General features: G+C 57.0%; 111 protein-coding genes and 3 tRNA genes (1 of these 114 running past the window's edge). 67 read left to right on the top strand and 47 right to left on the bottom strand.

Annotated features, from left to right (window positions below; translation table 11 throughout):
- Nucleotides 1-8 precede the first annotated feature (8 nt).
- A complete protein-coding gene (locus AC0V6Q_RS14195; RefSeq protein ID WP_486169029.1) occupies nucleotides 9-680 on the top strand; it encodes a hypothetical protein in 672 nt (223 codons plus the stop codon).
- Nucleotides 681-845: 165 nt separating this feature from the next.
- Here AC0V6Q_RS14195 and AC0V6Q_RS14190 read toward each other — a convergent pair.
- Nucleotides 846-921 (bottom strand) — tRNA-Thr (locus AC0V6Q_RS14190).
- A gap of 22 nt (nucleotides 922-943) precedes the next feature.
- Nucleotides 944-1,017, bottom strand: a tRNA-Cys gene (locus tag AC0V6Q_RS14185).
- 155 nt (nucleotides 1,018-1,172) lie between these two features.
- On the opposite strand from AC0V6Q_RS14185, the gene AC0V6Q_RS14180 reads away from it, so the two are divergent.
- Nucleotides 1,173-1,952, top strand: a complete 780-nt coding sequence (locus AC0V6Q_RS14180) for a thioesterase family protein (RefSeq protein WP_486169028.1) — start codon at nucleotides 1,173-1,175, stop codon at nucleotides 1,950-1,952.
- 5 nt (nucleotides 1,953-1,957) lie between these two features.
- Here the strand turns inward: AC0V6Q_RS14180 and AC0V6Q_RS14175 are convergent, their stop codons facing one another.
- The 7 genes from AC0V6Q_RS14175 to AC0V6Q_RS14145 form a co-directional block, all read right to left on the bottom strand.
- Nucleotides 1,958-2,785, bottom strand: coding sequence for a crotonase/enoyl-CoA hydratase family protein (locus AC0V6Q_RS14175; RefSeq protein WP_486169027.1), 828 nt, complete (start codon nucleotides 2,783-2,785; stop codon nucleotides 1,958-1,960).
- Nucleotides 2,786-2,991: 206 nt separating this feature from the next.
- A complete protein-coding gene (locus AC0V6Q_RS14170) occupies nucleotides 2,992-3,381 on the bottom strand; it encodes a winged helix-turn-helix domain-containing protein (protein ID WP_486169026.1) in 390 nt (129 codons plus the stop codon).
- Complete coding sequence (locus AC0V6Q_RS14165; RefSeq protein WP_486169025.1) at nucleotides 3,347-3,790, bottom strand: JAB domain-containing protein; 444 nt, start codon at nucleotides 3,788-3,790, stop codon at nucleotides 3,347-3,349. Before AC0V6Q_RS14165 ends, AC0V6Q_RS14170 begins: the two co-directional genes overlap by 35 nt.
- Nucleotides 3,787-4,356, bottom strand: a complete 570-nt coding sequence (locus AC0V6Q_RS14160; RefSeq protein ID WP_486169024.1) for a hypothetical protein — start codon at nucleotides 4,354-4,356, stop codon at nucleotides 3,787-3,789. The genes AC0V6Q_RS14165 and AC0V6Q_RS14160 overlap by 4 nt, the downstream gene beginning before the upstream one ends.
- Before the next feature lie 11 nt (nucleotides 4,357-4,367).
- Nucleotides 4,368-4,718, bottom strand: a complete 351-nt coding sequence (locus AC0V6Q_RS14155; protein WP_486169023.1) for a hypothetical protein — start codon at nucleotides 4,716-4,718, stop codon at nucleotides 4,368-4,370.
- A 28-nt stretch (nucleotides 4,719-4,746) separates the two neighbouring features.
- On the bottom strand, nucleotides 4,747-5,337 hold the full coding sequence (locus AC0V6Q_RS14150) for a hypothetical protein (RefSeq protein WP_486169022.1): 591 nt from the start codon (nucleotides 5,335-5,337) through the stop codon (nucleotides 4,747-4,749).
- 96 nt (nucleotides 5,338-5,433) lie between these two features.
- Nucleotides 5,434-6,633 carry an LL-diaminopimelate aminotransferase gene (locus AC0V6Q_RS14145; RefSeq protein WP_486169021.1) on the bottom strand — a complete coding sequence of 400 codons (1,200 nt, stop codon included), beginning with the start codon at nucleotides 6,631-6,633 and terminating at the stop codon, nucleotides 5,434-5,436.
- A 206-nt stretch (nucleotides 6,634-6,839) separates the two neighbouring features.
- Between AC0V6Q_RS14145 and AC0V6Q_RS14140 the strand changes: the two genes are divergently transcribed.
- The 8 genes from AC0V6Q_RS14140 (at nucleotide 6,840) to AC0V6Q_RS14105 (ending at nucleotide 14,372) form a co-directional block, all read left to right on the top strand.
- Entirely contained in the window at nucleotides 6,840-8,813 is a 1,974-nt protein-coding gene (locus tag AC0V6Q_RS14140; RefSeq protein WP_486169020.1) for a PHA/PHB synthase family protein, read from the top strand.
- Between the two features lie 150 nt (nucleotides 8,814-8,963).
- Complete coding sequence (locus tag AC0V6Q_RS14135; protein ID WP_486169019.1) at nucleotides 8,964-9,776, top strand: phasin family protein; 813 nt, start codon at nucleotides 8,964-8,966, stop codon at nucleotides 9,774-9,776.
- 261 nt (nucleotides 9,777-10,037) lie between these two features.
- Complete coding sequence (gene clpS, locus AC0V6Q_RS14130; protein WP_486169018.1) at nucleotides 10,038-10,448, top strand: ATP-dependent Clp protease adapter ClpS; 411 nt, start codon at nucleotides 10,038-10,040, stop codon at nucleotides 10,446-10,448.
- A 19-nt stretch (nucleotides 10,449-10,467) separates the two neighbouring features.
- Complete coding sequence (locus AC0V6Q_RS14125) at nucleotides 10,468-10,968, top strand: DUF427 domain-containing protein (protein WP_486169017.1); 501 nt, start codon at nucleotides 10,468-10,470, stop codon at nucleotides 10,966-10,968.
- Between the two features lie 120 nt (nucleotides 10,969-11,088).
- Complete coding sequence (locus tag AC0V6Q_RS14120; protein ID WP_486169016.1) at nucleotides 11,089-12,360, top strand: LptF/LptG family permease; 1,272 nt, start codon at nucleotides 11,089-11,091, stop codon at nucleotides 12,358-12,360.
- Nucleotides 12,361-12,378: 18 nt separating this feature from the next.
- Nucleotides 12,379-13,476: an LPS export ABC transporter permease LptG gene (lptG, locus tag AC0V6Q_RS14115; RefSeq protein WP_486169015.1), complete on the top strand. Its 1,098-nt coding sequence runs from the start codon at nucleotides 12,379-12,381 to the stop codon at nucleotides 13,474-13,476.
- Nucleotides 13,477-13,483: 7 nt separating this feature from the next.
- Entirely contained in the window at nucleotides 13,484-14,008 is a 525-nt protein-coding gene (locus AC0V6Q_RS14110; protein ID WP_486169014.1) for a GNAT family N-acetyltransferase, read from the top strand.
- Nucleotides 14,009-14,051: 43 nt separating this feature from the next.
- A complete protein-coding gene (locus tag AC0V6Q_RS14105) occupies nucleotides 14,052-14,372 on the top strand; it encodes a hypothetical protein (RefSeq protein ID WP_486169013.1) in 321 nt (106 codons plus the stop codon).
- A 9-nt stretch (nucleotides 14,373-14,381) separates the two neighbouring features.
- Here the strand turns inward: AC0V6Q_RS14105 and AC0V6Q_RS14100 are convergent, their stop codons facing one another.
- The gene (locus tag AC0V6Q_RS14100; RefSeq protein WP_486169012.1) at nucleotides 14,382-15,476 is read right to left on the bottom strand and encodes a fatty acid desaturase family protein; all 1,095 of its coding nucleotides are present in this window, start codon (nucleotides 15,474-15,476) and stop codon (nucleotides 14,382-14,384) included.
- 177 nt (nucleotides 15,477-15,653) lie between these two features.
- Between AC0V6Q_RS14100 and AC0V6Q_RS14095 the strand changes: the two genes are divergently transcribed.
- The 5 genes from AC0V6Q_RS14095 (at nucleotide 15,654) to AC0V6Q_RS14075 (ending at nucleotide 20,212) form a co-directional block, all read left to right on the top strand.
- A complete protein-coding gene (locus tag AC0V6Q_RS14095; RefSeq protein WP_486169011.1) occupies nucleotides 15,654-16,826 on the top strand; it encodes an N-acetyltransferase in 1,173 nt (390 codons plus the stop codon).
- A gap of 275 nt (nucleotides 16,827-17,101) precedes the next feature.
- Nucleotides 17,102-17,875, top strand: coding sequence for a response regulator (locus tag AC0V6Q_RS14090; protein ID WP_486169010.1), 774 nt, complete (start codon nucleotides 17,102-17,104; stop codon nucleotides 17,873-17,875).
- Nucleotides 17,876-18,080: 205 nt separating this feature from the next.
- Nucleotides 18,081-18,299 carry a NepR family anti-sigma factor gene (locus tag AC0V6Q_RS14085; RefSeq protein ID WP_486169009.1) on the top strand — a complete coding sequence of 73 codons (219 nt, stop codon included), beginning with the start codon at nucleotides 18,081-18,083 and terminating at the stop codon, nucleotides 18,297-18,299.
- A complete protein-coding gene (locus tag AC0V6Q_RS14080) occupies nucleotides 18,299-18,931 on the top strand; it encodes a sigma-70 family RNA polymerase sigma factor (RefSeq protein WP_486169008.1) in 633 nt (210 codons plus the stop codon). Before AC0V6Q_RS14085 ends, AC0V6Q_RS14080 begins: the two co-directional genes overlap by 1 nt.
- Before the next feature lie 87 nt (nucleotides 18,932-19,018).
- Nucleotides 19,019-20,212, top strand: a complete 1,194-nt coding sequence (locus AC0V6Q_RS14075; RefSeq protein ID WP_486169007.1) for an AI-2E family transporter — start codon at nucleotides 19,019-19,021, stop codon at nucleotides 20,210-20,212.
- A 13-nt stretch (nucleotides 20,213-20,225) separates the two neighbouring features.
- Here the strand turns inward: AC0V6Q_RS14075 and AC0V6Q_RS14070 are convergent, their stop codons facing one another.
- Nucleotides 20,226-21,491: a dicarboxylate/amino acid:cation symporter gene (locus AC0V6Q_RS14070; protein ID WP_486169006.1), complete on the bottom strand. Its 1,266-nt coding sequence runs from the start codon at nucleotides 21,489-21,491 to the stop codon at nucleotides 20,226-20,228.
- A gap of 164 nt (nucleotides 21,492-21,655) precedes the next feature.
- On the opposite strand from AC0V6Q_RS14070, the gene glmM reads away from it, so the two are divergent.
- Together glmM and thiD are read left to right on the top strand one after the other, a co-directional pair.
- Nucleotides 21,656-22,993: a phosphoglucosamine mutase gene (glmM, locus tag AC0V6Q_RS14065; RefSeq protein WP_486169005.1), complete on the top strand. Its 1,338-nt coding sequence runs from the start codon at nucleotides 21,656-21,658 to the stop codon at nucleotides 22,991-22,993.
- 10 nt (nucleotides 22,994-23,003) lie between these two features.
- Nucleotides 23,004-23,813, top strand: coding sequence for a bifunctional hydroxymethylpyrimidine kinase/phosphomethylpyrimidine kinase (gene thiD / locus AC0V6Q_RS14060; protein WP_486169004.1), 810 nt, complete (start codon nucleotides 23,004-23,006; stop codon nucleotides 23,811-23,813).
- 5 nt (nucleotides 23,814-23,818) lie between these two features.
- Here thiD and AC0V6Q_RS14055 read toward each other — a convergent pair whose 3' ends face one another.
- The 8 genes from AC0V6Q_RS14055 to AC0V6Q_RS14020 form a co-directional block, all read right to left on the bottom strand.
- Entirely contained in the window at nucleotides 23,819-24,724 is a 906-nt protein-coding gene (locus AC0V6Q_RS14055; protein WP_486169003.1) for an LOG family protein, read from the bottom strand.
- A 70-nt stretch (nucleotides 24,725-24,794) separates the two neighbouring features.
- On the bottom strand, nucleotides 24,795-25,586 hold the full coding sequence (locus tag AC0V6Q_RS14050; protein ID WP_486169002.1) for a sensor histidine kinase: 792 nt from the start codon (nucleotides 25,584-25,586) through the stop codon (nucleotides 24,795-24,797).
- 141 nt (nucleotides 25,587-25,727) lie between these two features.
- Entirely contained in the window at nucleotides 25,728-26,564 is an 837-nt protein-coding gene (locus tag AC0V6Q_RS14045; RefSeq protein ID WP_486169001.1) for a Dph6-related ATP pyrophosphatase, read from the bottom strand.
- 515 nt (nucleotides 26,565-27,079) lie between these two features.
- A complete protein-coding gene (locus AC0V6Q_RS14040) occupies nucleotides 27,080-27,493 on the bottom strand; it encodes a DUF4345 family protein (RefSeq protein ID WP_486169000.1) in 414 nt (137 codons plus the stop codon).
- Nucleotides 27,490-27,999 carry a methyltransferase family protein gene (locus AC0V6Q_RS14035; protein ID WP_486168999.1) on the bottom strand — a complete coding sequence of 170 codons (510 nt, stop codon included), beginning with the start codon at nucleotides 27,997-27,999 and terminating at the stop codon, nucleotides 27,490-27,492. Before AC0V6Q_RS14035 ends, AC0V6Q_RS14040 begins: the two co-directional genes overlap by 4 nt.
- 65 nt (nucleotides 28,000-28,064) lie before the next feature.
- Nucleotides 28,065-30,038: a TonB-dependent receptor plug domain-containing protein gene (locus tag AC0V6Q_RS14030; protein WP_486168998.1), complete on the bottom strand. Its 1,974-nt coding sequence runs from the start codon at nucleotides 30,036-30,038 to the stop codon at nucleotides 28,065-28,067.
- Nucleotides 30,039-30,121: 83 nt separating this feature from the next.
- Nucleotides 30,122-30,484 carry a DUF3703 domain-containing protein gene (locus tag AC0V6Q_RS14025; RefSeq protein ID WP_486168997.1) on the bottom strand — a complete coding sequence of 121 codons (363 nt, stop codon included), beginning with the start codon at nucleotides 30,482-30,484 and terminating at the stop codon, nucleotides 30,122-30,124.
- A gap of 1 nt (nucleotide 30,485) precedes the next feature.
- On the bottom strand, nucleotides 30,486-31,127 hold the full coding sequence (locus AC0V6Q_RS14020) for a cation efflux transmembrane domain-containing protein (protein ID WP_486168996.1): 642 nt from the start codon (nucleotides 31,125-31,127) through the stop codon (nucleotides 30,486-30,488).
- Between the two features lie 81 nt (nucleotides 31,128-31,208).
- Between AC0V6Q_RS14020 and AC0V6Q_RS14015 the strand changes: the two genes are divergently transcribed.
- Both AC0V6Q_RS14015 and AC0V6Q_RS14010 read left to right on the top strand, forming a co-directional pair.
- The gene (locus AC0V6Q_RS14015; protein WP_486168995.1) at nucleotides 31,209-31,649 is read left to right on the top strand and encodes a MerR family transcriptional regulator; all 441 of its coding nucleotides are present in this window, start codon (nucleotides 31,209-31,211) and stop codon (nucleotides 31,647-31,649) included.
- Between the two features lie 205 nt (nucleotides 31,650-31,854).
- Nucleotides 31,855-32,247: a RidA family protein gene (locus tag AC0V6Q_RS14010; protein ID WP_486168994.1), complete on the top strand. Its 393-nt coding sequence runs from the start codon at nucleotides 31,855-31,857 to the stop codon at nucleotides 32,245-32,247.
- A 69-nt stretch (nucleotides 32,248-32,316) separates the two neighbouring features.
- Here AC0V6Q_RS14010 and AC0V6Q_RS14005 read toward each other — a convergent pair whose 3' ends face one another.
- Complete coding sequence (locus AC0V6Q_RS14005) at nucleotides 32,317-36,189, bottom strand: tetratricopeptide repeat protein (RefSeq protein ID WP_486168993.1); 3,873 nt, start codon at nucleotides 36,187-36,189, stop codon at nucleotides 32,317-32,319.
- A 276-nt stretch (nucleotides 36,190-36,465) separates the two neighbouring features.
- On the opposite strand from AC0V6Q_RS14005, the gene AC0V6Q_RS14000 reads away from it, so the two are divergent.
- The 6 genes from AC0V6Q_RS14000 (at nucleotide 36,466) to AC0V6Q_RS13975 (ending at nucleotide 41,661) form a co-directional block, all read left to right on the top strand.
- Nucleotides 36,466-36,897, top strand: coding sequence for an antitoxin Xre-like helix-turn-helix domain-containing protein (locus AC0V6Q_RS14000; RefSeq protein WP_486168992.1), 432 nt, complete (start codon nucleotides 36,466-36,468; stop codon nucleotides 36,895-36,897).
- A complete protein-coding gene (locus tag AC0V6Q_RS13995; protein ID WP_486168991.1) occupies nucleotides 36,897-37,373 on the top strand; it encodes an RES family NAD+ phosphorylase in 477 nt (158 codons plus the stop codon). Before AC0V6Q_RS14000 ends, AC0V6Q_RS13995 begins: the two co-directional genes overlap by 1 nt.
- A gap of 240 nt (nucleotides 37,374-37,613) precedes the next feature.
- Nucleotides 37,614-38,762: a DUF4238 domain-containing protein gene (locus tag AC0V6Q_RS13990; RefSeq protein ID WP_486168990.1), complete on the top strand. Its 1,149-nt coding sequence runs from the start codon at nucleotides 37,614-37,616 to the stop codon at nucleotides 38,760-38,762.
- Nucleotides 38,763-38,823: 61 nt separating this feature from the next.
- Entirely contained in the window at nucleotides 38,824-40,266 is a 1,443-nt protein-coding gene (locus AC0V6Q_RS13985; RefSeq protein ID WP_486168989.1) for a hypothetical protein, read from the top strand.
- 673 nt (nucleotides 40,267-40,939) lie between these two features.
- On the top strand, nucleotides 40,940-41,200 hold the full coding sequence (locus AC0V6Q_RS13980) for a hypothetical protein (protein WP_486168988.1): 261 nt from the start codon (nucleotides 40,940-40,942) through the stop codon (nucleotides 41,198-41,200).
- A 23-nt stretch (nucleotides 41,201-41,223) separates the two neighbouring features.
- Nucleotides 41,224-41,661, top strand: a complete 438-nt coding sequence (locus AC0V6Q_RS13975; protein ID WP_486168987.1) for a hypothetical protein — start codon at nucleotides 41,224-41,226, stop codon at nucleotides 41,659-41,661.
- 98 nt (nucleotides 41,662-41,759) lie between these two features.
- On the opposite strand, the gene AC0V6Q_RS13970 is transcribed toward AC0V6Q_RS13975, so the two are convergent.
- The 5 genes from AC0V6Q_RS13970 to AC0V6Q_RS13950 form a co-directional block, all read right to left on the bottom strand.
- Entirely contained in the window at nucleotides 41,760-43,667 is a 1,908-nt protein-coding gene (locus AC0V6Q_RS13970) for a hypothetical protein (RefSeq protein WP_486168986.1), read from the bottom strand.
- The gene (locus AC0V6Q_RS13965; protein ID WP_486168985.1) at nucleotides 43,664-44,614 is read right to left on the bottom strand and encodes a TniB family NTP-binding protein; all 951 of its coding nucleotides are present in this window, start codon (nucleotides 44,612-44,614) and stop codon (nucleotides 43,664-43,666) included. Before AC0V6Q_RS13965 ends, AC0V6Q_RS13970 begins: the two co-directional genes overlap by 4 nt.
- 8 nt (nucleotides 44,615-44,622) lie before the next feature.
- Nucleotides 44,623-46,782 carry a hypothetical protein gene (locus AC0V6Q_RS13960; RefSeq protein ID WP_486168984.1) on the bottom strand — a complete coding sequence of 720 codons (2,160 nt, stop codon included), beginning with the start codon at nucleotides 46,780-46,782 and terminating at the stop codon, nucleotides 44,623-44,625.
- Entirely contained in the window at nucleotides 46,779-47,546 is a 768-nt protein-coding gene (locus AC0V6Q_RS13955; protein WP_486168983.1) for a hypothetical protein, read from the bottom strand. The genes AC0V6Q_RS13960 and AC0V6Q_RS13955 overlap by 4 nt, the downstream gene beginning before the upstream one ends.
- Before the next feature lie 166 nt (nucleotides 47,547-47,712).
- Nucleotides 47,713-47,913 (bottom strand): helix-turn-helix domain-containing protein, encoded by a 201-nt coding sequence (locus AC0V6Q_RS13950; RefSeq protein WP_486169317.1) that lies wholly within the window; start codon nucleotides 47,911-47,913, stop codon nucleotides 47,713-47,715.
- An 85-nt stretch (nucleotides 47,914-47,998) separates the two neighbouring features.
- Between AC0V6Q_RS13950 and AC0V6Q_RS13945 the strand changes: the two genes are divergently transcribed.
- Complete coding sequence (locus AC0V6Q_RS13945) at nucleotides 47,999-48,451, top strand: helix-turn-helix domain-containing protein (protein WP_486168982.1); 453 nt, start codon at nucleotides 47,999-48,001, stop codon at nucleotides 48,449-48,451.
- Nucleotides 48,448-48,714, top strand: coding sequence for a hypothetical protein (locus AC0V6Q_RS13940; protein WP_486168981.1), 267 nt, complete (start codon nucleotides 48,448-48,450; stop codon nucleotides 48,712-48,714). The genes AC0V6Q_RS13945 and AC0V6Q_RS13940 overlap by 4 nt, the downstream gene beginning before the upstream one ends.
- A 343-nt stretch (nucleotides 48,715-49,057) precedes the next feature.
- On the opposite strand, the gene AC0V6Q_RS13935 is transcribed toward AC0V6Q_RS13940, so the two are convergent.
- From AC0V6Q_RS13935 to AC0V6Q_RS13920, 4 genes are all read right to left on the bottom strand, one after another.
- Complete coding sequence (locus tag AC0V6Q_RS13935; protein ID WP_486168980.1) at nucleotides 49,058-49,522, bottom strand: antitoxin Xre/MbcA/ParS toxin-binding domain-containing protein; 465 nt, start codon at nucleotides 49,520-49,522, stop codon at nucleotides 49,058-49,060.
- A gap of 234 nt (nucleotides 49,523-49,756) precedes the next feature.
- Nucleotides 49,757-50,641: a recombinase family protein gene (locus AC0V6Q_RS13930; RefSeq protein WP_486168979.1), complete on the bottom strand. Its 885-nt coding sequence runs from the start codon at nucleotides 50,639-50,641 to the stop codon at nucleotides 49,757-49,759.
- Between the two features lie 210 nt (nucleotides 50,642-50,851).
- Nucleotides 50,852-50,925: transfer RNA gene (locus AC0V6Q_RS13925), tRNA-Gln, on the bottom strand.
- A 95-nt stretch (nucleotides 50,926-51,020) separates the two neighbouring features.
- Nucleotides 51,021-52,997, bottom strand: coding sequence for a DEAD/DEAH box helicase (locus AC0V6Q_RS13920; RefSeq protein ID WP_486168978.1), 1,977 nt, complete (start codon nucleotides 52,995-52,997; stop codon nucleotides 51,021-51,023).
- 272 nt (nucleotides 52,998-53,269) lie between these two features.
- Between AC0V6Q_RS13920 and AC0V6Q_RS13915 the strand changes: the two genes are divergently transcribed.
- On the top strand, nucleotides 53,270-54,667 hold the full coding sequence (locus AC0V6Q_RS13915) for a Ppx/GppA phosphatase family protein (protein WP_486168977.1): 1,398 nt from the start codon (nucleotides 53,270-53,272) through the stop codon (nucleotides 54,665-54,667).
- Between the two features lie 4 nt (nucleotides 54,668-54,671).
- On the top strand, nucleotides 54,672-55,337 hold the full coding sequence (locus tag AC0V6Q_RS13910) for an RlmE family RNA methyltransferase (protein WP_486168976.1): 666 nt from the start codon (nucleotides 54,672-54,674) through the stop codon (nucleotides 55,335-55,337).
- Between the two features lie 21 nt (nucleotides 55,338-55,358).
- On the opposite strand, the gene AC0V6Q_RS13905 is transcribed toward AC0V6Q_RS13910, so the two are convergent.
- Nucleotides 55,359-56,021, bottom strand: coding sequence for a c-type cytochrome (locus AC0V6Q_RS13905; protein ID WP_486168975.1), 663 nt, complete (start codon nucleotides 56,019-56,021; stop codon nucleotides 55,359-55,361).
- A gap of 185 nt (nucleotides 56,022-56,206) precedes the next feature.
- On the opposite strand from AC0V6Q_RS13905, the gene AC0V6Q_RS13900 reads away from it, so the two are divergent.
- The 10 genes from AC0V6Q_RS13900 to AC0V6Q_RS13855 all read left to right on the top strand — a co-directional run bounded on the left by AC0V6Q_RS13900 (nucleotide 56,207) and on the right by AC0V6Q_RS13855 (nucleotide 66,461).
- On the top strand, nucleotides 56,207-57,127 hold the full coding sequence (locus tag AC0V6Q_RS13900) for a prephenate dehydratase (protein ID WP_486168974.1): 921 nt from the start codon (nucleotides 56,207-56,209) through the stop codon (nucleotides 57,125-57,127).
- 107 nt (nucleotides 57,128-57,234) lie between these two features.
- Entirely contained in the window at nucleotides 57,235-57,966 is a 732-nt protein-coding gene (locus AC0V6Q_RS13895) for a hypothetical protein (RefSeq protein ID WP_486168973.1), read from the top strand.
- Nucleotides 57,963-59,258: a DUF4350 domain-containing protein gene (locus tag AC0V6Q_RS13890; RefSeq protein WP_486168972.1), complete on the top strand. Its 1,296-nt coding sequence runs from the start codon at nucleotides 57,963-57,965 to the stop codon at nucleotides 59,256-59,258. The genes AC0V6Q_RS13895 and AC0V6Q_RS13890 overlap by 4 nt, the downstream gene beginning before the upstream one ends.
- A gap of 59 nt (nucleotides 59,259-59,317) precedes the next feature.
- Nucleotides 59,318-60,274, top strand: coding sequence for an AAA family ATPase (locus AC0V6Q_RS13885; RefSeq protein WP_486169316.1), 957 nt, complete (start codon nucleotides 59,318-59,320; stop codon nucleotides 60,272-60,274).
- A gap of 8 nt (nucleotides 60,275-60,282) precedes the next feature.
- Nucleotides 60,283-61,623, top strand: a complete 1,341-nt coding sequence (locus tag AC0V6Q_RS13880; protein ID WP_486168971.1) for a DUF58 domain-containing protein — start codon at nucleotides 60,283-60,285, stop codon at nucleotides 61,621-61,623.
- Nucleotides 61,620-62,684 (top strand): stage II sporulation protein M, encoded by a 1,065-nt coding sequence (locus AC0V6Q_RS13875; protein ID WP_486168970.1) that lies wholly within the window; start codon nucleotides 61,620-61,622, stop codon nucleotides 62,682-62,684. The genes AC0V6Q_RS13880 and AC0V6Q_RS13875 overlap by 4 nt, the downstream gene beginning before the upstream one ends.
- Before the next feature lie 2 nt (nucleotides 62,685-62,686).
- Nucleotides 62,687-63,673: an RDD family protein gene (locus AC0V6Q_RS13870; protein WP_486168969.1), complete on the top strand. Its 987-nt coding sequence runs from the start codon at nucleotides 62,687-62,689 to the stop codon at nucleotides 63,671-63,673.
- Nucleotides 63,674-63,684: 11 nt separating this feature from the next.
- Entirely contained in the window at nucleotides 63,685-64,632 is a 948-nt protein-coding gene (gene bla, locus AC0V6Q_RS13865) for a class A beta-lactamase (protein ID WP_486168968.1), read from the top strand.
- 60 nt (nucleotides 64,633-64,692) lie between these two features.
- Nucleotides 64,693-65,376 carry a TetR/AcrR family transcriptional regulator gene (locus AC0V6Q_RS13860; protein WP_486168967.1) on the top strand — a complete coding sequence of 228 codons (684 nt, stop codon included), beginning with the start codon at nucleotides 64,693-64,695 and terminating at the stop codon, nucleotides 65,374-65,376.
- A 197-nt stretch (nucleotides 65,377-65,573) separates the two neighbouring features.
- On the top strand, nucleotides 65,574-66,461 hold the full coding sequence (locus AC0V6Q_RS13855) for a fatty acid desaturase (protein ID WP_486168966.1): 888 nt from the start codon (nucleotides 65,574-65,576) through the stop codon (nucleotides 66,459-66,461).
- A gap of 103 nt (nucleotides 66,462-66,564) precedes the next feature.
- On the opposite strand, the gene AC0V6Q_RS13850 is transcribed toward AC0V6Q_RS13855, so the two are convergent.
- Nucleotides 66,565-67,704 carry an isoaspartyl peptidase/L-asparaginase family protein gene (locus AC0V6Q_RS13850; protein ID WP_486168965.1) on the bottom strand — a complete coding sequence of 380 codons (1,140 nt, stop codon included), beginning with the start codon at nucleotides 67,702-67,704 and terminating at the stop codon, nucleotides 66,565-66,567.
- Nucleotides 67,705-67,771: 67 nt separating this feature from the next.
- On the opposite strand from AC0V6Q_RS13850, the gene AC0V6Q_RS13845 reads away from it, so the two are divergent.
- Nucleotides 67,772-68,722, top strand: a complete 951-nt coding sequence (locus AC0V6Q_RS13845) for an SDR family NAD(P)-dependent oxidoreductase (RefSeq protein WP_486168964.1) — start codon at nucleotides 67,772-67,774, stop codon at nucleotides 68,720-68,722.
- Between the two features lie 373 nt (nucleotides 68,723-69,095).
- Here AC0V6Q_RS13845 and AC0V6Q_RS13840 read toward each other — a convergent pair whose 3' ends face one another.
- The 3 genes from AC0V6Q_RS13840 to bufB are packed head-to-tail and all read right to left on the bottom strand — an operon-like array spanning nucleotide 69,096 to nucleotide 71,724.
- Nucleotides 69,096-70,034: an alpha/beta hydrolase gene (locus AC0V6Q_RS13840; RefSeq protein ID WP_486168963.1), complete on the bottom strand. Its 939-nt coding sequence runs from the start codon at nucleotides 70,032-70,034 to the stop codon at nucleotides 69,096-69,098.
- 47 nt (nucleotides 70,035-70,081) lie between these two features.
- Entirely contained in the window at nucleotides 70,082-70,870 is a 789-nt protein-coding gene (locus tag AC0V6Q_RS13835; RefSeq protein ID WP_486168962.1) for an HvfC/BufC family peptide modification chaperone, read from the bottom strand.
- Entirely contained in the window at nucleotides 70,867-71,724 is an 858-nt protein-coding gene (gene bufB / locus AC0V6Q_RS13830; RefSeq protein WP_486168961.1) for an MNIO family bufferin maturase, read from the bottom strand. Before bufB ends, AC0V6Q_RS13835 begins: the two co-directional genes overlap by 4 nt.
- Before the next feature lie 219 nt (nucleotides 71,725-71,943).
- Between bufB and AC0V6Q_RS13825 the strand changes: the two genes are divergently transcribed.
- From AC0V6Q_RS13825 to AC0V6Q_RS13810, 4 genes are all read left to right on the top strand, one after another.
- Nucleotides 71,944-72,225, top strand: a complete 282-nt coding sequence (locus AC0V6Q_RS13825; protein ID WP_486168960.1) for a BufA1 family periplasmic bufferin-type metallophore — start codon at nucleotides 71,944-71,946, stop codon at nucleotides 72,223-72,225.
- 205 nt (nucleotides 72,226-72,430) lie between these two features.
- Nucleotides 72,431-72,904, top strand: coding sequence for a DoxX family protein (locus AC0V6Q_RS13820; protein ID WP_486168959.1), 474 nt, complete (start codon nucleotides 72,431-72,433; stop codon nucleotides 72,902-72,904).
- A gap of 2 nt (nucleotides 72,905-72,906) precedes the next feature.
- A complete protein-coding gene (locus AC0V6Q_RS13815) occupies nucleotides 72,907-73,437 on the top strand; it encodes a sigma-70 family RNA polymerase sigma factor (protein ID WP_486168958.1) in 531 nt (176 codons plus the stop codon).
- Nucleotide 73,438: 1 nt separating this feature from the next.
- Complete coding sequence (locus AC0V6Q_RS13810; RefSeq protein WP_486168957.1) at nucleotides 73,439-74,101, top strand: NrsF family protein; 663 nt, start codon at nucleotides 73,439-73,441, stop codon at nucleotides 74,099-74,101.
- A gap of 7 nt (nucleotides 74,102-74,108) precedes the next feature.
- Here the strand turns inward: AC0V6Q_RS13810 and AC0V6Q_RS13805 are convergent, their stop codons facing one another.
- The gene (locus AC0V6Q_RS13805; RefSeq protein ID WP_486168956.1) at nucleotides 74,109-74,834 is read right to left on the bottom strand and encodes a hypothetical protein; all 726 of its coding nucleotides are present in this window, start codon (nucleotides 74,832-74,834) and stop codon (nucleotides 74,109-74,111) included.
- Nucleotides 74,835-75,022: 188 nt separating this feature from the next.
- Here AC0V6Q_RS13805 and ispG point away from each other — a divergent pair, with 188 nt between their 5' ends.
- From ispG to AC0V6Q_RS13785, 4 genes are read left to right on the top strand one after another with little or no spacing between them, the layout of a single operon-like run.
- Nucleotides 75,023-76,162 carry a flavodoxin-dependent (E)-4-hydroxy-3-methylbut-2-enyl-diphosphate synthase gene (ispG, locus tag AC0V6Q_RS13800; RefSeq protein ID WP_486168955.1) on the top strand — a complete coding sequence of 380 codons (1,140 nt, stop codon included), beginning with the start codon at nucleotides 75,023-75,025 and terminating at the stop codon, nucleotides 76,160-76,162.
- Entirely contained in the window at nucleotides 76,159-76,674 is a 516-nt protein-coding gene (locus tag AC0V6Q_RS13795) for a thioredoxin family protein (protein WP_486168954.1), read from the top strand. The genes ispG and AC0V6Q_RS13795 overlap by 4 nt, the downstream gene beginning before the upstream one ends.
- Before the next feature lie 10 nt (nucleotides 76,675-76,684).
- Nucleotides 76,685-77,596: a histone deacetylase family protein gene (locus tag AC0V6Q_RS13790; RefSeq protein ID WP_486168953.1), complete on the top strand. Its 912-nt coding sequence runs from the start codon at nucleotides 76,685-76,687 to the stop codon at nucleotides 77,594-77,596.
- Nucleotides 77,597-77,621: 25 nt separating this feature from the next.
- A complete protein-coding gene (locus AC0V6Q_RS13785) occupies nucleotides 77,622-78,149 on the top strand; it encodes a retropepsin-like aspartic protease family protein (protein WP_486168952.1) in 528 nt (175 codons plus the stop codon).
- A gap of 25 nt (nucleotides 78,150-78,174) precedes the next feature.
- Here AC0V6Q_RS13785 and AC0V6Q_RS13780 read toward each other — a convergent pair whose 3' ends face one another.
- Nucleotides 78,175-78,771 carry a hypothetical protein gene (locus AC0V6Q_RS13780; protein WP_486168951.1) on the bottom strand — a complete coding sequence of 199 codons (597 nt, stop codon included), beginning with the start codon at nucleotides 78,769-78,771 and terminating at the stop codon, nucleotides 78,175-78,177.
- A gap of 67 nt (nucleotides 78,772-78,838) precedes the next feature.
- Here AC0V6Q_RS13780 and AC0V6Q_RS13775 point away from each other — a divergent pair, with 67 nt between their 5' ends.
- Together AC0V6Q_RS13775 and AC0V6Q_RS13770 are read left to right on the top strand one after the other, a co-directional pair.
- Entirely contained in the window at nucleotides 78,839-80,290 is a 1,452-nt protein-coding gene (locus AC0V6Q_RS13775) for an NAD(P)-binding protein (protein WP_486168950.1), read from the top strand.
- A gap of 54 nt (nucleotides 80,291-80,344) precedes the next feature.
- A complete protein-coding gene (locus AC0V6Q_RS13770) occupies nucleotides 80,345-81,103 on the top strand; it encodes a murein L,D-transpeptidase catalytic domain-containing protein (protein WP_486168949.1) in 759 nt (252 codons plus the stop codon).
- A 20-nt stretch (nucleotides 81,104-81,123) separates the two neighbouring features.
- On the opposite strand, the gene AC0V6Q_RS13765 is transcribed toward AC0V6Q_RS13770, so the two are convergent.
- Nucleotides 81,124-82,665, bottom strand: a complete 1,542-nt coding sequence (locus AC0V6Q_RS13765) for a L,D-transpeptidase family protein (RefSeq protein WP_486168948.1) — start codon at nucleotides 82,663-82,665, stop codon at nucleotides 81,124-81,126.
- 89 nt (nucleotides 82,666-82,754) lie between these two features.
- Between AC0V6Q_RS13765 and AC0V6Q_RS13760 the strand changes: the two genes are divergently transcribed.
- The 4 genes from AC0V6Q_RS13760 to AC0V6Q_RS13745 all read left to right on the top strand — a co-directional run bounded on the left by AC0V6Q_RS13760 (nucleotide 82,755) and on the right by AC0V6Q_RS13745 (nucleotide 88,968).
- Complete coding sequence (locus tag AC0V6Q_RS13760) at nucleotides 82,755-83,663, top strand: DMT family transporter (protein ID WP_486168947.1); 909 nt, start codon at nucleotides 82,755-82,757, stop codon at nucleotides 83,661-83,663.
- Between the two features lie 57 nt (nucleotides 83,664-83,720).
- On the top strand, nucleotides 83,721-86,393 hold the full coding sequence (acnA, locus tag AC0V6Q_RS13755; RefSeq protein WP_486168946.1) for an aconitate hydratase AcnA: 2,673 nt from the start codon (nucleotides 83,721-83,723) through the stop codon (nucleotides 86,391-86,393).
- Nucleotides 86,394-86,779: 386 nt separating this feature from the next.
- Entirely contained in the window at nucleotides 86,780-87,082 is a 303-nt protein-coding gene (locus AC0V6Q_RS13750; RefSeq protein ID WP_486168945.1) for a hypothetical protein, read from the top strand.
- 143 nt (nucleotides 87,083-87,225) lie between these two features.
- Nucleotides 87,226-88,968, top strand: coding sequence for a hypothetical protein (locus tag AC0V6Q_RS13745; RefSeq protein WP_486168944.1), 1,743 nt, complete (start codon nucleotides 87,226-87,228; stop codon nucleotides 88,966-88,968).
- 610 nt (nucleotides 88,969-89,578) lie between these two features.
- Here AC0V6Q_RS13745 and ruvB read toward each other — a convergent pair.
- The 4 genes from ruvB to ruvA form a co-directional block, all read right to left on the bottom strand.
- Nucleotides 89,579-90,625 carry a Holliday junction branch migration DNA helicase RuvB gene (ruvB, locus tag AC0V6Q_RS13740; protein ID WP_486168943.1) on the bottom strand — a complete coding sequence of 349 codons (1,047 nt, stop codon included), beginning with the start codon at nucleotides 90,623-90,625 and terminating at the stop codon, nucleotides 89,579-89,581.
- Nucleotides 90,622-91,137 (bottom strand): DsrE family protein, encoded by a 516-nt coding sequence (locus tag AC0V6Q_RS13735; protein ID WP_486168942.1) that lies wholly within the window; start codon nucleotides 91,135-91,137, stop codon nucleotides 90,622-90,624. Before AC0V6Q_RS13735 ends, ruvB begins: the two co-directional genes overlap by 4 nt.
- 17 nt (nucleotides 91,138-91,154) lie before the next feature.
- Nucleotides 91,155-91,631: a hypothetical protein gene (locus tag AC0V6Q_RS13730; RefSeq protein ID WP_486168941.1), complete on the bottom strand. Its 477-nt coding sequence runs from the start codon at nucleotides 91,629-91,631 to the stop codon at nucleotides 91,155-91,157.
- 62 nt (nucleotides 91,632-91,693) lie between these two features.
- Nucleotides 91,694-92,302 (bottom strand): Holliday junction branch migration protein RuvA, encoded by a 609-nt coding sequence (ruvA, locus tag AC0V6Q_RS13725; protein WP_486168940.1) that lies wholly within the window; start codon nucleotides 92,300-92,302, stop codon nucleotides 91,694-91,696.
- 240 nt (nucleotides 92,303-92,542) lie between these two features.
- Here ruvA and aroC point away from each other — a divergent pair, with 240 nt between their 5' ends.
- From aroC to AC0V6Q_RS13690, 7 genes are all read left to right on the top strand, one after another.
- The gene (gene aroC / locus AC0V6Q_RS13720; protein ID WP_486168939.1) at nucleotides 92,543-93,634 is read left to right on the top strand and encodes a chorismate synthase; all 1,092 of its coding nucleotides are present in this window, start codon (nucleotides 92,543-92,545) and stop codon (nucleotides 93,632-93,634) included.
- Nucleotides 93,634-94,647: a fatty acid desaturase gene (locus AC0V6Q_RS13715; RefSeq protein ID WP_486168938.1), complete on the top strand. Its 1,014-nt coding sequence runs from the start codon at nucleotides 93,634-93,636 to the stop codon at nucleotides 94,645-94,647. Before aroC ends, AC0V6Q_RS13715 begins: the two co-directional genes overlap by 1 nt.
- Before the next feature lie 180 nt (nucleotides 94,648-94,827).
- Nucleotides 94,828-95,394: an alkyl hydroperoxide reductase subunit C gene (ahpC, locus tag AC0V6Q_RS13710; protein ID WP_486168937.1), complete on the top strand. Its 567-nt coding sequence runs from the start codon at nucleotides 94,828-94,830 to the stop codon at nucleotides 95,392-95,394.
- Nucleotides 95,395-95,567: 173 nt separating this feature from the next.
- A complete protein-coding gene (gene ahpF, locus AC0V6Q_RS13705; RefSeq protein WP_486168936.1) occupies nucleotides 95,568-97,169 on the top strand; it encodes an alkyl hydroperoxide reductase subunit F in 1,602 nt (533 codons plus the stop codon).
- Nucleotides 97,170-97,224: 55 nt separating this feature from the next.
- Complete coding sequence (locus AC0V6Q_RS13700; protein ID WP_486168935.1) at nucleotides 97,225-98,115, top strand: NAD-dependent epimerase/dehydratase family protein; 891 nt, start codon at nucleotides 97,225-97,227, stop codon at nucleotides 98,113-98,115.
- 436 nt (nucleotides 98,116-98,551) lie between these two features.
- Nucleotides 98,552-100,726, top strand: a complete 2,175-nt coding sequence (gene katG, locus AC0V6Q_RS13695; protein ID WP_486168934.1) for a catalase/peroxidase HPI — start codon at nucleotides 98,552-98,554, stop codon at nucleotides 100,724-100,726.
- Between the two features lie 82 nt (nucleotides 100,727-100,808).
- Nucleotides 100,809-101,462, top strand: coding sequence for a hypothetical protein (locus AC0V6Q_RS13690; protein WP_486168933.1), 654 nt, complete (start codon nucleotides 100,809-100,811; stop codon nucleotides 101,460-101,462).
- Here the strand turns inward: AC0V6Q_RS13690 and AC0V6Q_RS13685 are convergent.
- Nucleotides 101,459-102,343 (bottom strand): LytTR family DNA-binding domain-containing protein, encoded by an 885-nt coding sequence (locus AC0V6Q_RS13685; protein ID WP_486168932.1) that lies wholly within the window; start codon nucleotides 102,341-102,343, stop codon nucleotides 101,459-101,461. The genes AC0V6Q_RS13690 and AC0V6Q_RS13685 overlap by 4 nt on opposite strands.
- Nucleotides 102,344-102,515: 172 nt before the next feature.
- Between AC0V6Q_RS13685 and AC0V6Q_RS13680 the strand changes: the two genes are divergently transcribed.
- Nucleotides 102,516-103,079, top strand: a complete 564-nt coding sequence (locus tag AC0V6Q_RS13680; protein WP_486168931.1) for a DUF2306 domain-containing protein — start codon at nucleotides 102,516-102,518, stop codon at nucleotides 103,077-103,079.
- Nucleotides 103,080-103,082: 3 nt separating this feature from the next.
- On the opposite strand, the gene AC0V6Q_RS13675 is transcribed toward AC0V6Q_RS13680, so the two are convergent.
- The 3 genes from AC0V6Q_RS13675 to AC0V6Q_RS13665 are packed head-to-tail and all read right to left on the bottom strand — an operon-like array spanning nucleotide 103,083 to nucleotide 105,695.
- Complete coding sequence (locus AC0V6Q_RS13675) at nucleotides 103,083-103,688, bottom strand: Smr/MutS family protein (protein WP_486168930.1); 606 nt, start codon at nucleotides 103,686-103,688, stop codon at nucleotides 103,083-103,085.
- Nucleotides 103,685-104,998, bottom strand: a complete 1,314-nt coding sequence (gene mltA, locus AC0V6Q_RS13670) for a murein transglycosylase A (protein WP_486168929.1) — start codon at nucleotides 104,996-104,998, stop codon at nucleotides 103,685-103,687. Before mltA ends, AC0V6Q_RS13675 begins: the two co-directional genes overlap by 4 nt.
- A 25-nt stretch (nucleotides 104,999-105,023) precedes the next feature.
- Nucleotides 105,024-105,695 (bottom strand): Tim44/TimA family putative adaptor protein, encoded by a 672-nt coding sequence (locus AC0V6Q_RS13665; RefSeq protein WP_486168928.1) that lies wholly within the window; start codon nucleotides 105,693-105,695, stop codon nucleotides 105,024-105,026.
- A gap of 388 nt (nucleotides 105,696-106,083) precedes the next feature.
- On the opposite strand from AC0V6Q_RS13665, the gene secB reads away from it, so the two are divergent.
- From secB to AC0V6Q_RS13640, 5 genes are all read left to right on the top strand, one after another.
- Entirely contained in the window at nucleotides 106,084-106,602 is a 519-nt protein-coding gene (gene secB / locus AC0V6Q_RS13660) for a protein-export chaperone SecB (RefSeq protein WP_486168927.1), read from the top strand.
- Nucleotides 106,603-106,649: 47 nt separating this feature from the next.
- Nucleotides 106,650-108,299, top strand: coding sequence for a murein biosynthesis integral membrane protein MurJ (murJ, locus tag AC0V6Q_RS13655; protein WP_486168926.1), 1,650 nt, complete (start codon nucleotides 106,650-106,652; stop codon nucleotides 108,297-108,299).
- Nucleotides 108,300-108,304: 5 nt separating this feature from the next.
- On the top strand, nucleotides 108,305-109,324 hold the full coding sequence (gene trpS / locus AC0V6Q_RS13650; RefSeq protein ID WP_486168925.1) for a tryptophan--tRNA ligase: 1,020 nt from the start codon (nucleotides 108,305-108,307) through the stop codon (nucleotides 109,322-109,324).
- A gap of 267 nt (nucleotides 109,325-109,591) precedes the next feature.
- Complete coding sequence (locus AC0V6Q_RS13645) at nucleotides 109,592-110,302, top strand: DUF4136 domain-containing protein (RefSeq protein WP_486168924.1); 711 nt, start codon at nucleotides 109,592-109,594, stop codon at nucleotides 110,300-110,302.
- Nucleotides 110,303-110,404: 102 nt separating this feature from the next.
- Nucleotides 110,405-111,349 carry a TonB family protein gene (locus tag AC0V6Q_RS13640; RefSeq protein ID WP_486168923.1) on the top strand — a complete coding sequence of 315 codons (945 nt, stop codon included), beginning with the start codon at nucleotides 110,405-110,407 and terminating at the stop codon, nucleotides 111,347-111,349.
- Between the two features lie 4 nt (nucleotides 111,350-111,353).
- On the opposite strand, the gene dut is transcribed toward AC0V6Q_RS13640, so the two are convergent.
- Entirely contained in the window at nucleotides 111,354-111,812 is a 459-nt protein-coding gene (gene dut, locus AC0V6Q_RS13635; protein ID WP_486168922.1) for a dUTP diphosphatase, read from the bottom strand.
- Nucleotides 111,809-112,450: the 3' end of a bifunctional phosphopantothenoylcysteine decarboxylase/phosphopantothenate synthase gene (locus AC0V6Q_RS13630; protein WP_486168921.1), read on the bottom strand. The gene runs 1,149 nt beyond the window's last position; the window shows 642 of its 1,791 coding nt (coding positions 1,150-1,791); its start codon lies beyond the right edge, outside the window; its stop codon occupies nucleotides 111,809-111,811. Before AC0V6Q_RS13630 ends, dut begins: the two co-directional genes overlap by 4 nt.

Below are 112,450 nucleotides of genomic sequence, written 5' to 3'. Positions count from 1 at the left end.
AATTTCTGATGGTGTCTTCAAAAAATTCAAAAAAGATGGTGGGTCTCTTGATTGCAGCGCCGCTGGCGCTGACTCTGCCAGGCTGCGGCGATGCAGGGGTCATGATGGATGCCGCTATGGGCGGTGGCACGATGAATATTTCAGAAGGCCCCGATATCTGTTTCAAGACCGCTTTTGAGAAAATCGGCCCTGACGCCAAGATCTTCGATGCAACGGCAATGTTCAGCCCGGGTGAAGCCATAGATGCATCCGCCATGGGCGAGGCAGGCAGCGTCGTGACGTGTCAGGTATCTTATCAAAATCCGGACGACCCACGCAAATTGCTGTCTATCCAATATGCGGGTGCCGGCGTGGGCGTTTGGCAGGAAGAAATCCCCACCGAACTTGAAGTTGATAGCGCAGCGGAAGACTTTGTGCTCGACGATGTTCTCATCGCACAGGGCGATATTGATGCACCAGCAGCGGTTGGACAGCTTGATAAAGCAGTCGAAGCGCTTGATGGGAAATTCTCCAGCCATGCCGTGACAATGCTGCGGGTACAGCGCAGCCGTTCAAACGGTCAACCTACGATCATGGTCCAGATGCAAGGGCGTTTGGCGTCCAACGATCTCCAGCAAGACGGATATATCGAAACCTCAATTGGTGGTGATGAGGTTTACCTCAACCAGCTCACCGACTGACATTGCACTGGTGAGAACGCATGTCTCGCGTTCTCACCAGTGCTGCTCAAGATCAGACTCCAGCTCTCAATTTGCTCGCAACGGCACCGCGCCGACCCTTTATCAGCAGGGTCGGACGCGAAAGGCGGCCATTCAATCACTGAATTGATGAATTGCTGAAAGTGGTGGTGCCGCTTAGAGGACTCGAACCTCTGACCCCATCATTACGAATGATGTGCTCTACCACCTGAGCTAAAGCGGCATGTTCTCTCGTGAAGAGAGGGTGGAGGCCCGAGCCGGAATCGAACCGGCGTACACGGATTTGCAATCCGCTGCGTCACCACTCCGCCATCGGGCCGAGCGCCCAAATCTTGGGCAGATGCGGCGCACTAGCGATTCGCATCGCTAAAGGCAATGCAACTTTCGCGTGAATGGACCTCAACCCGCGCATTTGGACGAAATGACGTAACGTCAATCTGGACCGGGCCAATCTTGCGAGGCAATGGTCAACATATGACTATCGCAAGCCTCCTTGAACCCATCACCGGCAAAGCCGGGCCCGTTCGCCTCGCGCAGGCCGAAGACTGGATGCAGGGGCGCACACTTTATGGCGGTGCATCGGCTCTTGTCGCGTTCACCGCCGCTCGCCGCGCTTTTCCCGATTTGCCTCCCTTGCGTTCAGCCCAGATCGGCTTTGTTGCCCCTGTTGGCGAGGAAGTTGAGCTCTCGGCTGAAATTGTGCGGCAGGGACGCAATGTCACACAGGTTCGCAGCGAAATCCGCAATGAGAAAGGGGTCGCACTGACCGCGTTCTGGCTTTTCGCAGCAGAGCGTGATGCCAATGGACAGCGCCCTGCCGATCCGCCGGAAAACTGGGCGGGTCTACCTGACGACAATCCCCCCGCGATGGAAGGCAAAGGGCCCTCCTTCATCCAGAACAATTTCGAGCTTCGCTATGGCCAGACCAAGGGCGAGGACCCGGGCGCGACCATTCGTCGCTGGGCGCGGCTTACCGAGGAGCATGACCTCGATCCTGTCAGCAAGCTTGTCCTGATGGGCGACGTGATGCCGCCAGGCGCGATGCGGATTATGCAGCGCCCCGGCCCGATCAGCTCCATCAACTGGTCGTTCAACGTGCTCGATCCGAATTCGCAGTCCAAAGACGGGTGGTATCTGTCCGAGAACGCCAGCCAGCATCTGGACCACGGCTATTCATCGGAAAGGCTTCGGATGTACGATATTGAAGGCCGCCAGGTTCTCGACGGCCTCCAATCAGTCGCGGTGTTCGGGTAAGCTGACTAGGCGACTTCTACGTCTTCAAACTGGCCTGGACGTTTCTGCATAGAGGACATAACCGCCTCGATCTGGTTCTTAGTGCGGCTGATCTTATCCTGCTCAAGGCTTTCGGCCATAAGGATATCATCGGTGCGTTCGTCATGCATTACGTCATGCAAGCGCTTGGCGGCGCGAATCGCATCGGGGTTCTTGCCAGCGATCACTTCGGCGATTTCCATCGCGCGGGCGAGCGGATCATCCTCGACATGAGTGGCAAAGCCAAGACCTTGCGCCTCTGCCCCTGAAAACTCGCGATTCGTGTAGACGAGCTCGCGCAGCACATCATCGCGCACCAGACCGCGCCACAAGGCATATCCGGCCATGTCAGGCACCAGGCCCCACTTCATCTCCATCACCGCCATGCGGGTTTCCGGGTGAATGATGCGAATATCGGCGCCGCTTGCGATTTGAAGCCCTCCGCCAAAACACACGCCGTGAACCGCAGCAATGACCGGCACACCAAGCCGGCGCCATTGGAAAGCGACTTCCTGGAACTTGTTGGTGTTGCCGTGAGTGCGCGTTTCAAGCTTGCGATCACCGCCGTCTTGGGAATTGGTGAAATTGCTCAGATCGATACCGGCACAAAAGGCGCGGCCCTCGCCTGAAAGAACAACGACACGCACACCTTTGGTTGTGGTCAAGGTTTGCGCCGCTTCGATCATGGCATCGAACATGGCGGGATCGAGCGCGTTCATTTTTTCTGCGCGAACAAAGCGAACATGCGCAATGCCATTATCCGCAAGCTCGATCGTGACGCGGTCATTGGATGAAATGGTTTGGGCTTGTGACATCCTCGTCTCTCCATAGGCGTTTTGGTTTGACGATGATGTGAAGGAAGCCCGCAATGGTGTCCAGCGATCAGTTGCACTGCGCAACCTGAAGCGGCCGAAAAAAACGGTTTGAGACGGTTGGAGAGCAGACAGTCAAGCAAAGGAACCAGGGTTCCGACCTCTTCTCAAAGGTCCGAACCCTAGGCGCCTAGGCCTTTACGCAGGCCTCAACTGTTGTCTGCAAAGCTCAGATCGATCTCTTTTTGCGGCGCGTTGACGTAATATCCGCCATCGGGATGTGTCGCGAGGATCCCGGCAAGCCCAAGCGGCTCCAACTTGCTGCGGATTCGCGCAACATGGACAGCGACGCTGTTGGTTTCGGGTTCGTAATCGATGCGCCAGACATCGAACAACAACTGGCGTTTGGTGACGCGCCTGCCGGCCTCTTCTGCAAGACGCCAAAGGAGCTCGAATTCTCTTGGATGAAAGGCGAGCCAATGGGCATCCACGCGCCCATCGCGGTGAAAAAGGTCCAGCGTAACTTCACCAGCCTGCCTGAAACGCGGAATAAGCGTCCCGCTGTCAGGGAAGAACCGGCTTGCGACTTTTGAACTCATGAAGTGCCCCCGCGCGCATCGAATAGACCGCGTCTTTTGTAAAAATGAGATGGTCGACAAGCTCGATATCGAGCGCTGTTGCCACGGTCTCCAATCGCCGTGTCGACATGATATCACTGCGGCTTGGCCGGCATTGCCCCGATGGATGATTGTGAGCGATGAGAATGCCGTCGGCGTTCAGACAAAGCGCCTTCGAGAACAGATCGCGCATCCTCAAGGATAGCTGACCGCTTCCCCCCAAACCCAAAGGTGCATCGCCAAGAAATGACCGCTTTTCGTCCACGAACAGCGCATGGAAACGCTCAGCTTCAAACGGCTTTGCGATGACCATTGCTCGCAGAAAGTCGATCATCGCATGATCGCGGTGCGAGCGGAAATCCGAAGCTTGCCCTGACGGCTGTTGGATCATTTGACATCATCCCGCCAGGATGGTTGTTTCGCCTGTGGCCACTTGCTCCCGCCAGCGAGCGGACCAAACCCTTCGGCAATAGCCATATTCGGACGAGCAACACGCCAGTCACGATAGGGCCCATGCTTTCGCTTACGCAGAATGTGCCGGACAACCCCGGCTCCCAACAGGAAAAGCTGAAGCCATCCAGGGATGATGAACATGATTGCATACGCTATCGGCGCGATCAGGTCGGCGATCCCGCGCGCGAGGTGGGCCATAATGGCCAACACCTGCATCGCGGCAATCCACAAGGTGTAATTGCGGTTTGCGTAGAGGGCGATCCCGACAAATATCGCCGCGGCCAACACGTCGACCGAAGCCAGGAACCAATCCACACCCGAAAGCCGCACGCTCTCGCCAAGGAACCAGTTTTTAGCAAAGTTTGCGCCTTCGAACACCACAAGCCATGTCGCGGCAACAAGTCTTTCTGGCCCGCCGCCCCAGATGAACGCTGCGATACACACAGCGATCATCAAGAGGTCTTGGGCCAGAATGCGGTATTCGAAGAGAGCAATATCAATCATCGGCTTGACGCCTACTCGGCAGCCTCAAGCTGGAAGCCTGCGTCCGTCGACACCATTGCATCAGGCTCGATCACGGTTGGGATATCGTTATTGTCGCCAGCCATCTTCTCTCGCGCAACTTTGCTAAGCTCGTCGTGCACGCGCAGCAGGCTTGTCGACATGCTCATCGCCTGCGCTTCTGCCTGATTAAGGCGCATCAAGGCGCGCTGCCCTGTATCCACGCCAACAGCAGGATTTTGTCTCGCTGCAATCATCGCCTGCTTCAAACGTGCAAAGGCCATCATCGACTCATCCGCCAACGCTTCGGCTTCACGGACAAGTTTTTTCAGATTTTGAGCATCATTGAGAATACGATCAGTCACTTTAGGTCTCCGTGCCCCTCCCAGCCCGTTAGGAGAAGCCTTGTTCATCAACCGGGACAGTCGCACGTCCGTCTAACGCATCGCCAATTGCCACAGCAGCTGTGACTGTCAGGACAATTGCGGCAAGAAAGCCGAATGCGATCCCGACAATAGCAACGAGGCGTAGCCAGACAGCATGTTCGCCGTCGAGCGCCCGGGGGACGACCTGAGGTTCGCCGGGGCGCAACCAGGGCGCCTCGTCGACCATCGAGGAGACATCGCGAATAACGAGTTCTCCAGGATCGCCTTGCCCCGATGAGTCACCGATTAGCCCGCTGATGGGGACCTGATTTTTGCTATATACAGATTCGCTTAAGTCCGTTTCGAAAACGCTAGAGTTCTGATTCCATTCCTCTTTATCTGGTTCTTGTTCTGCAGATTTTTCCCTACGATAGGCTTCGACAAGGTCGCTGAGGTTCTCCGCTCTATAGATATCCTTAAGAGCGCGGATGTGCTGATTGATCCGTGTCTCTGATACGCCGAGCTCACGAGCGATAACCTTAATAGGGGCACGCCGATCAATCCGTTCGATCACGGCCTGCTGCCTCTTGGTAAGAGGCCGCAGTGCATCGCCAGACATTGCAAACTCCTAAGTTACTGCGTCCAAACTAACTTACATCAAAATCAGACTGATTGTCTAACAAGTCTGACACTGAGTCAAAATCTCCGGCTAGGCTTATGATGAAGAAGAATTGACGCCCATTGTTGAAAAATACTTCTTAATATTACGCGCTGCCTGCCGCAGTCTTTGTTCGTTTTCGACCATGGCAATTCTAACAAAACCCTCGCCTTTTTCGCCGTAACCAACACCAGGTGCGACAGCGACTTGAGCTTCAGTTAGGAGTTGCTTTGAAAACTCCAAGCTACCCATATCCTTTAGTGCCGGCGGAAGCGGCGCCCATGCGAACATGGAGGCCGGAGGCGGCGGAATTTCCCAGCCTGCTCTACCAAATGCTTCGACCATGACGTCGCGGCGCTTCTGATAAAGCTGGCGGTTCGATTCCACGATATCCTGCGGCCCGTTTAGCGCGGCGCACGCAGCTGCTTGAATGGGGGTGAAAGCCCCGTAATCAAGATATGACTTCACTCTGGTCAATGCGGCGATCAATTGCTTGTTCCCGACCGCAAAGCCCATCCGCCACCCGGCCATGGAGTAAGTTTTGCTCATACTGGTGAACTCGACGGCCACGTCTTTCGCGCCGGGCACCTGCATGATCGAAGGGGTCGGGTTTCCGTCAAAATAAAGCTCGGAATAGGCAAGGTCGGAAAGCACCCAGACTTTATTCTCGCGCGCCCAAGCGACCAGCCTTTCGTAAAAGGCGAGGTCAACCACTTCGGATGTTGGATTGGATGGATAACTCACGACTAACACACTCGGGCGCGGGACCGTGAAGTTCATCGCACTTTCGAGCGAGCGCCAATATTCTTCGTCCGGGGTCGTGGGCACCGCGCGGATCGTTGCACCTGCGATTATAAATCCGAATGTGTGGATCGGATAGGAGGGGTTAGGCGCAAGCACCACATCGCCCGGCGCAGTGATCGCTGTCGCAAGGCTGCCAAGCCCCTCTTTCGAGCCCATAGTGACGACAACTTCTGTCTCGGGATCAAGGTCGACCCCGAAACGGCGCTCGTAATAATTGGCCTGGGCGCGCCTGAGGCCGGGAATGCCCTTGGATTGCGAATAGCCGTGTGCGTCGGGCTTCGAGGCAACCTCGCACAGTTTGTCGATCACGTGTTGCGGGGGCGGTTGGTCGGGATTGCCCATGCCAAGATCAATGATGTCCTGTCCCGCCAGGCGCGCGGCATGGCGCATCGAGTTAACTTCAGCAATCACATACGGCGGCAGCCGTTTCATACGGTAAAACTGTTCGTCCATCACTTCCTACCCGAGCCCTTTTCACCGACCTCATTCGCCTTTGACCTAAGCCTTGAGTGGCAACAGTCATTTTGTCGAATTTATCAGTCGCAAGTCCGAACCTATATACGCCACATTATTTGTGCCGCCACATCTTACCGCTATCAGGGTGGTAAAACTGTCTATCGGCAAATAGAGTGGCAGGCGCTTCACAGGGGATTGAGTTGATGGCCGACGGTACGAAAGATGGATCAGACGCTGGCTCTTCTTTGGACGGGATGGGTCAGATGGGCTCATTCCTCGAGCAGCAAAGCGAGGCGATGCGCACGCTTTTCTCGCAAATGACTTCCGGAGCGGGAGAAAACGGCCTTCCATTGACCATGCCCTCCGAGGGTAGCGGTGAGATGAAAAGTATGGGTGATCTGGGCGAATGGACCAAGGCCGCTGCCGAAATGCAGCAGATGTGGTTCAATTTTGTTGCCGGGCAAGCGACCAAAGCCGCTGCAAAAGCTGGCGATGGCAAGAACCTGCTCGACCCAGCGCAATGGCTTTTGATCTCGCAAAGCATGGTCAAATCCCTGCCCAAAGATCTTGTCCAGTCCCAAGCCAAGCTGGCCGGGAATGTGCTGCAATTGTGGAAAGGGGTTGCCTCGCAAATGGTGAGCGGGGCGGGTGAGATTGCCAATGTCGTCACCCAGTCAGGCAAGGCGGGCGACGCCAAGGATTTGCCTCGCAAAGACCGGCGTTTTGCCGATCCTGCGTGGAGCGAAAGCCCGGCCTATCTTCTGCTTCATCAAACCTATCTCATGCTGTCCGACTATTTCAAACAGGCGGCATCGAACATTGACGGCCTTGAAGGCGCAAACAAAGCGCAGCTTAAATTTGCGGTGAACGCTTTGTCCGAGGCGATGAGCCCGGGGAATTTCCTTGCGACCAACCCTGTCGTACTCAAACGTACGATGGAAACGCGCGGCCAGAACCTTGTCGAAGGCCTGCGCCATCTGATCGCCGATCTTGAACGCGGTCAACTCACCCACACCGATCCCAATGCCTTTACCCTTGGCGAAAACCTGGCGGCGACACCGGGTAAAGTGGTCGCGCAAACGCCGCTGTATCAGCTGATCCAGTATTCGCCCTCGACCAAGAACGTCTACGAAGTCCCGCTGGTGATTTTCCCGCCGTGGATCAACCGGTTCTACATTCTCGATCTCACAGCGAAAAAGAGCTTCATCAAATGGGCCGTTGATCAAGGCATCACGGTGTTCGTTGTCAGCTGGAAGTCGGCCGACGAAAGCCTGAAAGATGTCGTGTGGGACGATTACATCCGCGGGCAGATCGAGGCGATTGATACGATCCGGGACCGGCTGGATGTACCCAGCGTTCACACGATCGGTTACTGCGTGGCGGGCACGACCCTCGCCGCAACCCTTGCCATTCTTGCGGAGCGCGGCGAGGCGGACAAGGTGAAGAGCGCGACCTTCTTCACAGCGCAGGTCGATTTTGAACGCAGCGGCGAGCTCAAACACTTTATCGGCGATGGCCAGCTTGAGATCATCGACCAGCTTTCACCTGATGGCTATCTTGACGGGCGCTATCTCGCGGCGACCTTCAACGCACTGCGCGGCAAGGACCTCATCTGGAATTATGTGATCAACAATTACCTGCTGGGTGAAGACTATCCTGCCTTTGACCTGCTGCATTGGAACGGGGACGTCACCAACCTTCCCGCCAAATGGCACAATGATTACCTGCGCGACCTGTACCGCGACAACAAGCTAGTGGTGCCCGGTGCGCTGCACGCCGATGGGACGCCGATTGATCTTACAAAGGTCGAAACACCGACATTTGTGCAAGCAGGCCGCGAAGATCATATTGCGCCTGCTGAAAGCGTGTGGCGGATCACCGACCACTTTAACGGACCGCTGGAATTCCTGCTCGCAGGCTCTGGTCATATCGCTGGCGTTGTGAACCATCCGGATGCGGGCAAATATCAATATTGGCTAGGCGATAAGGATGCGAGCTCTCTTTCCGAGTTTATCGAGAGCGCTGAAGAACATCCGGGAAGCTGGTGGCCGCATTGGCTCCAATGGCTGGATACACAGGACAGCAAAAAGGTCGCTGCCACTGGCAAGCGCAAGCCGGGTGGCAAAGGCGACAAAGTGCTGGAAGATGCCCCGGGAAGCTATGTGAAATCACGCTAGGCGGGCGAAAAAATTTCAACGCGCACCCGTAAAATCGCCTTAAACATCTGAATTAAAGCCGGATTTTGCATTTTTGTGCAGCGCACAAAAAGTCCTTGACTTCGCACCTGCAATCGCTATTTTGTGCACTGCAACATACAGGAGTGCGACATGGCAGAAGCCGGTAACACATCAAAGATCGACGCAGCAGCTGAGAAAGTAAAGAACGAAGCTGCAGCAAAAAAAGAAGCGGCTGCGAAAAAGACGGTAAGCGCCAAGAAGGTCGCTGAAGCTGTTGAAGCAGGCGAGCCAAAGCCAGCCGTGAAAGTGGCGGCTGTAAAGAAAGCGGTTGCCGCGCCAGCGAAGAAACCTGCTGCGGCCCGTAAGGCTCCCGCCAAGAAAGCGGCTGCAAAGAAGACCACTGCCAAAAAGGCCCCGGCCAAAAAGCCAGTGGCGAAAAAGACACCTACCAAGGCTGCAGCGAAAACCGCAGCAACCACCAACCCAGTTTCGAAACTGAAGGACACTATCATGGCAACTGCTCAAAAGACCGATCTCACAGCAGACCTCACGTCGAAAGCCAAAGAATTCGCAGCCGACGCACAAACCCGCGTTAAAGGCGCTTACGGCAAAGCAACCGAGTTTGCTTCGGAAGCAGGCGAGTTCAGCAAAGCAAACGTTGAAGCAGTCGTCGAAAGCGGCAAGATCTTCGTTGCTGGTGCACAAGAGCTCGTGAAATCAGACGTCGAAACCGGCAAGGCCGTAATCGAAACCGTCACTGAAGACGCAAAGAAAGTGGCTTCGATCAAGTCACCAACCGAGCTTTTCGAACTTCAAGGTGAAATCGCACGTCGCAACTTCGACGCCGCTGTTTCATTCGGCTCGAAGCGCACCGAAGCTATCGTAAAGCTTTACAACGACGCATTCGCACCGATTTCGAACCGCGTCAGCGTTGCGACTGAAAAAGCCAAGAAAGCTGCCTAAGCCGCACGCTTGAACGAATTTTTCTGGGCCGGGCCTCTCCTCTCTCTCCCTTTACCCGGCTTATGAAAACGCGCGAAAGCGCATGGACCAGAAAGACCACCTCCCCCCCGGTCTTTCTGGTCCTTTTTTATGTGCCGCCCAGTTTTAATCGGAATAGCCTGTTCACAATAGGACGGTGCTGGAGGAAAGTGCTGAAGGAAAGTGCCGGTTTGAAGCGGTCTTGTCTTGCACACGGGCCAACGTTTCCCATAATGGGTGTCGATGGCCAAGTATGACCCCCGCCCTTGTGAACTGAACGCGTTTGAAGAACACCTGCGCATCAGTGCGGCTGGCTCCGATACGGATAAGCCGGACGGTGGTGATGCTGACGATGGCGATGCGCAGGTCGGCCTTGCGACCAAAACCCGCACCAAGCCCAAGAAACCCAGCCAGTACAAAGTGCTGCTGCTTAACGACGACTACACCCCGATGGAATTCGTGGTGATGGTGTTAAAACGTTTCTTTGGCATGGATTTGGAGCAAGCAACGCGCGTCATGCTGCACGTCCATCAAAAGGGCGTCGGGGTTTGCGGGATTTTCCCATATGAAGTGGCGGAAACCAAGGTCAATCAGGTGATGGATTTCGCCCGCCAGAACCAGCATCCGCTGCAATGCACGCTTGAGAAGGCGTGAGCCGCGCGGGCGGACTATCGTGCTCGGCCATCCCGAACCTGATCCCGTAGGACCCGGCCAGGAAAGCGTTTGGGATTATCCGCGCCCTGCGATCTGCGAACCGACCAGCAGGCGTGTCCAGATCATTCACCGAGGCGTCACCCTTGCAGACAGCACAAACGCATGGCGCACGCTGGAGACCAGCCACCCGCCCACCTATTACATCCCGCAAGACGACATCGCGATGGCGCACCTTCGCACCAATTCGCGCCGGACGTTGTGCGAATGGAAAGGGCAGGCACGGTACTTCGACATCATCGTTGGTGACAAAGCGATCACCGCAGGGGCATGGTGTTACAGCAATCCCACCCCAAGCTTTGCCGGCATCCGTGACCACATCGCATTTTACCCTGACCCTCTCGACCAGTGCCTGATCGACGGTGAGCAAATCACGCCTCAGCCCGGGCAATTCTATGGCGGATGGATCAGCCAATATGAGGCAGGGCCCTTCAAAGGCATTCCGGGCAGTCAGTTCTGGTAAATGCGCATCTGATTAACTCAGTCGCGCCTTACCCACATTGAGGACATGACGGCCCCGCGTTTTGTCGCTAGGGCCAATGGCAAGCTCCAACACGCAAACGGATGAGCGACGAGTGCGAACGTGCTGAATTTCATTCCCAGTATTGACCGGTACATCTTCCGGCTTGTGGTTGTGCCCATGCTGGGCGTGTTTGCGCTCGCGGCAAGCCTGCTGATGCTAGACAAGATGCTGCGCCTGTTTGACTTTGTCGCAGTGGAAGGCGGCCCGATCGGCGTGGTCTTCAAAATGCTGGGCGCGCTGATCCCTGAATATGCGAGCCTAGCCATTCCCCTGGGGCTGTTGCTGGGCATTTTGTTTGCTTTTCGCAAACTCGCCACCTCGTCGGAACTCGACACGATGCGCGCCGTAGGACTGTCGTATTGGCGGCTCTTGCGGGTGCCGTATGCGATCACCGTGGTGCTGGTCGCGGTCAATGTGGCGCTGGTTTTCTACGTCCAGCCGCTTAGCCGCTATTATTACGAACAGATGGAATATGAGCTGCGCTCTGGCGCATTGGGCGCCTCGATCAAGGTGGGCGAATTCACCACTTTGGCCGACCGCATGGCTTTGCGCATAGAAGAGAGCGAAGACCAGGGGCAGCGCCTTGTCGGCATCTTTGCCCGCGTTTCCAACAGCCAGAATCAGGTTCTCTCGATCAGCGCGCGCGAAGGCGCTTTCATGGCCACCAGCGATGATCCCGACACGATCATCCTGCGCCTGACAGAAGGCACAATCGTTCAGGACACCGGCAGCAAGACACCGCGCGTTCTGTCCTTCTCGCGCCATGATCTGCCGATTGACCTGCCCGCCATCGAACAATTCCGCGCGCGCGGTGAGGGGAGCCGCGAATATATCTTGCCCGAGCTTTTGCGAATTGGGTGGGCCGACCAGAACGCGAGCAAGGCGGAACGCGATGCCACACAGGCAAGCTTCAACTATCGCATGGTCGAGATCGTGATGATGCTGCTTTTGCCGCTCTTGGCAGTGGCCCTTGCGATTCCGCCCAAAAGATCAACCAGCGCATTGGGCGTGTTCGCCTCGATCATCATGGTTGTCGCCTATCACAAGATAAACCAATACGGCGAGGATATCGCGACGCTCGGCCGGATTGACCCGATCATCGCCTTGTGGGGGCCCTTTGTGATTTTCGCCGCGCTGATCATCTGGATGTATCATCGCACCGCGCATGTGCCCGGCGGCCAGGCTTTGGGCGCGCTTGAGCGTGTGATTGGCAAAATCGGCAAACAGGTCGGAAAGCTGTTTGGCAGACGCAAACCCAAATCGCTCGTCGCCGATCATCAGGCAGAAACCGAAACAGATGCCGGGGAAACGCCCTTGGCCCCTGCGGAATAAGGGCAGGCACGACACCAGATGCAATTGGACTTTTTCCCGTCGCGCAGCCTGACGCTTTACCTCGCCAAGATGTTTGTCGTGCGCATTTTGGCTGTGCTGGTGATGCTGGTGCTGGTGCTGATGGCGCTCGACCTGCTGGGCAATTCGGGCAAGATCCTGGAACCTGAAGGCAATGGTCAGGCGGAAATCCTCAAATATGTGAGCCTCAGGATACCCCAGCTTGTATCGCGCTTTCTGCCCTATTCCGTGCTCTTGGCAACGCTCATCACCTTGGTGACATTGAACCAGAACAGCGAAGTTGTGGCGATGAAAGCGGCGGGACTTTCTGCACATCAAGTGCTCTCGCCCCTGCTGCTCACAGCAGCGGTGGTTGCGATCATCAGCTTTGGCTTCAACGAGCGGATCGTCACCAGAGCAAACGCCACAATAAAAGCGTGGGAGGCGGTGGAGTATGGCCCGATCCCCGAGGATTCCGGCGTGCGCGCCAATGTCTATTTGACCGATGGCGAGAATATTCTGACCGCCGCATCTCTTACCGGCACGGGCGAGCAAATCGAGCTCACCAATGTCACCTGGTACACTCGCGCACCGGGCGGTATTATCCGCGAACAGGTAAGGGCCCCGAAGGCGACCTATGCCGCTCCGGGATGGCAGCTCGAAGACGCAAAACGCTTTGATGTCGGGAGCGCCGAAACCGAAGAGGTGCAAACACTGGTCGTGGGCGAAACGCTAACGCCCGGCCAGATTGATCTGCAATCGGTCGATCCGGACGGGCAAAGCTTTTGGGAGCTTTCCGAAACCATCGACGCATTCGAAGCCGTTGGCCGTCGCACAACCGAGATGCGCGCCAAATGGTGGCACAGGATATCAGGCCCGCTTTCCGCGCTGCTTATGCCGCTTTTGGGCTCCATCGCCGCATTCGGTCTGGCGCGTTCGGGGCAATTGTTCGTGCGAGCCGTTATCGGCATGGCTTTGGGCTTTGCCTATTTCGTGGTCGATAATGCGGCCCTCGCGATGGGCAGTTTTGGTGGGTACCCGCCTTTCCTTGCCGCTTGGGCACCTTTCTTCCTCTTCCTCCTGGTGGGTGAGACGGTCCTCATTCGCACCGAAGAGTGATCGGGGAATGAGCGGGTCAGAATGGTCGCTTCGCCTCGCACGCAAAGACGATGCCGAGTTCATGCCGGACATCGAGCGCGCTGCCGGTGCCTTATTCCAGAGCGTTGATGGGCTGGCGGATCTGGCAGGCACGCACACGCTGCCCATAGAGCGCTTGCACCGGTTGATCCGCAAAGGTCACAGCCTCGTCGCGCATGCGGGCGAGCGCATGATCGGATTTCTCGTGAACGAACCCTTCCGTCGCGAGCTTCATATCTGGGAGCTTGATGTGCACCCGGATTTTCAGGGCAAAGGCGTTGGCGCAGGCCTCCTGCGTGCGTGCATGATCGACGCGCGCAATTCGAGCTTTACCGCCCTCACCCTTACCACGTTCCGGGATGTCCCGTGGAATGGGCCGTTCTATGAACGGCGCGGGTTTGAGGAAGTCACTGCCCTTGATGCGCACCCCCGACTGGCAGGCGAACTGGCGCTGGAGGCGGACCACGGTCTTCCCATTGAGAGACGGTGTGCAATGATCCATTTCCTTGAATAGGATCTCGGGCGTATACTGCCCGCCACGTTAGGAGAACCTGCCCATGCAACGCCTGTATTATGCCAGCATCGCTGCACTTGCCTTGGCGATCACCGGATGCAGCGGTGATAGTGACGAGACGCCCGATATTACTGAAGCGATCCCGCTGGAGGTAGATGAGCCGGCCTCTGCGGATGGTGCCGGTGAGACGGGTGAGGCCACCCAGAATGGGAGCGGCGACACGCCCGCTCTGCCCGGCTCGGTTGATGCAAATGGCGCTGCGGGTGAACAGCGCGGGCGATCTATCCCTGATACGATGGAAGCGGGAAGCAATCCGCCTGATTTCGAGGTGCCCAAAGGCTCCAAAGTTCAGCGCGCGAACTGACCAGAGTATTCAGCGCGGCATCATTGTGCTGCGCGCAATCCTGCCAACCAGATTGAAAAGCCCGGGATGGTTCGCCCCTTCATAGGTCGATCCATCGCCCAGCTCGCGCGCCAGCCTGCGGTGCGCCTCGGGCAGATCGTGATAGGGCATGGAGGGCATGAGGTGGTGCAGCGCGTGATAGCGCAGGCCCACGGGCGCCCAAATCTCGGCCGCGATGCCGGGCGGCGGGACATTCACGCTATCGAGGAATTGCGCCGTAACTGTCATCGGCTCCCCCTCATTCTCCCACAAATGGGCAACCAGAGTGCGCAGCTGATTGAGCAGCGTTGTGAACGAAAGAATCGCCATCGCGATAAGCAATGGCCGCCAACCGATTGCAAGCGGGCTTAAGAGCAAGGCAATCGCCCAAATGCTCGCGCCCAATTGTTGCCAGCGGACCTGCTTGGCAAAGTCGCCGGTTGGAGGCTTGCGCCGAAAATCGGGATTGATCGAAAGCGATGATGCCCGCTCCCACACCATCCGGCGCAATGGCGGGATGACAAGGCCCAATGGCACCAAAATGGCAGAGCGGATGATGACCGCAACCGGTGCCAGAAGCGCGACAATCACAAACAGAGGCAGGCTCCACGGCTTCATCAAGGCAAGCGGCAGATATTCCGGGTCCTCGATCGTGCCGTATTGCGTGCGCTTGTGGTGGATGACGTGCACGCCTTCATACATGAAGCTGGGCGCCATCATGGGGATGCCCACAAGCAGGTTCCAACCCAGACGAAAGCCGGGAAGCGCGTTTTTGTGAATGTGGGTCAGCTCGTGAATAAACATGAGCGAGCGGTAAAGCGCCAGCGAGGCGACAACCCCAGCCGCAATCGCAGCAGCCAAATTGGTGGTGAGGATCGCAAGCGCAATCCCGCCATAACCAACAGCGGTCGAAACCAGCATGTCGGTCCAGTAAATGCTGCTCCGCGCCTCGCCCAGATCTTTCGTCAGATCGCGGGCCGCGCGCAGCATGTCCTTATCGTCCTGCGCCAGAAAGTCCTCACGCTTTGCGCGGACCTTCGCAGTATCGGCTGATTTGGTAGGCGAGATCGGTTGGTGCATGGTCATCAAATTACTTTTCCAAGTGCGGTCCCTTACCGCATAGAGGCCTACTCACGCAAACGCGGTGATATGATCAGAGTGATCGATTGGCTTGGCGATTTCCATCGGGCATGAGTAGAGCGCATTGAGGCATATCAATAAGGCCCCAATAACGGGCTAAAAAGATACTTGGAGCGGGACGAAATGGTTTCAACTAACGCCGAAAGCGCGGTGAGCATCGAGCCGGTCGAGGGCAAGAAAGGGCGCGCCCGCTTTGTCGATTTGGGCCGTGCCTTTGCAGCCAAGGTTGAAAATTCGATCCCGCAACTGCGCTCAGAGCAGTTGGAACTGGTCAATCCTGAGAAAAACCCGTTCTTTGGTCATGCACGCGCCCAGCTTTTTATCGCAGTGCGCGATGGGCGCGGTGTCGGCCGAATTTCTGCGCATATCGATGAACTCGCTCTCGAAATGCCGCCCGAGCAGGGCTTTGGCCCGGGTACGGGGTTTTTCGGCTATTTCGATGCCGAGGACGAGGAAGTCGCAAAGGCGCTTCTCGATACGGCGCAAGACTGGCTGCGTGGCGAGGGGATGCACCGCTGTGTCGGCCCGATTTCGATGTCGGTATGGGAGGAGCCCGGCCTCCTTGTGAAGGGTCAGGACCATGCGCCTGTCATCATGATGGGGCACCATCCGGCCCATTACCAAGGCTGGATTGAAGGGGCGGGCTACGAACGGATCAAGACGCTCTTCACCTATGATCTGGATATCAGGGAGGGGTTTCCTCCCATCGTGCAACGGATCGTCAAATCGGGCGAGCGCAATGAACGCATTACGGTTCGACCAGTGCGCAAAAAGGATTGGGACAATGAGGCGGCAAAAATCCTCGCCATTCTCAACGATGCGTGGTCGGATAATTGGGGCTTTGTCCCTCTGACACCGGCCGAAGTCGCTTATACAGGAGTGAAGCTAAAGCCGGTTATTCACGAGGAGCTTAACATGATCGCGGAGCTTGACGGGAAGCCGGTCGCCTTCATGCTGACATTTCCCGATGTGAATTACGCGCTTGCGAAATCGGGCGGAAAACTCTTTCCGACGGGCTGGTGGCATTTGCTCAAGTGGGCAAGGAACCCGGTTAATTGCGACATGCGCGTGCCGTTGATGGGGGTCTTGAAAGAGCACCAAAGCTCGCGCCTTGCCAGCCAGCTTGCGTTTATGATGATCAGCCAGATCCGTGACAATGCAGCCGCAATGTATCATTCGAAGCGCGGCGAGATCGGCTGGATTCTTGAAGACAACCAAGGGATGGTCGCAATCGCCAATACGATCGAGAGCAGAATCAACCGCGAATATGCGATTTACGAAAAACCGCTCAACTGATTTGGGGCGGTCATCAAATGCTCATCCATCCCAAGAAAAAAGGCCTTCACTCGACGGAGTGAAGGCCTTTCGGGATCTTGTTACCAACCACATGGACGGGAGGGGATCGGGTTGGTAACAATCAATAAATGATCATCAACGCCGCCGGTTCCCGTGACGGAAAAAATTTTTGTTTCCGCTTTGCGCCGACCCATATTTGTGTCCATAGACGTCGGGTCCGGGGCGAGAGAATATTCACACACCCGGCCACATAGTCTGATTTGCTGGAGATGATGGTGTCACTCAGTCAACAACTCGCGGGCGACCTTCCTTTTCTGCGCCGTTATGCTCGCGCATTGAGCGGGTCTCAGGAAACGGGTGATGCGATGGTTCGATCAGCGCTCGAGATGGCGCTGGGCAATGAGGACATGAAGCAATCGCTCAAGGGCGGTAGAGTTGCTCTTTACACCCTGTTTCATTCCACATTGGATGGCGACAAGCCTGCCAAAGACGGAAAGACGGCTGCAAACCCCAAAGAAGCAAGCGCGATGCGCAAGCTTGCCGCGATCACCGACCAAAAGCGTCAGGCGCTATTGCTGACAACAGTTGAGGAATTCACTGCGCTGCAGACCGCAGAGATCCTCCAGATCACCATGGACCAAGTCGGAGCGCTTGTTGACGAGGCTGTGGCGGAAATCGATGCCGAGCAGAAAACGCGGGTTCTCATCATTGAAGATGAGCCCATGATCATGATGCAGCTTGAGGATTTGGTGTTGTCGCTGGACCACGAGATTTGCGGCACCGCGCGCACCCATGCAGAAGCGGTTGCCGCCGTTCAGAAGGAAAGGCCCGGCCTCGTCCTGGCAGACATTCAGCTTGCTGACGGGTCGTCAGGCTTGGAAGCTGTCAAAGACATCCTTGCGATCAGCACCGTACCGGTGGTTTTCATCACCGCCTATCCAGAACGGCTTCTGACCGGCGATCGGCTTGAGCCTGCCTATCTGGTTACCAAACCCTTCCGGGAACAGACTGTAAAAGCGGCGATCAGCCAGGCTTTGTTCTTCGGATAAGCCCAGAAAAAACTTGCAGGTTTATTTGTCACTCAAGGCTGTCTATACAGCCTGACAAGCACAATTGTGCCGACCCAAAGGAAACGAGGGAACATTTGCGCACCTTGCAGGTTTCATCATCATCGCTGCCATCCAGAAACAAAGATGGCTGCGATATTTCGCCCGCAGCATCTCCTGTTGGCGATGGGATTAAGCAGGTTTGTTGATGAGCTCCGATAAGACACCGGACAAGGATGGTTCTGCCCAGCGCAAAAATATGCGCAGGGCAGATGCTGCCGAGTCTCCGGCTTGGGCTGACGGATTGAAACAGCTCTATGATCAGGTGGTGGATGAACCACTACCCGATAGCTTCAAAGACCTGCTCGACGCTTTCGATGAAAGCACCGGGCCCGGCGATGATGCCGGAACCGGAAAGTCGAGTTAGTGGCAGAAGAGAAAGCCAGACCCAAACCCACCGCAAAAGAGCGCGCCGCATTCAAGCGCGAGCTTACCGAGGTTATCCCGCACTTGCGTGCATTTGCCCGCGGCCTTTGCGGTAGAGCCGATATGGCCGATGACCTTGTGCAAGAGGCCTTGCTGAAAGCCTGGGCAGCGCAAGACCGGTTCGAGCCGGGCACATCAATGCGCGCCTGGACCTTTGTTATTTTGCGCAATGCTTACCTTACCGACATGCGGCGCAACCGTTTTCGCGGCAATTATGACGAAGGTGTCGCAGAACGCATCCTGACACAGCCTGCCGAGCAGGAAGAGCCGATCCACCTATCGGACATGCACCGCGCGCTTTTGACGCTTCCGCCAGAGCGACGTGAAGCGCTTTTGCTCGTGGGTGCTGGCGGGTTTTCTTACGAAGAGGCGGCACAAATATGCGGCTGCGCGCTTGGCACTATCAAAAGCCGGGTCGGGCGTGCACGCGCAACGCTCAATGAAATGCTCTCCAACGATAATATCCCCGGACGTTCAACGAAAGACGCGACCGCGCACAGTGCCATTCTTGACGAGCTTGATTCAGTGGTCGCCGGGACAAATGGCCCCGGTAGCGAAAAAGCCACGGACTAACCCCAAATTTTGCAGCTATGGCTCGGGACGCTTGGCGATAGGGCAAGTGTTCAATAATAGACTGTGGTCGGGGGACAAAGTGGGCTTATGAACCATCAATCATCAGACCAATCGCTAAGGGCAAGCCAGCCTGCTTCTGCCAATGGCGAAAATGCGCCCTCACCGCCCGCTAGCGAACAGCAAATCCGGCTCATGTCGGCGCTGGTCGTTCTGCTTGGCTGTGGCCTTTTCCTCGCTCTTCCCTTTGTGCTTTCAATTGGTTCGGTTGTTTTCCTGCCCCTGGTAACAGCCGTCTTGCTGACGATCCTGTTGTCGCCTCTTGCGGATCGACTGGCGAAATTGGGCCTGCCCAATGTTCTGGCATCGCTTAGTTCGCTGCTCGTTTTCATGGGAGTGGTCCTGCTTGCGCTTGGCCTTATCCTTCAACCTGCGCTCGAACTGTTCGAACAAATCCCCGAGATCGCAGGGCAAGTGGGGCAGCGCTTTGAAGATTTGCGCGGCGAGTTTGAATGGATTGCCATCCTCAACGCTGAGGTCGCTCAGATCATGGGCGACACGGGCACGTCCGAGGTGGTTCTGGCAACGCCAAGCCTGCTCGAAGAAATCGCCTTTGCAACGCCTTCGGTTGTGGTTTCGGTCCTGATCATGATCCTGATGGCATTTTTCATGATCGAGGCCCGCGTGCGGATGCGCAGGCACCTCCTGTTTGACCGGGCAAGCTTTGGCTCAAGCGTGAAGGCCGCCCGCGCCATCCGCGAGGTTCAGGACCGGGTTGCTGCCTATATTATGACCGTTGGAATGATAAACGCGGGCGTCGGCGTGGTGGTGGCACTTGGCGCATGGGCTTTGGGAGTGGAAGCACCGATCATGTGGGGCGGGCTTGCCATGATCCTCAATTTCATTCCCTACATCGGCCCCATGTTCATGACCGCTTTGCTGGCGCTTTTCGGACTGGGCACCGCGGAAACGGTATGGCTGGGGATGATCCCGGCGCTTGCCTATCTTGGCCTCAACGCGGTTGAGGGCAATGTGCTGACGCCATCAATCCTTGGCGCGCGTTTCACCATGAGCCCGGTGATGATCCTGATCACGCTGTCCTATTTCACATGGATCTGGGGCGTGCCTGGCGCGCTTTTGTCGGTGCCAATCCTGCTGACGCTGACCGCATTGTTTGACCACATTGGCAGGCCCAACCTTGTCGGATTCCTCTTTGGCGAACCGCTTTTCAAAGGCGATGCTTTTGAACAAGGGTTGCAGGAAGAACAGGCCGGTTCGCTTTAAGCGCTTGGCGCGCCTACTGCGCCTTTCGGTCCACCGCGCTCGTCACCGCCACATTCATCGTCACATTGGCTAGCGTGCGCATGATGTCGGGGAGCATTTCCACGGCCACAAGCAGGGCGAGCGGCTCAATCGGCACGCCCATTGCAATGGCGATGGGTCCGATAGAAACCACGAAGCTGATCGAACCGGGAAGGCTGACGGAGCCCACCGAGATGATCAGAGCGACCAGAATTCCCGCAATTGCAAGCGGCAGTGTAATCTCTACCCCCGCAAGGGCGGCCACATACATCGCCACTGCCATATTCATGGCCGGACTGGTCGCACGGAAAATGGCGACCGCCAAGGGCAAGACAAATTCGCTCGTGGTGGAGCGCAGCCCCAATCGGCTGGAGCTGTCGAGCATGGCCGGAAGGCTGGCCAGAGAGCTTTGCGTGGAAACCGCCACCGCCTGTGCAGGAAGCACATTGCGGGCAAAGCGAAGCGGCGAAATCCCGCCCAGCGCCCATGCCACAATGTAAGCGAGCAACAGAATAAATCCGCCCATCGCCGACACGATCGCGATATAGTGCGCAAGCGCTGCAAAGGCCCCTCCCCCGCTGCGCATTCCGACACCGAAGGCAAGCGCGAACACGCCAACAGGCGCGATCCACAAGACCCAGCCGATGATAATCAGCATCGCATTGGCGAGCGCATGGAAGAACCCCATGAGCGAGGCATTCTGCGCTTTGGGAAGCTGAGAGATGGCGATGGCAAACAGCGCAAAGAATATCGTCAAAGGCAGCATGGCGGTCTCACCCGCCGCGGCGATGATATTGGGCGCGATGAGCGAACCCAGAAAATCGAGGATGTCGGGCACAGCCAATTCATCATCGGGCACTTCGGCGAGAAACCCGCTCGCGCTTTCGGGGATGGGGAATACGTCCATGAGCAGTGGCATCACGAACGCTGTGAAAAGACCGCCTGCGATAAGGACGCCGAACACGAGGCCCAAAAAGCGCCTTGCAGCCGCCCCCGCCTTTGCGGCCTGAACCATTTGAGCAAGGCCCAGAACCAGCAAAGCTGCAACCAGCGGGATAATCGTCATCTGCAACGCCCGCAGCCAGAGCGAGCCCACAAGACCAAGCGATTGGAGCGCGCGCTGCGGCAATTGCGCCTCGGACAACAGCACTCCCGCACCAAGCCCGATGATCAAAGCGGCAAAGGTCGCGATCACCGGCAGGCGGATCGTTACCAGATCATATCCGCTGCCCGGCGCAGTCACATTGGATTTATCGCTCAAGAAAATGGTCCCCTGCTCATAAAGGCATCTGCCTGATTGCCCTTCCCTTGCGGCGATAACCGCGTCAGAACCAAGTGACAATTCATGGCGCAGCTAATAACGCGGATGAAACTTTGGGTGGCTAAGGCTTTGGCCAGGAAATTTAGGGACATGAGCGACACACCATGACACGCAAGTTCTTTGGAACCGACGGCATCAGGGGCCGCACCAATGCAGGCGTTATGACTGCCGAAACCGCCATGCGCGTGGGCCAAGCGGCAGGCAATTACTTCGTGCGCGGCAAACACCGCCACCGTGTCGTCATCGGCAAGGACACGCGCCTGTCCGGCTATATGATGGAAAGCGCACTTGTTGCAGGCTTCACCAGTGTTGGCATGGATGTCATCATGACGGGCCCACTGCCAACGCCTGCCATCGCCCTGCTCACCCGCGAAATGCGGGCCGATCTCGGCGTCATGATCTCGGCCAGCCACAATTTGTTCGCAGACAACGGGATAAAGCTGTTTGGACCCGATGGTTTCAAGCTCTCTGACGAGGCCGAAGCAGAGATCGAGGCGCTGCTGGATGTCGAGCCCAAACTCGCCAGCGCCGAAAACATCGGCCGTGCCCGCCGGATTGATGACGCGCGCGGACGCTATATTCACGCAGTCAAAAACTCGGTTGGCAATGATGTGCGCTTCGAAAGCCTTAAAGTGGTGGTCGATTGCGCCCATGGTGCTGCTTATCAAGTCGCCCCTTCCGCCATTTGGGAGCTGGGCGCAGAGGTCATCACTTTGGGCGTCAATCCCAACGGCACCAACATCAATGACGGCGTCGGCTCAACCTCGATCGAGGCGCTTCAGGCCAAAGTTGTCGAGGAAGGCGCGCATATCGGAATTGCGCTGGATGGCGATGCCGACCGCCTGATCGTGGTCGATGAGAAAGGTCGCAAGGTCGATGGCGACCAGATCATGGCCTTGATTGCCAGCCGCATGCACGAAAAAGGCTCACTCAAAGGCGGCGGCGTTGTCGCAACGGTCATGTCGAACCTGGGGCTTGAGCGGTTTTTACAGGGCCAGGGCCTCACCTTGGAGCGCACCAAGGTTGGCGACCGCTACGTTCTGGAACGCATGAAAGAAGGCGGCTTTAACGTGGGCGGCGAACAATCGGGCCATATGATTATGCTCGACCACACGACCACAGGAGATGGCACAGTCGCAGCGATGCGGGTTCTGAGCTCACTTGTGCGTTCGGGCAAACCGGCAAGCGAAATCCTCCACCTGTTTGATCCTGTTCCGCAGCTCCTTAAAAACGTGCGCTATGACGGAGGTGCGCCGCTTGAAAATGCAACGGTGCAGCAAGTGATCGCCGAGGCCGGGGCGGAGCTTGAAGGCAAAGGTCGGCTGGTCATTCGTCCATCAGGCACAGAGCCCGTAATCCGCGTCATGGCAGAAGGCGACGATGCCTCCCAGGTAGAGGCGGTCGTCGACCGGGTTTGCGACGCGGTTCGCACAGCGACCTAGGGGCATTCAAATGCCCTCTCCCCTCCCAAAACCGCCACGCATTCTCACAATCGCTGGCTCGGATTCCAGCGGCGGTGCGGGCATTCAGGCCGACATCAAAACTATCACAATGCTGGGCGGCTATGCGATGAGCGCGATCACCAGTGTGACGGCCCAGAATACTATCGGCGTGCAAGCAATCGCCCCGCTTGAAGGCAGCGTTGTCGCCGCTCAAATCGCGTCATGCGTTGACGATATCGGGGTGGATGCGGTGAAAATCGGCATGCTTCATGACGCCGATGTGATCGCACAAGTCGCGATGGCGATAGAGCATATTGACGCGCCGATTGTGATCGACCCGGTAATGATCGCAACCAGCGGAGCCGCGTTGATCGACCCGGACGCCATCACCGCATTGCGCGAAAAAATCTTTCCGCTCGCAAGCCTTATCACACCCAATCTGCCAGAGCTGTCCCACCTGCTGGGCCGCAATCTCACCGATACGGCGCAGATGATCGAAGGGGCAAAGGAGCTATCCCGTCAGACCGGGACCGCTGTCCTTGCAAAAGGTGGTCATACAGACGATGCGCGCATCATTGACCTGCTTCACGAGGCCGGTGGACGCGCCGTACAGTTTGAGCACGAGAGGGTCGACACTCCCCACACCCATGGAACAGGATGCACCCTGTCCTCTGCCATCGCCACACAATTGGGACATGGGCAGAGCATGGAGGATGCGGTGCGCCATGCGCGCCAGTTTGTCCTGAGCGCAATCAAAGAAGCCCCCGGCTATGGCGCAGGAAACGGCCCCCTCGGGCATCAGGCGGTGCGCAGCCTTTAGAAGGCCTACCCCAGGTGATAAAACTCGGCGATATGTTCCCAGGCGTCGTCAGCCGTCTCGCACCATTTGAACAGGTCGAGATCCTTCTTCGCAATCGTGCCTTCCTCGGCGATGGCTTCGAAATCGATCACGCGGGTCCAGAAATCCTTGCCGAACAAGAGGATCGGAAGCGCTTTCATCTTGCCCGTCTGTATCAGCGTCAAAAGCTCGAAAAACTCGTCAAACGTGCCAAATCCGCCCGGGAACACCGCAACCGCTTTCGCACGCAGCAGGAAGTGCATCTTGCGCAGCGCAAAATAGTGGAAGTTCAATGAGAGATAAGGCGTCACATAAGGATTGGGCGCTTGCTCGTGAGGTAGCACAATGTTGAGGCCAATCGACTCGCTTCCCGCATCGCTTGCCCCGCGATTGGCAGCCTCCATGATTGAGGGACCACCACCAGAGCAGACCACAAACTGACGCTTGCCTTCTTCGATGATGGCCTTTTCCGACACCAGCCGCGCCAGCTTGCGCGCCTCTTCGTAATATTTGGCCTTCTTGGCGAGATTGGCAGCAACCTTTTGGTCCCACTCATCGCCATCCTTGGCCGCATCAATTTTGGCCTGCGCCTCTTCGGCCGAAGGAATTCGGGCAGAGCCATACATGACCATGGTCGAGCCCACACGGGCCTCGTCCAGCAGCATTTCAGGCTTCAAAAGCTCCAGCTGAAATCGAACCGGGCGAAGCTCATCGCGAAGCAGAAAATCGGTGTCGCGAAATGCCAGTTTGTAGGCGGGGTGTTCGGTCTGCGGCGTTCTATCGGGCGCTTCGTCTGCAAAGCGGCTCTCTTCTTGAGCGGGATAGAACTTACGGCTCACCAGACTGTGGTCGTCGCCATATTCGTCGTCATTGTTATCGTGTGATTTATTCATTCCGGTGACCTAGGCGCACGGCTCGTGCGCGGCAAGCCAAACAATGGCGTATCGCGTCAAGCCTGCGGTTTCATTCAGAAGACGGGCAAATGCTGCCCATGGGGAACTCGGCGCTCAGGCTCATCCCGGACGCGTCCCAATGCGTTTCAACCTGCGCATCGAGTTGCCGCTTAACAATGCGATTGATGACTTTTCCGCCAAACCCGTCTTGCGCCGGCTTGATTGCCGGGGGCCCGTCGCTTTCCTGCCAATTCAAACGAAGAGTGTTCGCAGGGTCGCTTGCAATTTCCCAACTGATGGCGATCTTTCCCCCATCGCATGACAGCGCCCCATACTTCGCAGCATTGGCGACCAGTTCGTGCAAGAACATCGCAAGAGATTGGGCAGCAGCAGGCGCAACCGAGAGGCTTGGCCCGGCGATTTCGACAGCTTCCTTTGGCGCAAGGCTGAAGAGCTCTTCTTCAACCAATGTGCGCAGATCCAGCCCCGACCATTGCGACCCGGCGAGCAGATTATGTGTGCGCGCCATCGATTCCAGCCTGGCGCGAAAATCGTTCTTGTAGGTGCTGATATCGGTGTTGGAACGCGCCGTAATCTCGGCAATCGACAAAATGATCGCGAGCATATTCTTCACCCGGTGATCAAGCTCGCGCATGAGAAAATCGTGGCGCGTCTTTTCATCTTCGGGCGCGGGTGTCTCGATTGGCTTGTAGGTTGCGATAATGCCGCCGACATCGGACTTGTATGGCTCGACACTGCGAGTGAACGAGCGGCCATCTTCATCGCGCACTTCGCGCTCGATCGGCATACCGCTGGCAAGCGCCTTCGCTGCGTCTTCGTCGAGATGTTCGTCCTCGATCATGCGATCCTTCCGGTCTCCGGCATCATTGGGTTGCGCAAGAAAGGCTGCGCCGCCTCCAACTGTCTTACAAGATTGACTTTCGACAGCACAACGAAGGCCTGCGCTGTTTGTTTCCAGCCTATCTGGCTTGGGCGCATCGCATCACGAATGGGGAGCAGTTTCCCGAGGGGTATCAAAGACAACTTTCGTGTGAAATTCGCCGTTCTCACCAAATGCATCAACGCCCGCTGGCAGCCTTGCAACCAATCGCGCGTCATAGTGGTCGCCAATTTCTATACCGGGCAAATCCGCCGTAATCGCGCTCATCAAACAGCGAGCGCCGGACGCTTCTAGGTCTTCGAGCAGCGCCTCGTAATCTGCCTTCCACAAAGGGAATTCGAGAGCCATCGAAGCTGTACGAGGGTGCGCCAGAAACGCCTCCTCGCGCCATTTGCGAATATGCTCCAGGTGCAAATCACCAAAGGCCATATACGCGCATTCCGGCACCAGATCGAGCGCTGGAACCAGCCCTTCGACATAGTCCACTTCAGAATGGAGCGGCACTCCGATCAATGGCACACCCAGCGCTTCTGCCTGCAGGACCACTTCGTCAATCGCAAACTCCTGATGCGCGATCATCCGCGTGCGCGCGTCAAATGTCGTCAGCAAAACAGGGTTCAATCGGCCTTCTTTGACCAGGGCCCGGTATGCAAGGAAGCTGTCTTTTCCCCCGCTCCAGAACAAGATGACGTTTCCATCGGCGCTGTGCGGCCGTGCATCAGTGAGCCAAGCGGGCTGCTGGATGCGCCGGGACCGGCGTTTGGTCGGCACGTTTTGGTGTTCAAAAGGGCAATGGCGGCACCCCGCCCCGCAGCATTTGCCGCGCTGGAGAAGGCCGACTTTGGTAAACACCATGAAGCCTGTTTGCGGGTCGATATACGTCGCCTCCCCGCGTTCGCAGGCAGCGCGGTGCACGGACCAGACATCGTCATCAGTCAATTCGGCAAGTGCTCCCTCAAAAGGGCAAAGAACCGCGTTGGCGGTTGCGCTGGTGTATTCTTGCACAGAAAGCCTGCAACCAAGAAATCCGAGGATTCTGCGCTTTCACGAAACTACACACAGTTGGTGCACACACCAAAAGTGGCACTTCACTGTGTCATACACAGTAAGAGTGGAACCGAGGCGTTAATCTGATCGCAGTGGTCTATTTGTGGAACCTTTCGGAAGACATGCTACGCAGGCGAAGCAATCGAGCGGTAACAGCACAGACGCGCTATGGCGGCCTCTTAAAGGAACCTGAAATTTGAGCCGCTGGTCAAGACGACGCCTTGACCGGCCGTTCCAACAAAAAAACGCGCCATTTACCTGCTTTGACAAGACACGCCTGCTTGCAGTCCTCCCCGCCGCGATTGATCCCCGCACAAGATTGGACAGCTGCCATTGGGCCGATAGCGAAACGTCTGTTCCAGTGCAGCCTGATTTGAAAAAGCTGACTGACTGCTTCCGACCCAATTTCAGTCACTCAGCTCAACTTTCCGTCTCATCAAGACCGCCAACACACCGAAGCAGCCCAGTATTAGCTCTATTGAAGCTTCCCTGAGTGATTGGCTCGTTAGATACAGATGGCCCTCAACCCCAGCGCTCAATAATCTTACAAACCCAACGCAGATGAAGATGGTCGCAGCAAGAATGCATCTTTGTCTAACTGAGAAACCCAATTTAAGACCACCTAGTAAGACGATACCAATTCCAATCTCACCGCCTCCGATCATCGCCCGAATTGCAGTTCGTGCTGAGGCGTTATTGGCGCTTAGCGAATAGTATTCGAGGACTTCAGGCCGGATGAGGGTAAGCACACCTAATCCAACAAAAATCGCTCCTGATAAAAGCGGGTAAAAGCCTGCGATGCGGTTCTGCCAATTCATCATACAAACCGCCTAGTTCTTGCTTTATAGTCACGATAAGCAGCCCCATATTGGGCTTCGAGCCAAGGTTCCTCGAAGAATGGTGCGAAGAGATAGAGCAGTGCCCAGGCTAGCAGCAGGACGGTCACTAGAATTTGGTTTGCGATCAGCGCCCAGCCAGCAAGTCCGATCCAAGTGGCAACATAGACAGGGTTACGGCTGAACCTAAACCAGCCATCGGTGACAAGGCCGCGCTTCTCTCCAAAAGCGTTTCGCCAACCCATTTGCACAGTGATCCAGACAGCCATTCCGAGTCCGCAAAGAAAAAACAAGCCGCCAAGACCATAGTGCAGCGCAATGTAAGTTCGGGGCACTGGCTCAAATGCCATCACAGTCAAAGCAATCAGCGGATAGAGAAAGAGTCGGAAGAGCCAAATGAATGTCCCGTGCTGCCAGCTCGACTTGCTCGGGGGTGGGAAGAATTGAAACTCGCTCCGAAAAGCGGCGACGACTGCGAGCGCAAAGATCAAAATTATGGAGCCTAGCGAGACACCAAAGAGCGCCGATTCAAGCAATGGTTCGCTCAGCCTACTCATCAGTTGCCAAACTTAAGGCGGATGCCCCCGTTCAGCGTGAAACCTTCGAGTGGTGCCCAAGCATCGACCGTCCACTCTCCACTCGCTGCTCGCTGTGGCAATAGAAGCGGATCGTAGCGGGTCTGGCGAATGTTGAGCAGGTTCTCGGCGTTCAAGAAAAAGCTGACATTGCCACGGGTCACCTCACCTAGCAGGCCGAGAAAGAAGAATGGGCGAGAGCGCTCGCGGAATGGGTTGTTCTCGAGCTCCTGCTCCCCTGTGTAATAGGCTTCAAACCCTAACCGAGCTTTGCCATGATCCTCCCATATGGCGACCAGTCCGGCTGTGTGGCGGGGCGTTAAAGGAACTTGGCTGCGACCGATCCCGCTTGGATCAGGCTCGCTCGCATCCACAAAAACATAGCTCCCGGTGACTGTGAAACCTTCGTCCTTGTATCGCAACAGCAGTTCGGTTCCCCGCACTCGCGTCGTGCCGTCAATATTGACGATTTGCACCCTATCAGGCGCGAATTCATCGAGCCGTGTCGCGTTTTCGATGTTCGCGCCAAAAAGCGTTGCGTTCGCTTCCCAAGGCCCATCGGAATAGCTGAAATCGAGCGACGCTGTTTCCGCCGTTTCCGCTTCAAGATCGCCGAGCGGCTCTAGGCGAGAAAGACCAGCAGCCTGTATTTCGTCTACAAATGGTGTGGGTGCAAAGAACCCTCTGCTGACGGAACCACGAATTGTCCAATTTCCAGGCCTGTATAGGGCTGAAAGCCGAGGACTGAGCTGAGTGCCGAACTCGCTATGGAAATCAACGCGAGCGCTTGCAGCAAGCGTTAGATCGAACGTGGCCTCGTATTCGACCTGTCCGAAGATTCCGGGCACATCATATGTGTGGTCGAATGCAGGAAACGTCTCAGAGCGGTATCGATCAGATTGAAATGCCGCCCCTCCAACCAGCGAAATTGCGCCGTCGATGAAGGTGACGGAGGTTTCTCCAAACAGGCTTACATGACGGTCATCTTCTACCACATCACCGAACTGGTGATTGTGGTCTTGTTGCATCGCCGAGCCGCGCACGCCCAGCGTTGCGCTATCGGACAAAGGCTTGCCGATGACTAAGCCACCATCGAAGCGATCTGTTTCCAGGGCTTGCACGAAGCTTGTCCCATCAGGAACCGTGCGCCCCGGCAAATTGCCGCCAACGCGGTCCTCGGTCATTGCCCCAAGGGTTAAGTAAACTGAGCTTCCATCATCGCCGTCGAATTGCAGCCTCGGCCGGGCAACGAAACGATTATACGCAGGCATGTCCGCCCACCCGTCACCATCGATGTCTTGGGCCGATTGCCTGTGCGCGCCGGTAGTTATCGACAATCCGAGGTTGGAACTGACAGGCCCTGCCACATAGCTCGTAAAGTCCTGTCCATTGCGCGAGGTAATGTTGAAAAGCGCCTCAGCCTCGAACGCATCGCCCGGTCGTTTGGATATAAGGTTGATGACCCCGCCAAGAGCCGATGCGCCGTAAAGGGCAGATACCGAGCCCTTGATAACCTCCACTTGGCCAAGGTCAGTGGGTGGAATTTGAAGCAGTCCGAGCGAAGAGGCCTGTCCTCCGAATAGCGGTAGATTGTCAGCGAGAAGCTGAGTGTAGCGTCCTTCGAGACCCTGTATCTGAATGTTTGCATCCCCAAGTGCAGGGGATGTGATCTGCACTCGCACGCCGCCAGTTTCATTCACTAGAGTGGCGATGTTGCCGGGGCGCATGATCGCCTTTTCTTCGATCTCCTCTCGCGGAAGAACTTCAACCCTGACAGGCTGATCCTGGACCCGGCGTGGGCGACGAATGCCTTGGACGATTATGCCGCCTTCTTCTTCGGCATGGTCGTGGTCGTCCCCTTCGTGCTCAGCATCGGCTTGGTCACTTTGAGCTTCATCGGTAGCAGGCGCTGGGTCTGATTGATCCTGTGCGAGGCCGGGTGATGAAATCGACACAAGCGCTAATGCGCCCAATGATAACGGGGCTTGAAAAAGGGGTTTCACAGCAAGTCCATTTGGAAGGGTTGGCGAGTTGACTGCTACTTGGTCGAGTTATCGAGAATGGCTTGGAGATCGGCAGGAATATCCATGTAAACAAACGCGCTCACATCGGAACGGCCCGTATTGCCGATGGGAAGCCGACCTGTGAGATTGCCGAGCGGCGCGAGAGCAAGGCGCATCAACTGGCCAAGAACCTCGCGACCATCTGAAGTTTTCGCTGCGAGCGATAGCATTCGCCAATGCGAATAAAGATGCGGCGCGAGCATTCCTTGAGCGACAATGTGCGCCCGCTCCAAGTGATGCCATGCCTCTTCGGTCTTGCCCGCATCCGCAGCGCTGCGCGCGTCGCGATACTCGGTTTGTAGGAATGTATCGATGCGAGCTCGATTGCTGAGAGTCATGTTATTGGCTTCCTTCTGCGCAGGTGGTTTGGTCGTGCTCGGACCGCAGTTCCGAAAACGCTTGCCGAGCGATTGAAGCAGATGACCGAAGGAAGAGCCCTGCCAGGAGAACCGCCACGAGAAGGTCCGGCAGAGCGCTGGCAGTTGCGGCAACCAGGAGCCCAGCGACGATCACCGCGACATTGCCGATCGCATCATTGCGTGAACACAACCACACCGAGCGCACGTTGCTGTCGCCATCACGCCATTTGAGCAGGATGATGAGGCTAACGACATTCGCGGCGAGCGCCAACAGAGCCACAAGGCTCATGGTCTGGGCTTCGGGTGGCACGCTTTCCGCGAAGCGGAATGCTGTTATACCCAGAACAGCAACAGCGATCAGCGCCAGCGATCCACTCTTAACCAACGAAGCCATTGCTCGGGTGCGGACGGATGCGCCGATCACAGCCAGGCTGAGTGCATAGGTCGCTGCATCGCCCGCGAAATCCAATGCATCCGCCTTTAAAGCTTGCGAGCCTGAAGTCACTCCCGCCCACATCTCAACAACGAGCATGGTCGCATTGATCGCGATGACCGCAATCAACGCTCGCTTGTAGGCGGGCGACAGCCCATCAAACACTTTCTCTTCGCAGCAGCCTGACATTGCTCTTCTTCCCGAGTCGTAATGACAGACAGGTTTATGCAAGCTACAGTGACTGTAGAAGCAAGTGGAAAGTTTAAGTGTATGAAATCTCTTTCGATTGGTGAGCTATCGAAGCGCTCTGGAGTGAAAATAACAACCATCCGCTACTACGAGCAGGTTGGTCTGATGGCCAAGCCGGAGCGCAGCGCTGGCGGCAGGCGGTTGTACAGGGAAGAAGATGTGAAACGAATTGGCTTCATCAAGCATTCCCGTTTTCTTGGCTTTTCCTTGGATGCGGTTCGCGAGATGCTCCACTTGCAAGCCTCCCCCGAGATGGATTGTTCAACAGCGAATGAGATCGCTGAGACACAGCTTGTTCTTGTTAAGCAGAGGATTTCGCAACTCCAAGCTCTTGAGAAAGAACTGGAACGTATAGCTAGGGTTTGCAGCGGTGGATCGGTGGCGGATTGTAAGGTGATCGAAGCCCTTGGTGATCATAGCCAATGTGACAACGACCGGCATGAAAAGGTCGAGGGATTCTGATCGTTATAATCGATAAAGCATGGGCTTGGGGAACGTCCACTGACACCCCCAATTCGGGTCATTGAGCGACGGCTCAAACGGGGCCGATTGCGGACCGTCTGGTTTTGGTCGCGAATTCGAGATAGCGGACATAGATCGTTCGTTGATCCGCGCTCGGATGCGGTAGTCTCTTGTCAGACAGCACTGACTTTAGGATGATTGTGCGATGCCGCTAACTCAGATCAATCCAAAGTCGATTGCGCCGCCATTTTCCAACTACTCGCACGCAATTGCCGTCGATCCTGGGATGCGAATGCTCTTCGTTTCCGGGCAGCTTGGACTCAACAGTGAGGGAGCATTTCTCTCAGGTTTTCGAGCACAGTTCGAGCAGGCCATGCTCAACTTAGAAGCCGTCCTATTGGAGGCAGAAATGACGATCGATAACTTGGTGAAGCTTACCGTCCTCTCAGTGGTTGCGGACGATGAAGCAGTCAAAGCCTATCGAGAAATCCGAGATGAGTGGATCACAGGGCATGCTCCTGCGGCGCTCTTTTCTGTCGTGACCGCATTCACTCACCCAGACATACTGGTCGAGGTGGAGGCAATCGCCGCCCAGTGAACATCCGCCAGCGATGCTCGCGTTCGACTTCCCATACCGGGAAGTCCGCTTCAATTCGTCATCGTTCGGTTAGACCGCTTTACTGAGAAAATGCCCAAAGCACCAAGCATCAAAATAGTCCTTGGTGCGTTTTCCATACGGAACGCGGTGCGCCTCACTTTCGACGTAAGCTTGCACCTTATCTAGGATTTTCCGCCAATCCTTTCTGTTCGCTATTAAACGAGTTAGCAAATGCCCAACGCAGCGCCCCTGCTCATGTGTGGGTAAGCTAGAGCGCCAAAGAAGGTCTGTCGCGCCAACGAAGGCGCCAATATGTGTATCCATATCTGCGTCTAGGCCGCCAAGATACTCAGCGGCTGCCTGAAAATATCCGAAGCGTGGCTCGAGTTTCCCAGTAGCGATGCCCGCAAGGTATTGGCCCGATAACGACACATGTCCATGCTTCCAAATCGCGAGTTTAGCGATGGCGGCGCAGGCGTCGTCGAGATCGAGGCTATGGCTGTTCGTCATCACCGAGATGGCGCATTGCAGCCAAGTGCTCTTCGGAACGCCGAGATCGAATGCCATACGGCGCAAGGTAATCTCTTCTGAAAGAAGCGCTGCGACCTTTGATCGGGCCAGCATGATAGTATCGACGAGCAGGTCGGCTTCTTGAGCAATCACACCGAGCTTTGCACCGGAAAAATCGCCGTCGTCGACAGGACAAATGGTGCAATATTCCTGGATTCGTTCGATGCCTGCACTTACGCGCTCCAGGCTTGCCTTTTTCTCCTCCGCACTATGTTCATCGCGAACATATTGCCCATCGATATAGGCGAGGCTTCCGCCGTCCTGCCCTGCGCCGATTTCCATCTCGCCACGCATTGCGAGAAATTCGTCGAAAGTTGACTGCGGGAGATACAGTTCGCCGAACCAGTCTTTCAGCGCAGGAAGAATTCCGAACTGCTGCGCGCGCCACGCTGCTATGGTATCCAGCACTGCACCTTTACCCTTTGCAGCGAGAACCACTTGTTCTGAATAGTCTCTCTCAGGTCCGACGCCGTGGCAGGTGCGAAGCTCACCTCCGGTAAGCGCGAGTTGTTCGGCCATGCCGATTACGCTTCGATTGTACATGGGAGCAATTACGCAGAGAGGGAAGTCATTCTCGTTGTAGACATCCAGCATACCTTGCGCTTGCTCGGAATTCTGCTTTGCGAGATCAAGCATCGGCGAAATGTCGTTGTCTTTGATCTTGAGTGCGAACATTGCCGTTTCTTCGGGGAAGCGGTCCGCGTGTGAATCCATAATGGAATCCATCAGCCAGAGGTATTTATGTCGGAGCCGGCGCAGGATGTATTCGCGCGGTGGCCCGACCGGCTGCTCCCATTCCACCCGATCGCCAATTTTTTTGCCGCTCATCGCTTTGGCAAGCGGATGGTCGAGAGCGAAGCAGCGTACCTCAGGCACCTTTGTATCGCTCAGCAGCCCCGAAACATCAGCATCGCCGTCCTGGCCCTCGAGTGCGAACCACATGTCCTCGTTGGCTGCGGACAACTCGCTAATTGCGTCAGGCAAATCCCTTTCGAAGAAAATGAAACCAGGCCAAGCCAAGGCTGCTTCGCGAAGATCGCGGTTATTCGATGCGATGTCGAAGCCGAGCTTCAAGCCGCGACGCGCATCGACCTTCTGGCGCAAGATCTGCGCGAGACGAAGATGGTCGAGAGGGGTGCCTTCGAGCTTATTTTCCTTAAGCGAGCCAATATGCCGGTTGGCTTCGCGCTCTTTGTTCTGGCGAACTAAGGCGGCGTGGAGGAAGAGATGCGACTTGAGGTCATTCGGCGCAGCCTTGATCGCCATCTCCGCATAGCGCACCGCTGCTCTCAAATCTCCACGATTAAATTCGGCCGCGGATGCAAGGCGGGCGTATCGATGCTGATTGATCAATTCGCGTGGAAGCTTTGCAAAAAACTGGCTTGCGCCGGCCACACGGCCTGCATTCGCAAAGGCAGTAGCCAGCCACTCCAGGGCGACGTTCTCCACCTGCGTCGAAACGTACCCGTCCAAAGCCTCAACTAGCTCGTGCCAACGATCGGTCAGGTGGCACAGGTTGGCGAACATCAGCCGCTCGGCATAGGTGCTCTCGTCGCCGAGGAGCGACCGCGCTTTCTCGAAAGTGCTTTCAAACTTCTCCGGCGATCGCTTCCAGAAGTAATCGGCGACGATGACGTAGACGGCAAGAGCATCAGGCCACTCCGCAAGCAAAGCTTCAGCGGCCTCTGTGTGATCATCATCTTCGTTTGAGAGAAACCGAGCTCGGAAAAGCATCGTGTCGAACTGCTCGAGATGCTCGCCGCGGAGGTTAGCGCGCCGCTCCGCCGTCGCGTACTCCAGAATAGCGGACCATCGAGAATCGGCAGACCAGATGTTCAACAAAAGCGATGTCTTCTCAGGCCCCTCCTGCATCTGCTCCGCATGGCAAGCGGCGCCGGCAAGATCTTCGCAATCCAGTTTCGCATGGGCTGCTGAGGCGAGCGCACGGTCATCTTGTGGCGCAATCTCAAGTAGCTGCGCGGCTATCCGAAGCGCTTCGTTTCCGCGCCGAAGGGCGCGCTTGACTGTGACCAGATTGCAGCCGGCGGTGACGTGATATTCGTCCCCAGCGTTTTCGTAGCCGCGCACTCTTTGCCAAATCTCGCCGAGCAGCTCTTCTACGGTTTCAAGCTCCCTTTGGCCGGTTTCATCGGAGATAGGCGATCGTTTGAACCGTCCATCGCCCAACCGCCTTTCCAGCAGGGCGTCGGCGGCCAACCTGCGAGCGCTTTTGTCGTCAGGATCAGCTTCCCAAGTAGTGAGCGCAAGATCGATCCAGCTTTCGCGATCCAGGCGCCTAAGATAATGGCACTCGTAGATCCTAACCAGTGTTCGTTCACGCAGCTGTTCCGGCACGATTGCATAAGGGTCGCAAGGCTCGCCTAGAAACATTGCGGCCTGAAACACGAATCCGGCCGCGTTCTCGTCGTCTGGGTTCTCGGAAAGATTTGCCGCAGCCGCTTCTAGAGATTCTTCAAAGCGTTCCAGCAGTTGGAGGCCAAGAATGCGATTACTCGCGATCTTCGGATCATCGGGAAAGATGGTGAAAGCTTCGAGTAGACAGTTGCCAGCTTTCGTCTCATCACCGAGCCGTTGGTGTGCGAGCCCGATATTTGCCCGTACTCGCGCTCTGATACGAGCCGGATCGCTTGCGCTGAGCCGATCTTCGAGTTTTTCGAGAAGTTCAAGCGCAGTGTGTGATTTGCCCTCGTTGAGCATGTCGCGATACCCGTCGATTTCTCTATCGAAGTGCGTCTCAAGCGCAGCGGCCTGATCGGCGTCTTGGGCGAGCTGTGTGACCAACAGGTGAGTTTGCTCGGCTGTTCGCAATCCATCGGTAAGCGACTTGTGCACCGCCTCCTGACCTCTTGCGACCTCCTTTCCGACCGACAATAGGCAGTCGACAGCGGCGCTATGTCCTGGGTCGAAGGCATCGAGCGCCTTTTGGTCCTCGCCAATCCGCTGTTGAAGTGTGTCCCATCCCCAAATCTGGACGTCGATAGTACGACCCTTTTCAGCCTGTTCCCGTACCAAGCGATTGGCAAGTTCGTCGTAGGCTAGGTCATCGCTGGCCGTCGTGACCATGAAGAATTCGGAGAGCGGCGGATTGATCGTCAGCGCTTTGTCGAGCTCGGCGCGAACTTGGTCTTCGGTCAGCCTTTGCCCGGTGGTGCGCAGCTTGCACTGGATACCCACTTGTTGTTTGGGATCGCGATCGCGGCGCCCCAGGACATCGATACCTTTCTGTTTCTTGCCACGCTTAGCAACGGTTTTGACATTGGGGTCGCTGAGGATGCCGCGAAAGAGGACCGCGGTTGCTCGTTCAAATTCCGCATCGCTCGCAGGGATCTTTATGATGCTTTGTGTTGCCATCAGGCGTGCCCTACGTCGAAGCAGAGCTCGTCCGCTTGATTTTTAGGATAAGACATCATGCCCCCTCAATGTAAGCACCTCCCCCTGCAGCGCTGCGTTTCAAATGAAACGAAGATAGGTCTCATACGAACTTCATACAAGGACATAGGTGGAACAAAAAAGAGCGTTGAGGCCCTGCGAGATGCATTCATGAGGTGGAAACATTGTGGAAAGCAGGGAAAACTTGTTTTGGTCTCATATTAGGCGTATATCAGCCTCATCTGAAGGAGACAGACAATGGCAACGCAATTTGCGGAAGTGGAAGATCTACTTGGCTTGGAGAGTGCAAAGGGCTCGCGCCTCGCGCTTGCAAACAGTGTGGAGAGCGGTTTGCCGATCAGCGCGCTCGAGCGTCTTGCAGGGCAGGTATCGCCTGGTGATGCCAGTTTTAAGTTTCGCCTTATTCCAAAGGCAACGTTCGAGCGACGCAAAAAGGCGGTAAAGAAGATATTGAACCGCGAGGAGAGCGATCGCATTGCCCGCCTTGCGAAAGTCTTCGCGCTTGCTGAGAGCGTCTATGGCACGCCTGATGGCGCGCGCGCCTTTCTCACCCGTCCGCACATGATGCTCGATGGCAAGCTGCCGCTCGACGTCACGCTTGCAACCGGTCCTGGCGCAGATGCGGTATCCAACATTCTGGGGCGCACCGCCTATGGCGCTGCTGTCTGATGAGCCAACTGCTCGACCGGGTTATAACTTGCTACCGTCTTGGCGATCCGGAAGGGGAGCACGACATTTTCAGCGCGGAAGGGTCGAGGCTTTACCCGGGTCGGTGGAACACGCGTTTCAGTCCGCTAATCTATACGAGCGAGCACTACTCGACGGCGATGCTGGAAAAGCTCGTGCATTCGAGCGGTTTGCTACCACCCAATCAGCACTACATTCGGATCACCATCCCGCCTCCTATCACCTATGAGGTCTTTCAACCCGAAGCGCATTCCGGGTGGGATGGCCCTCGTGAGACGATTTGCAAGTCCTTTGGTGAAGCCTGGTTTAAGGAAAAGCGCAGCGCAATTCTATTCGTGCCTTCGATACCCGCCCGGCTCGAACGCAATGTCCTGATAAACCCCACCCACGCCGACTTCGGGAAGATTGCATGGGAACTCCCGCAACCCGTATGGTGGGATGAGCGCCTTTACAGCTGACGAAACAGGTCTTTTTGAAAAGCGCAGTCCGCTTCGGATCAACACTACCGGCACTTTCACAGGGTACGCCGTTTTCAAAGGATGGTCATCTAGATTTCTTTGTGCTGGGCGCCTCATGCTCCCATAACCAGCCTTTTCGAGGCAGGCCTTCCGCAAAGCCAATTAGACGGTTCGAAACCACCAAATCCCGTAAATGATTCGAGACAATTGAATCTCAAATGCTTGTTCCCAACTTGTTGAGTGGTGGCAAACAATAAGAACCAGCATTTTGTACCCAAAGCATATCTTAGGCGTTTCAGCTGTGATCCGCCGGGTGCTGAACGTCGGCGAATCAACGGATATTTGATTGATCACGACAGATTCATCGACGGGATCTCGATTAGCGATCAGTGCTCAAAGAACAAATTTTACGGTTCCGATGAGATCTTTGAAGACTTCGTTCAACACTTTGAGGGTCGTTACGGAATTGCGATTGAAGCGCTAGAGGGCAATGGGCAAATCTACACAGGCGATATCTCTAGGTTCTTTCTGCTTCAGTATCTGCGAACGCCGCATATGCTTGAACAACGTAGGGAGACCATAGATCATGCACAAAATTTAAAGATTGGCGGCATTTCTCGACCAGAGCCAATGAATTTCGTGCAATCACGTGAGATGCAGCATCAACTTTACATCGCCGCGGCTGAGAACGATATTTTGGAAGACCTCGAGCCCGTCTTTATCGTAAATTTGACCTCTGTGCCGTTTATCACGTCGGACAATCCCGCAGTCTGCACCAACAGATACAATGTTCAAAAGCTTGGCGATCCGACCTCGGGTTTGGCTTCTGCTGGTCTCATCGCAGCAATGCCGCTCAATTCTCACTGGCTCTATCTCGCGTACGACCGTGATGTTTACAAATTGAACGCGGATGATGGCATTTTGGAGCTTCGCAACGAAACCGATGTGCACCGCCTTAACGAACTCCAGGCAATCATGGCCACAAGTTGTCTGTATTTTGCAGATGAAGCTGGAAAGGACGCAGTCAAAAGGGCCGTTCATCACGGAATGGAAAAAAGGCGTGATAGCTGGGTCGAAATCTGGACCGGTATCGCTGATGGAGTTGTCAATGGAATGGAGCGCTACCGAAAGGAGCAGCCTGGTGATGAAGAGTCTCAGGAGCCCCGTATCGTCTCAGTATCCCCAATCATGCCCAAGCCTCATACTTGGCCTTCGTTTCTCAAACTCTCTGCAAGCCCAAAAGGTTGTGATACTAGAGCCATGGCTGGTTTCTTTCGGCAAGGCTCCCAGCAAGCAAAGGATGGCAAGTTTCCTTTGACCAAGTTGCCTAACACACAGCATCCTGACGCCAATCCTCTAACGAGGAAGGTCGCCTACATCAAAGAGTAGACGAAGAATCCATATCCAAGATTGTTTGGGGCGTAGATTGGAGGCTAATAGTCTAGTTGAGATGATTGTAACCGTTGCCTTTGATGTCAGAAACTATGTTGAGGTAATGGAAGGTTGGCCGATCACGATTGGAGACGTTACGTTTTTCCTAGAGCGAGATGAAAACGTATTGAAACGAGTGTGTCTCGCGTACTCAAATGTGAGCGTAGATCTGGCCCCAAAGATCACGCCAGCAATTAAGGACAGCGAGAACGCGAGCATCAAGATCAATGGAGGCGGTTACGCCGCGCTAGCCCGCAAAAGCATTATGAATTGGCAGGCGGTCGTCAGCGGTCAGCAAATTGTCGATCTGGACTACGACAATTATGAAATCCGTTTCCACGCGGAAAGTGTTGCAGAAGACCATCAAATCCACATCAAGTCGTTTAAGCCGAATCCGGATAAGGCGTTGAACGCAGCATCTGACTTCGAGCAGATTGGACGAGCATTTTGTGTCGGTTCGATCTCAGAAGATCGCATTGAATCAACATCTCACTATCGTGAAGGCCGACTTGCATTCGAGGCCGGTCGGTTTGTCGATGCGTATAACAATATGTTTCTGTTCCTTGAGACCCGCTACTGCGACGGAAAAACGGGCAATGAGAAACAGACCGATTTGCTCTCAAAGAGCCAAGTCTTTTGTAAGGCCTTGGAAAAGGTAGAAGTCGAATTCTCGAAGCCAACAATACCCGCTGGAACCGAAAAATTCGACCTCTTTGATCAAGCAATCGATACTCGCGAAAAGATTAGAGAGTTGGTACTCCTTCGGGGTAAACTACGGCACCATTCGCTTAAGAGCCCACGCCGCTGGGACCCCAACAAGCAGGATGAGCATAAAGTCGCGGCTCGCTTCTTAAGTGCAGTCGTTCTCGATATAGTGCTCAAGGAGTCTCTGGCGGACATCTACGCACCCGAGACCTTACAGAAATATCGCGATATCTCGGTTAGCACAGGCAACGAGACAAAGGTCAAATTGACCACAAGCCGACTAGAAAGAAGGCCCTCGCTCGCTCTCGATATGAGCTATCCAACGACTGTGATATCCAGCCAGTTATGCCTTGTTACCGTACGCCATGCCATGGAGGCGTGCGAAAAGGACGGTCAGCTATCGGATACAACACGATTTCAGGCAGAGCACGCCATCACCGAGCTGGAGCTACTTTCTCTGGAACTAGATGTGTGGGCCTACACAAAAAGCCGTATGATCGAAATGGACAAACCTATCGAGGCCATACGATGCTGTTTCGAACACCTAAACCAAGGCATAGTAGTCCGACATGAGTTTTCTGTACCATTCGAAAGTAGCGTATTCACCATAACAGACGCCTGGAATTTCCTGCGTTTTTGCTTCGATCACATAGAGCAAAGAGATCCGACAACACGCATATTGAGCCTCAGGCTTCTTCTGAAAGACAGCGCAAATGCTATCTTATCCTACCGCGTCGGAAATGCGGTGAAAAACTAGGAAAGTCCTAGCTATACCCTGCTGCCTTCTGGCGGCGCTGGTCTGCACATGACCGATTGGCAGTGCGATCTACTAGAATACGGTTCCGAGAATCCAGTGGATCGCAGTGTCTCCTTGTCGGGCGAATAGGTTCACCTGCATCAGCCTGACAGGTGGTGCGTGTCCAAACTTCATTTCCCGATGCTGGCTTAACGAAGCCAGATGCTGGCGCACTTCCTCTCGACTAGTCCGTCTTAGGCTAAAGTGACCCAGCGACAATCGGCTACGGTCGCCGTGAATGTCTGCTTTCAGGAACTTAGATCTTGGATCGCTATGTCTTGGATTGGGGCGCATTCCTGCTACTCCCGGCCTGTCAAAGCTAGCTTCGAACCAGTGTCTTGGTAGCCTCAACTACTAGACGTTTCTTCTAGGGGACAATCGCCGAGCGCCGATTGAGCGGGGATGACAAAACCGCGTGTCGATGCAATAGCTTGGACAACGCCGCAGAAATTGCGGCCCGGAGCGTAGTAACTCCGCTGAACGACTGAGGCTTGGTCAGTGCAACTGGCCGGGTCGCTGTCGTGCATGTCCAGGGCCCTGCCTAAAGACGGCAGCGCGTTCGGACTCAGTCTCGGATGTTACTACGGCCCGGCTTGAAAGCTGGTCAGGGAGTAACGACGACATGCGGATAAAAATGAGCGGCCAGTACCGCCCGCATGAATTTCAGGACGCGGTCGACTGCATCGTGCAGGCACTGGTCGCGAATGGCATGAACGAGATCCGTAGTGCCAATCTCTATATCAATGCTTTTCAAAATGATCGCGAGCTTGAATTCGCCGATCAGGAAACCGGCGCGCCCTTCAAGCTTCTGAAATTCGAAGGCAGAGACCAACGGCAATTCAAAGCACTTTCGCCGCGTTTACAGCCCATCTCGGATGAAGGCGACGCTCAATGAGGCGCGCTTTGGGATTGGGCCTGTTGGCTTTCGTTGCGGCGTGCGGCCCTACAGACAGCGACTATGAGGCCGCTATCGAACGGCGTTGGCCTGTCGAGCAAGATGCGCAGTTGGATCGGGCCGCATTCCTGCAACGTCATGCAGAGAGTTTCGAAAAGAGCGCCGAGCGATCAGCAAACATTGCTCGTCGCTTGGGGACGGATAATGAGTTGGCTGATGGTGCGCGCGAAACAGCCCAGAATGCACGCTTCGAGCAGGAGGAGGCAGAATATGTCGCGCGTTCAAAGTTCATTTCAGCGCGCGACATAAGTTGCGCACCAGCGTCGCCATTACCTGGAGAGAATTGCGAAGTGACAGTCAGAATCGAGGGCAGCGACGGAGAACGCCACGACATGCCAGGGGCCTGGCGCTTCGACGAGCTCGATGGTCGCATTGAGGTAGTCGGAGCGATGAAAAAGTAGCCTATGTGAAGCGATCTATCGAACTCTCGCAAAAAAACGAAGGGCTCGGCGCTGACCTAGGTTGCCATCGACCTGAAAATAATCATTCTGATGAACAATTAGCAGCTTGCGATGCGACCACTCTTCTCAAGCGCCGCAAGCGTATCATCTCGTGGCCAAAACCATGGATCATGACGAGCGAGGATCTGTAAATCATCAAGCACACCGCGAACCGTAGGTAGCGTTGCTGAGTACATTCCAAGCCGCGCTCTTGTCTCCCAAATCGAGATATAGCGAGCTGCAAATTGCTGGACCTCGCTGAGCTTGCAAAGGTATCTTCGACCTCTTTTATCGATGTTTAGAAGGTTGTTGTTTACCGACATTTCCTTAGCTGGTTTGCCGATGTTCAGAAACTCTGCCCATTCCGGCCCGCTCAGTTCCGATCTTCGTCTGAAATTTGGAAATTCGGAAAAAGAAAACTGCATTTTGCATATTGCCGGTGTGTCTTCGATCCGCACACGAAATTGATCGAACGCTAAGCTTGGCTCGACGCCTGGATAGACTTTCAGTTTGCCTTCAAGAATGGATGCGAGAAGAGGTGCCCACGGTTTGTCTCGTGCTCCAATGGCGGACATCACGCTTTTTATGGTGAGCAAGTCTCGACGAGGCCGTGCCTTACCCGCTAGCGCATAAATCTTCGCCAAAAGCCCGCGCAGCTCTGTCTTTCTAATAAATGGCCCCGCTGGCATCAGCGCCTTGGGCGTATCGCTCAAATCGTCGAGTAATCCGCAAGCTACCATTTGTTCGACAGCCAAGCTTGAGAGGCCAAGGGTACGCTTCGAGTGACTGATGGGCATGGTGTCAGCCATACGGTGTTCAATCGCTTCGAGGCTGTCTCCTCTGAAAAGCGTACCTCGCACTCCAGGCACTATGTCGGGCAGAAGGCGCAGGTGTCTCGCGTCTGTAAAAAGCTTCATTTTGATACCGAGATATTCGGCAGCCTCCTTATGGGTCAAAAACCCATGCTTGCGGCGATAAGCCTTATATTCGGCATTAAACTTGCTCTTGTTCACCCCGGTTCTTCGGTTGAGATCGTAACCAGTGTAATCAATCTGAGGTAGTTCAGCCAGCAACAAAGCACGAAACTCATTTGGTAGGTCCACACCGGCTGAATATGTTCGCAAATTAACTGCAAAAATGCAGCGTTCGATGATGCTCAAGACATCATTATCTGGAGATAAGAACTCGCGGATTTTATCTGGCCAAGACAGAAGGATGCGAAAGCCCGATAGGAATTTATCAATAGGAAGATGACCTGGCTGAAAGCCTTGTTCCCAGAAACCATCGCAGAGAATTCTGCGGCTTGGCAGCCCTGCCTGCATAAGGCGGCTGAGATGCGCGCCAGCTGAATAAATCTCTAAGCCTTCCATGTTCCGGAGGCTCGCCGGAAATTTGGCTCGTGCAGCATTGCAGACGGCGAGATCGCGAGAAAGCAGAGCTCCTACAATTTTTGCTATATCATGATGCTTCTCATCGACTACGTCGGTTCGATATTCTCGAAGATCTGCTGCACATCTGTGACAAAAAGGTATGGGTTGGGAGGTTCGCAGGGTTAAACGTGCGCGACAATCTGGGCAATGATCGATCAGCAGCTCAAGAGATTTAGGGCAGAACACGAGCTCTTTGAGCCCCCAAGACACTCGGTCGTAAGGCGCTTTTGCTAAGGACCTTGGAGAAACTTTGCGAAGACCGCCGCTAACACTGAACTTTCGATCGTCATTCATCAATAGGATGAGTCGGCTTTCCTCAATCCCGAGAAACTTCGCTAAATCCACCTTCTCTCTTGAAGACAGCCTTTCAGGCATATTCAGTGCGTCGGTGCTTAAAGCGAGATAGGATTTGAATTGGCCGTAACCGCCAATCAGATTTTCAGCGAGGCTGCGCCTAAGAAAGCCGCGGAAGCTCTCCTCTGGATATGGCGTAACTTGTAAGATCAGCGGTTTTATACCGGACGATAGCTCAGTCATAACTCACCCATTCCGGGGGCAGACTGCTCATGACCAAATACTGTCGGTGTGAAGGGATTTACATCGCAACGAACGTGAGGAATTGCCCACCTATCAACTGCCAGGGCGAGATCGCTCAGAGTAAGATGATCGCGGTTGTCGCAGCACGCTACATGAAGCGCGTGGTACAAAAGAATGTTGACGACCCCGAGAACGCCATTTGAAACGTAATGCAGTCCAACGCGGATGTGAGAATTCATCAGACCGGTCGGTTTCGACACGCACCCGACCTCTACCATGCGCTGATCGAGGCGTCCGCAATAGCCGCGAAACAGCTTTTGGTCCTCCTCAATTGTCGGATCTAAAGGCTTGAGTTCGACAGGCGGTAGCGATCGATTGATGAGTTGAGGATTTTTCTCGAAAATCGGCAGAGCTTCATCAGTACCAATGAAAGCCACTGGGGCATAACCTTCGTCGAGCACTCTCTTGAGCGCTTCCGAGACATCCCATGCCATAGCGGTGCTACCGCGCTTCAGCAGTTGTTGAGCTTCATCAAGGACAATTAGCTCAATCGGTAGTTTGTTCAGATATTTTATAGCGCGCCTTTTTACGTGATCCTCGGTTCCGTTCGGCGAAAAATCGTCGCCTATAGCAGTCAAAATATCGATCCAAAGCCGTTTGGGGGTGGCGTTTTGTTGCAGCTCGACGTGCAACACCGTGTGATCGTCATCATCCATGTTCCGAGCTGCTTTATAGCTCTCAACTGAGCGGGTCTTTCCGGAGAATGAGGGGCCCAAAATGCGGACGCCCTTGTGCCGTTCTTTTCGATCAGTTGTGGCTCGCTTCATGTGGCGCATGTAATCAAAGAGCCCATGGACCGCCTCGATCCTAGGATGCTGAATATGGATCTTCTTGAGTTTAATCTGCTTCTCGACAAGGACAGGTATCATGCGTGGATGAAGGTTCATGGCTAATCTCACCAATCAAGGTTGCGAAGGAAGTCTTCGTCAGATTCTGGTTCTGGAACACGACTTGACAAAACAGCTTGTGGCGGCGGTCTTCGCTCGGCGGGCTCATGTTTCTTCGACCGTTTTTTAGCCATGCGCGTGAATGCGCTCTCGGCAGCCATGCCTTTGTCCGAGCGATTGGCAATCGCTGGCGTGTTGGGAATACGATAGGGATTGCTTTGTGCCGGCACGCCCACGGCCAACGTATCTCCAGGCAAAGCATTGTCAGGCAGCTTCGCTTTTAATCGCATTGCGGCTTTACGAGCTTTGATGCGCATTTTTGGAGCGAGGGCCTCTACCCTGGTGCGCAGGCATTGCAGCGCTGCCATGCACTTTTCCTCGCTATGGAAATCCTCGTTTTCCTTTTTCAAAACCTCCAAAACCAATTTGTGCTGGTACAGGGACAGCCCTTCTGCGTATTCAGAATTGACTGCTCGCATGGTGTGATAGGTCGCGGTGGTCTGATCAAAAACCTCGATTGATCCCAAATTCATCGCGTTATATTTAAGTTTTATAGGCACTCTCGACGATTTCTTCTTTCGGCTCCTTACCGGGACGTGTTTAAAGTTGTTGTCGAGTATCTGTGTGATGCCCCCTTCATCGCGGTAGCGCAAATGCTTGAACTTCACACCATTTCGGTCGAGGCGTCCTTTATCTACAGTGCCGAGCGTGGCTGTTAAAAGGCTGTCATCATTCAAGACATTAACGCCATTCACTGCAGCCTTTTGCCAAAGCAAAGCTGGTGCCATTTCTGTCTCAGAATGCCTCTTATGGTGATAGAGGTTTACCGCTTCGTCGAGCAGTGCTTCTGCCTCTTCCAATGACAGGACTGCGTCTTTCGTTGGGTCGATATCGAACAACCTGCGGGTCTCAATATCAATGTCGACAGCGCCCGGAAGTTTGTGGATCAGAAGAGAATTGAGCGTACCAAAAATGCGTTCGCCAATTGATTTGTATTCAGGCGCTCCGATCGGCGCGAAGGTCAAGTCTATTCCTAAATCTGCAAGGCCATCTTTTACTGATCGTCCAATATTTTCCCACGCATTATCAACGACGAGCTCGCTCGCTTTACCGTAAATTCCTGCGCCGTAGGGAGCGTCCGAGAATAAGGTAGCGAGCCACGGCTTGGGTCGGTTAGCCATTTTAAGCGCTTCGCCGACTGACCAGATTTGAGGAGGCTCAAAAGATAGCTTCCAAGCCAGCAAGCACCTTGAATACACATCGATGATTGTGACCAACACCGGCCGTCCCATGGGTAGCCGCCGCTCGATGTCGAAAACGAGGATGTCATCGAAAACTGTGTGATCGAGGATGGTGGTTTGAAGGATAGTCGACGCGGACAACCCGGCTTTGACAGGGCCCCATTTCGCGTGCGCAGCCCGCTTCCCCCATTTCGCGATCCAGGCTTCTTTGCATTCAGCCGCGCGCACATAGCGTCTGTATGTCTCGTACGCTGGACTTTTTAAGATTGGACCTCCGCCTGAGCTCCTGATCGCGTTGCAGGTGCGCAGCATCCGGTTTAGGCGGGCATAGCCATCAGTAATAGAACGACTTTTGTGCGACCAATACCAGATCACGCACGTTAGCACGGCTCGGTTGACGAGCGGAGCGAACTTGTACGTTTTGCTGGCCCGCCCCGCTTGAGAGACCATATCGCTCATCCTGCGGTCGCCGATGGTGCCTCTGTGCTCTATCCATCGCCGAAGCGATGAAGCGCTCGGACGCCAATCCTCGACCTCATCAATGTGCCTCAATGCAGTCTTTTCAATGAAGGCATTGAGCGATTGGTTGCCCAGCGGAACAGGTGATTTGTCATAGCTTCGCACAAACAAGGCCCGGACTCGGGCATCAGGATCCAATTCCACCGCATCGTCCGCTGGGGTGAACTTGCGGGAGTTTGCGATCGCAGAACCTGCTCTATTGTGGATGACAAGCTCGCCTGTTGCTAAAACTGCTTCGACATCTCCCCACCGAGGAAGCCGGGAGCCCTCTCCTTCTTCAATCAGCCAGGGAACACCGGTTGGCAAGCGTGCGAACACAAGGCTTTGATCGCCGAGCTCTCGCTCAAAGACCATCTCCATTCCGCGGACATTGAGCATCGTTCCTGACTTAAGGGCAATCCGAGTCATGAGAACTGCTCCCACAGTTTGAAGCTCAGTGTAGAGTTGTTGGTCCTTTCATCGGCCTTTGATGCCCACAGCGCTTCGCGGCGCGCGAGATCGAACTCTATGACCAGTTGCCGTGCGAGATGCATCGCGCAGATTTTGGCATATCCACCTGGGTAGCCTCCTAGTTTGGTGGCAAGAGCTTCCACCCTAGCCCTGCCCTGACCGTCGCTAAGAAGGTCTTGCACCGCCAAGGTCTCCGCGGAGGTAAATGCAACACTGCGGTATGTGAGCAGACGCGAATGAAACTTGTTGAGGTGTGAATCGCGGGTGTAATCGCGCGCATTCAATCTGCGAAATTGCCAACCCATTTTGGCATAAGCTTTGGAGACAGCTTCACGAATTCGTTCACCCAGCACATCGAATGTCACGACGTGGACAGAGCCATCCGCACGGTCGTAGGCGGCCGTGGGAATGTAGGAGATCTTGATACCATCGTCGGCGAGTTGAAGCCGATGGGGGTACGTTCGATAGTCCATAACATCCGGATGACATTCCAAGGCTTGGACCAAAGCTTTTTCGTGATGTCGCACCCAGGGCATGGATACGCCTGCTTTTTGTGACGCAAAGCTGCCGGTAGGCATGGCGCGGCTCCCCACAAGCGAATTGCCTAACGGATGGCCATTTGGATGAACAAAAATTCTTGCGAACGCTCGCAAGGCATCGCTGCCGTATGAGGCATCAGCGATAGGAATAATTCTTATTGGCGCCGTAGACCCAGCGTTCATGTTTCTCTCCGTCATTGAAAAAAGCCGCGCGCAAGCGCCGCGCAAAGCACTGCGCGCTTGACAATTTCTGACCTTTTTGAGAAAAACGAAATGCAAGAGACGTTTGTCTCGAAAAGGTTCAGCCCAGCTTGGGCTGGGCCTTTTCTTTTTCGGTTGGGATGTTTGACTACATCATGGCTGCCTCCGTTGACCGATCAGGCCATAATTGTTGATGTGTCATGCCCACAGCCTCAGCCAGGACATGCTCGATACGAGCTGATTTCGACTGACCTTTCGAAACCAAGGATATCATAGAAACGGACACCTCGTTCTGGAGTGCCAGCTGCGTGAAGCTGATGCCCCGCGCTCTGAGGACTGCTTTGATCATGGCGTGGCGTTCGCTATCGCTAAGGCTAGCCATGGCACCATCTTTCGAGTTAGAATAACTAATAAATCGACTCGAAAGTACTAATATGTCAACAGCCATACAATTGCAAACGGAGGCTGGGTTTTCCGCCCATCGCCTCCGCGAAATGCGCCAGCACTTAGGCTTGACCCAATCGAAAATAGCCGAGCAATTGGGTGTCACGAGAGGCTCATATATCGGATGGGAGCAAGGATCATCGATGCCTCCTGCGAGCCTTCTTGGCGCTGTCGCTGCGCGGTTCGGCGCAAGAGCTGTTCTTTTCCTACTTGGTTTAGCTAGTCTGCTCGAGGGCGATCTGGGGAATGTCCAAAGCGAGGCAGGGGCCGCGCTCGCAGTCGAAGTAGAGAAATGTTTCGAGCGGACAGGGCTCCAGTTTAACGCTGGAGATGTCTTTGAGATGACGGTGCAGCTGCTCAAACTGCCAGAGGGCGATCGAGTTCAGCGACTTGCAGGTGTCGAAGATGGCCTTAATCGAGCACAAAAGGCAAAATCGAAATGAGCATTATTCCCTTCAAAAAGCGGAAAAAGAAAGACTCCATCGATCAACTTACCGATAGACTGGCGGAAGAACGCAGTTTTGAGAAGAATGTCTGGATGTGGTCCCCTTTGGCATTCCTCATTACCGGAATAGCATTACTGTTCATCGCAGTCGTCGCCAGTGACGCGCTAGGCGCAGCCGCATGCCTCGGATGCGGGCTTCTCTGCATCGCTTGCTATTTCTGGCCTTCAGTTGCGAGTGTAAGGCCAGACCGTCATTGGTGAGGCCCTAAAACAGGTGCCTCAAAATGCGGAATTGGAGCTATCCAAGAATGGCGCGGTTGGAGGGTGGAGTCATGCTGGCTCTCAACGAGAGGCTGGTACGAGAGCATGAGGTTTTCGAGGTCTACCTAGAGCTCGCCCTTGGGCTTTGCATAACGCCCGCAAAACAACCTGAGATAAAGAACCGCTATTCAGTACTGTTACAGAGCTGCGCTCAAACTAAGACATAGCGAGCAAATTTGAGGCCTTTGGAATGCCAAGGGGCGAACATATTCGCACACCAGCGGTGGTAGGGTATAGTTCGAAACTCACTAACGGCGGGCCAGCTGGGCCGGCGATCCATAGATCAACAGTAGACCCCATGTCGCATACGCTCGATGTGGGTTCTAACTAGCTGAAGACCGGGCCGCGTCTGCAGCAGATCGATCGGTTTATGCTTGTTCAACGCGACTGACGATGCATCGAGAAAGTTGATCACGGCCTTTTCTGATCCGAGAACTTCGAGCGCCTCTTCGAAGACCAAAGCGAATTGATAAATACGGCCGCTGACATATGGGTTCAGCCAACTTTTCGAGTCTTCCGATTCCGCCCCTTTCGTAGGCGCGGAGACGCTCTCAGAAGGAACGACCCGTTCGAAAAATACAGCGATCCAGCCATCGATCCTACTCAATTGAAGGACGAAACCCTTTTCTATGGCCTTGTGTACATCAAGCTCTGTTGCTGGCCGCTCGCCAGGAGGCATAACAGCGCTGAGCCGACTGCAAACGCGGTCAAGTAAATCGCTACGCCACAGGTTTGGTGTGTTCGACATTACCAATGAATAGCGACTATTCAGACTGATCGGCAATCCCGCTTTCTTCCGCAAACCGGCGACCAACTATTGGGGCAGCAAGCCGACCGGACGCTTTCTGCCTCTTTCCACCCGGCATTAGCCGGACCGCCAGTGATACAAGATATTCGATCCTCCCAAGTAAATTCGGCAAAGAGGTAAGCAAATCACAGATCGATAGGTCCGAGGCACATCGTCAAAAACTACGCTAGTGCATCATTTCAGACCGAGTGTTTCCGCTCGCGCAAGTGCGCGGCGAACGCCCTCGGCGGTCCATGTCAGTCCTCCTCTTGGTGTAGGCTCACGTAGATCTTCAGAAAGCCATCGAGCCAGAGCTCGAAGAGAAGTTTCGGGAAATGTCTCAAGTCGATCGGCCAGTAGTCGCGGAACACGATCATCAGACGGCAACCGGGGAGCTCGCTCGAGAATACGTGGATCTGAGTAGCCAGCCTCGACCAGTGCCCGACAAGCTTTTACGAGTGTGCGCTCTGAGAACGACCGCACCGGCGGCTGAATGGACCGAATTTGGCGCAAGACCACGTTCCAGGGGAAATGCGGTCGCAATCGCTCAACGGTAGGAAGCCAGCGTCGGCGCCCATCGATCAACTGATGTAGGTACCGTTCCTTCTGGCGGAGTTTGAGGTGGTTAATTGCATCGCGGTCTCGAGCAAGCATTCTAGGATTGCCTGGTTTGGCGCCTCTGTCACGGGCTGCATTGATGCCGGCTACTGTCCGCTCCCTAATCAGCGAGCGTTCGAATTCGGCAAAAGCGCCCAACATCTGCATCATGAGCATGCCCTGTGGACTGGATGTGTCGATCGGGTCGTAGATTGAACGGAAGTGAGCTCGTTTAGCTCTCAAACGTTCAACGATCTCGAGAAGATGCGCGAGCGACCGTGCCAAGCGGTCTATTCGCACAACGATCAGTGTGTCGCCCGGCTGCACTCGCTCTAGGGCCAAAGATAACTTGGGGCGATCACGCGATGCCCCACTTGCCTTATCTTCAAAGATCAACTCGCAGCCTTGACTTACGAGTAGATCACGCTGCCCACTCGTGTCTTGCTCTTCGGTCGAAACCCGCGCGTAACCAATTGAAACCATCGTGTCTCAAATCATCTAATGGGACGAAACGGTCGTTTGATACCGTTAGATAGAAATTCGGTCTAGGGGTCGCGTGCAAATTGATCCTGGCGCGGCAGGCTTCTCAGGGGGTTGGATTTTCGCTGAGACACCGGCAGAAACCCCTGCAAACGCGGAAGTTGCACTCTTACTGTGCATTGGTGTCAGTCTTGGTGTGCAAGAATATGGTGCTGGATGCCCCGTGAGGATTCGAACCTCAATTGACGGAGTCAGAGTCCGTAGTCTTACCATTAGACGACGGGGCAATAGCGGCGCGCCTCTAGCGTGTGCCTATGTAAGGGTCAAGCAAAGCGCGCTTTGGGTAGCGCTGGAGGGCGCAGGAGGGCTTTGGGAGGGTGGCTTAACTCCGTTTGTCCCCGCCCGGTTTTGCCTTTTTCCAGGCCCCCGCTTTCTTGTCGCCTCCAAACTTCTTGCCCGACACACCTTTACCAGGCCCGCCTTTACCCGGCCCGCCTTTATTGGACCCGCCCTTATTCGGACCGCTCCTGTCTTGACGGTCGAATTTGTGCTTGCCGCCAAACGGTTTGCCCTTTGCGGGTCCATCTTCTGATCTGAAGTCGGACGAGGGCCCTTTGCGTGGCTTGCCGCCCTTACCCTTGGGAGCCCACTCTTTTGCGCCCTCACCTTTCCCGCCATGCTTTGAGCGGAAGGGTTTGGCATGGACATTGGGGCCGCCAGACTTGCGATTGTTCCGCGCCTCCATGCGGGGGCCTTCGGCAGATTCTTCGATCGCGATGTCGTCCTGCTTGTCGCCGGTGTTTTCCGTCTGCTGCAATGTCCTGGCAAAGTCGCCAGCGACATTGCGCGGGATCTGGAACCACGTTTCATTGGGCCCAACGCGGATCGCACCGATTTCATTGCGAGTGATGCCCCCGCGCCGACAGATCAAAGGCAGTATCCAGCGAGGCTCGGCGTTCTGACGGCGGCCGATGCCCATTTTGTACCAGACGATATCTTCAAAGCCATCGCGGCGGCGATCCGCCTTGGCTTTCTCGTGAGCTTTGGGCGTGTTTGGCATCAATTCTTCGGGCTCGGGCATTTTGGCACGGTGCGCTTTCACCAATGCAGCCGCGATATCCTCTGGTGACAAGCGCTCCAGAAGTTCAGCTGCAATTGCCCGGTCGTCATCCTCATATTCTGACGGCGCGGTGAGCGTTTCCATAAGCCGCGAATGATCCTTCTTCCGGATCATTTCGGGCGTTGGTGCGCCAAGCCACTCCGCTTCGATTTTCGCACCGCGAAGCATGCTTTCAAGGCGGCGGCGGCGACTAAACGGTATCAGGATCGCAGCGGTGCCTTTTTTACCAGCCCGGCCTGTGCGGCCAGAGCGGTGCTGAAGGGTTTCCGCATCGCGCGGAGCCTCCGCATGGATCACAAGGCTCAGCGAGGGAAGGTCGATCCCGCGTGCAGCAACATCGGTCGCAACGCAAACTTGCGCGCGCCGGTCACGCATCGCTTGAAGCGCCTGGTTGCGTTCTGACTGAGAGTGTTCACCAGACAGGGCAACAACGCCAAAGCCCCGGTTTTGCAGCGTCGCGTGAAGCCGACGAACGCTATCGCGGGTCGCGCAAAAACAAATCGCTGTTTCCGGATCGTGGTAGCGCAGCAGATTGACTACTGCTTTCTCGATTTCAGATGGGCCTACGGTGATCGCCTGATAGCTGATATCGCCATGGCCGCGGTCTTGGCCCGCGAGGGAAAGTCTTAGCGCATCGCTTTGATAACGCTCTGCCAGACGCACAATTGCGCGCGGCAAGGTGGCAGAGAACAGGAGTGTTCGCCGTGTGTCAGGCGCTGCATCAAGGATTTCTTCCAGATCATCACGAAAGCCCATGTCGAGCATTTCGTCCGCTTCATCGAGCACCACGCCCACCAATCCTGACAGGTCGAGGGAGCCGCGATTGAGGTGATCCTTCAAACGCCCCGGCGTGCCAACCACGATGGCCGGGCCAGAGCGCAAATTGCGACGCTCCTTGCTCGCGTCCATGCCGCCAACACAGGTCGCAATGCGAAGGCCGACCTGTGCGTAAAGCCAGCTGAGCTCGCGACTGACCTGCAAAGCAAGTTCACGTGTTGGTGCAATCACGAGGGCCAATGGCCGCTCGGTGAGAGGAGTGCCGCGAATTTCGCCAAGCAGTTCGCCAGACAAAGCGAGACCGAAAGCAACCGTTTTGCCTGATCCTGTTTGGGCAGAGACAAGCAGGTCGCGCCCTGCCGCTTCCGGGGCGGTAACCGCCGATTGGACGGAGGTGAGTTCGGTATAGCCGCGCTGGGTCAAAGCCTCGCCCAGCATTGGCGGTAGTGTTTCAAAAGACATAGTATTTCGCTTGGGGTTAGCGCGCGGGAAATCCGGCGCGCGAGAGTTGATGTGGGGATGAGAAAGGCGCGATCTCGGCACTCAACTCAAACGGGCAATAGCCAACGCTTTTGCCACCCGTGCGAGCCCCATAGCGATAATGCACCGCTTTGGCTTCCTTTATTTTGCAGGTGCGAAGGCAGAGCGTCACTTGCTCTTGCCTGCCTCATCGTTTAGCTTCGTCCCCAAGTGCCGATGCATGTTGCGCATTCGGTGAAATGAAAGAACGATTTATGGCGGATACGCTTCCGCCGGACGACAATAAAAGAGCTGGCAAAAGACGGAGCGGCAGGTCCGGCAAAGTAGCCGATTTTCGGTATAAACGCTCTAGCCAGCAAAATAATCCGGCCCCCAAACGCGGTGGGCAAAAACGCGCCAATCAAGCGCGGGACGGCGCCGCCAAAGGCGGGCAAAATTCCAAATATGCGAAGGCCGACAATGATGTTGGCAAGAAGCCTAATCCCGCCCGGCAAGGTCGCAAGCCGGCCAATCGGCGCTCTTCCGCAAATCCCCCGCGCGCCAATGCGAAGGGCAGGTCTGACCCGGCAGTGCGGCATGGCAAGCCTTCGTCGATGGCAGGTGGCTACAGGTCAGGCGAAGCATATGCGGCGCTGGACCTTGGAACGAACAATTGCCGTTTGCTGATCGCACGGCCTTCGGGACGTGACTTTACCGTAATCGATGCCTTCAGCCGCGTGGTGAAACTTGGCGAGGACCTCACCACGACAGGGCGACTGTCCGATGACGCGATGGAGCGCACCATGGGCGCGCTTGCCGTGTGCGCCGATAAATTGCGCCGCCGCAATGTGCGGCTTGCCCGATCGGTCGCAACCGAGGCCTGCCGCAGGGCTTCCAATGGCGAAGCTTTCATTGAACGGGTGCGCCGCGAAACCGGCATCGCGCTCGATATTATCAGCGCCGAAGAAGAAGCGCGCCTTGCTGTTCTTGGTTGTCATATCCTTCTGGAAGCGGGCGAAGGCCCTGCGGTGATCTTCGATATTGGCGGGGGCTCAACCGAGCTCGTGCTGCTCGAGCCGGGCGAAAAAATCCCTCACATAATCGATTGGCAAAGCGTCCCTTGGGGCGTCGTATCGCTAACCGATACGGTGGGCGTGATCGAAGACAGCACCCTTTCGCCAAGGGAAGCGCGCCTTGCCCGCTATAGCGAGATGCGCCGCGTGGTCTCTGAAAGCTTTGCACCGTTTGCCGGGCGGATCGCCAAGGCCGCAGAGCAAGAGGACATCCGCCTTCTGGGAACCAGCGGAACCGTGACAACCCTTGCCAGCCTCCATCTGGAGTTGCCGCATTACGACCGCAAGGCGGTGGACGGTTTGATCGTCCCCTCCATTTCGATGCGAGAAATAAGCGAGCGGCTTTCCGGCATGTCCCCTGACGAGCGCAGCCAATTGCCCTGCATCGGCAATGACCGTGCGGATTTGGTGGTGGCAGGCTGTGCCATTCTGGAATCGATCCTTGATCTGTGGCCTGCTGAACGGCTTGGCGTTGCCGATCGCGGCATCCGCGAGGGCATTTTGCGCAGCATGATGGCAGCAGAGCTTGATGGCGGGCCCTCGCGCCAGCCATCGCACGGTACAGGGTCAAACCAAGACGAAAACAGGGCAGCGGGCTAAGACTATGACACGATCAGGCCGCAACCCCGAAAGACGGGTCAAAACCGCCAAAAAGCGCACCGAAAGCTCAACCCGCTGGCTGCAGCGGCAGCTTAACGACCCATATGTAAAAAAGGCCAAGGCAGACGGTTATCGCAGCCGCGCGGCTTACAAGCTGATTGAGCTGGACGAGAAATTTGGCCTGATACGCGGATCAAAACGCGTGGTCGATCTTGGCATTGCTCCGGGCGGGTGGAGCCAGGTGGTCCGCGCAAAGGCTCCCAAGGCGGAGATTGTCGGCATCGACCTCTTGCCGACCGAACCAATCGAAGGCGTCACCATCTTCGAGATGGATTTCATGGACGATGCAGCGCCAGCGAAGTTGGAAGATGCGCTTGGCGGGCCGCCCGATCTGGTAATGTCGGATATGGCCGCAAACACGGTCGGCCATAAGCAAACCGATCACCTACGCACGATGGGCCTGGTCGAAGCGGGCGCTTGGTTTGCGGTGGAGACGCTCGAAAAAGGCGGGGCCTTTATTGCTAAAGTGCTTGCCGGGGGGACCGATGCCGATCTGCTCAATTTGCTAAAATCGCACTTCAAGACGGTAAAGCATGCAAAACCACCCGCGAGCCGCAAGGACTCATCGGAATGGTATGTTGTTGCTCAAGGGTTCAAAGGGCGCGATTGACACGCGCCCTGGCGTACAAGCTTAGCTGGCCGCTGCTTCTGCGGTTTCTTCCGAAGTCACGTCGGCAGCCTCTTTTCCTGCCTCACCCTCGGCAGTCTCGTCAGCCACAGGCACTACTTCTTCTTCGACAACCGCCACGAACTCGGGAACAGGTAGGTTCGAACCGTAGGTGTTGAGGTACAGCGCAATCGCTGCGCGGTCCTCAATCTTCGAGATACCGGCAAAGCCCATGCTCGTGCCGTCGATATATCCGCGCGGGTTCGCAAGCCACTCGTTCATCTCTTCCCAACCCCAGGTGCCGCCTGCACCGGTGAGAGCAGATGAATAGCCAAACCCTGCATTGTTGCCAAAGCCTGCGCCCATTACGCCATAGAGGTTTGGCCCAACGCCATTCGCGCCGCCCTGCTCAATCGAGTGGCAGGCTGCACATTTGGCAAACGCCTTTTCGCCATCGGCAGGCGTTACTGTTGCGAGCGCCTCGGCAAAGCTGATTTCAACCGGCCCACCACCATCTTCCTCAGCGCCTTCGATCACATAACCAAGCGTCTCGGGACGCTCTGGCTTGTCAGCGTGGAAATACTTCCCGCTCAAAATCGAAAGGCCAAGGCCAAGGCCTGCTGCGAAAAGCACCCAGCCCGCAGCCGTGTTGAAAAGATCGCCTGATCCAGCGTCGCTATCTGACATATTTGAGTTGTCCTGTGTCATCCCGGCGCCCCCATAAAGTGGCCTTTGTCACTGTGCAAGATGAAACGCATCATCATATGGTGCATGAATTACAATACCTCATGGCACAAGTCGGTCCATAAATTGGTAGCCTGGTCCCTAAGGCTTGCCACTGATAGGCGCGGGCGATAGCACTCGGCGCCGATATGATGGATTTCCCAGAACTTGCGCTGCCAATTGTGAGGCAGCTGCGCGATGCGGCCAGTGTCGATCCTGCCAATGCGATTGCATTTCAGGGCTCGCCAGGGGCCAATTCCCACCGCGCAGCATCAGAAGCGCGGCCCGACATGGCGCCGCTTCCCTGCTATGGTTTCGTCAATGCGCTCGAGGCGGTTAAGTCGGGGGAAGCTGGCCAGGCCATCATTCCGATCGAAAACTCTCATAACGGGCGCGTTGCAGATATTCATTTTCTGCTTCCGGAAAGCGGCCTGTCGATTGTGGGTGAGTATTTCTTGCCGATCCATCATGCACTGATGGCCCCTGCACCGCGCAAGGGTGAGCCTCCGCACAGTCTCGATTCGATCAAGGCGGCCTACAGTCACCCGCAGGCCTTGGGCCAATCGCGCCACTTCCTTCGCGAGCACAATATTGCACCGCTCAACTTCATCGATACAGCGGGCGCTGCCGCGCATGTCGCAGAGCTTGGCGATCCGGCCATTGCCGCGATTTCTCCAGCGATCTCCGCCGAGCTTTACGGACTTGAGATTGTGCAGGACCACGTCGAGGATGCGGTCGACAATATGACGCGCTTTGTCATTCTTGCGGACAAACCGACATTCCTTTCGGTCGATCCGGCCAAACCGGCGATGACGACCTTCATCTTCGAGGTGAAGAACATACCGGCTGCCCTTTACAAGGTGCTTGGAGGCTTTGCGACCAACGGGGTCAATATGACCAAGCTGGAAAGCTATCAGGTGGGCGCAAGCTTTTCGGCGACGATGTTTTACGCTGATATTATCGGTGTCCCGGGTGATCCGGCGGTTGATAGAGCGCTTGAAGAATGCGCGTTTCATTCCAAGGAATTGCGTATTTTGGGCACCTATGAACAGGCCCGCAAACGCGGCTGATTTATCACGTGAACGCGTTCTATTTTGAAAATGGTTTGAATTAGTATGCTTTCGCATGCGGAAGTGTGTTGCTTGCGCTGGCCTGCCATGCCACGACTGTCAGCGGGATGGCGATTACTTCTCCGACAAATACGCAACCACCAGAGGCGAGCGCGGCAGGCGGGCCTGCGCAAGAAAGCGTGCCTGCCCCCAATGGCTGGCGCGAAGTGCGCAATGATCCCGATATCCAGTTTGACGAATTCGCCATGGCCCCGCCAGAGGTTCGCGAGCCTGGATGGTTTGACGACATCTTTCGCGCCATCGGTGAATTCCTAAGCTTGGTCTTGGGACCGGTTGGCGAGTTTCTGGCTTTCAACTGGAATATTATCCAGTGGGTGCTTCTGGGACTGCTCGCGGTGTTTGTCCTCTATTGGATTGCACGCAGCGTCGGGCCTCTGGCGCGGTCGCGCGCCGAAGCCAAGGCAAAGGCAGCAGCGGGCAGCGATCCCGACTGGCGGCCGAGCGAGGAGGAGAGCATGGCGCTTCTCGAAGATGCCGACCGGCTTGCTGCAGACGGGCGCTTTGACGAAGCAACCCACTTGCTTCTCAAACGCAGCGTCAGCCAAATCGCCACCACACGGCCCGATTGGGTGGACCCGAGCAGCACCGCGAGAGAACTCGCCGCAATCCCGGCATTGTCAGCCCCCGCCCGCAGCGCATTCAAAACCATTTCCGAAAGGGTCGAGCGCAGCCTGTTTGCATTGCGCAAGCTTGATCGAAACGACTGGGAAGCAGCGCGCTCTGCCTATGCCGACTTCGCGCGCCAATCCATTGAGAGCAAGCAGGAGGCATCCGCATGAGCGGCGCAATCGCTTCTCCGACAAGCTCTAGCGGGCGTACAGCCAATCCCTTCGGCAAAGGCGCCGTTCTTGCAATTCTGCTTGTGGGCTTTGGCGCGTTTGTTGCGATGCTTTACTTTATCGGGGCAGGTGATACCGGCGGCGACCGGGGAACCGGACCTGCCCATGCCTCGTCCAATGCAATCCACGGCTTTTCAGGGCTTACCCAATTGCTCGAGGCAAACGGGTACGAAATCGAGAAATCGCGCGAACCGGGCGGGTTGGAAACATCAGACCTTTTGGTCCTGACACCGACGCTGAACACCGATCCGGAAGAATTCGAGAAAATTCTTGATGAGCGCCAGTATCAAGGCCCCACTTTGGTGATCTTGCCCAAATGGTATGTGACAAGACCGCGCGGAGAGATCGCCGAAGCAGACGAGGACCGCGTTCAGGATGACTGGGTGCAATTGATATCGGCCGAGCGGCCAAGATGGACCAGTGAATTGCTCGGTCCCTACACGCTGGAAGTCGCTACAGAGCCAGACACCTCTGGTAGTGCACCTCGCTGGGGCGGACTAAACCTCAAGGGAGAACTGCCCACGCCTCCTTTCTACGCCGAAAAAGACGATGATCACGAAGCTCTGGTTATCGACAACAGAGGTCGAAGCCTGGCCCTCAATGTCATTGGCCAGCCGGGCACATATTTCTATGACGAAGCGCATTTCCTGACCTTCGTCATAGAACCCGATCTGATGAACAATTACGGGCTTGCCGACCCCGCCAGAGCAGCCCTTGCGCTCGCGATTGTCGAACAGGCCGGGTATGAAGAGAAGCGCGTCACCTTCGATATGACACTGGTTGGTCTTGGCGGATCGACCAATCTTCTCACCCTTGCTTTCCGTCCGCCGTTTCTGGCCGCAACAATCTGCCTGATATTGGCGATGCTTATCGTGGGTTGGCGGGCATTCTTGCGGTTTGGGCCGGTGGCGGCGCGCGCGCACGAAGCGCGGTTTGGCAAGGCGCAATTGGTCACCAATGGCGCGGGCCTGATTGTGCGCGCAGGTCGCCTGCGTCTTCTCGCAGATCCTTATATCGCGCTGATCGAACGCAGGCTTGGCCGCGCCTTGGGTCTTGCGAAACCCGATGCTGCGGCAATCGATCTGGCTCTTAAACAACGCCTGCCACACGAAGAACCCTATTCGAACCGAGTGGCAAGATTGCACAATGCCACAAAACCAGCCGAGGTCGTGCGCGCCGCGCAAAGCCTCAGCGAACTTGCTTCCAAGACGACAGGAAAATCCAGACGATGACCACAAGCGAAACCCCTTCGGGCGCAGACCTCGCCAATGCGGCTCCTTCAAGCGCGGTGATGTCGCTTGATGATCTGCGTGCCCTTGCAGACAGCATTCGCGCCGAAATCGGCAAAGCAATCGTCGGTCAGCGAGACATGGTCGATCAATTGCTGGTTGCTCTGGTCAGCCAGGGCCACGTCCTCCTCGAAGGGCCTCCAGGCACGGCGAAGACTTTCCTGGCGCAGGCGTTTTCCACTGCATTGGGGCTCGAATTCGGGCGGATCCAGTTTACGCCTGATTTGCTTCCGGGCGATATTCTGGGTTCGAACCTGTTCAACTTTCAAACGAGCCAGTTCACTCTCACGCGCGGCCCCATCTTTTGCGAATTGCTTTTGGCTGACGAGATCAACCGGACGCCTCCCAAAACGCAGGCCGCCCTGCTTGAAGCGATGCAGGAACGGCGCGTGACACTGGACGGGGAAACCCACCAATTGCCGCCGCGTTTTATGGTGGTGGCAACGCAAAACCCGATCGAGAACCAGGGCGTCTATCCGCTTCCCGAGGCGCAATTGGACCGCTTCTTGTTCAAGCTTCTCGTGCCCTACCCCAGCGAAACCGACGAAGCGCGGATCGTCACCAACTTCGGATCACGCCAGGGGCCACAGCATCCAGCCGACCTGGGCGTGAGCGCGGTTACCAATGCGCAAACGCTTGCAGCTGCGAGCGCGGCACTGTCGCAGGTGACTCTCGCCGATGAAATTGCCGGATATGTTGTGCGCCTTGTGCGGGCGACCCGCGACCATGCGGATTTGTCCGTTGGGGCCTCGCCGCGCGCTGCCGTGATGCTGGCAGGGGCCGCCAAAGCGCGCGCTGCACTTGAGGGACGCGATTACGTGATCCCTGACGATGTGAAAGCGCTGGCTGTGCCCGTCCTGCGCCACCGTCTGACCCTTAGCCCGGCGGCCGAGATCGAGGGCCGCGATGTGGAGGCCCTGGTCGCAGAATTGATCGAGATGACTGAGGCGCCGCGGTAATTACCCTCGTGTCACGCCTCCCCACCCTACCCTTGGTGCCAACTCCGCGCGCGGCGTGGAGCATCGCTGGCCTTGCGCCTTTGGCGGTCGTTATCGGCGCGATTTCGCCTCAATTCTGGGTGATCGCTCCTATCGTGGCTGTCGCACTGATCGCTTTGATCGTGCTCGACGGCCTGATCGCAGGGTCATGCGAGGAATGGCAAGTCATCACGCCTGCCGACACAGAAGTGGGGCAAGAAACCGCTCTCGACGTCCACGCCCGTTTTGCCCGCGCAGGAGGGTTTGGCCATGAGGCGGCGCTCGAATTTGACCCGCGCCTTGGGCCAGAAGGCAGCGCGGACTTTGAATTGGTCCCGACCGGTGTCGCAAACCAATTCAGCGGCACTCAGTCGGTCCATCCTTCGCGCCGAGGGACCGCTCCGATTACCCGTGCCTGGCTACGCTGGAATGGTCCGCTTGGCCTTGGCGCGCGGCAGGATGTGAAGATTTTGGACGGGCAGGAGGTGCGCATCTGGCCTGACCTCACGCCAGTGCGTTCTAAAGAGCTACAGACATTCCTGCGTGATGCACAGAACGGCCTCATCGCCCGGCGTATTCGCGGCGAAGGTACCCAGTTTGAGGCTCTCACCGAATATGAGCCGGGCATGGACCGCAGGCGGATCGATTGGCGGGCAAGCGCGCGCCATGTATCGCTTTACGCGCGCGAAAACGAAAGCGAGCGCAACAACCAGATCGTCTTCGCTTTCGATTGCGGTCAGGCCATGTGCGAACCAGTCGAGGGCTTGCCCCGCATAGACCGGGCCGTCTCTGCGGCGCTCACCTGCGCCTATGTCGCACTCAAGAGCGGGGACAAGGCGGCCCTTTTCGGCTTCGCGCAGGCACCGCGTGTGATGACACCGTTCGTGTCGGATACGAGGGGATTTCACCGGCTGCAAAGCGCCGCCGCCGCGCTTGACTATGAAAGCGCCGAACCCAATTTCACCCTTGCCCTCGCGACACTGACATCAAAGCTGCAACGGCGTTCGCTGATCGTGCTGTTTTCCGATTTCACTGACCCGACTGCGGCTGAAATGATGGTGGAGAGCATGGGCAGGCTGGTCAAAAAGCACCTCCTTCTCTTCGTCACAATCGAAGATAGCGAGCTTGAGACCTTCATCGAGGAAGAGCCCGGCGATGTCGCGACCCTCGCGCGCAGTGTGACCGCTGACACTCTATTACAGCAACGCCGCGTGGTGCTTCAGCGACTTCGCCAAATGGGCGTCGATGTAATCGAGGCACCGTATGACAAAATCGGATATGACCTCATCGACCGGTATTACACGATCAAGAACAGCGAGGCGATCGGATGAAGGCCCCCGTTCTCTCCTCCTGGTTTGGCAAATCCACCGTCGCAGCGCCGCCCGATATCGAAAGCGCAGCGCTTCGTTCGGACCGTTTCCGGCTTGAGCGCGAAGAAGACTGGCTGAGGCTGGAAAATATCGTCAAGCGCATGGAAAAAGGCGGCCTGCGCGGCATTGATGACGACGATTTGCTCGCTCTGCCCACGCTTTATCGCACTGCTGCATCCAGCCTGTCGGTCGCGCGCGAAACATCGCTTGATGCGGCGACCTTGCGCTATCTGGAAAGCCTTGTGCAACGCTCGTGGTTCCAGGTTTATGGCCCGCGCAAAGGTTTCTTCGGGTGGTTTCGCGAATTTCTGTTTGGCGGATGGAGCCGGGCGGTGCGCGAGATCTGGCTGGATATCTGCATCGCTCTGTTCGTGATGGTGGCTGGCGCGGTTGTCGGATGGCTGCTCGTGGCACAGGATAGTGACTGGTATTACCGGCTCGTGCCCGGCCAATTCGCCGATACACGCGTTCCCGGCGCAAGCCGTGAGGTCTTGTTAGAAACGCTCGGCACGCAGCAGGATGCTGACGGATTGTCCGCCTTTGCGGCAAGCCTTTTCAGCAACAATGCCGGCGTTTCAATCCTGGCCTTTGCACTTGGATTTGCTTTCGGCATCCCTTCGCTCTTGCTGCTGGTGTACAACACCGCCTTGCTGGGGGCGATGATATGGGTGTTTGCCAGTCAGGGGCTCACCGTCGAATTTGCAGCGTGGCTTTCCGTCCACGGAACAACCGAATTGTTCGCAATCCTTTTGTCAGGCGCAGCGGGGCTTCATATCGGGCGCTCGATGGCCTTTCCCGGCACGTCCTCTGTCCTCGAGGCAGCGGCGACCAGCGGCAGGCGCGGTGCGGTTGTCATGGCGGGCGTTATCATCATGATGGTGATCGCAGGGCTTCTCGAAGCATTCCCACGCCAAATGGTCGGCAGCGTCGAAGGGCGTTATCTTATCGGTGGAAGCTTCCTTGTCTTTTGGCTGACGTACTTCTTCCTCTACAATCCGCGCCGAGCGTTGGAGGGCGAATAGCTATGGTCTCCCTCCCAAAATTCGGGCGCGCAAAGACAGATGCCGCGAAATCAGGGTCGCCGAAATCTGGGCTCCCGAAATCCGGTGCATTAAAGCGCCACAAGAAAGAGCGCGTTCTGGTCACGCCAGAAGGAATCGAGGTTCCGATCATGCTTGCCTCGCGCGGCAGCCGGTTGGGCGCGCTTATCCTCGATTTTCTGATTTTCATCATCGGGTCGTACCTCTTTATTCTCCTGCTCGGCTTTATGGCCGGAGGGGTTGCGGATGCGTTGGAGCCAGAGACAATCGAGAACGCACAAGGTGCGATGGAATTCCTCTATGTGCTCCTCACATTGTTCATATTTTTCGTCAGATACGGCTATTTCCTCGCCTTCGAATTGGGCCCACGCGGGGCTACATGGGGCAAGCGTATTGTCGGCATCCGGGTCGCTGCGCGTGACGGCGGGCGTTTGACGCCAGAGGCAGTGATTGCCCGCAATCTGCTGCGCGATATCGAGCTGTTTATGCCGCTCGTGTTCCTGCTTGTCGCGCCAACTGGCGAGACCGGGAACTTCGGAATTGCAGGCGCGATCTGGTTCGGCATCTTCATGCTGTTCCCCTTCTTCAACAAAGACAATTTGCGCGCCGGCGACGTGATCGCGGGAACATGGGTTGTCGAAGCGCCCCGCACCAAATTGGCCGAAACACTCTCCACCAGCGGCGCGGCTGCTGCGAGCGGTTCAAGCGAGGTTACCGGTGCCAAATATGACTTTGGCGAGGAAGAGCTTTCCGTATACGGCGAGCACGAGCTTCAAGTGCTTGAACGTGTGCTTCGCGAAGACAAGGATGAGGCGCTTAGTCCCGTCCACGCCGCCATCTGTCGCAAGATCGGTTGGGATCCGGGCGCAGGTGATGAAAGGGCTTTCCTCGAGGCCTTTTACGCGCAGCTTCGCGCCAAGCTTGAAGGCGATATGCGGTTTGGCAAACGCAAGGCCGACAAGCACTCATAAGGTACAAAACCATGACCATGGATAGACGCAGATTTGTCGCAGGCGGCCTTGTGCTGGCAGGACTGAGCGTAGGCGGATGCTCGATTGATTTGCCAAAGGTCGAAGCACCGGAAATGGGACCGGGCAACAAGTTTGCCGCTATGCTGCGCCAGATCGAAGGCGAGTTTGGCGGGACCTTGGGCGTACAATTTGTCGACGTGACGAGCGGTCAGTCGGTAGGTTTGAACAGCGATGTGCGCTTTGGCCATTGCTCATCGTTCAAGCTCTCACTCGCCGCGAAAATCCTGCAACGCGATGCCACAGGTGAAGACAGCGCAGACCGCCGGGTCATGTGGAGCGAGGACGACCTTATGTCCGTCTCGCCCTTCACCACACGAAAGCTTTCCGAGGGGGCAACCTTGCGCGAGCTTGCCGAGGCGACGCAGAAGTATTCGGACAATGCCGCGGCCAATATACTTTTGCGCGAGATCGGCGGGCCAGCTGCCCTCACTGCCTTTTGGCGTTCGCTTGGCGATGATGTGAGCAGGCTGGACCGGTATGAGCCTGCGCTCAACAATGTACCACCTACCGAAGTGCGCGACACCACAACGCCTGCCGCGATGGCGAGGACTGTGGCGAAACTGATCTATGGCGATACGCTTCCAGATGAGCACAGCGCGCTTCTGAAGCAATGGATGGTTGATACCCCCACCGGCCTTGACCGGGTGCGTAAAGGGCTGCCCGAGGGTTGGCTTGCAGGCGACAAGACGGGAACCGGCCTCGCCCCTGGCACAGGCGGGATTTACATCGACATCGGCTTTGTCGAACCGCCAGAGCGCGGCCCCCTGACCTATGCGGCCTATTACCGCCCGGCCGGCACAGACAACACATATGACAAGGCCCATGAAGAGCCCTTGGCCCGCGCGGGCGAAGTGTTGAGCGATTTTGCCAAGAGCTTTGACAAGCTCGCTGAAAAATAATTTTAACAGCGATAAAACTTTATCATTGTTCAAAGTTTGTGAATGGCGTAACCATGCGTCATGTCCAGCAAACGCGAACAATCCATTGCCGACCGAAAGGCACGCATTCTTGATGCAGCGCGCGCCATCATTGCGCGTAAGGGTTACGACGCGCTGACCACACGGGGCATTGCTCAGGCTGCGGGCGTGACCGCGCCAACACTCTACAACCTCGTCGGCGACAAAGCCGCGATCATCAGCGCAATGGCAACCGCTTCGATCGAGGAATTGTGGGACCGCCTGAACCTTGATCAGCGAGGGCACCCCCTCGCCATGGCGGACGCCATTCTTGACGAAGCTTTTGCGCAGATTCTGGCTGATCCAGACGCCAATTGCGCGACGTTCATAGCGCTTGAGCGGATGGGAATTGCCTTTTCCTACCATCCAACGCGCGAGGATGCAGGCGCGCACACCGCTCGCCGGTCGATTGAGATGGCGCAATATGTTTGCGAGGCGGCCCGGCACACCGGCCAATTGCGCGGGAGTTTGAATTCGCGCGAGCTCGCGATCCAGATGTTCGCTGTCTACCGCGCCCCGCTCGATGACTGGGTCCATCAGGCAATCACAGCCGAGGAGATGCTGCGGCGTCAACGGATCGGCTTTTACACTCTGCTCGCAGCGGATGCTTCGGATGAATTTCGGGAAGAGCTGCTGGGGCGGATCGCAAAACTGACCGGATCAAAACTGGCAAGGGAGGCTGCTTGAGATGGTTCTGGAGAAAGCCCTCAAGGCGGTGGTGTGGATGTTGCCGCTAATTTTTGCTTTCGCTTTTCTGGCACCTGTCATCGATCAAGGGATGCAAGCGCTTGGCCTCGCAGCTCCCTTTGGGCTCTCCACTTTGGCCCTCGGCCTGATTGTTGCAGGGTCCTGGGGCTCTTTGCACAAGTCAGCGGGCGCTGGATATGAACGCGCAGTCCGACATTCTGCCCGATGATCTTTCGCAGCTTTCCAATGGTGAATTGAAGCGCCTTGAGCTTAAGATCGCGCGCAGACACTCAGGCATGTTCCCTTGGGAAGCCGTGGTGTGGGCCTTTGGCAATCTCGCGGTGTGGCTGTCGCTGTGGCCGCTGGTGTTCATGGATATCCTGCCGCTTTGGATCGCCTTCCCGATTGCCACGGTGAATATGGCGCTGGTCTATCTGCCCACGCATGAGGCGCAGCACGATATTATCGGGCGTCCGGGCACGAAATGGCGCTGGCTCAACGAGCTGATCGGACATGGGACAAGCTGGATGCTAGTGTACCCGTTTGAGGTGCTGCGCATCACGCATCTCGACCACCACCGCCACACCAATAACCCTGAGCTCGACGTGGACATCACCGTTAAAGCGCCCGGCCCATGGTCTGCTGTCTGGCGCGCCATCCAGGAGCGTCAGCCGGGTGCCAAGCGCAGTGGGGATTATGCCGCATCAATCTTGCGGGCCGGACGGCCAGGTCTGCTGTTACTCACGCTCGGCTATATGCTTGGGTTTATCGGTATTTTGGGAACACTTGCATGGAATGGCTATGCGATGGAGGCGTTGTTCCTGTGGTGGCTGCCGTATCACATCGCAATCACCTACATCGTGTTCTTCCTGTCATGGGCTCCGCATCATCCCAGCAATGAGACGAGCCGCTATCGTAATTCGCGCGCGTGGAAATCGAAGGTGGGCAATTGGGGCTCGATGTGGATGCAGTTTCATATCGTCCACCATTTGCACCCCTATATCCCGCTCACCCGTACGCCAGCTGCGTTTTGGGAGATGAAGCCTATCTTAGAGGCGCGCGGGTGTGATTTGGGCGAGCTTTAGCGCACTAACGTCACCCCGGCGCAGGCCGGGGTCCAGCTAACCTTGGCCGGGCGTGGTGAGTGAAGAAGCTGGATCCCGGCCTTCGCCGGGATGACGACGAGGTTTAATGATCGGGCGTGTTGGAAGTCTCGGTAAGCTCTTCCCCACCAAAAATCGCCACTTCATTGAGCCCATCGCTATTCGCGCGGCCCCGGCACATGCCAGCAGTGTTGAAACTGTAGATCGTGTGGCCCTCGGGGGTGACAAGAATGATGCCGCCATCACCACCGAGTTCTTTGACTTCGGCCATAACAGCATCGGATGTTCTTTGTGCCTCCTCGATCAAGACTTTCTGATCGACGAGAGACCTCGGATTGGAAATGAAACCTCGTTCACTTTCTGGAAGTTCAAAGATTTCATTGAGCGAGGGCCCTATCCGCAACCGAGTACAAATCTCCTGCGCCACGCCGACCCGGATGAAATACTCACCCCAACCCGTCGCAGACACCGCGCAAGAGCGATTATCCGCATAGGTCCCCGCGCCAATCACAGGCGCATCACCAATCCGGCCCCAGCGCTTGCCCGTCATGCCGCCAGTCGACGTGCCAGCCGCTAGATTGCCGTCTTGGTCCAAGGCCACCGCGCCCACGGTCCCAAACTTCAAATCCACATCGAGCGCAGACAACTCCCGCGCCTTCATCCGCTCTAGGCTTTCACGCCGGCGCTCGGTTGCAAACCACTCTGGCGGGGTCACTTCAAAGCCTTGCTCGCCTGCAAACTGCTCAGCACCCTCGCCCATCAGGAACACATGCGGGCTGTCCGTGCGCACTTTGTCGGCCAGCAGGATCGGGTTCTTAACCGTCGTCACCCCTGTCACAGCACCAGCGCTGCGATCGCGGCCATCCATAATCGAGGCGTCGAGTTCATTCTCGCCCTCCCATGTGAAGACCGCCCCGCGCCCTGCGTTGAAGAGCGGGTTATCCTCCATCGGAATGATCGCCGCCTTGACCGCATCCATCGCGCTGCCGCCGTTTTTGAGCACCTCGCTCCCCGCATCGAGCGCCTCTTGCAAAGCCGCCTCGTAGGCGACCCGTTGCTCAGGCGTGATGTTCTCAGGCAGGATCGTCCCCGCCCCGCCATGGATCGCTAGCGACCATTTGGGCTTTTCGCCCTCATGGTCGTCAGCGGTAGCAACGGATGGAGCAAGCAGAGCAAGACCACAAGCGAACGTGGCGGCGACAATAGTAAGAAAAGCATTTTTCATGACTTGCATTGCTACCCAATCCCGGCCCATCACGCCAGACAGGAATTACCCCCTTAGAGGACACACAATGATGAGCGCATTTGGAGAAACCACCACCGCTGACGAGGTGCTTGAGGGCATCGACCTGTCGGGCAAGACCGTGCTTATCACTGGCGGCTCATCGGGCCTTGGTCAGGAGACCGCTCGCGCCATGGCTGCCAAGGGTGCTCACGTTGTGATCAGCGCGCGCAATCCGGCGCAAATGGAAGAGGCGACCGCAGCGATCCGTGCAGAAGTGCCTGACGCCAAGCTCGATACGCTCACTTGCGACCTTGCCTCTTTGGAAAGCATCGCTGCCGCCGGGGCAGAGGCCAATGAGCGTTTCGAGAAAATCGACATCCTCATCAACAATGCAGGGGTCATGGCTTGCCCAAAGATGCAGACCGCAGACGGGTTCGAGATGCAATTCGGGACCAATCATCTGGGCCATTTTGCAATTACCAAGCATGTGATGCCGCTCATCGAAGCAGGCACCGATAAAAGGATCGTCAACCTCTCCAGCCGCGGGCACCACATTTGTCCGGCAGACCTGGAGGATCCCAATTTCGAGGCGGGCGACTATGATCCCTGGGTGAGCTATGGCCAGTCCAAAACCGCCAACATCCTCTTCACCAAGGGGCTCGAAGACCGTTTTGCGGATAGAGGTATCCATGCCTACGCGGTCCATCCGGGCGGGATTAACACCAATCTGAGCCGCCACCTTTCGGAAGAAGCCGAGGAAGAGCTGGTCAAAAACGTCACAGAATCTGACCCCGGCTTCAGATTCAAGACAATTCCACAAGGCGCGGCAACGCAAAGCTGGGCTGCGACGACTCCCGAACTGGAGGGCAAAGGCGGCGTCTATTGCGAGGATTGTCATGTCGCCAAAGTGGACGATGCCTCAACCAATGGCGGCGTTCGCAGCTACGCGCTGGAAAAGGCCAATGCGGACCGCCTGTGGGCGCTATCGGAGCAGATGACAGGCGAGACTTTCGCCTAGAGTTCCCGCTCGATTTTACATTTTACATCCCTTTACCCCGCGATTTTACATTTTGCGCTATAAGGGCCCCACAAGACGTTTTGTGCCGGGCGATAAAAGAACAAGCCGGGCGCAAATAAAGGGAAACTGTGGCCGCAAGCGATGACTTCGCTCGGTCGCCGTGCCCGGGGCGGACAACGCGACGGGCTCAAACAGTATCAGAGAGGGCGTTTGCCTTAATCTCCATGCGCGCCGCCAGGCGCCATGGAGTTGCACGAGCTCGATAAGGGTCAAAAGGCCCCGTCGAGTCCTCGGGTCGCACGCTGCGGCATCGGGTCGCACAACTGAAAGGGCGCGTAGGGTTCCATCCTGCGCGCCCTTTTTTATGCGCAGGTCATTCGGAAAGGAAGTCGCCTAGAAGCCTCAGGCAATCCTTCGATTCTCGCGTGGGCACCACAGCCATAAAGACATGCGGTGCGCCCTCATATTCATAGAGTTTAGCGTCCACGCCCGCATCGCGCAGCTTGCCGGTGAAGGTGCGGCTGTCGATGATGAAGAGGTCGTGTCGCCCGGTCCAAATCCGCGTTGGAGGCAGCAGCGCCAGTTCTTGCTGATCGGTGTAAAGCGGGCTGAATTGCGGGCTTGCCGGGTCTCCTTCACCGGCAAACACCTTGCCGCAGGCCCGCAAGGTGCCGATCTTGAGCATCATGTCATGCGGCTCTACCGCTTGCATAGCCGGATCGGCCATCGTCACATCCAGCCACGGCGCGAACAACGCCAGTTTCCCCGGCTGCGGACCGCCCGCTCTAGCGAGGCGAAGGGCAAGGTTCAGTGCCATGTGTCCGCCAGCGCTGTCACCGTTAAGGATGATCTTGGTGGGGTCATGCGCCTCGGCAATCTTGGCAAAGGCGGCATCTGCAACGGCATCCTGCGTTTCCCAAGAGCTTTCGGGGACAACCGGATAAAGCGGGAGACTTATACTCACACCCAAATGATTCACCATCGCTTCGGCAAGCGGCCAATGCTCCTTAAACATAGGAAGGACAAAGCCTCCACCATGGAAATAGAGCATATGCCAGTCGCCTGGCCCTGACTTTGGATGGATGGTTACGACGGGGTGCTCTGCCGCAGTCCAATGCTCGACCGAATATTTGTGCTTAAACTGATTAGGTATGGGCGCATCTTTCGGCAGCGAACGCCCATTCAAAAACGGCTCCAGATCCCTCGCATCCTTCGGGAAGACATCGGGGCGTTTCGACATCAGCCATTTGATCATGCGCATCAGCAGGCTTGGCTTTGCGCTGCGAAGTTCGATGGAAGCGTCGGTTAACATGGATCCCTCTCCTTTGCGCGGGGAGAGTGGCCTAAGCGGTGCTCAAGTCAAGAATTGATAGCGACAATAAGACCTTCATTGAGCCAAGTGCCCAGCATTGCGCCTGCCCGCATGGCCGCTGATTGAATGTCTTCAGGGCCCGGATCGTCGTTTTCGCCAAGCAGGACTGCGATCAGCTCGCCATAGTTTGCGCCTGCTTGCATCGCAGCAAAAGCGGTCGCGTGATCTGCTTCTAACAGGGTAAAGGTGGGACGCTCTTCGTGGCGGGACACCAGGCAAGTTGCAGGCGTGTCGAGGCGACTATCGGCAATAGCATCACCTTTTCCGATAGCCTGCCAAAGCGCCTCCAGATCGTGCCCGACCAGCCGCGCCTTTGCTCTTGGTTGGAATTCAAGGCGAAGCCCGCCCCAATCCTCATCGCCAAACTGCGCGCTTGCAGCGGCAAAATCCTGCGGCGAGAGCGGCTGAGTGTCAGGAGCGGTCGCAAGTTCAAGCATGGTCCATTCAACCCACGCAAGCTCAGCCACTTCGGGTCGATCGGGAAACAGCTTCGCACAGGTTTCGTCAAAGCCCTCGCCCGCCTCATCGATTGTCCATCCGCTGGGTGGATGGGCGATGGCGTGGTTGATACAGCCTTGGGCAAAGGCCTTCGCCCCCAGAAGCAATGCAGTGCGCTCATAAACTTCCGCCAATGCGCCCATAAGCGCGGAACGATAATTGCCCCGGTACACCGCCATGCCCGCAGCTTGGCTATTGCCCCATCCATCGGGCAAAGGCGCGCCTTCATCCAGAATGGATGCGAGGAACGCATCCTGCCGTTCTGACAAGGTGTTCATGCCGGTTCCATCACGCTTTCGGCAATCGAGCGCGCACGGTCCAGCTCTGTCAGCAGCTCAGGCAATGGCGGAATGTGGTCGTCCCGCTCGATCATCACCGCTGGTGGATGCGGCAGCATTTCGAGCGCTTTTGCATAGAGCTCCCACACAGGCTCAATCACTTCGCGGTCGTGGGTATCGATGATGATATCGCGCTCTGGCGTTGCCGGATCGTGGCCTGCGAGGTGGATTTGCCGCACCCGGTCAAGCGGCAGACCTGCGAGATATTCCTCGGCTGAAAACCCGTGGTTCCGGCTCGATACATAGATGTTGTTCACATCGAGCAGCAGACAACAACCGGTGCGCTGAACCATCGCACTCAGGAATTCCCACTCGCTCATCTCATCTTCGGGAAAGGTGAGATAGCTCGACGGGTTTTCAAACAACATCGCGCGGCCCAGCACATTTTGCGCATGGTCGATATTGTCGCACACTGCCGTAAGCGCCTCTTTGGTCAAAGGCATGGGCAAAAGATCGTGTGAATTGTGCGCGCTTGTCCGGGTCCAGCACAAATGGTCAGACACCCAAAGCGGGTCTATCCGCTGTTCCAACTGTTTGAGCATTGCCAGATAGTCTTTGTCGAGGCCGCGCGCCGAGCCTATCGACATCGATACGCCGTGGATAATGACCGGCAGACGCTCGCGGACCTCTTCCAGAATGCGCAGCTGGCGGCCGCCTTCGATCATGTAATTCTCGCTGATCACCTCAACGAAATCGACCGGCACATCGCCTTTTAGAAAATCGTCATAATGCGTGCGCCTCAGACCAAGGCCAAAGCCTGAGAAGGGCTCAATCGGATGAAGTCGCGCACTCATAGAATGATGTCCTAGCAGATTATTCGCCTTCACAAAGCAGGCATGTTTCACCCTTCAGTTCGCCCGGAAAGACGCCCGCGTTACATCGTCTCCACCGAGCGGGATGAGTCACTTTTTTCAAAAAAATGTAACCGTCTTCAAAGCGACTGCGAACCACCGGTCAGTTCCGACACAAACGGGAACGCAAGATTTTAAAGACCCACGTTTTGGAGAAATGCCATGAACAAGAAATCACTCGCTTCACTCGCAGGCCTCGCTCTTACCGCCGGTATCGCAGCAGGCATGGCCACCACCCCAGTGGCAGCACAAGGTGCCAAGGAAAAATGCTACGGTGTCAGCCTTGCCGGCAAGAATGATTGCGCTGCCGGACCAGGTACAAGCTGTGCCGGTACATCAACCCGCGACTATCAGGGCAATGCCTGGAAACTGGTCGACAAGGGCACCTGCACAAGCATTAAAACGCCAAAAGGCAATGGCTCGCTGACGCCAATTCGCCGCTAAGTTTCAAATTCGCCCAAAAGCCCTCTCAATACTCCTTCTATCCGGCACCCTTTCATTTGAGGGATTGTGTGACATACTCCGGACCGACGCGAGCAGTGAGAGGGTGAAGGCGAAACCCCTAATTCAAATAGCGAAACCAGAGAGCCAGGGCGCACGGTTCAGGCAAATAAGACGGTGCCCCTGATCAGGTTTTACGGAGGAACAAATGAACGCACTCACATCCATTTATGGCCGCATCGTGGCTGTTCTCAAAGGCCCGTTCTTTGAAAGCATCGGTCTGCTGGCTATCCGCATCGCGCTGGCTGGCGTCTTCTGGAGGTCTTACAAAACCAAAGTCGCCGAAGGCACCTGGTTCACCCCGAACGAGTCGCTCCCGACCTTGTTCGAGTATGAGTACACCGGCCTCCCGATCCCTACAGACATCGCCATGCCGATGACGATCTATGCCGAGTTCTTTCTTCCTATGCTCCTGTTCGCAGGCCTCTTTACCCGCTTTGGAGCAGCTGCTCTTGCGGTCATGGCTCTGGTCATTCAGATCTTTGTGTACCCCACTGGCGGACACTTCTGGGGTTGGGCGCTTGGCATTATTGCTATGGCCGCCATCCTGATCAGCCGCGGCGGAGGCATGTTCTCCCTCGATCGTCTGGGTGATCGCTTCTTCGGCGAAAAGGCCGCCTAAGCGTGGTTGCCGACGAACCAACCTTTGCCCGGCTGATGTCGGCAACACAGGACGGCGATAAAGCTGCTACCAATGTGTTGCTGTCAGAGGTCGGGCTTTGGCTTGAACGGTATTTCAGGCGGCGCATTCCCCCGCACTCGATCGATGATCTGGTGCAGGATGTGCTGATCGCCTTTTACACCAAGCGGGCAACCTGGGACCCGTCCCGCCCGTTTCTGCCATGGCTTGCCGCTATTGCGCGATATCGCTGGGTCGATCATTTGCGCAAAGTCTACAAACATGAATCCCAGGAACTCATGGATGATGACGCGAGCCAGGACAGTGACGAGGAAGTCGTTATGGCGCGGGTAAGCCTTGACCGGCTATTCGGGCAATTGCCGGAGCGACAGGCCGAAGTCATCGAAATGGTCAAAATTTCAGGGCTTTCAATCCGTGAGGCCGCCGAAAAGACGGGGCAAAGCGAAAGCCTGGTTAAAGTGAATATCCATCGTGGCCTCAAGAAATTGGCGACGCTGGTCGAGAAAGCTGAATAATATGGAAAAGTACGAATCCCGCGACGATCTGATCGCTGCCCTCACTGAGGATGTGACCCCGGTCGCGCCCATACGCCCCAATCAAGGGCTTGCGCTGATTGCCTTTGCAACGGTTGCTGCTGGAATCGCCTGTGTTGTGATCTTCGGATTTTGGACCGGCATGATCAATGGTCAGGCCTCACCCTATTTCTGGATCAGCAATCTTCTGCTCGCGATTGTGGGTGCTTCCAGCGCTACCGCGCTCGTCTCTACCGTGACCCCTCGCGTGGGTACGCAAAACCTGGCGCCTGCCTGGAGCACAGCTATGCTAGCCGTCCTGCCAGTGGCCGCATTCATCGCATTGATGTCGGTCGAGGCCGGACATGACCATGGTATGGGCCTTAGTGATCCGGGCCTGCGTCATTGGAAATGTGCCGCCTATGGTCTTGGCGCAAGCTCTTTGATCGCGGTTGCATCGATCCTGTTCCTGCGCCGGGGTGCTCCGGTGTCATTGAACCGCGCTGGCTGGCTGATTGGCCTCACCAGCGGTGCTCTTGGCGCGCTTGCATACAACCTTACTTGCCCGCTCGACACCCTGCCACACGTCGGTTTCTCGCACGTGGCACCTGTGTTTATTGCGGGGATTTTCTGGCGCTACGCTGCGCCGCCGCTGATCCGCTGGTAAGGACGCACTACTCACCGGTAGGCTTTTTCGCGGTCGACCTTTGGGTTCGATACTCCTGGTCGAAAAAGCCTACGGTGAGCAGGAATGCAAGGATCAGCATCGCAAATTCGCCCGCGTCCTCGATAAAGACCAAAAGCGTGCGATAAACCGGATCTTGTTCTCCCCACCCGACCAGCAAATCCACAAGAACACCAAATACGGCCGCACCTGCAACGCAGCCTGCGAGAAGAAGGGAGAATGACAAGGCTCGCCCCGATGCGGAACGCAAGACCAAGGCGAGGGTCACAAGCCAGAACCCGCCGATACCTATGAAAAGGACGGCCTCTGCGAGATGGTTCGCTTCCACAGGAATGAAATCAATTCCCTCCAACGCAGACGCATAGGATTGGCCAAAAGCCTCGTGAACTTCGGTCCAATTGTCGATTGTGAGCCAGACAAACAGCAAGGCGTTTGCAAGGTAGACCGCAACTCGCCTCCTGAACCAAAGCAAGCCTGTCATGACCGCAACAGAGGCTGTCATCGAGTATTCGAGATACTCGCCAAAGCCGCGATCCGAAGCGAGATAGAACTGGACCGGCAATTCTGCATTGGTGAGCGAGCCATAGTGGGCCGCAATATCCAATCCCACCAGAACGCAGGCATAGGGCAGGATGAGGAATGCGGCGCGCGCTGTCGCCTTCGACATGGCAATCGCAAACACCATTTGAATGGCATCTTTTGCAGCTGTAAGCACTAACCCGTCCCTCTTTATGGCACTGCGGTCTTTCGCAAGGAAACACACCAAGCCAAGCACAAAGCGGGACTTGTGCCCTTGTGGGCCAAACAAAGCGAGTGTGTGAAGGCGGGCGTTAAGACTGGCGACTTTGCGACGTCTGGCAACATGTCATTGCCCCTTTATGATTCCGGGCATATATCAACCCCATGTCTATCAGACCTTGGCGCGATATCGATCGGCGGGAATGCCGTCAGATCATGGTGGGCGATGTGCCCGTAGGTGGCGGAGCTCCGATCACCGTCCAGACCATGACCAACACTCCCACCGAAGATGCGGTGGCAACGCTTGACCAGATCAGGCGATGCGAGGAAGTGGGATGCGATATCATCCGCGTCTCGTGCCCCACCGAGGAATCGACCAAGAGCTTCGCCAAGATCACCAAGGCCGCGCGCATTCCGATCGTGGCCGACATCCATTTTCACTACAAACGCGCGTTGGAAGCCGCCGATGCGGGCGCTGCGTGTTTGCGGATTAATCCGGGCAATATCGGCTCATCGCAGCGCGTTGCCGAAGTGGTGCGCGCGGCGAAGGCCAATGGCTGCGCGATCCGGATCGGTGTGAACGCCGGGTCGCTTGAAAAGGATCTGCTCGAGAAATACGGAGAGCCCTGTCCCGAAGCGCTGATCGAAAGCGCGCTGGATCACATCAAGCTTTTGCAAGACCACGATTTTCACGAATTTAAAGTGGCTGTGAAGGCTAGTGACGTCTTCCTCGCGGTCGCGGCCTACCACGGGCTAGCCGAGACGGTGGATTGCCCTCTGCACCTTGGCATTACCGAGGCGGGCGGATTAATTGGCGGAACGGTGAAAAGCTCCATCGGCATGGGCTCGCTCCTGTGGGCAGGTATCGGCGACACCATCCGCGTCTCGCTCTCGGCTGAGCCTGAAGAAGAAGTCAAGGTCGGCTATGAGATGCTCAAATCCTTGGGCCTTAGAACGCGCGGCGTCCGCGTGGTTTCCTGCCCCTCGTGTTCACGCCAAGGCTTTGACGTGATCCGCACGGTTGAGACGCTTGAAAAACGCCTCGAACATATCAAAACGCCCATGAGCCTCTCTGTGCTTGGCTGCGTGGTCAATGGCCCGGGCGAAGCGCGCGAAACCGACATTGGCCTTACCGGCGGCGGCAATGGCAAGCACATGGTCTACCTCTCCGGCGTTAAAGCGCACGCGATTGAGGATGAGGATATGCTCAATCACATCGTAAAACTGGTCGAGGACAAGGCCGCCGCGATTGAAGCAGGCGAAGCGGTGGCGTTCGACCCGCACGCGGCGGAAGCTGCCGAATGATCAAGGCGATTTTCGCAGGACTTATCGCTGCGCTTCTGGTGATCGGCGGCGCGAGTTTGGCGCGCGGCGGCGCCGCGCATGACTACCCCGAAGCGCGCCTTTACGATGCGTCGATTGATGCGGGCGCTGCGGTGGATGCCGCATTGGAGCGCGCCAATGAGCGCCGCGTCAACGTCCTTATCGCCTTTGGCGCAAACTGGTGCCACGACAGCCGCGCCTTTGCTGGGTGGACGCAAAGTGAGCGGATCGGCGGGTTGATCACGGACCGCTACGAGCTGGTTTTCGTCAATGTCGGTATGCCGCAACAAGGTGACGGCCACAATCTGGATGTGTTGCAACGCTTCGGCATTGAGGAACAGGAAGGCACGCCGCTTGTCCTCGTGGTGTCGCCCGAGGGTGATGTCTTGAACGCAGACACCGCGCAAAGCTGGCGCAACACCGCCAGCCGCAGCGAAGACGAGATTTACGACGAGCTTGCGCTGCTGGCCACGGCAGAGGTCGCAAGAGAGTAGGAGCAAAGCAGTGCTCCACGTCGTCCATCATCCCGATTACATGGCGCCGCGCCCTGAGCGCGGCACGTTCAAGTTCGACAAATATTACCTCGTCATGGAGGAGCTGCGCAGCTCCGGGGCTGCCATCACCGAGCACGCACCCGACCCCTGCCCAAGACACTGGCTCGAGGCCGTCCACGATCCCGAATATGTCGATGAAGTTTTCCGCGCAGAAGTCCCTCACGCCAAGGAACGTCGCATCGGCTTTCCCGTGACCGAGGCTATCGCTTCGCGCGTGCGGCACACCAATGGCGGAACGTGGCTCGCCGCACAGCTTGCGATGCAACACGGATATGCCGCGAACTCTGCTGCGGGAAGCCACCATGCTTTGGCAGAAACGGGCGCGGGGTATTGCGTGTTCAACGACCTTGCCGTGGCATCCAACCGGCTGATCGCAGAGGGGGACTCCAAACGCATTGCGATCATCGATCTTGATGTCCACCAGGGCGACGGCACCGCCAGCCTGACAGCAGCGCGCGAGGACATCGTCACGTTCTCCGTTCATGCAGAGAAGAACTTTCCGGTGCGAAAGGCGCGCTCTAACGTCGATATTGGCCTGCCCGATGGCACCACGGATGCAGACTACATGGCGGTCCTGCAAAACCACATACCCACACTGCTCGACCGGTTTGCGCCCGACTTTGTCTTCTATCAGGCCGGCGTCGATCCGCACGAACACGACAAGCTTGGTCGATTGGCGCTTTCTGACGAAGGGCTCCAGATGCGCGACCGTTTCGTTGTGAGAGAGGCGCGACAACGCGGTTTGCCCATCGCCTCGGCCCTAGGCGGCGGCTATGGCGATGATCAGCGAGCGGTTGCTGTGCGCCATGCCCGGTCGATGACTGCGATGGCGGCTGAAAACGCGAAGTTTAGGGCACCTTAAACCTTTCCCTCTAGAGCGAGTGTCCATGATCGGACGCTATCTCGCCCTCACCGCCGGAGTTTGCCTGTTCGCAGCGCTTGTCGCAGCAGGCTCTGATGCCGGAAGTTCTTCTGACGCGGGCAATTGGGTTCCGCGCAGCGCGGTCGCCCAAAGCGGGCAGAGCGCGGGCAGCGACTGGAACGCGGGCACGCACACTCTTGCGCGCGAATATGACGGACATTTCTACGCGACCACCACTGTTAACGGCGCAAACCTTCGGATGATGGTCGACACCGGCGCAAGCGTCATTGCGCTAACCGGATCGGACGCGCGCGCGGCTGGCATTTACTGGGACCAAAGCGAAGTCGCCCCCGTGGCACGCGGTGCAAGCGGCACCGTTTACGGCGTCGTTCGCCAGCTTGATGTGGTCGATGTCGGCGGTTTCACACGGCACAATGTGCGCGCGATGATCGTGCCCGAGGGCCTCGATGTCTCGCTGCTGGGCCAGTCCTATCTTGGCCAGATCAGCTCGGTAAAAATCGAAGGCAATCAAATGGTGTTGTCCGGCAGCTAAAGCCGCTCTCTCCCCTCGCCCCTGATCACTTTAGAGAAGGCGGGAAGTAGATATCAATATAATCGGTAAGCGCGTCGCACCATTCAAAATCGCGCAAGCGATAATATGAGCGGTTCTGCGTCACCTCAAATCGCCACAGTCTGGTCGCACCGCATCCGCGCTCTGCGTCGGGAGCCCCGCGAATTTTGATAGTGCCCTCATAGAGAAAATAATCCGGGCCAATCTCGGTCACAAAGCCTTCGAGCTCGAGCAATTCGCCGTTCTTACCTCTTTGCCCACCGACCAGCGACCAGTGCCCTGTCTCGGTCACACCAACCCAAGCAGGACCCCGTTCCTCCCAGCCGATCCATTGAAGGGTGATCCCTTCGTTGCGTATCAAGCGTTCTGCGCCCCTCTTATCGAGGATGCGGGTTTGCTCGGCGGGTATCTCGGCGGTCTCTACCGCAATCGTATCGGGCACATCGGTGCGGCTGCTGCGCACGATTTTCAGTTCGGTAATCGCGGGCAGATCAGTATCGGGACGCGCGTTTTCCAAGGGCGGTTCCTGTGCGAGCGCTCCTGGAGCCACTCCCAAAACCCAAAAACTGGCAAAAAGCCCCAAGAGGCGTGATAGATGGCGCATAAGAGGTCTCTTCTCCGATTCGAGAGGCAGCATAGCAAACCCTTGAGCCCTAAAGGATTAAACCCGCATGAGCACTCACGAAACCGATTATCTGGTCATTGGCGCGGGCGCAGTGGGAATGGCCTTTGTCGATACGCTGCTTGACGAAGACCCGGATTGCCACGTCACGATCCTTGATAAGCACGCGCGCCCGGGCGGTCACTGGAACGATGCCTATTCCTTCGTGGCGCTTCACCAGCCAAGCGCGACATATGGCGTCAATTCGATGGAAATGTGCCCCGACCGTGTGGACGAACATGGCCACAACAAGGGTATGTATCCGTTGGCGAAACATGCGGAGATACTCTCTTATTACAGCAAGCTCATGACCGAGCGGTTTGTGCCAAGCGGGCGGGTTAATTACCTGCCTCTTACCGAGTATCAAGGCGGCGGCGATGGCGAGCATACAGCGCGCAGCATCCTTTCGGGCGAAGAACACACGATCAAGGTGCGCCGCAAACTGGTGGACGGGACATGGTTCAAGACCAGCGTGCCCTCCACCCATAAGCCTGCGTTCGACATTGCAGAGGGTACACGCTTTGCCATCCCCGGAGACCTTCCGCGCCTTTGGATGGATACAGACAATCTGCCACAGCATTACTGCATCATCGGCGGCGGGAAAACCGCGATGGACACAGCCGTCTGGCTGCTGGAAGCAGGGGTGCCAGCCGACAAAATCGACTGGGTGCGCCCGCGCGACAGCTGGATGTTCAATCGCAAGCTTCTGCAACCGGCCAAGCACCACATCGAAGATCTGGTGCAGTTTCAGGTTGACCTAGTCGAATGCGCCAACGGCTCCGAGACGGGCGATGAGATGTTCGCGAAATTGGGCGAGCGCGGCACGATGCTTCGGCTGGACGAAAACGTGACGCCCAAGATGTTCCACTTTGCGGTGATTTCGGAAGGCGAAGTTGCGCTCTTGCGACAAATCACACGGGTTCACCGCAACAAGCGGGTCACAGCGCTCGAACCAACCGCCATGATCTTTGGCGAAGAACGCGTGGACATGCCCGAAGGCACGCTGTTTATCGACTGCACCGCGAGCGCAGTTCCCTTTGAACAGCGCGATAAAGGTCGCCCATTCTTTGAAGGCGACACGATCACGCTCCAGCTCGCTCAGGCCCCGTTTGTGCCTTACAGCGCGGCTCTCGCTGCCTTTATCGAAGTGCACTTCGACACGGACGAAGAGAAGAACAACCTCGTCCCGCCAGCTCCGCTGACCGATACGACCGAGACCTATCCATACGCGATGATGGCCAATTTGATGAGCACGGCGATCCTTTCAGACAATGAAAAGACGAATGCTTTCAACGCCAAAAGCCGCCTTCACCCGACAGGTCCTGCCGTGGCAGAGATGATGGCGAAGGGTGATCCGCGCCTCGCAGCGCTCTCCCAGGTCGGCCCCAAGATCCAGGCAAACATGCCAGGTGTCATAAAATTGGGCATGGCTGCAAAGGCCCTTCACGAGAGCGCGGCCTAAGGGCTATTTGGGGATTCACGGGAACGACATTATTTGTTAGGTAGTATGACAATTATGAACCGCCGCGATCTCTTGAAGGGTTCTCTAGCCACCGGCGCTGCGCTGGTTGGCTCTGCGACGCTCCCGACTCTACCAGCAAAGCTGGCCGCCCAAGCGCCTGCAGTTCCGCGCGCAGGAACGCCGCGTGACCGGGCTTTGTTCGACGTGGCAAAGCGCGAATTGGACCGGGCAGGCGATGCCATCTGGCGCAAGGATATCGTCGGCATTTGCGATTACGGTGTGCATTCTGCGCGGCAACGGTTCTACCTCGTCAATCTGGACCGCGAAGAAGTGCGGACCATGCACGTCAGCCACGGCGCAGGCTCAGATCCCGAGCATGACGGCTGGCTCAACCACTATTCCAATGTCGAAGGCTCCAACGCGACCAGCAAAGGCGCCTATGTCACGTGGGAGTGGTATCAAGGGCGCTATGGCACTTCGGTGCGGCTTGGCGGGTTGGACCCGACCAATGACGCGGCGCTTCGCCGCTATATCGTGATGCACCGTGCTGCCTATTCTGAACCGTCCCATTTGCAACGCTGGGGCCGGATGGGCCGGTCCAATGGCTGCTTTGCCTACGGGACTGCAGATTTCCGAGAGATATTGATGAACCTGTCAGGCGGGCGCCTGCTCTACACCGACAGCTTGGGCCTGCAAGACAACGGCGCAATGCTGAGCCGCGAACAGCAACTGGCGCTAAATGGGCCGAATATGCAGATGCTGTCGCCAGACAACCCAAGCGCAATGCAAAGGCGCGTGCCCGGGGCGTATTAACTGGCGCCCCAAGACCGGCCTCACCCCGCCAACGGGTTGTTCTCAATCACGATAACCTCATCATCACTCTCGCCCGAGCGGTTTTGCACGCGCGGTTTGTCGAGGCTTGCCAGCACAGGCTTATCGCGGCCGTAGATGTCTTTGAACTCGCGAAGATTGCCGTCAATATCCACGCCCATGGTGAAATATGTGATGTAGGCGGACATCTTATTCTCGATCATAACCTTGGTGTATTCACCCGAGGTTGCAATGGCGACGGCCTCCTCTTTGGTCGCGCCTTTGCCAAGGATCGCCATCGTGATCGCCAGCTCAAGCGCGCGTTCGGTGCGAATGCACCCGTGGGATAGCGCACGCATGCCATTGTTAAACAGGTGGCGCGAGGGTGTGTCATGGAAGAAGATCGCGTGGCGGTTTGGCATCTCGAGCTTCATCCGGCCCAGCGAATTGGTAGGGCCAGGCTGCTGCACAACACTGATCCAGCCGCTGTCGTGGCGTGTCGCGCGGTATCCCTTGGAACGCGCCCATGCAGGGTTATTGAGCACACGCTCGCCCAGCCCCTCGCCCTTCACGATGGATTGGGGGACGGTCCATGTGGGGTTGAAGACAACGCCTGAGACGGTCTCGGCCAATTGCGGGGTCGCGGTGCGGCCGGGTTTGCCGACGATGGTGCGGTACGTGCTGATGATCTTGTCCGCCACCGTCAGGCGCAGCTGATATTCCGGCACATTGGTGATGAGATATTGGCGACCCAGATCGCGGGCGAGCCAGCGCCAGCGGTCCATATTGGCACGGATAAGCTTGCGCTTTGCGGCGTCCTCTTCGGGCGTTTTGGCGAGTTCAGCGCGAAGGGCCGCGTAGTCGGGATGCGTCGGATTGAGCTTTGCAAGTGTTCCGGCAACATCGCCGGTGGTCAAAGCCTCTGACAACAGTTCGCGCGAACGGAAACGGTCGCGATCCGGGTCCACCACGAACCACTGCACCCGCGCTTCCATCGGGGTGCGCCCGTCGCGAAGGTCTTCGACCAGCCACACGAAATTCTTTGACGCGAGTGTGTTGAGCGCCTCCGAAGGCCCTTGCGCCGCGAGCTGTTTGAGCGCGGCGTGATCGTAGTCATCGGGGTCCAGACCTTCTGCACCAATCCCCTCGATGACCGCGATCAGAGCTGTCACATTCTCAATGTCCCATGCCTCGACCATAGGACCGGGCGCTTCGAGATCGCCTTGAACGAGCGGTTCGGAAACCATGTCCGGGAATGCCTCATCAAAGCTCGCATCTGCATCGACCCCTGGCTGCGCATCATTCTGGGCATCGGTCTGTGTGCCAGACTGTGCACCGGCCTCAGCCTGCGCCTCGACCGCGTCGTCCTCGACTGCGTCTTGCGCGAGCGCACCTGTTCCAATCAAAGCGGCGCCAAGTGCCGCTCCTGCTACACCAATCGCAAACCTGCTGACCCGTTTTTGCATTTCGTCCATCCAATAAAGCCCGCCCAAAGCGAGCAGAAACAACGCGTTTATACCGTTGACAGGCAAATATACCGCGTTTTCGCAGTTGCTATCAACCAAAAGAGATTTCCTCAGTGTGAATCCCGCGCAAAAACTTGTCCCTAAGTAGAGGTGACGGGGCCGCCCGACGCCTCTAGAGAGCGGGTGCAATGAACCGCCCTTTCCTCTCGTCTCCACTTCTTCCCTTTGCGGCTGCCCTTATGGGGGTCGGGTTTTTATCGATGATGGATGCCTTTATGAAAGAGGCGGCGCTCACCACCGGGACATACACTGCAACGGTTCTGCGATCGCTTATTGGCGCTGCGATTATTGCCCCCTTCTGGTTCTGGAAGCGCGCCGGATGGCCTGACAAATCGACGATGAAGCTGCATCTGGAACGCGGCATTATCAGCGCTTTCATGGCGTTATCCTTCTTCTACGCGCTCACCAAATTGCCCTTGGCGGAGGCAATTGCGCTTAGCTTTATCGCGCCTTTGATCGCGCTGTATCTGGCGCGCCTTCTTTTGGGCGAAGTGATCCAGCCGCAGGCAATCTTTGCCAGCCTCCTGGGTTTTGCGGGGACTTTGGTGATTATCAGCGGCAAGATCGGAGCCGGCGGTTTTGACGATGATGCAGCGCTTGGCCTTGGGGCTCTGACGGTTTCCGCCTTGCTCTATGCCTATAATTTCATCGTGATTCGCAAACAGTCGCAGGTCGCAGGACCCGTGGAGGTTGCCACCTTTCACAGCGGAGTTGGCGGCGCGGTCCTGCTGCTGCTCGCCCCTTTCCTTGCAACGCCGATTGAGACCGAGGCGCTGTTCCCTTTGGCGGCGGCAGGTGTTCTGACGGTTCTGGGCGCAATGTCGCTGGCATGGGCCTATGCGCGGGCCGAGGCGCAGGCGCTGGTGCCGATTGAATATTCAGGGTTTTTGTGGGCGAGCGTGCTGGGCTGGCTGTTTTTCCAGGAAGCAGTGACGGTCCCGACGCTTGCGGGCACAGGGCTTATCGTCACCGGTTGCTGGCTCGCGACGCGCAAAAGCAAGCCGAAGGAGCGCGCTGCGGCTGAGCCGCAACCTTGACCTTGTGCCTCCCCTTGCCCAAGTCATTACTGGGACAGACCAAAGGGATCAAAGCTCATGACCGCCACCGGAAACGACAGCCTCAACACCCGCTCCACCCTCGACGTAAACGGCAAGACTTACGCATATTACTCGCTCGCCAAGGCGGCTGAGCAGATGGGTGATGTGTCGAAATTGCCGATTTCGATGAAGGTGCTGCTGGAAAATATGCTGCGCTTTGAGGATGGCGGCTTTACCGTCGGTCGCGACGATATTCAGGGTATCATCGATTGGCAGAACAACCCTGTCACCGGCGAAGAGATCCAGTACCGCCCTGCCCGCGTGCTGCTGCAGGATTTCACCGGCGTGCCTTGCGTTGTGGACTTGGCGGCGATGCGCGATGCGATCAAGAAGCTGGGCGGAGACACCGCCAAGATCAATCCGCAGGTGCCCGTTGATCTTGTGATCGACCACTCGGTCATGGTCGACGAGTTCGGCCACCCCAAGGCGATGGAAGCCAATATGGCGCTCGAGTACGAGCGCAATGCAGAACGCTATGACTTCCTCAAATGGGGTTCAAAGAGCTTTGAAAACTTCACCGCTGTGCCTCCGGGCACTGGCATCTGCCACCAGGTGAACCTTGAATATATCGGGCGCGGTGTGTGGTCTAGCGAGGACGCAAATGGCGAGCTTGTCGCTTACCCCGACACCTGCGTTGGCACCGATAGTCACACCACCATGATCAACGGCCTTGGCGTGCTTGGCTGGGGTGTTGGCGGGATCGAGGCAGAGGCCGCCATGCTGGGCCAACCGATTTCGATGCTGGTGCCGCAAGTGGTCGGTTTCAAACTCACCGGCAAAATGGCGGAAGGGGTGACCGCAACCGACCTTGTGCTCACCTGCGTCCAGATGCTGCGCGAAGTGGGCGTCGTGGGCAGTTTCGTCGAATTTTACGGAGAGGGCGTCGCTAATCTCACCCTCGCCGACCGCGCGACGATAGCCAATATGGCTCCCGAATACGGCGCGACTTGCGGTTTCTTCGGCATCGACCACAAGACAATCGACTACATGCGATTAACCGGCCGCCCTGAAGATCAGATCGCTCTGGTTGAAGCCTACGCCAAGGCCCAAGGCATGTGGTTTGACCCTGCGAACGAACCGGTCTTCTCCAACACGCTGGAGCTTGATGTCGGAGCCGTTGTGCCCAGCCTTGCGGGGCCAAAACGCCCGCAGGACCGGGTCACGCTCGGACAAGTGGACGAGCTATTCAATGAAGACCTCGCGAAAGTTTACAAGAAGGCAGAGCCCGCCCGCGTTGATGTGTCCGATACAGACCATGACATAGGCGATGGCGATGTGGTTATCGCGGCCATCACAAGCTGCACCAACACCTCCAACCCCGATGTGATGATTGCAGCAGGGCTTGTCGCGAAAAAGGCGAATGAGCGCGGGATGCGGCCAAAGCCTTGGGTGAAAACCTCGCTTGCGCCCGGATCACAGGTGGTGACCGATTATCTGGTCAAATCCGGGCTTCAGGATGATCTGGATGCGGTCGGATTTGACCTGGTGGGATACGGTTGCACGACCTGTATCGGGAACTCAGGCCCGCTTGCCCCGCCGATCAGCGATGCGATCAATGGCAATGATATTGTTGCCGCATCCGTCCTTTCGGGCAATCGCAATTTCGAAGGCCGGGTCAGCCCGGATGTGCGCGCAAACTTCCTCGCAAGCCCGCCGTTGGTGGTGGCTTACGCGCTCAAAGGCACCGTTACCGAAGACATCACCACAACGCCGCTTGGTCAGGACAAGGACGGCAACGATGTGATGCTCGCCGACCTATGGCCCTCCAACGCCGAAATCGCCGAGCACCGCGCCACCAATATCGACCGCTCCATGTTCGAGAGCCGCTATGCCAATGTGTTCGACGGCGATGAACACTGGCGGGCCATCACGGTTGAGCCTTCCGACACATACCAGTGGCGCGCAGGCTCCACCTACATCGCGAACCCGCCTTACTTCGAAGGGATGGAGATGACGCCTGCGCCCATCATGGACATTGTCGACGCCAAACCGCTCGCCATCCTTGGCGACAGCGTCACCACAGACCACATCTCGCCCGCTGGCGCGATCAAGGAAGACAGCCCCGCAGGCGCCTATCTCAAAGGCAATCAGGTCGCGAAAAAGGACTTCAACTCCTATGGCTCGCGCCGAGGCAACCATGATGTGATGATGCGCGGCACCTTTGCCAATATCCGTATCAAGAACGAAATGGTCCCCGGTATCGAGGGCGGCGTCACCACCTATGATGGCGAGCAAATGCCGATCTATGATGCGGCCATGCGCCACAAGGAAGACGGCACGCAATTGATCGTTGTCGGCGGTAAAGAGTACGGCACCGGCTCATCACGCGATTGGGCGGCCAAGGGTACAATCCTTCTGGGCGTGCGGGCGGTAATCGTCGAGAGTTTCGAGCGCATTCACCGCTCCAACCTGGTCGGCATGGGCGTGCTTCCTTTGCAGTTCAAGGACGGCGCCACCCGGCAAAGCCTTGGGCTCGATTCCGATTGCACCTTCTCGATTAAGGGCCTGTCAGACTTGAAACCTGGCCAGGATGTCGAAGTCGAAGCCACCCGCGGTGATGGAACGAAATTCACTTTCACTGCGTTTTGCCGTATAGATACCGAGAACGAGATGGAATATTACCGTAACGGCGGCATCCTCCATTACGTTTTGAGAAAGCTCGCCGCCTAAAGGACCTGCGCTTTACTGATGATCGAACGCCTCTTTTTGTGCACTCTGGCAGCGCTAGCGATTTCAGCTTGCGCGCCCAGTGGTGGTGACGCAGAGGGCGACCCATCAGGTGCACCTTTTGGTTATGAATTCGCTCAGTCAAACCACGATTTGCAGAAGCGGCACCGGCCAAACGGAGGAGCAACAGAAATGCTCCTTGTTTGAATGGAGCGATATAACCGGCCAGAAGTGGTGCACTCGAAAAGGACCATTTCAAGTGCCCAAAAGCATCAGTTATGGCGGCTGATCGGCTCTTGATCGATCAAAACTGGTGTGATCGCTGCTATTCGAGTAAAGCGCGGTTCAGAAAACTCTGGTAAGGTCTCGTCCAAAGGGGAAAACCGAAAATGCTTATCCAATCAATTCTCGCCGCGTCTTTGGCGTTCTCAGCCCAGGCCGACGCTTCTACTGTGCCTTCAATGCAAAAAGTGGCTCTGACCGATCAAGCAGAGACCTCTGCCAAAAAAGACGAAGAGCTGGACGATGCGAACAAGCGCGTCTGTCGCCGGATCGCGGTCATCGGCTCGCGCATGAAGAAGAAAGTTTGCGCATCCAAGCGGGAATGGGAAGAGATGGAAAAGTCATCCCAAAATACGACCGAAGACCTTCAGCGTCGGGGTCAGGTCCCAGGCAGTGGCATTGGCGGCTAAACAGACTTAAGCGCGACCAAAACCGCGCAGAAATAGAAAAGGGGCGGCTTTCCGATGTGGAAGCCGCCCCTTTTCTTTGAGCACTTTCCGGCCACCCCGGAAGAGGCTTTAGTTAAACTTCTGCGCCCTCGCTGCCCTCGGCAGTGCTTTTCGATTTCGAACCGAATACGCGGCGCGAAAGGATCGCGCTGGCCGCAAGGCCGAACAGGATCATCATTGGCGGTGCTGGAACATCCGTACCGCCCGAGGTGCCGCCAGAGGTGCCACCGCTAGAGCTTGAAGATGAGCTCGAGCTAGAGCTGCTGCTTGAAGACGAACCGGAGGTCGAAGTCGACGTCGTACCACCGAAGCTGGACGACCCGCTCGAACCACCCGAACTGCTGGATGAGCTGCTCGAAGAACCCGAGCTTGACGATGTGGTGCTGCCTCCAAAGCTGCTTGAGCCACTAGAACCGCCTGAAGAACTGCTGCTCGAAGAGCCCGAGCTGCTGCCAGATGACGAGCTTGAACCGCCCGAGCCACCCGATGAGCTGCTCGACGATGAAGAGCCCGAGCTTGATGACGACGAGCTGCCGCCAAAGCTGCTCGAACCGCCTGACGATGACGAGCTACCGCTTGACGATGAGCTCGACGAACCGCCAGAACTTCCACCCGTGCTGGTTACGCCGCCGCTCGACGAGCTGCTGCTCGAGGACGAGCCGGAGCTGGATGATGACGAGCTGCCGCCGAAGCTGCTTGAGCCCCCACTGGAACCGCCTGATGAGCTGCTGCCTGAAGAGGAGCCCGAGCTTGATGAGGATGAACCGCCAAAGCTGCTCGAACCGCCAGAGCTTGCACCGCCTGACGAAGACGAGGAACTGGAAGAAGAGCTCGATGAAGACGAGCTGGTCGAGCTGCTGAAGTTGCCCGAGCTGCCGCCGCTGGTCGCGCCGCCCGAGCTGCCCCCTGATGAGGAGCTACTTGAAGAAGACGAGCTGGACGAGGATGACGAGGACGAGCCTGAGCCACCCGAGGTTGAACCGCCAGGATGTGGGTCGCCGCCGCCGCTGGTAGTGCCACCGCTAGTGCCGCCCGATGAGCTCGAAGACGAGCTTGAACTGCTCGAGGACGATGATGACGAGCTGGACGAAGATGATCCGCCGCCCGTGCTCGTGCTCGATACATTGCCAGAAGTGCTGGAAATGTTGCCCGAGGATGTGCTCGTGCTGGAGACGTTGCCAGACGTCGTTGACGTGCTTGTGCTTGAAACGTTGCCCGAGGTTGTGCTGCTCGTGCTCGAGACGTTGCCGGAAGTCGTCGAGGTGCTCGACACGTTTCCTGAAGTACTCGAACTCGAGACATTGCCCGACGTCGTAGACGTTGTGCTCGATACATTACCCGAAGTGCTCGACGACACATTGCCAGAGGTTGTGCTTGAGACATTGCCAGACGTGCTGCTCGATACGTTGCCTGACGTGGTCGTGGTCGTCGTGGTGGTCGTCGTGCTTGTGGGTGTGCCACCCGAAGTCGTACCACCTGACGTGCTCACATCGCCCGAAGTGCTCGAGCTTGAACCGCCGCTTCCGCCGGTGCTGGTGCTGCCACCGCTCGTGCTGGTGCTTCCACCGCTGGTGCTTGACGAAACATCGCCTGACGAACCGCCCGAGCCACCTGATGTGGTCGTCGTGGTCGATACATTGCCGGAGGAGACACCTCCGCCGCCGCCACCGCCGCCAAAGAAGCCGCCAAAGAAGCCGCCGCCAAATCCGCCACCAAAGCCAAGGCCGCCGCCTACTGCGATCGGGCCTCCAAAGCCGCCACCGCCGCCACGGATTGGCGGAAGGGGTGGAAGAGGAGCCGGCGCGTATGCGACTTGCGCAATCGGCGGGCATTCTGCGTCATCATAATAGGCCTCAACTGCGCCGGCTGGCAGCGAGGTGGTTCCGGCAACCACATCGCGCGAACCTGCAGGACCGCCAAATGGACCATATCCGCCCGGCACCGGCTGACACTCGATCGTGCGCTCTACAATCCGCCGACGGCGATCGGGCTCCACCTCGGGAAGAGGCGGCAACTCGCGGGTGCGATCTGTCTTGACGTAGCGTGGCTGGGCAACGCCTTGCGTCTTCACATAGCGCGGTTCGCCAATGGGCTGAGCCACGGGAAGCGCCTTGGAGTCCACCAACTTGCCGTCTGCATCTGACGCGAAACGCGGCTCATCGGTGTTCATCGGTTCGGCCATCCGAACCGCCCCACCTTGCAGAAGCGCAACTCCAGCGACGGTTGCCGCGAGCTTAGCTGATACCATTTTGATCGACATAAAACCGAACCTTGCATTGTATGGCTGGGCGCAGCCGGTCTGCACCTTCACCAATTTCCAATGCTGTGATGGGATCGAAATTAGGTTGACCGCAATGGGGTTAACCATGTTCGCAAGCGCTCAGAGGGCTCAAAGGGCCCAGATCGGGGTCATTTCAGGTCCGCTGTCCCGTTTTGAGACCAAAATTAGACACTTGGTTAGCCATTTTCACCAAACAGGCCGGTCTGCGCGGGGTTTGGCTTGAGAATCGGTTTGGCCATTTCAAGGTGCTCCCAGCCTGCATCATTAAGCATGCGCCCGCGCTCTGTACGCGCGATTAATCCCAGCTGGATGAGGTAGGGTTCGATCACCTCTTCGACCGTATCGCGCTGCTCGGCGAGGCCTGCCGTGAGCGCGGCCGCACCAACCGGGCCGCCCTTGTAAGTGGTTGCAATCATGGTGAGATAGCGCCGGTCCATTGCATCCAGTCCCAACCGGTCGATCTCCAACCGGGTCAGCGCATCATCGGCCAGAGCGCGCGTCACCGTCCCCTTGCCTGCAACATGCGCAAAGTCGCGCACGCGTCTCAAAAGCCTGCCTGCCACACGCGGTGTCCCGCGCGAGCGCCGCGCAATTTCGCGCGCGCCCGCAGGATCAATGTCGAGACCCAACAAATTAGCCGCCCGGGTGACGACAAGATCAAGCTCGTCATGGCTGTAGAACTGGAGGCGCACAGGAATGCCGAACCGATCGCGAAGGGGTGTGGTTAGCAGGCCCTGGCGCGTGGTTGCTCCGATTAAGGTAAATGGCGGTAGGTCGATGCGAACCGAACGCGCAGATGGCCCCTCGCCGATGATAATATCAAGTGCGCGGTCTTCCATAGCGGGGTAGAGAACTTCCTCCACCACAGGGCTCAACCGGTGGATTTCATCAATGAACAGGACGTCGTGTGGTTCGAGGTTTGTGAGGAGAGCTGCCAAGTCGCCTGCCTTGGCGATGACCGGGCCGGACGTGGCTCTAAAGCCCACACCCAATTCGCCTGCAACAATCTGAGCAAGCGTGGTTTTTCCCAGACCCGGCGGACCGTGGAACAAGGTATGATCCATCGCCTCCGCGCGCGATTTTGCGCTGTCGATAAAGACGCGAAGATTGTCCTTCGCCCCCTCCTGACCGATGAATTCGGCCAGGCGTTTGGGACGCAGAGCGGTGTCCGGATCACCGGGCTGAGAATCGCCTGAGTGGATAGGAGGGTCGAGGTCGCTCAAAACGGGTTCACCGTGAAGCCGGTTTGCTGAAGCTTGGCGTGGGCTGTCATCGCGGACAAATGCATCTCCACACCGTCGATCAGCGCGTCCGTGCTTACACCGTAAGCCGCGGCGCTTTGCCCGCATACGATAAAGCGCACGCCGTGCTCTAACATCTCTTCGACCATAGCCTGTGAACCGTTATTCTCGCCCGGAACAAGATCGAGCACTGCTTTGCCATGCACAACGACCGCAAGCCGGATGTGGTCCTCTGGAACGCCTGCTGCGACATGCATGTTGATGAAGCGAGCCGCGCTTTCAAACCCGCGATTGCGCGTGCCCTCGTCCGCGCGCTGCGCCACGTCAAAGGCAATCGCAAAACGGGCGGTCGGCGCGACGGGTTGCCCGCCCTCAACCGGAGCGTGCGGGCCGAATTCTGCGAAAACTGGTCCTGTTCTGAATGCAGATAGGTCTTGTGCAACGGCAGGCGCGACGCCCATCGAAGAGAGCGCGAGCGTGGTGGCTGCGATCACACATATGCCTTTGAGGTTCATTGTGGCTCCGATAGAATGTCGGCCATCGCCGATCTGGTTGTAACGCGTGGGTAAAACAGTGCGCCGCCATTTATCAGTGTCGGTTTACCTTTTTCGTTTCGTGCCAATTTTCCAACGACATAGTATTCTCCAGCAGCAGGAATCACAGCGCTATCGCAACTCGTCCCAACCGGCTTCACCAGCATCAGCCAGCCGATCTCAGCTCTTTCAGGCGCATCATCATCGCCAACATGGGGCACCACCGACAAGCGGATAAGATCGCGCGCAGGAGAGCTTTCCAGGCTGCGCTGCGTTAGTCGAACACGGAATTGGCGATAGCCATCGGGAACCTCGGTTTGCGCATCGGCATGAAACGAGATCAGCCGGCTTTCAAATTGGATCCCCCGACATGCCGCGGCAGCCGATGGGATGGTGCAGAGCGCAAGAGCAACGGCAGAGGTGGTGGCGAGACGAAGCGTAGGAATTTGGGTCATGGGTGCATTCTCCTATCCTTTTGCATCTAAATCGCTGCACTTGCGACAACCTGAATGCGGCATCACCCAGCCGCCTTCTTCAGAGCCACTCGGATCAGGTCGCCCTCAGCAGCCCCCTCGCCCAATTCCTCAAGCGCACGCGACACCGCCTGTGCCGCAATCGCTGGCTTGAACCCGAGGTTTTCCAAAGCGCTTACCGCATCGGCGCTCGCGCCGCCTCTTGGCGCTGCGCCACCAGCAGATGCACCCGCCATTCCGCCGCCAGGCAATGCGCCTGCTTTGTCTTTCAACTCGTTTACGATCCGCCCGGCCAGTTTCGGCCCAACGCCGTTCGCCCGCGCCACGCTCGCTGCATCGCCGCCTGCGCACGCATCGCGCAGTTCTCCGGTGGAGAGCGCAGACAGGATCGCCAAGCCCACTTTCGAGCCGACGCCTTGAACCTGCGTCAACAAACGGAACCAATCGCGCTCTGAGCCTTCGGCAAAGCCAAGCAACCGCATGTCGTTTTCCGAAACCTGCATATCGGTGTGCACGGTGCAGGCCTCGCCCACCTCGCCCAAAGCGCTCAACGTGCGGGCAGAACAATGAACGAGATAGCCCACCCCTTGGACATCAACGATGGCCCAATCGTCACCGACGGAGTCCAGCCTGCCTGATAGCTTTGCAATCATGGTTTGTTCTTGAAGCAAAAGGCCAACGTTCGCCAGAGCCAAGCTCAGTTTGTCCGCAAGAGCGCCAAACGGACCTTAGGGACGCAAGCACGACCGTGCGCCCGCAGCGGGGGCAACTTGCTTGCCCGCCTAGCGAGGATGCCAAAGAAATGAACGGGCCCGGACGGGTGGGCGCAAAACCAAGATAAGCCGCATTTGAAACTCTCGACAAAAAAAGCGGGTGCGTTATGGCTCGCTACCATGAGTTTCAATACATTCGGGCGGGTCTTCCGCTTTACCACTTGGGGAGAGAGCCACGGACCTGCATTGGGTGTGGTGATAGACGGGTGCCCGCCGGGCATCCCGCTCACCGAAAAGGATATTCAGCCCTATCTGAATGCGCGGCGTCCAGGGCAGAGCAAATACACAACGCAGCGTCAGGAAGCGGACCAGGTGCGCATTTTGTCTGGCGTGTTTGCGGACGATGAAGGCGTGCAAGTCACCACGGGCACGCCTATCCATTTGATGATCGAAAACACCGATCAACGCTCCAAAGACTATTCCGAGATCGCCAAGGCCTATCGCCCGGGGCACGCCGATTACACCTATGACGCGAAATACGGCATTCGCGATTACCGCGGCGGCGGGCGGTCAAGCGCGCGCGAAACGGCAGCGCGCGTTGCGGCAGGCGCGGTGGCGCGGTTGGTCATTCCGGATGTCAAAATCACCGCTTTCGTATGCGAGATCGGCGGCGACAAGATCGAGCGTGATGCAATCAATCTCGATGAAATCACAAAGAACCCCTTTTTCTGTCCAGACAGTTGGGCAGCGACGCGTTGGGAAGAGCTGGTCGACAATGCGCGCAAAAGCGGTTCGTCGCTTGGCGCGGTGGTCGAATGCATCGCGGAAGGCGTGCCAGCCGGATGGGGCGCACCAATCTACGCCAAGCTCGACAGCGAATTGGCCTCTGCCATGATGACCATCAACGCGACCAAGGGTGTCGAGATTGGCGATGGCTTTGAAGCTGCACGCCTCACCGGTGAACAAAACGCCGATGCGATGACGCCGGGCGAGGACGGCAAGCCGATCTACGCCAGCAACCATGCAGGCGGTACGGCTGGCGGCATTTCAACCGGTCAACCGGTGGTGTGCCGCGTGGCGTTCAAACCCACATCGTCAATCCTTACCCCCGTGGACTCGATCACGTCGGACGGCGACGCGACACAGGTCCGCACCAAGGGCCGCCATGACCCATGCGTGGGCATCCGGGGCACACCAGTTGTCGAAGCGATGATGGCGCTTGTTCTGGCCGATCAAAAACTGCTCCACCGTGCTCAGACAGGCGGCGAATAATGGATAAATCTGCAATGCCAAACCCGCGCGAGCTTGCGCGCACTCTGGCCGAATTTCGCACCCCCGGCGTCGGACGCAGTATCTGGGAGGTGGCTTCCACTCTGGCGCCCTTCGCAGGCCTGATGGCAATTATGCTCTTCGCGATTGAGGCGGGGTATTACGCCGCCTTTGCGCTGACCCCGTTTGCAGGGATGCTGCTGTTGCGGCTCTTCATTATTCAGCATGATTGCGGCCATGGCTCCTTCTTCAAGAGCAAGGCAACCAACAAATGGCTGGGCCGCACGCTGGGTGTGTTCACATTGACGCCGTATGATTGCTGGCGGCGCAGTCATGAGCTGCACCATGCGAGCACGGGCAATCTTGACGCACGCGGTTTTGGCGATGTCGATACTTTGACTGTGCGCGAATACCGCGCATTGGGCCGGATGGGGCGGATCTGGTATCGCATATACCGGCACCCGCTTTTCCTGATGGGCTTTGGCCCGGCGTACCTCTTTTTGCTGCGCCACCGCTTGCCCATTGGACTGATGAAAGCCGGTTGGACCTATTGGATCAGCGCGCTTTTGACCAATGCCGTGACGGCTGGACTGCTCGTGACGCTTGCCCTTATTTTTGGCGCATCGGTTACGGCGATGGTGTTCCTGCCCGTGCTGCTAACGGCCGCATCGGTTGGGGTTTGGCTGTTCTATGTGCAGCACCAGTTTGAAGACACGTCCTGGGATAAACGCGAAGATTGGGACTACCACGCCTCCGCTATCGAAGGCAGCTCCTACCTGCATTTGCCAGCGGTTATGAACTGGTTCACCGGCAATATCTCGATCCACCACATCCACCATCTGGTAAGCCGCATCCCGTTCTATCGCTTACCCGCCGCGTTGAAGGCGCATCCTGAACTGGCTGAATTCAACCGGGTGAGCGTGCGCGACGCCTTTGGCACGATGTGGCTCGCGCTTTGGGATGAAGACAACCGCAAGCTGGTGACCTTCCGAGAGGCCAAACGGCTCACTGCCTAAGCAGTAACGCTGCCTTACGCACTGATCGGGAACGAATTTCCAACGTTCCCGTTTTGTCATTGAAAATCTCGATCTTCGCAATCGCACAAATCAATTTTGTTGCAACGCAGCAATCACTATTTAGCGCTGTGAAACATCGTTCTTTTAACCCCAACTCCTAATTTATGAGGCAAAAATCACATGGGTATTATCGGTTCAACCGTACAACCGTTCAAAGCAACCGCATTCCAGGCCGGCAAAGACTTCTACGACGTCACCGAAGCTGACATCGCTGGCAAGTGGGCTGTGTTCTTCTTCTACCCAGCCGACTGGACCTTCGTATGTCCAACCGAGCTTGAAGACATGGGTGAAAAGTACTCGATGCTTCAGGACATGGGCGTAGAAGTATACGCGGTCAGCACCGACACGCACTTCAGCCACAAGGCATGGCACGACAGCTCCGAGAAAATCGGCAAGCTCCAATTCCCGTTCCTCGGCGACCAGCTTCACACGCTTTCAAAGCAGTTTGGCGTTCTTCGTGAAGAAATGGGTCTTGCTGACCGTGCGACGTTTGTTGTTGATCCCGACGGCGTGATCCAGATCATGGAAATCACCTGTGAAGGTGTTGGCCGTAACGCGAACGAACTCACCCGCAAGATCAAAGCCGCTCAATATGTGCGTGCAAACCCTGGCCAGGTGTGCCCGGCAGCATGGGAAGAAGGCGCAGACACGCTTGCCCCATCGCTTGACCTTGTTGGCAAGATCTAATTCTCGCCCATGAACTTTTAGCGGCGCGCCTCTCTCCCTCTCCCCTGCGCGCCGGTACCCTGCCCGAGCTTTCGAGCTTGGACGCAGCATAGGCCCGAACCGCCTCCCTCTCCCTCCCTCCTCGGAGGCGGTTCGGGCTATTTTCTCCCACCAAATTGCCAATGGAACTCGCAATGCTCGACGCAAATACGCAAACCCAACTCAAGCAATATCTCGCCAATCTGCGCGAGCCTATTGAGCTGGTTGCAGTGCTCGATGAAAGTGCGAAGTCCGAGCAAACGCGCGACCTGCTCTCTCAGATCGCTGAACAGCACGACATGGTCACGGCCCGCTTTGACGGCGATGATCAGATCGCTGGCGGCAGACGCCCAAGTTTCGTCATTCGCCGCGCGTCGGACCCTGCAAAATGGGTGCGTTTTGCAGGCTTGCCGATGGGGCATGAGTTTACATCACTGGTGCTTGCTCTCCTTTGGGCAGGCGGCCACCCGCCAAAGGTCGACGCAGACCTCATCGAACAGGTCCGCGCGCTTGAAGGCGATTACGAGTTCGAGATGTTCTTCTCGCTCACCTGTCACAACTGCCCCGACGTGGTGCAGGCGCTTACCTTGATGGCGCTCGAAAACCCGCACATCACCGCGACATTGGTCGAGGGCGGCACATTCAAGGACGAGGTCGAAGGCCGCGATATCCTCGCAGTGCCTGCAACCTTCCTTAACGGTGAAAGCTTTTACAACGGCAAGATCGAGCTTGCTGAAATTCTGTCCAAACTGGACAGCGGCGCGGATGCGAAGGCGGCTGAGAAAATGTCGGCCAAGGACGCGTTCGAGGTGCTCGTTATTGGCGGCGGTCCGGCTGGCGCAGCATCGGCGGTTTACACCGCGCGCAAGGGTTTCCGCACAGGTATCGCAGCAGAGCGTTTCGGCGGCCAGTTGCAAGATACGCTTGGCATCGAAAACCTGCCCGGCACCAGTTACACCGAAGGGCCAAAGCTCTCCGATAACCTCAAAAAGCAGGTCAGCGACAACGGAATCGACCTTATCGACCTTGCCCGTGCAACCGAATTGAAGCCTGCGAGCCAAGCGGGCGGAATGCATGAAGTCACCTTTGCCAATGGTGCGGTTCTCAAAACCCGCAGCCTCATCCTTTCGACGGGTGCGCGCTGGCGCAATCTGGGCGTGCCGGGCGAAGCGGAATACCGCAACAAAGGCGTCGCCTATTGCCCGCACTGCGATGGTCCCTTGTTCAAGGGCAAGCGCGTGGCCGTCATCGGCGGGGGCAATTCGGGCGTCGAAGCGGCGATCGACCTTGCCAAAATCGTCGGCCACGTGACCCTCATCGAATTTGACAAGGCCCTTCGCGCCGACGCCGTGCTGCAAAACAAGCTGCGCTCGCTCTCCAATGTCGAGATCATCACCAATGGTCAGACGACCGAGATCACCGGCGATGGCAAACGCTGCAACGGCCTTGTGGTGAAAGACCGTGAGAACGGCGAAGAGCGACGTGTCGAACTGGAAGGTGTGTTCATCCAGATCGGCCTTGTCCCGAACACCGACTGGCTGCGCGGAACCGGCCTAGAGCTGTCGCAATATGGCGAAATCGTCGTTGATGATCACGGCGCGACCAACTTGCCCGGTATCTATGCCGCAGGCGATGCCACCACGGTGAAGGACAAGCAGATCGTCGTCGCCATGGGTACTGGTGCAACCGCAGGCCTTGGCGCGTTCGATTACCTCATCCGCAATGAAGCCACGGACGAAGTTGCCGAGGCCGCATAAGGCCCTGCATTCCAGGGCGTGACCTGCGGCCTCAAATGCGGCACAACGCCGCGCCATGAAGGTTATTCTTACAGGGTCCTCTGGCCGTATTGGCCGCGCTATCTTTTCATGCCTTGCCCCGGCGCATGAGGTTGCCGGCATGGACACCCGAGCGTTTTCGACCACGCGCATCGTCGCGGATTGCGGTGATGAAGCGGTGATGCGCCCTCTTTTGGAAGGGGCCGACGCGGTGATCCATACGGCGGGCCCGCATGCACCGCACGTGGGCCTTGTCCCGGACACAGAATTCACCCGCACCAATGTCGAGGCAACAGCCAAGCTCTATCACTGGGCACAAGAGGCAGGGGCCAGCACATTCCTCTACACCTCCACCACCGCACTTTATGGCCATGCGATTACGCCGGGCCAATGCACATGGGTGAATGAAGAGACTGTCCCGTCACCAAAGAGTATTTACCACCGCACAAAGCTGGCGGCCGAAGAACAGCTCGAGGCGCTCGCCACAGATCACTTGCCTGTAAAAGTGCTGCGCATGTCGCGGTGCTTTCCCGAAAGCGCGCCGCAAATGGCCACATATCGCCTTCACCGCGGCATTGATGCGCGCGATGTGGGGGAAGCGCATAGCCTAGCCCTTGCCCATAAAGGCCCGTCCTTTGCCCGCTTCGTGATTTCAGGAGCGACACCCTTCAGACGCGAAGATTGCGAAGCGCTTGCCCATGATGCGCCTTCAGTAATCCGCGAATGCGCACCCCAGCTTGCCGAGGCGTTTGAGCTACGCGGGTGGAAGCTCCCTCGCACAATCGACCGGGTTTATGATCCCGGCCATGCTCAACGTGAGTTGGGCTGGTCAACACGCTGGGGCTGGGAAGAAGTGCTCGCGCAAACGGACCGGAATGACCTCGAAGTGCTCCCGATTGGCGCCTCTGCTTCGCCGAAACCGGAGTGAACGCGCAAAGCCGAACGGCCCGAAAAGTTACATCACTTTTTCCGATCAGAATGATCGCAACTCTGCACTTTCATTGATCGGTCGGCTCACTATTTGACACTTATCGGGTCACCCCACCCGTCAAGTGAAACGCCCAGCCACCCCCTCCCGCTGGTCCGTTTCGAAACTTAGGCCAAGGCGAGCCCCCCTTACTGCCTTGCGCCCAAAAGAACCGGAAGTCTGCTGGCTTCACCCTCCCCCCCTCAAAAGTTGGCGGCTTCCGGTTCGTCTTTTCCCGTCGCTGTCCAAGCCGCGTTTTATCGCGCTTTTCCCTATCATCGGATTTTGCAATCAATCTCGACAGATTAATCGATTGGACCGCTCGTCGCTTCTCCATCACTCTGCTTTCATAGCCCGCGTTTTGAGTCGGGCGAGAGGTTTCAAAAGGAGAAGAGACATGGACGCTAAAACAGGTGAAATGAGCGGCTGCCCATTCCACGGCGACGGGGCGACCCGCACGCTTCTGGGCCGCCAGAACAAAGATTGGTGGCCAGAGGCGACAGATCTTGGCTTGCTGACCGAGCGAGGCAAGAGCGCCAACCCCTATGGTGAAGATTTTGACTATGTCGCAGCGTTCAACGCGATTGATTACAAAGCTCTCAAAGCCGATCTCACCGCATTGATGACTGACAGCCAGGATTGGTGGCCAGCAGATTATGGCCACTACGGACCGTTCTTCATCCGCATGGCATGGCACGCAGCGGGTACTTACCGCACCGGTGATGGCCGCGGCGGCGCTGGCAGCGGTCAGCAACGTTTTGCACCGCTCAACAGCTGGCCGGACAACGGCAACCTCGACAAGGCGCGCCGTCTGCTCTGGCCGATCAAACAGAAGTACGGCAAAGGCATCAGCTGGGCCGACCTTTACATCCTCGCCGGAAACGTCGCGATTGAAAGCATGGGCGGACCCGTTTTTGGTTTCGGCGGTGGCCGCGCGGACGTTTACGAGCCAGAAATGGTGTACTGGGGCACGGAAGAACAGTGGGTCGACCAAGGCGTTGAAACCCGCATCATTCCCGATGAAGGCAAGGCGCTCGAAAACCCGCTTGCCGCAATCCAGATGGGCCTCATCTATGTCAATCCAGAAGGGCCGGGCGGCAATCCTGACCCGCTGCAATCTGCCCGAGACATGCGTGAAACCTTTGCCCGCATGGCAATGAATGACGAGGAAACCGTTGCTCTTACCGCTGGTGGTCACGCCTTTGGTAAAGCGCACGGCGCTCAGCCATCGGACACTTTCGGCGGCTCTCCCGAGAGCGAGGCACTGCACCTTCAGGGCTTTGGCTGGCTGAACGATGAAGAGGAAATCGGAAAAGGTCACATCACGACCTCTGGCATCGAGGGTTCATGGTCGAACAACCCTACCGCGTGGAGCCACGACTATTTCCGCCTTCTGTTCAAATACGATTTCGAGCTGACACACAGCCCGGCTGGCGCGCAGCAATGGACCCCAATCAACCCTGATCCAGAGGACCTGGCGCCTGACGCACGTGATCCGTCCAAGAAGGTGCCGACCATGATGACGACCGCCGATATGGCGCTCAAAATGGACCCGGAATACGCCAAGATCTCCAAGCGTTTCCTTGAAAACCCTGAACAGCTTGATGACGCGTTCGCGCGGGCATGGTTCAAACTGTGCCACCGCGATATGGGTCCAAAATCCCGGTATCAGGGTCCCGAAGTGCCCGCCGAAGACCTCATCTGGCAAGATCCCGTACCTGCTGGCACTGCGCCTTCTGATGCAGACGCAGATGCGTTCAAGTCGGCGATTTTGGGCAGCGACCTTACCGTAAGCGAGCTTGTGAAAGCAGCCTGGGCATCGGCCTCAACCTATCGCAATTCTGACCACCGTGGCGGGTCGGACGGCGCGCGGGTTCGCTTGGCACCTCAGAAAGACTGGGCGGCTAACGATCCGGAAGAGCTCGGCAAGGTTCTTGCCAAGATTGACGAGCTTCGCGGTTCTATCTCGATGGCGGATGCAATCGTGCTGGCCGGTAATGCGGCGGTTGAAAAGGCCGCAGCGGACGCTGGTTTCTCCGTCTCTGTACCGTTCACTGGCGGTCGCGGCGATGCGACCGACGAAATGACCGATGCAGAAAGCTTTGAGCCTATGGAACCGTTTGCCGATGGTTTCCGCAACTATCTCAAGACCAAGGCCAATGTGAAAACCGAAGATATGCTGATCGACAAGGCGCACCTTTTGGGACTGTCGCTGCCAGAGCTTACCGTTCTGGTCGGTGGTCTGCGTGTCTTGGGCGCCAACAGCGGCAATCGCCCGCACGGCGTCTTCACGGACCGCGTGGGTCAGCTCACCAATGACTTCTTCACCAACCTTCTCGACATGGGCACCAAATGGGCTCCGGTCGACGGGTCAGGCGACGAGGAATATGTGGGCACGGACCGCAAGTCCGGCGAAGAGAAGTTCCGTGCAAGCCGCACCGACCTGATCTTCGGCTCCAACTCGCAGCTTCGCGCACAAGCCGAAGTCTATGCGGAAAGCGGCAATGAAGAGAAGTTCGTAAACGACTTTGTCGCAGCCTTCACCAAGGTGATGAATGCGGGCCGTTTCTAAGACTGGCTAAACTATGGTTCGCTTTCGCGAGCCCCGAAATTTGAGAAACCCCCGGTGAGGAAACTCGCCGGGGGTTTTTGTATTGCAATGGACGATCTGCACTTTCCGCACTACCAGCAACCAGATGTCAAACGCTGAGCACAGGTCCACTTCCACTCCGGCCAATGGCCGATTTCGAGCAGTCTGGATAGGTAAAAATGAATGGATCGCTGTGCCTGCCGCCCGCAATTGGCTTGTCCTCATTTTCTATATGTTTTGGCTATTTTTCTGGGTCTTGGGCGGCTTTATGGCAATCTATATGCTCTTCACCGGTCAAGAGCAGCTGTTCATAGCTCTTTGGCTTGTTGGATGGGCATTAGGGGTCATATTCGCTTCCACCACGATTGCTTGGCAACTTGCCGGAAGATACCGGATCACAATCATCGATGAAGCTCTGGTATACGGTTGGTCCATGCCGTTCGCAAGTCACGAGAAACGGTTTGATTTAATGGAAATCCGCCAACTTGAGGCTGTCAGGAACTTTCACTGGCCGATCTTCGGAAAGATAAACACAAGATCGTACAATCCGCCGATCTTCCCTTGGACGCTATCTCTGACTGCACCGAAAAGCTTGAAGTTCGTCTATGCAGGCCAGATTATCTATTTGCCGCTTGGTTTGGGGGAAGATGAGAGCGAAGCTTTGCTCGATTGGCTAAGACCGCGTGCCTCGGCGGCTCTCGGTTCAATCACCGGCTAAATCCAGCCAGCGTCTTTCAGCTCGCTCACCTGCGCGCGCGACACCGGGGCCTCCACACCGCCGGGTAGCACAAGGCGCACATTGCGGCCTTCGCGGCGGACATCCTCAACCGCAAGGCGCGCAACCCACCAGCTGCGGTGGACCTGACGTCCCTCGATATCGCTTACGTGCACCATCGCATCGCGCAAACGCATCAGGACCAGCTCGGACCCAAGGCTGGTGTGAACGCGGACATAATGGTCCTCCATTTCAAGAGCGATCACATCGCTACCCAATGCAGGCGGAAGCTGATCGAGGAGCGGGTTGGGCGGGTCAGCGGCTGGAGGCGTTTCGGCCGCTTCTCGCGGTCCGGCGGGCTTGGCCACGGCGATCTCCGATTGATCCTCGCCCTCACCCGTATCGCCATCACCCTTTTCGGCGCGCGCTGCGCTGGCACGCGGGCCGATAAAGTTGAACAGCAAGGTGACCCCGCCACCGATCACAAAGACGTAGAAATAGCTGGTCAATGCCTCGTCAAGCGCAGGCATCGTGGGCCAGTTGGGCATGAACTGGACAAAGTAGATCGCGATGGTCATCGGCACGGTCGCGACCGCAGCAGCGCCAATCCAAAGGGGTAAAACGGGCAGATCAAGCGCCTCGTGCAAACGGTCCACGAAGTACCCCATTGGCGAATAGATGGCATAGCCAAGATAGGAGAAGGTCAACCACGTGACGAGCCGCACGCTGATGGGCAATTCAATTGAACCGAAGGGGCCGATCACGGCAAGAAACAGGCCAATCGCTGTCATGATCGCAAGATCGGTGAGCGTGCTGCGCCAAAATACGGCACGAGGGCTGAGCATCTTTTCGCCAGCTGCCACTTCACCAGAATTGCTATCCATAGCGCCATGATTGCCTGCCCATTCGCGCTTCGTAAAGTGGCAAACAGCAGAAATCCGGGCGTTCCCGGGCCATTTCGCGAAGGTCAAAGCCGTTCGGCGCACTTCGGGTTGCTGGCCAGCGGGCATGGGTCAATTTGGGTTTCAACGACGAAACGAACTCGAAAGGCCCATCATGACAACCGCCACATCACACACAATCTTCCCAAGCCCGATCGATGCTTTCAAACGCCTCAACCGGCCCAAAGGGGTCATGCAACTGGGTCTTGTGACGCGGGCTCTGGTCCTGTTTGCCGGCACCACAATGACCGTGGTCTGCGTGCTAGCCATTGCCCGCGCATTGCTGGGTTTTGCCCCTGACCTGCCGCATCTGGGCAATGCCGCTATCATGTTCCATGTGGTGACCGTGATCCCTTGCGTGCCGCTTGGTCTCTACCTTTTGATCGCCCCCAAAGGCACCGCAATGCACAAGGCTCTGGGCAAGCTTTGGGTGGCGTTGATGGTTATCACTGCGACCTCCACCCTGTTCATCCACGAAGGGATGGCGCTTTCATGGATCCATATCTTTGTGCCGATCACTTACCGCGCGGCGTGGCTCATCATCAGCAGCGCTCGCAAAGGCGATATCCAACGCCACAAGGCAGAGATCGTCAGCCTCTTCCTTGGCGCATTGATGATCCCGGGAGTCTTCGCGGTTATCCTTCCGGGTCGCCTTATGAACGTGATGCTCTTTGGCTAGACCCTAGCCCGACCGCTTCAGAACCAGATAAAGCGCGCCCTCTCCGCCATGCCGGATGTGGGCGCGCCGCACTGCTGCGATGGAATCGGCGTGGCGACTGACCGCCAGCCAATCGAGCAGCTTTGCCCTGATCGCGCCGCGCTTGTTGGCCCGGTCGGCAGGGTCCACCGGACGCTCTCGCCCTGCGACAATCAACACAACACGCGCGCCCATCATGCGGGCTTGATCAAGGCCGCTCATGATCCGGTCATATGCCCGGTCAAGGTTATGGTCGTGCAAGTCGAGCGTATAGTCAGGCGCAATCTGACCCGATTTCAGTTTCCGGTTCCAACTCCCGTCAAGCTGATTGGAAGCCATCGCCCGCTTTACAGGAGAGGGGGAATTGGCACGCATCAAGGGGCGTTTGGCAGCAGGTGCAGGCTTCGATGCGGCTTTGGGTGCGGGTTTGGGCGCAGGTTTAGGTGCAGGTTTAGGGGGCACCTGCGCCACTTCGGTCACCAGAGGCGCTTTCTTCCCCGGCACGGCTTTACCAGGCAGGGGCGTGACACTTGATGCAAGACGGGCCCAAGCGCGCTGCTCGGGTTCGCTAAGGCCGCGCGGGTAACTCATCGCGTGTTGTTCGGGTTTCGGGAGTTAAGCCGCGCAACGGTCCCTTTGGGAAGGAAAAGCAGCGCAGAACCGCGCCCGCTCATGCCCCCTGCAATCCGCCGCGCATCTTCGCCAGCGCCCCAGAAAGTATCGAATCGGTTAGCGCCTTTGATCGCACCGCCTGTATCCTGCGCAATCCAGAGCCCGTCTGCTTCATTGCGATCAAGGTCGAGCCATACCGGCGCGCCCAGAGGCACAAAGGCGGGGTCTGCTGCAACAGAGGCTTCGCTGCGCACCGGAACACCCAGCGCGCCCAAGGGGCCATCACCGGTCAGTTCGCGGAAGAAAATCCAGCTTTTGTTGAGCCGCATAAGATCGCGGCCCTCACGCGGGTTTTCGCGGATGTAGGCCATAATCCCTTGCATGGAGCCGGAATATTGTCCCGGCCCATCACCCAAAAGCCCGCGTTCGCGCATAACCCCGCCAATACCGGTGTAACCGCGCCCGTTTTGCCCGGCATAGCCAATACGGATGACCTCGCCCTCTGGTGTGCGCAAACGGCCCGATCCCTGGATTTGCAGGAAGAAAAACTCGACCGGATCGGCCGCATAGGCAATCACAGGAACACGGCCTTCCAATGCGCCATCCTCAATCGCTGCACGGTCATAATAGGGTTCAAAATCACCATTGGGCAACTGACGGCCCAAGGGAGCACGCCCGGTGCGTTCGGATTGCGGCGTGCTTGACGGCCAACCGCGCGTCAAATCATCCGGCATTGCATAGACGGGGACATTAAAGCCCGGGCGGCGGGTACGTGATCCTGCGATCTCGGGCTCAAAATAGCCAGTCGCAAAGGCGGTGCCATCGCCCACGCGTGCGGTTTCAAAATGGGTTTGGAAAAACCGCGGAGCATCGCGCAATGGCCAACCCACCGCCGCCTCGCAAGCGGGGCGCCAATCGGCATTGTAGGAAAGCCCGCTCTTGTCTTCGCGGCGAAGAAGCTGCGGGCAGCTTTCGATGAAGCCTGCCAAGGCTGTGCCCGCATCGCTTTGGCTGATACCAAGAGCGCCCACACTTGGCCCCCGCATAACGCCTGCAAGAGCGGCGCTTGTGACTGTGCTGCCTGTGGTGACAGGTGGTGGAACGGGCAGAGCGGGGCTCGGCGCACTCACGTCCGGCACAAGGCGCAGGCACCCTGAAAGAAGAACGAGCGAGGCAAGAGCCGCTGCGCCAGCGCCTAACGATCGCGGGGCGTGGTTGACCGTTTCTGGACCCTGAAGCCGGATGGTTTTTGGAAGGGCGACGGGGTACAGACCGCGAAGACCAAACATCGCGAAGTCCCCTTCCAGCCGTGCCTTAAGCTTGGTCGGTTTCGTCGAGGATCCAGTTGGGATCACGCGAAGATGTGTCGCGGCTAAAGGTCCAGATATCGCGGCTTTCGACCGCATCATCGAGGCTGCCTGCGACGACATTGCCGTCTTTGTCGCGGGTGACCGCCGCAATGTCCGCAACAAAAAGGACCGAGATGCGCGCCAGCTTGCTAAACTTGTTGGTGTCGAGCGAAGCCGAATGCACACGGGTTTCTTCGATACGAATCAGCTTGTTCTGAAGCGTGTGACCAGCGGCCTCCCGCTCGTCAATCGCAGCTTCGAAGCCTGCGTAGACATCGTCATCGCACAGTTCACGCAATGTATCTTTGTCGCCTGCCCAAAATGCCTCAAGCACCATTTCATAAGCGCCCTTTGCACCTTCAACGAAGGAAGCGAATTCGAAATTGCGATCCGCATTGGCAATATCGCGAATGCCGCTTTCAACCGCCGGCATCACGCCTTCGAGTTCAGCGGGACGCACTTGCGCTGCTTGTGGGGCTTGTGCTGCGGCTGGGGTCTGCGCAGGTGTCTTGTCGGCTGCGTCAAAGCGCTGAGGGATCAATTCCTCTTCATGCTCTGCCCGGCGACCGAGCACCGAGTAAAGGCGCAGCCCCAGAAAGGCTGCGATCATTGCGAGGATGACGATTTCTAGAATCACATTACTTCCTTGATTTGGCCGCTTTCGCGCATTTCCCACTTCAACTTTAGCCACCATGACTGAATTGAAAGTGTATGCCAACACGAGATACGGCCCGGATCGGCGCAGGATGCATCAAAAGCACCATTGTTCGTCCCATAAATAGGCACAAAATTCAATTCTCCAACGCCCAATTACGCGAAGAAACGGGCAATTTTTGAGAGTGACCGGTCCAACAGGGCCCGAATTGGCCTGCAGCAACCGGATTCGCATGCAAAATTTGCGCCGCAGATTGCCCTTCCGTCTGCCCCCTGCTAGGCGCGCTCACCGGATTAACGTGTTTGCGCCCGCGCTGTTCCTGAACCGCGGCCAAAAACACTCGAACACATTAAGCGAAAGACAACTGACTATGGCCGACGAAGGCGACGTTCTCACCAATCTCGACAATACCGGCGCAAACGGCGCGGATGATCAGCCAGCCGCTGGCATCATCACGCAATATGTCAAAGACCTCTCGGTCGAAAACCCCAGCGCGCCCGACGTGTATCAATGGCCGGACCAGCCAAAAGTCGATGTCCAGTTCAACATTGGCGCCGATGCCAAAGGCGAGGACGTCCACGAGGTTGAGCTGAAAATCAACATCACTGCGACGGCAGAGCGCGGCCCTGCTTATATCATCGAGCTGTCGTATTGCGCCCTGATCGGCATTCGCAACATTCCTGAAGAACAGGCGCATGCCTTCCTTTACGGTGAATCGCCGCGGATCATCTTCCCGTTTGCGCGCCGCGTGATTGCCGATGCCGTTCGTGATGCAGGCTTCCCGCCGCTGATGATTGAGCCGATTGATTTCAACGGCCTTTATATCCAGCAGCTTCAGGCAAAGCGTGCCCAAGAAGGCGGCGTGAACACACCTTCACCCACAGCCTAAGGGCGAGCGGCTTGCTTTCAGCTCGGCGCGCGGGATAACCCTAAGCCATGAGCCTGCTCAAAAACGTAGGGACCATCGGGTCCCTTACCCTCGTCAGCCGGATCGCCGGGATGGCGCGCGAGATGATCTTTGCGCGCGTCCTTGGCGCAAATGGCGTGACGGATGCGTGGTTTCAGGCGTTTATCATTCCCAACGTATTCCGCCGCCTGTTTGCAGAAGGCGCGTTTTCAGCCGCCTTTGTGCCGATGTTTTCCAAGCGATTGCATGGGAAGGATGACAAGCAAGAAGGCTTGGAAGACGCCAAGAGTTTCAGCGCCGATGTGCTAAGCGTTTTCCTACCGGTTCTGAGCGCGCTGGTCGCGGTTTTCGAGATTGCAATGCCGGGCATCATCTGGCTGCTCTCCGAAAAGCCGATTGATGCCGAGACCTATCCGCTTAGCGTTGATTTTGCGCGGATCATGTTTCCCTACATCATCCTCGTATCGCTCGTGACGCTGTTCACCGGCATGCTCAATTCGGTCTCGCGCTTTGCGCCGGGGGCATCTTTTCCGATTATCCTGAACATCGTTCTGATCGCAGCTTTGCTAACAGGCGAATGGTTTGCACAGACCACCGGCGCAAGCGTCACCCAAATCGCTTACGGCATCGCTTGGGCGGTGACGGGTGCAGGGGTGATTCAGCTTGCATGGCTGTATTACTGGACGCGGGTCGAAGGGTTTCGCCCTCGGCTCCTTTGGCCGCGCATCACGCCGGAGGTAAAGCGGCTTTCGATCATCGCCCTGCCCGCAGCGATTGGCGGCGGCGCATATCAGATCAACACTCTGGTGCAGCTCTATTTCCTCAACCAGCTTGAGGATGGGTCGGTCAGCTACATGAATTATGCCGATCGCCTGAACCAATTACCGCTGGGCATCATCGGGATTGCTTTGGCGACTGCGATTTTGCCTAACCTCTCGAAGTTCATTGGAGGCCAGGATGAGGAGCGCGCAGGCCGCCTCCAATCCGATGCCATCGAGTTGGCGATGCTACTGACAATCCCTGCTGCCGTGGCACTTGCCGTTTGTGCAGAAGCCTTTGTCATTATGATTTTTCAAGGGGGGCGGTTTAATCTTGCGGACGCTGCCGTGACCGGAGCGGTTCTTGGTACCCTTGTGCTTGGCCTCCCCGCCTATGTGCTGGTGAAGGTGCTTGTACCTAACTTCTATGCCCGCGCCGACACGAAGACCCCAGTTGTAGCCGCCTTTATTGCGCTCGGCGTATTCGTCACCGCCTGCATTCTCAATATCGGCATATCGATTGGGGGCACACTTGATCTTTGGTTGACCCAAATCCCTTTCCCAAGATTTGAGTTTGTCGGCCTTGGTTATGGCGTACCCGGAATTGCCTTTGCCAGCGTTGTGGGCGCTTGGATCAATGTCGCGTTCCTGCTGATCGTTCTGGCCTCGCGTGGGCACTACCGGATGCCCGGGCTGCTGGTTTTTCGCCTCGCCAAACAGGCTGTCGCAGCCGCAGCCATGGGGGCAGCGCTCTTTTACGCCAACGGCTTCCTCACCGATTGGTATTCAGCCGGATTGTTTGCGCGCTTGGGAGCCTTGGGCGTGCTCGTAGGAGCAGCCGTCGTCGTCTATTTCGGCCTTGCTTTTGCCCTTGGCGCAATTGATAGGGCGCGCATTACAGCACTCACAAAGAAAGCGTAGAAACCATGCGTGTCGTCTCTGGCATCCAGCCCACCGGAAAGCCGCACCTTGGCAATTACCTTGGCGCGATCGTCAACTATGTGAAGTTGCAAGACGAAGCACAGGCCGCTGGCGGGGAGTGTTTTATCTTCCTTGCTGATTTGCACGCGATCTCTCAACCGCATGATCCCGCTGAACTGACGCAAAACACCCGCGAAATGGTGGCAACGCTTGTGGCTTGCGGAGTGGATCCGGCCAAAACCGTGCTGTTCAATCAGGCACAGGTACCAGCGCACGCTGAGCTCCAATGGCTCTTGAACGGAACTGCGCGCATGGGGTGGCTCAACCGGATGACGCAGTGGAAGGACAAAGCGGGCAAGAACCGCGAGGGGCAATCGGTTGCGCTCTTCACCTATCCCGTGCTGCAAGCGGCCGATGTGCTGCTTTATCAAGCGACACATGTGCCCGTTGGCGAAGATCAGAAACAGCACCTCGAACTGTGCCGCGACATTGCGCAAAAGTTCAACAATGATTTCTGCCCAGAGGACGCTCCGCTCTTTACCCTGCCCGATCCCTACATTCCGCCAGCGGCTGCACGGATCATGTCCTTGCGCGATGGCACCGCCAAGATGAGTAAATCCGACCCATCCGAAATGAGCCGCATCAGCCTGACGGACGATGCAGACACGGTGATGAAGAAGATCAAGAAGGCGAAGACAGACCCTGAACCTCTGCCTTCGGAAGAAGCGGGCCTTGAAGAACGGGCCGAGGCGAAAAACCTCGTTGGCATTTACTGCGCGCTTACCAGCAAAAGCGTGAGCGAAGTTCTCGCGCAGCATGGGGGCCAAGGGTTTGGCGCGTTCAAGCCGGCGCTTGGCGAGGTTCTGGTGGAAACGCTGCGCCCCATCAACGAACGCTTCATGGAGCTCAAAGACGACCTTGAAGCATTGGATGCGATCCTTGCCCGCGGCGCCGCACAAGCGCGTGAACACGGGTCACCAACTCTTGATGCCACTTACAAGGCACTTGGTCTGGTGAGAGGCTAGCGCGGGCATTTGCAGCGCCGCTAGGCCGCATGGCTTAGACCAACCGTGCGAGACCCGCGTTCAAACTTGGTTCAGCGACACGAGCTACACTTGTGCGCGAGTGAGCAGCCTTGGCAAGAAGGGTGGCGCTGTTTGGGTTTTTGTAGCCGTTCAGGCACGAGAGCCAATCAGGGGCATGAGGGCACTGTCGGCCGCTTGGCACTCATTTAAAGCACCGGGGCGCCCCTTATCTCAAGGCCGCACTGGCGATTTTGTGAAGGATGTGGCATGACCCTAAATACTATGACCCTCGACACTGAAACTAAGCGTTCATCGATAACCCGGCGTATTGTACGCATAGGGCTTGTTGCTGGCGTGGCATTGGGCCTTTCTGCCTGCGCCTCTTCCTTCAAAGCGGATGTTTCGCGCTTTCAGGCGCAATTGCCCGCGCCGCAGGGACAGACATTCGCGGTTGTCGCCGATGATCCGGCCCTTGCCGGTGGCCTTGAATTTGCAACCTATGCCAACCTCGTGGCTGCTGAAATGGCGGAACTGGGCTACACTCCTGCTGCATCACCCGAAAGTGCGACCCTGCTTGTGCGGTTCGATTATGATGTCGACAATGGCCGCGAGCGCGTGCGCACGACCAATGTGGGCGGTGGGTTCGGCGCATTTGGCCCCTGGGGCCCATGGGGCCGGTTTGGCGGACTTGGCTTCCGTCGCAATTTTGCCTTTGGCTTTTACGATCCGTGGCTCGCAGGACCGGAAGTCCGCAGCTTTACCGTTTACACCAGCGAAGTGGACCTGAAGATCGACAACGCTGCGACCGGAGAGCGCCTGTTCGAGGGACAGGCACAGGCCGCCTCGCGGTCAAACCGTTTGCAAGCCCTGGTTCCAAACCTTGTCGATGCAATTTTCACCGACTTCCCCGGCAATTCGGGCGAAGTCCTGCGTATTACTATTCGTGAGGACGGCAAAAGCGTAAAGCCAGTCAATTAACACTGACACTCACCTTACCCTTGGACGGGACGGAAAGGCGGCGGAAGGGATCAGCGCCGCCTTTTTGATTCTTGGTCCCGAATTATTGCTAAGAACACGCCAATGAACGCTCACCGCATCAATCGTCTCCTTCGCACAGCAAACCTTACAGGCATGGCAGGCCTCGCGTTTGTGTGCGCCCCTGCCCACGCCCTTCAACAATCGGGCGAAGAGACCTTCGTTGACCTTGGCCGTTGGACAATTGTGCAAGATGAGGCAGCGCGCGCATGCGAATTGCGTCTGACGTCAGATCCGCGGGTCGTGTTGCGGTACCGCATGGCGGATGGCCGTGCAGGCGTTCTCGCGCTTCAAAGCAAGTCGGGCCGGTTCTTCACCGGAATGGTGGGCGATGTGACCTGGTCCTTCGACGAAGCGCGCTTTGCCGGATATCAGTCGGGCGACAGTTATTCGCTTTCGGCAGGCGCAAGTGATATCGAAGCGGCCTTTCGCTCGGCCAGAACCCTTTATGTTGACCATGGCGGAAACCAGCTTGCGCGCATTGACCTCAAAACCAGTTCGGCGGGTTTTCGCCTGCTGAAGCAGTGTGCTGAGCAGTGGCGCTATATCCCTTGGTATCGCAGGCTGGCGAGCGCAAACTATCGCAACCTAGATGCACCAAGCACGCTAGATGCGGCATCCTCGCCGACCAGTGCACAGCCCGCTGCGAGAGGAGGAGGCGTTGCTCCCCCGCTTGAACGCCCCACACTTAGCGCGCCTGTCGGTGCCCGTCCGATCAATCCGGCCAGCTGGATAAGCAGCAATGACGATCTGCCCTGGCCCTCGCGCGGTTTCCGCAGCGGACAAGGCGTCTTGCGCTACACGCTGCTGATTGATGAAGAGGGGCGCGCGGAAGATTGCGAGGTTGAGAGCAGCACAGGAGTGCGCCGGTTTGATCGCCAGGCCTGCCGAATTCTGATTGACCGCGCGCGGTTTGTGCCTGCCCGGGGCAGCAATGGCGAGCGCACTAAGGCCCGCTACACCTCAAGCGTGCGGTTTGCTGGCGAGTGACGGCCTATAGCTTTGCGTGCCCGCCGGTTGAGCCAAAACCACCTTCGCCCCGCTCGGTTGCGCCTAGTTCTTCGACCTCCTGCCAGATGCCTTGCGTGACAGGAGCCACCACAAGCTGTGCAACGCGGTCGCCCCGGGCAATCGCGAAGTCTTCTGTCCCGTGGTTGATGAGCAGCACTTTCAATTCGCCGCGGTAATCGCTGTCGATGGTGCCGGGTGTATTGGGCACAGTAATGCCGTGCTTGAAGGCGAGCCCTGAACGCGGGCGGACCTGAATCTCGTAACCTTGAGGGATCGCCACCGATAGGCCGGTTGCCACCGGATGACGCGCGCCCGGCGCAATGGTGACGTCCTCCGCCGCCACCACATCCATGCCTGCGGCGCCTTGGGTCGCATAGGCAGGCAAAGGCAGACCTTCGCCGTGGGGCAGGCGTTTCACTTCGACATTTACGGTGTTCGTCATTCAGCTGCCTTCGCCTGGAATGTATCGGCAACGCGCTGCATGATTGCCATCGCCACTTCCGATTTGGGCATTTCCTTAAGGTTCTCTACGCCGTCGGCGGTAATGATGTGCACCGCGTTTTCATCGCCGCCCATCACATCGCCCGAAACATCATTGGCAATAATCCAGTCGGCGGCCTTGCGTTTGCGCTTTTGCTTGGCATGGTCGATCACGCTTTCCGTCTCTGCGGCAAAGCCCACAACCAGCCCCGGACGATTCTTGCCTGCTGCAAGATTGGTCAGAATGTCGGGGTTCTCGGTCAGCATCAAAGCAGGCGGAGCAGAGCCGCGCTTCTTGATTTTTTCATCGCGATATTCCTTGGGCCGCCAGTCCGCGACAGCAGCCACCATGACCGCAACATCGCAAGGAAGCGCGCGCTTGACCGCGGTCGACATTTCCTCGGCGCTTTCCACATCAACGCGGGTCACACCAGCAGGTGTCTTCAGATAGACGGGCCCTGCAACAAGGGTCACATCCGCGCCCAATGCAGCGGCCGCAGCGGCAATGGCAAAGCCTTGTTTGCCGCTCGACCGGTTGGCGATGTAGCGCACCGGATCAATCGATTCCCAAGTGGGTCCAGCGGTGACCAGCACATGTTT

The sequence above is a fragment of the Erythrobacter sp. S227 genome (genome assembly GCF_057364925.1).
Note: the sequence above shows the minus strand (reverse complement) of the source record. Positions and strands in the feature narration are given on the sequence as shown.

What these genes read in the sequence shown, in the direction of transcription:
- AC0V6Q_RS13895 (WP_486168973.1), top strand. Translation starts at nt 57,235, where the DNA reads ATGGCGATTACTTCTCCGACAAATACGCAACCACCAGAGGCGAGCGCG.
- AC0V6Q_RS14160 (WP_486169024.1), bottom strand. Translation starts at nt 4,356, where the DNA reads ATGATTGATATTGCTCTCTTCGAATACCGCATTCTGGCCCAAGACCTC.
- AC0V6Q_RS13950 (WP_486169317.1), bottom strand. Translation starts at nt 47,913, where the DNA reads ATGATCAAAGCAGTCCTCAGAGCGCGGGGCATCAGCTTCACGCAGCTG.
- AC0V6Q_RS14015 (WP_486168995.1), top strand. Translation starts at nt 31,209, where the DNA reads ATGAAATCTCTTTCGATTGGTGAGCTATCGAAGCGCTCTGGAGTGAAA.
- AC0V6Q_RS14150 (WP_486169022.1), bottom strand. Translation starts at nt 5,337, where the DNA reads ATGTCTGGCGATGCACTGCGGCCTCTTACCAAGAGGCAGCAGGCCGTG.
- AC0V6Q_RS14005 (WP_486168993.1), bottom strand. Translation starts at nt 36,189, where the DNA reads ATGGCAACACAAAGCATCATAAAGATCCCTGCGAGCGATGCGGAATTT.
- AC0V6Q_RS13680 (WP_486168931.1), top strand. Translation starts at nt 102,516, where the DNA reads ATGACAACCGCCACATCACACACAATCTTCCCAAGCCCGATCGATGCT.
- AC0V6Q_RS13905 (WP_486168975.1), bottom strand. Translation starts at nt 56,021, where the DNA reads ATGTCAGATAGCGACGCTGGATCAGGCGATCTTTTCAACACGGCTGCG.
- acnA (WP_486168946.1), top strand. Translation starts at nt 83,721, where the DNA reads ATGACCGCCACCGGAAACGACAGCCTCAACACCCGCTCCACCCTCGAC.
- AC0V6Q_RS13900 (WP_486168974.1), top strand. Translation starts at nt 56,207, where the DNA reads ATGATGGATTTCCCAGAACTTGCGCTGCCAATTGTGAGGCAGCTGCGC.
- AC0V6Q_RS14050 (WP_486169002.1), bottom strand. Translation starts at nt 25,586, where the DNA reads ATGATCGAGGACGAACATCTCGACGAAGACGCAGCGAAGGCGCTTGCC.
- AC0V6Q_RS13675 (WP_486168930.1), bottom strand. Translation starts at nt 103,688, where the DNA reads ATGAGTTACCCGCGCGGCCTTAGCGAACCCGAGCAGCGCGCTTGGGCC.
- AC0V6Q_RS14105 (WP_486169013.1), top strand. Translation starts at nt 14,052, where the DNA reads ATGCAACGCCTGTATTATGCCAGCATCGCTGCACTTGCCTTGGCGATC.
- AC0V6Q_RS13890 (WP_486168972.1), top strand. Translation starts at nt 57,963, where the DNA reads ATGAGCGGCGCAATCGCTTCTCCGACAAGCTCTAGCGGGCGTACAGCC.
- AC0V6Q_RS13945 (WP_486168982.1), top strand. Translation starts at nt 47,999, where the DNA reads ATGTCAACAGCCATACAATTGCAAACGGAGGCTGGGTTTTCCGCCCAT.
- bla (WP_486168968.1), top strand. Translation starts at nt 63,685, where the DNA reads ATGACCATGGATAGACGCAGATTTGTCGCAGGCGGCCTTGTGCTGGCA.
- AC0V6Q_RS14165 (WP_486169025.1), bottom strand. Translation starts at nt 3,790, where the DNA reads ATGATCCAACAGCCGTCAGGGCAAGCTTCGGATTTCCGCTCGCACCGC.
- AC0V6Q_RS14145 (WP_486169021.1), bottom strand. Translation starts at nt 6,633, where the DNA reads ATGGACGAACAGTTTTACCGTATGAAACGGCTGCCGCCGTATGTGATT.
- AC0V6Q_RS13860 (WP_486168967.1), top strand. Translation starts at nt 64,693, where the DNA reads ATGTCCAGCAAACGCGAACAATCCATTGCCGACCGAAAGGCACGCATT.
- AC0V6Q_RS13935 (WP_486168980.1), bottom strand. Translation starts at nt 49,522, where the DNA reads ATGTCGAACACACCAAACCTGTGGCGTAGCGATTTACTTGACCGCGTT.
- AC0V6Q_RS13835 (WP_486168962.1), bottom strand. Translation starts at nt 70,870, where the DNA reads ATGAACACCTTGTCAGAACGGCAGGATGCGTTCCTCGCATCCATTCTG.
- AC0V6Q_RS14000 (WP_486168992.1), top strand. Translation starts at nt 36,466, where the DNA reads ATGGCAACGCAATTTGCGGAAGTGGAAGATCTACTTGGCTTGGAGAGT.
- AC0V6Q_RS13770 (WP_486168949.1), top strand. Translation starts at nt 80,345, where the DNA reads ATGAACCGCCGCGATCTCTTGAAGGGTTCTCTAGCCACCGGCGCTGCG.
- AC0V6Q_RS13870 (WP_486168969.1), top strand. Translation starts at nt 62,687, where the DNA reads ATGGTCTCCCTCCCAAAATTCGGGCGCGCAAAGACAGATGCCGCGAAA.
- ruvA (WP_486168940.1), bottom strand. Translation starts at nt 92,302, where the DNA reads ATGATTGCAAAGCTATCAGGCAGGCTGGACTCCGTCGGTGACGATTGG.
- AC0V6Q_RS13915 (WP_486168977.1), top strand. Translation starts at nt 53,270, where the DNA reads ATGGCGGATACGCTTCCGCCGGACGACAATAAAAGAGCTGGCAAAAGA.
- AC0V6Q_RS13685 (WP_486168932.1), bottom strand. Translation starts at nt 102,343, where the DNA reads ATGGATAGCAATTCTGGTGAAGTGGCAGCTGGCGAAAAGATGCTCAGC.
- AC0V6Q_RS13910 (WP_486168976.1), top strand. Translation starts at nt 54,672, where the DNA reads ATGACACGATCAGGCCGCAACCCCGAAAGACGGGTCAAAACCGCCAAA.
- ahpC (WP_486168937.1), top strand. Translation starts at nt 94,828, where the DNA reads ATGGGTATTATCGGTTCAACCGTACAACCGTTCAAAGCAACCGCATTC.
- AC0V6Q_RS14085 (WP_486169009.1), top strand. Translation starts at nt 18,081, where the DNA reads ATGAGCTCCGATAAGACACCGGACAAGGATGGTTCTGCCCAGCGCAAA.
- AC0V6Q_RS14175 (WP_486169027.1), bottom strand. Translation starts at nt 2,785, where the DNA reads ATGTCACAAGCCCAAACCATTTCATCCAATGACCGCGTCACGATCGAG.
- AC0V6Q_RS13845 (WP_486168964.1), top strand. Translation starts at nt 67,772, where the DNA reads ATGATGAGCGCATTTGGAGAAACCACCACCGCTGACGAGGTGCTTGAG.
- AC0V6Q_RS14195 (WP_486169029.1), top strand. Translation starts at nt 9, where the DNA reads ATGGTGTCTTCAAAAAATTCAAAAAAGATGGTGGGTCTCTTGATTGCA.
- AC0V6Q_RS13985 (WP_486168989.1), top strand. Translation starts at nt 38,824, where the DNA reads ATGATTGTAACCGTTGCCTTTGATGTCAGAAACTATGTTGAGGTAATG.
- secB (WP_486168927.1), top strand. Translation starts at nt 106,084, where the DNA reads ATGGCCGACGAAGGCGACGTTCTCACCAATCTCGACAATACCGGCGCA.
- lptG (WP_486169015.1), top strand. Translation starts at nt 12,379, where the DNA reads ATGCAATTGGACTTTTTCCCGTCGCGCAGCCTGACGCTTTACCTCGCC.
- AC0V6Q_RS13730 (WP_486168941.1), bottom strand. Translation starts at nt 91,631, where the DNA reads ATGACCCAAATTCCTACGCTTCGTCTCGCCACCACCTCTGCCGTTGCT.
- AC0V6Q_RS13785 (WP_486168952.1), top strand. Translation starts at nt 77,622, where the DNA reads ATGATCGGACGCTATCTCGCCCTCACCGCCGGAGTTTGCCTGTTCGCA.
- ahpF (WP_486168936.1), top strand. Translation starts at nt 95,568, where the DNA reads ATGCTCGACGCAAATACGCAAACCCAACTCAAGCAATATCTCGCCAAT.
- mltA (WP_486168929.1), bottom strand. Translation starts at nt 104,998, where the DNA reads ATGTTTGGTCTTCGCGGTCTGTACCCCGTCGCCCTTCCAAAAACCATC.
- AC0V6Q_RS13970 (WP_486168986.1), bottom strand. Translation starts at nt 43,667, where the DNA reads ATGACTGAGCTATCGTCCGGTATAAAACCGCTGATCTTACAAGTTACG.
- AC0V6Q_RS14095 (WP_486169011.1), top strand. Translation starts at nt 15,654, where the DNA reads ATGGTTTCAACTAACGCCGAAAGCGCGGTGAGCATCGAGCCGGTCGAG.
- aroC (WP_486168939.1), top strand. Translation starts at nt 92,543, where the DNA reads ATGAGTTTCAATACATTCGGGCGGGTCTTCCGCTTTACCACTTGGGGA.
- AC0V6Q_RS14075 (WP_486169007.1), top strand. Translation starts at nt 19,019, where the DNA reads ATGAACCATCAATCATCAGACCAATCGCTAAGGGCAAGCCAGCCTGCT.
- thiD (WP_486169004.1), top strand. Translation starts at nt 23,004, where the DNA reads ATGCCCTCTCCCCTCCCAAAACCGCCACGCATTCTCACAATCGCTGGC.
- AC0V6Q_RS13875 (WP_486168970.1), top strand. Translation starts at nt 61,620, where the DNA reads ATGAAGGCCCCCGTTCTCTCCTCCTGGTTTGGCAAATCCACCGTCGCA.
- AC0V6Q_RS13775 (WP_486168950.1), top strand. Translation starts at nt 78,839, where the DNA reads ATGAGCACTCACGAAACCGATTATCTGGTCATTGGCGCGGGCGCAGTG.
- AC0V6Q_RS13715 (WP_486168938.1), top strand. Translation starts at nt 93,634, where the DNA reads ATGGATAAATCTGCAATGCCAAACCCGCGCGAGCTTGCGCGCACTCTG.
- AC0V6Q_RS13965 (WP_486168985.1), bottom strand. Translation starts at nt 44,614, where the DNA reads ATGAACCTTCATCCACGCATGATACCTGTCCTTGTCGAGAAGCAGATT.
- AC0V6Q_RS13640 (WP_486168923.1), top strand. Translation starts at nt 110,405, where the DNA reads ATGAACGCTCACCGCATCAATCGTCTCCTTCGCACAGCAAACCTTACA.
- AC0V6Q_RS13885 (WP_486169316.1), top strand. Translation starts at nt 59,318, where the DNA reads ATGTCGCTTGATGATCTGCGTGCCCTTGCAGACAGCATTCGCGCCGAA.
- AC0V6Q_RS14055 (WP_486169003.1), bottom strand. Translation starts at nt 24,724, where the DNA reads ATGAATAAATCACACGATAACAATGACGACGAATATGGCGACGACCAC.
- murJ (WP_486168926.1), top strand. Translation starts at nt 106,650, where the DNA reads ATGAGCCTGCTCAAAAACGTAGGGACCATCGGGTCCCTTACCCTCGTC.
- AC0V6Q_RS13930 (WP_486168979.1), bottom strand. Translation starts at nt 50,641, where the DNA reads ATGGTTTCAATTGGTTACGCGCGGGTTTCGACCGAAGAGCAAGACACG.
- AC0V6Q_RS13940 (WP_486168981.1), top strand. Translation starts at nt 48,448, where the DNA reads ATGAGCATTATTCCCTTCAAAAAGCGGAAAAAGAAAGACTCCATCGAT.
- AC0V6Q_RS14135 (WP_486169019.1), top strand. Translation starts at nt 8,964, where the DNA reads ATGGCAGAAGCCGGTAACACATCAAAGATCGACGCAGCAGCTGAGAAA.
- AC0V6Q_RS14025 (WP_486168997.1), bottom strand. Translation starts at nt 30,484, where the DNA reads ATGACTCTCAGCAATCGAGCTCGCATCGATACATTCCTACAAACCGAG.
- AC0V6Q_RS14020 (WP_486168996.1), bottom strand. Translation starts at nt 31,127, where the DNA reads ATGTCAGGCTGCTGCGAAGAGAAAGTGTTTGATGGGCTGTCGCCCGCC.
- AC0V6Q_RS13795 (WP_486168954.1), top strand. Translation starts at nt 76,159, where the DNA reads ATGATCAAGGCGATTTTCGCAGGACTTATCGCTGCGCTTCTGGTGATC.
- AC0V6Q_RS14180 (WP_486169028.1), top strand. Translation starts at nt 1,173, where the DNA reads ATGACTATCGCAAGCCTCCTTGAACCCATCACCGGCAAAGCCGGGCCC.
- AC0V6Q_RS13810 (WP_486168957.1), top strand. Translation starts at nt 73,439, where the DNA reads ATGGAAAAGTACGAATCCCGCGACGATCTGATCGCTGCCCTCACTGAG.
- AC0V6Q_RS14140 (WP_486169020.1), top strand. Translation starts at nt 6,840, where the DNA reads ATGGCCGACGGTACGAAAGATGGATCAGACGCTGGCTCTTCTTTGGAC.
- katG (WP_486168934.1), top strand. Translation starts at nt 98,552, where the DNA reads ATGGACGCTAAAACAGGTGAAATGAGCGGCTGCCCATTCCACGGCGAC.
- AC0V6Q_RS13855 (WP_486168966.1), top strand. Translation starts at nt 65,574, where the DNA reads ATGAACGCGCAGTCCGACATTCTGCCCGATGATCTTTCGCAGCTTTCC.
- AC0V6Q_RS13760 (WP_486168947.1), top strand. Translation starts at nt 82,755, where the DNA reads ATGAACCGCCCTTTCCTCTCGTCTCCACTTCTTCCCTTTGCGGCTGCC.
- AC0V6Q_RS13780 (WP_486168951.1), bottom strand. Translation starts at nt 78,771, where the DNA reads ATGCGCCATCTATCACGCCTCTTGGGGCTTTTTGCCAGTTTTTGGGTT.
- AC0V6Q_RS13960 (WP_486168984.1), bottom strand. Translation starts at nt 46,782, where the DNA reads ATGACTCGGATTGCCCTTAAGTCAGGAACGATGCTCAATGTCCGCGGA.
- AC0V6Q_RS13840 (WP_486168963.1), bottom strand. Translation starts at nt 70,034, where the DNA reads ATGTTAACCGACGCTTCCATCGAACTTCGCAGCGCAAAGCCAAGCCTG.
- bufB (WP_486168961.1), bottom strand. Translation starts at nt 71,724, where the DNA reads ATGAGTGCGCGACTTCATCCGATTGAGCCCTTCTCAGGCTTTGGCCTT.
- dut (WP_486168922.1), bottom strand. Translation starts at nt 111,812, where the DNA reads ATGACGAACACCGTAAATGTCGAAGTGAAACGCCTGCCCCACGGCGAA.
- trpS (WP_486168925.1), top strand. Translation starts at nt 108,305, where the DNA reads ATGCGTGTCGTCTCTGGCATCCAGCCCACCGGAAAGCCGCACCTTGGC.
- AC0V6Q_RS13820 (WP_486168959.1), top strand. Translation starts at nt 72,431, where the DNA reads ATGAACGCACTCACATCCATTTATGGCCGCATCGTGGCTGTTCTCAAA.
- AC0V6Q_RS13700 (WP_486168935.1), top strand. Translation starts at nt 97,225, where the DNA reads ATGAAGGTTATTCTTACAGGGTCCTCTGGCCGTATTGGCCGCGCTATC.
- AC0V6Q_RS13920 (WP_486168978.1), bottom strand. Translation starts at nt 52,997, where the DNA reads ATGTCTTTTGAAACACTACCGCCAATGCTGGGCGAGGCTTTGACCCAG.
- AC0V6Q_RS13980 (WP_486168988.1), top strand. Translation starts at nt 40,940, where the DNA reads ATGAGCGGCCAGTACCGCCCGCATGAATTTCAGGACGCGGTCGACTGC.
- AC0V6Q_RS14170 (WP_486169026.1), bottom strand. Translation starts at nt 3,381, where the DNA reads ATGAGTTCAAAAGTCGCAAGCCGGTTCTTCCCTGACAGCGGGACGCTT.
- AC0V6Q_RS13955 (WP_486168983.1), bottom strand. Translation starts at nt 47,546, where the DNA reads ATGAACGCTGGGTCTACGGCGCCAATAAGAATTATTCCTATCGCTGAT.
- AC0V6Q_RS14040 (WP_486169000.1), bottom strand. Translation starts at nt 27,493, where the DNA reads ATGATGAATTGGCAGAACCGCATCGCAGGCTTTTACCCGCTTTTATCA.
- AC0V6Q_RS13750 (WP_486168945.1), top strand. Translation starts at nt 86,780, where the DNA reads ATGCTTATCCAATCAATTCTCGCCGCGTCTTTGGCGTTCTCAGCCCAG.
- AC0V6Q_RS13645 (WP_486168924.1), top strand. Translation starts at nt 109,592, where the DNA reads ATGACCCTAAATACTATGACCCTCGACACTGAAACTAAGCGTTCATCG.
- AC0V6Q_RS14110 (WP_486169014.1), top strand. Translation starts at nt 13,484, where the DNA reads ATGAGCGGGTCAGAATGGTCGCTTCGCCTCGCACGCAAAGACGATGCC.
- AC0V6Q_RS13825 (WP_486168960.1), top strand. Translation starts at nt 71,944, where the DNA reads ATGAACAAGAAATCACTCGCTTCACTCGCAGGCCTCGCTCTTACCGCC.
- glmM (WP_486169005.1), top strand. Translation starts at nt 21,656, where the DNA reads ATGACACGCAAGTTCTTTGGAACCGACGGCATCAGGGGCCGCACCAAT.
- AC0V6Q_RS13850 (WP_486168965.1), bottom strand. Translation starts at nt 67,704, where the DNA reads ATGAAAAATGCTTTTCTTACTATTGTCGCCGCCACGTTCGCTTGTGGT.
- clpS (WP_486169018.1), top strand. Translation starts at nt 10,038, where the DNA reads ATGGCCAAGTATGACCCCCGCCCTTGTGAACTGAACGCGTTTGAAGAA.
- AC0V6Q_RS13995 (WP_486168991.1), top strand. Translation starts at nt 36,897, where the DNA reads ATGAGCCAACTGCTCGACCGGGTTATAACTTGCTACCGTCTTGGCGAT.
- AC0V6Q_RS14010 (WP_486168994.1), top strand. Translation starts at nt 31,855, where the DNA reads ATGCCGCTAACTCAGATCAATCCAAAGTCGATTGCGCCGCCATTTTCC.
- AC0V6Q_RS14100 (WP_486169012.1), bottom strand. Translation starts at nt 15,476, where the DNA reads ATGACCATGCACCAACCGATCTCGCCTACCAAATCAGCCGATACTGCG.
- ispG (WP_486168955.1), top strand. Translation starts at nt 75,023, where the DNA reads ATGTCTATCAGACCTTGGCGCGATATCGATCGGCGGGAATGCCGTCAG.